This window comes from Corynebacterium aurimucosum ATCC 700975, from assembly GCF_000022905.1.
GTDB classification, from domain to species: domain Bacteria; phylum Actinomycetota; class Actinomycetes; order Mycobacteriales; family Mycobacteriaceae; genus Corynebacterium; species Corynebacterium aurimucosum_F.
Genome location: NC_012590.1, coordinates 2231739 through 2347081, shown reverse-complemented (window position 1 = coordinate 2347081; position 115343 = coordinate 2231739). Strand labels below are relative to the sequence as shown.

Sequence of the window (115343 nt, the reverse complement as noted above, 5' to 3'; positions counted from 1 at the left end):
CACCGACCTGCCGGACGAGGACATCACCGTTATCTTCCGCTCCGATGAGTCTGGTACCTCCGCTAACTTCCAGAAGTTCCTGAAGGCCGCTACCGGCGATTGGGACACCGAGGGCAAGCAGTTCCCGGATGCAGTTGGTGAGGGCGCCAACGGCTCCGCTGGTGTTGCTGACCAGGTTGCCAACATCAAGGGTGCTATCACCTACGTTGAGTCCGGCTTCGCCGACCAGAAGGAAGCAGACGGCGTTCAGAAGGCAAAGATCGACTTCGGCCACGGCCCGGTTGAGCTGAACACCGAGTCCGTCAACGTTGCTCTGGAGAACCTGGAGTTCAAGGAGACCGAGTCCGAGCACAACATGGTTGTTGACTCCGACGCTCTGTTCGCTTCCGACGATGAGGGTGCATACCCGCTCATCCTGACCACCTACAACATCGTGTGCTCCGCTGGTTACGATGAGGAGACCTCCGCTCTGGTCAAGGCCTTCTTCAACACCGTCCTGGATCACCAGGATGACCAGCTCGCTTCCCAGGGCTTCATCCCGGTTGAGGGTGCACACCTGGACAAGCTGAAGGCTGCTGTCGACGCTCTGCAGTAAGCGCTAGAGCTTCATAAAGCTAATATCTCTCGCCCCCACTGCCGCACTCGATTCGCGCTTTGGGGGCGCAGGTATGTAACGACAAATTCCATTCTTAACGCTGAAAAGGATTAGAACGTCTCATGGCAGACAATAATCTCACCACGGCGCCAGAGCAGACGGAACTTTCAGTCCCCGCTGCTGAGCGGCTCTCTACCGGCGGATCCGAAGAACTTGCCACCGCAACCTCCAGTAGTGGAGTTAAGCGACCGGGCGACCGAATCTTCGAATTCCTTTCTTCTGCTTCGGCTACTTTGATTACCGTCATGATTGCTGCCATCGCAGGCTTCCTGCTGTGGCGTGCTGTGCCTGCCTTGGGCGTCAACGACGGTGGCATCTTGGGCTTCTTCACCTACGGTGGCCGCTGGGAGACCAGCGATACTTCCGCGATGAAGTTCGGTATCCCGACCATGTTTGGCACCACGGTGCTGATCTCCGTCTTCGCTCTGCTGCTGGCTATGCCGGTTGCACTGGCGATTGCCATCTTCCTGTCCAACTACGCTCCCGCACGTCTGGTCAAGCCGCTGGGCTTCCTCGTGGACATGCTCGCTGCTGTCCCGTCCATTGTTTATGGTCTGTGGGGCTGGCAGGTGCTTGGCCCGGCTCTCTCCGGCTTCTATTCGTGGCTGGAGTCTTGGGCCGGAGGGTTCTTCCTTTTCACTGTCTTTGACAATTCGCCGTCGTTTGCTACCGGCCGTAACCTTTTTACCGGTGGCATCGTGCTGGCCGTCATGATTCTCCCGATTATCGCCGCCACGGCGCGTGAGGTCTTCGTACAGACCCCTCCTGGTCAAATTGAGTCCGCTTTGGCACTGGGCGCCACCCGTTGGGAAGTTATCCGCATGACGGTGCTGCCCTTCGGCATGTCCGGCTACATCGCTGGTTCCATGCTTGGTCTGGGGCGTGCACTGGGTGAGACCATGGCTCTGTACATGGTTGTCTCTCCGCTGGTGGACTTCCGCTTCTCGCTCTTCGACGGCGGAACGACCTTCGCCATGGCCATCGCCCTGGCATCCGCAGAGTTCGGTAATGAGATGCGCGCTGGTGCCTATATCGCCGCCGGCCTCATGCTGTTCTTGCTGACCTTCGTGGTCAATGCCATTGCCCGCGCCATTGTGAAGAAGAAGTAGGGAGGAGGACTCAATGACTACTACTGCAAACGCGAAACCTGCCTCCGCAGGCGCTACCTTCCTGGACATTTCCAGCTCCCGAAAGGCCACGAACACCATCGCCACCGTCGTGGTGTGGGCGGCCATGATCCTCGCCATGGTCCCGCTGGTATGGGTTCTGTGGGAGCTTTTCGCCCGCGGCAGCGGCATCATCTTCAGCGCCGATTGGTGGACCACGTCCCAGCGCGGCGTCATGAATAGTGTTGCAGGCGGAGGTGCTGCTCACGCCATCATTGGTACCTTCGTCCAGACCATTCTGGCCTCCATCATCTCCATCCCGATTGGTATCTTCACCGCTATCTACCTGGTGGAGTATTCCAAGGGTGGCTGGCTCGCCCGCACCACCACTTTCATGGTGGACATCCTGTCCGGTGTGCCGTCCATCGTTGCCGCGCTGTTTATTTTCGCTATGTGGATTACGCTCTTCGGCTTTGGCCGCTCCGGCTTCGCCGTGGCGCTTTCCTTGGTGCTGCTGATGATTCCTATTGTGGTCCGTAACACCGAAGAGATGCTCCGCGTGGTTCCCATGGACCTTCGTGAGGCCTCTTATGCACTGGGCGTTCCTAAGTGGAAGACCATCGCTCGCATCGTCCTGCCGACCGCACTGTCCGGCATCGTTACCGGTATCATGCTCGCGATTGCGCGCGTGATGGGTGAGTCTTCTCCGGTGCTGGTCCTTGTTGGTTCCTCCTCCATCATCAACTGGGACGCGTTCAAGGGCTCGCAGTCCTCGCTGCCGCTGATGATGCTGGACATGTACAAGGCCGGCGCACAACCGGCTGTCCTGGATAAGCTCTGGGGAGCAGCGCTGACGCTGGTTATCCTCATCGCCATCCTCAACATCGCGGCCCGTGTCATTTCCGCGAAGTTCTCGGTCAAGAAATAGATCGCCGTAACACTCGATACCGCCATACATTTTTTAAGAGGAGAAACTCCCTAATGTCTAAGCTCGCGCTCAATGACGTGAACATCTACTACGGCGACTTCCACGCCGTGCAGAACGTCAACATGCAAATTCCCGCCAAGGCTGTTACCGCCTTCATCGGCCCTTCCGGCTGCGGTAAGTCCACCGTTCTGCGCACACTGAACCGTATGCACGAGGTTATCCCCGGCGCCTATGTCAAAGGAGAGGTCCTCCTGGACGGCCAGGACATCTACGGCTCCAAGGTTGACCCAGTATCGGTTCGCAACACCATCGGCATGGTCTTCCAGAAGGCTAACCCGTTCCCCACGATGTCCATCGAGGACAATGTGGTTGCCGGCCTTCGGCTTTCCGGTGAGAAGAACAAGAAGAAGCTGAAGGAAGTCGCCGAAAAGTCTTTGCGCGGCGCCAACCTCTGGGACGAGGTTAAGGACCGCCTGGATAAGCCGGGCGGCGGCCTGTCCGGTGGTCAGCAGCAGCGTCTGTGCATCGCCCGTGCGATTGCCGTGGAACCGGAAGTCCTCCTCATGGACGAGCCGTGCTCAGCACTTGACCCGATTTCCACCCTGGCTGTTGAGGACCTCATCCACGAGCTGAAGGAAAACTTCACCATCGTTATCGTGACCCACAACATGCAGCAGGCAGCCCGTGTGTCCGATAAGACCGGTTTCTTCTCTCTGGAGGCCACCGGCAGGCCGGGCCACCTCGTCGAGTTCGATGACACCACCAAGATCTTCGAGAACCCCTCCAAGAAGGACACCGAGGACTATATCTCCGGCCGCTTTGGCTAAACGCAGATAGCGCCATAGTGCCGAAAGCCGGCGCCCTCTCTCGACTGTTTAAGGTCTAGAAGAGGGCGCCGGCTTATTTGTGTCTTCAACCGCCTCTAGGCGGGTCCAACGGCGGGGAAGCAGTGAGGCCGGGAAACCCCACCTAGTTGTGGAACTGGCGCTCTAACTCCGCCATCCGGGCTTCCAGCTCGGCTTCGCGTTGTTCCTGATCGCGCTTGCGCATATAGCGGTCCGGGTCCAAGCCCGTTGCGAGATAGATGATGCGGCCGGCAGCGGCGGCGCAATGATCGGCGAAACGCTCGTAATAGCGCGATAGCTGCGAGGTCTCGACAGCCTGGCGTACCGTTCCCTTCCACTCCCGCTGGGTCAGCATGCGCATCAAATGTTGATTGATGTCATCAACGGCATCATCATCTTCGGTCAACCGAAGCGCTAGCTCCGGATCGCGGGTGATGAGGATGTCCTTGAGCCCTGCGGACATATCGAGAACAAGGCGCGCATATTCCTCGAAGTAACCCATGATGTCTGCTGGTACCACTGGCTCGGGGTGGCGGCGGCGGGCACTCGTGGCAATGTGCTGGGACAGGCGGCCCATGCGATAAAAGTCTTCAACAATATAGATGGAAGAAATGACCTGGCGGAGATCCTTGGCCATTGGGTTCTCCAAGGCTAGTAGGGAGACCGCGCGGTCTTCGCAGCGCGAGCGCACCTCATCCAGTTCATCGCGCAGCGACACAGCCTCCTCAGCCGGTTGCAGGGAGGCCTTGATCAACGCCTGGGAGGCGAGGGCCATGAGCTTATGGACGGTTGTGCTCATGATGATGAGATCATGGGAAAAATTATCCAACTGTTCACGGTAAGCAGCGCGCATGCCACGTACTTTAGCTGAACTATTGGTCTAGTGCCTGTCGAACAACAAGTTCGGGAAACTCGCGATTAACCGCCGGAGTGCATAATTTCCGCACCTTCTGGCACGGTGGCGTCTTCCGGATCATCGAGCCAGCCCTCGGGAAGGACTACCTTGGCGGGTGAGCCCTGGCGGCCGCGGGCGCCATCGGCGTCGTCGGCAAGCGCAGGCGAGTCCGCCCACGGCGCCAGCAGCTCCCGGAGGTCGTTGAGGGAGTTGACACGGGACAGGCCAGCGCGCACCTGGCCGCCCACGGGAAAACCACGCAGGTACCAGCCAATGTGCTTGCGAATATCGCGGCTGGCTTGCGCCTCGCCCTCATGTTGGGCCAGAAGCTCCGCATGGCGGATCATGATGCGCGTGACTTCGCCTAGCGTGGGCTCTTCGGGTACTGGCTCACCCCGCAGGTGAGCGGAGAGCTCCGCAAACAGCCAAGGCCGGCCCAAACAGCCGCGGCCCACCACGACGCCGTCACATCCCGTTTGCTTCATCATGTCGTGCGCATCGGTTGCCTTGAAGATATCGCCGTTGCCCAAGACCGGGATTCCCGTGTCTGCCAAGTGCTCCTTCAAACGGGCGATCTCGCCCCAGTCGGCGTGACCGGAGTAGCGCTGGGCGGCAGTGCGCCCGTGCAGAGCAACTGCCGCGGCCCCTTCCGCCACGGCGATGCGGCCGGCATCGAGGTGTGTCTTGTGCTCCTCGTCGATGCCGACGCGCATCTTCACCGTGACTGGAATGTCCGTGCCCTCGGTTGCCTTGACCGCGGCGGCGACGATGTTGCCAAACAGGCGGCGTTTATAAGGGAGGGCAGAACCCCCGCCGCGGCGCGTGACCTTGGGTACTGGGCAGCCAAAGTTCATATCGATGTGGTCCGCCAAGTTCTCATCCACGATCATCTTTGCGGCCTTGTAGGTGTACTCCGGATCGACGGTGTACAGCTGCAGCGAGCGTGGCTGCTCCTGGGGATCGAAGGTGGTCATGTGGAGGGTCTTGGGGTTGCGCTCGACTAGGGCGCGCGCGGTGACCATCTCACAGACATAAAGGCCGGAGACAGTCCCGGTCTTTTCAATCTCTTGCTCGCGGCACAGCACGCGAAAAGCCACGTTGGTCACGCCAGCCATGGGGGCGAGGACAACGGGGGAGTTGAGCTGGATTTTTCCGATTGCAAGAGTCACGCCGCCAATTGTGCGCGGAAAGTGTCTGGGGTGGCAAATTCTGCTGAGAAAAGTGAGGGGTGTACACGGTTTGGGGCAGAGTGCGGTAAATCCGCCACTGATTCGCTAGTGTGGTGCATGTAACTAATAGGAAAGGACCGTAACGTAGGTCGTTTCTGCACATAAAAGGAGGACTAATGTCTGAGAGAATTGCATACGCGCCGTTTGAGAAGCTCGTGATGAGCGCTGACGAGGCCGCAAAGTTCGTCAACCACGGTGATCGTGTGGGAATCTCCGGATTTACCGGTGCTGGCTACCCCAAGGCCCTGCCGACCGCTATCGCGGAAAAGGCAAAGGCAGCCCACGAGGCAGGGGAGGAATTCAAGATCGACGTCTTCTCCGGTGCCTCTACCGCCCCGGACTGCGACGGCGTCCTGGCTGAGGCAAACGCCATTCGCTTCCGCTCCCCGTACAACTCTGATCCGGTACTGCGCGGCCGTTTCAACGACGGCTCCGCTCTCTACCAGGATATTCACCTCTCGCACTCTGGCCAGCAGGTCGAGGAAGGTTTCTACGGTGACTTCCAGGTAGCCATTATTGAGGCCGTGCGCATTGATGAGAAGGGAAATATCGTTCCTTCTTCCGCCGTAGGCAACAACCTCGAGTACATCGAGGCTGCTGACAAGATCATCATTGAGGTCAATGAGTGGCAGTCCCTCAACCTCGAGGGCATGCACGATATCTACCGCATTGAGAAGCTGCCGAACCGTCAGCCGATCCCGATTACCAAGCCGGCTGACCGCGTTGGCACCACCTACATCGAGATCCCGGAAGAGAAGGTCGTGGCTGTGGTCAAGACCAACGCTCCGGACCGCAACGCACCGTTCAAGGCTCCGGATGAGGTCTCCGAGAAGATTGCTGCGAACTTCATTGAGTTCCTTGAAGGTGAGGTTGCTGCTGGCCGCCTGGAGTATGACAAGTTCATCATGCAGTCCGGTGTGGGTAACGTCCCGAACGCTGTGATGGCCGGCCTGCTGGACTCCAAGTTCGAAAACATTCAGGCCTACACCGAGGTTATCCAGGACGGCATGCTCGATCTGATCGACGCCGGCAAGATGACCGTCGCCTCTGCTACCTCCTTCGCTCTGTCCCCGGAGTACGCGGACAAGATGAACGCTGAGGCTGAGCGCTACGCCAAGCACATCATCCTGCGCCCGCAGCAGGTGTCCAACCACCCGGAGGTTATCCGCCGCGTGGGCCTGATCTCCTCCAACGGCATGATTGAGGGTGACATCTACGGCAACATTAACTCCACCAACGTCTCCGGCTCCCGCATCATGAACGGTACCGGCGGCTCCGGTGACTTCACCCGTAACGCGTATATCTCCACCTTCGTCTCCCCGTCGGTAGCGAAGGATGGCGCCATCTCCGCTATCGTGCCTTTCGTGTCTCACACCGACCACACTGAGCACGACACCATGGTCATCATCACCGAGTACGGTGTCGCCGACCTGCGCGGCCTGGCTCCGAAGGAGCGCGTGGAGAAGATCATCGCCGTGGCTCACCCGGACTACCGTCCGCTGCTGGAGGAGTACTTCGAGCGCGCCAAGGCTAACAAGTTCCAGCACACCCCGCACGATCTGAAGACCGCCTTTGACTTCCAGGTGAACTTCATGGAGAAGGGTGACATGCGCGGCTAAGTGCGCATCCCCGCTAGGTAGTGGCCCTTACCGCTGGAGGTGAGGGTCATTTCCTTTTCTTTAGTGCCACCTACTAAGATGGGTGGGCGTTGGGCCTTTAGCTCAGTTGGTAGAGCTACGGACTTTTAATCCGCAGGTCGCGGGTTCGAGCCCCGCAGGGCCCACAAAAAGAGCCGCCTTCGGGCGGCTCTTTGCGTAGTTGTGCGGGGCTTTAAGCTGCAGGGGGTGCGGCTGGCAGCGTGCTAGCTCTTAACGAGCTTCCGAATGGCCCGCATAGCCTCCTCTAGCTTCTCTGAGGCTACTTGCCCATCCTCGGCGGCGGCTCCGGCCACGCAGTGCTCTATGTGGTCCTCCAGTAGCGCCAAGGAGACGTTCTCGAGCGCTGAGGTCACCGCCGAGATCTGCGTGATGATGTCGATGCAGTATTGGTCCTCTGCGATCATGCGATGGATGCCTCGGGTTTGTCCCTCGATGCGTTTGAGACGCGCTAAGTATCTCGCTTTTTGCTCATCATCCGAGTTATAGCCGTGCATACCCGGCTCGTGACAGGAGCAGGTATCTCGCTGGTCAGGCATGGTTTTCCGCCTTTCTGCCGGGCCGATTTGGTTAAGTGGGGATGTCTCCAGTATATTTTTACAAAGTTGCCTCAAGGCAACGGGCCCCCATCGTCTAGCGGCCTAGGACACCGCCCTTTCACGGCGGCGGCACGGGTTCGAATCCCGTTGGGGGTACCAACACCTTAGTGTTGGTATATATGTGAATATTTTGGCCCTGTGGCGCAGTTGGTTAGCGCGCCGCCCTGTCACGGCGGAGGTCGCGGGTTCAAGTCCCGTCAGGGTCGCCATCTTCAAGCCTCGAAGCTTTGTTTTAAAACAAGCCTCGAGGCTTGCGTCGTTTTAGTCCTGTTGGCGTCTTCCGGCGCCTGCCGGTGGCAGGGAGGGGCGTTTAGGTCTATGTTCTGGCGTGACCTTAAACCGAGGTGCTATTCCACCTTTAAAAACAGTCATTGACGTGCTGATTTGCTGTGTTTCTCTAGCTTTGTGTAGAGTACTTATTCGTGCCCAGCGCACAAGAGAAAACTAAAAATGGCCCTGTGGCGCAGTTGGTTAGCGCGCCGCCCTGTCACGGCGGAGGTCGCGGGTTCAAGTCCCGTCAGGGTCGCCGAAGTCCTTGTGGCTTCTGGCCAGATAGCTCAGTCGGTAGAGCACACGCCTGAAAAGTGTGGGGTCGCCAGTTCGATCCTGGCTCTGGCCACAAGATAGCCCCCTCTAGCAATGGAGGGGGCTTTTTTGGTGCATTTTTTGGTTTAATGGGCTACATGACTACCTCTGTTGCGCACCAAACAGATCAATCTCGCTTCGTTATCATCGTTGACGGAGAAGAAGCGGGTTTTGCTGAATATAGTGATTCCGCCACTACGCGCGAGTTCACACACACGGAAATCTATGAGGCCTTTCAAGGCCAGGGACTGTCCAAGCCGCTCATTAAGGCGGCGCTGGATGATGACTCAACGCTAAGCCGCCAAGTCATCCCAACGTGCAGCGCCGTGGCGCGGTTTATTGAGAAGAACCCTGAATACCAGCGCCTGACTAACCGTGAAGGCAGCCTTTAAATACGGGGTCTGCCGCTCTTAGATGTAGTAGTCCGGATCCACCAGCTTGATGCGCTCATCCTTCTTGCGAGGACGGTTCTTAGCGGGGATACCCGTAGCGGTGTGATTAGCGGGCACATCCTTCGTTACCACGGCGTTAGCGCCTACTGCGGAGCCTTCGCCGATGGTGATGGGGCCTAGTACCTTTGCGCCGGCACCGATGGTGACATTGTCCTCGATAGTGGGGTGGCGCTTGGTCTGCGTGAGCACCTGACCGCCGAGTGTGACCCCGTGATAGAGCATCACGCCATCGCCGATTTCGGCGGTTTCACCAATAACGATGCCCATGCCGTGGTCAATGAAGAAGCGCCGACCAATTGTGGCACCAGGGTGGATCTCAATACCGGTGAAGAAGCGGTTTACCTGTGCCAGAATGCGTGCGGGGCCGCGCCAGCCGCGCTTCCACATGCGGTGGGCGATGCGATGCGCCCAGATAGCGTGGAGGCCGGAATAAACCACGGCATTCTCGACGTCGCCGCGCGCCGCCGGGTCATGCTCGCGCGCGTTGGCGAGGTCTTCACGAATCATCTTCAAGATGTGCATGCGAACCATCCTATCTAGAAAGAAAAAGCGCCCCCTAGCACAGAGGGCGCTTTTATTCGGAGGCTCATCACGGCGCCGTGCTTGGCGACGCCCCGCGGAGAGCCATGTTAACTATTCTTTAAGCCTCGCGGATGTCCTCGAAGAGAATGGTGGAGACGTAGCGCTCACCAAAGTCCGGGGCGACAACCACGATGGTCTTGCCCTTGAACTCGTCACGAGCAGCCAGCTTCAGCGCGGCGGAGACGTTTGCGCCCGAGGAGATACCAACCAGCAGACCCTCTTCGGTGGCCAGCTTGCGTGCGGTGGACACGGACTCTTCGGCGGTAGCGGTGAGCACCTCGTTGAGGATCTCACGGTCTAGGACCTCCGGGACGAAGTTAGCGCCAATGCCCTGGATCTTGTGTGGGCCAGCCTTGCCCTCGGATAGAACAGGGGAGTCGGAGGGCTCGACGGCTACCAGGTAGGTATCCGGGTTCTGGGAGCGCAGGTAGCGGCCAACACCGGTGACGGTGCCGCCGGTGCCGACGCCAGCCACGAAGGCGTCAACCTTGCCCTCGGCGTCCTCCCAGATTTCAGGGCCGGTGGTCGCCTCGTGGATCTTCGGGTTGGCCTCGTTGGCGAACTGGGAAGCCAGGATGGCGTTGGGGGTTTCGGCGATGATCTCGTTGGCCTTCTCAACGGCGCCCTTCATGCCCGCAGCGCCCGGGGTGAGGACGATCTCCGCTCCATAAGCGCGCAGCAGAACCTTGCGCTCGTTGGACATGGTCTCCGGCATGGTGAGGATAACCTTGTATCCCTGAGCTGCGCCGACGAGCGCCAGGCCGATGCCGGTGTTGCCGGAAGTGGCCTCGACGATGGTGCCGCCTGGCTTCAGCTCGCCGGATTCTACGGCGGTGTCGACAATCGCCTTGGCGATGCGATCCTTGACGGAATTTGCGGGGTTGAAGGACTCAACCTTCACGAGGACCTCAGCGTCGAGGCCTTCGGTTAGGCGGTTGAGGCGGACTAGCGGGGTGCCGCCGATGGTGTCGAGAATGTTGTCATATACAGCCACGATGTGGACTCCTTGGAAATAACTTCTGATGTACAGCAGACACCTTACACCCCACCAGTAGACTGAGTGGTATATAAATTCTGAACCGAGTATTCGGGCACCACATGTGGGATTAGGGGTGGAAGAGGAGGGCGGGCCGTGATTTAGAATTACCCCCGTCGGCCGGTTATACTTCGCAAATAGTGTTCACCTACCCCCGTTTCAGGCGGGGAATGTGGGTGCACCTGCTGGTTACCCCCGAGTAAGAGAGAGTCTCATGGAGCCGCACCGACTCAAGGATGACGACGAAGCCGTACGCGCAGCGCTCTCGTCGCTGAAGACTGCAACGGGAATCCCCGTCACGATGTACGGAACCTTGCTGCCGGATAATCGCCTGCAGATTACCCAGTGGGTAGGTCTGCGGACCCCGGCTTTGCAGAACTTGGTGATTGACGCGAATGTGGGCGTCGGCGGGCGCGTTGTTAGTACACGCCGCGCAGTTGGTGTCTCCGATTACACCCGCGCTACCACGATTAGCCATGAGAATGATCGCTATATCCAAGATGAAGGCCTGCACTCCATCGTGGCGGTCCCAGTTACTGTTCAGCGTGAGATCCGCGGAGTCCTTTATGTCGGTGTTCATTCGCCCGTGCGCTTGGGCGACAAGGTGATCGAAGAGGTCACCATGACCGCCCGCTGCCTGGAGCAGGATTTGGCTGTTAATTCCGCACTGCGCCGCGCCGATGGCGGTAAGGGTGGCGCCGCGCGCGGCCACGTGATGAACGGTGCTGAATGGGAGCAGGTGCGCTCGACGCACTCCAAGCTGCGGATGCTGGCTAACCGCGTCAATGATGAAGACCTTCGCAAGGAGCTTGAGGCGCTGTGTGATCAGATGGTCTCTCCGGTGCGCGTGAAGCAGTCCACCAAGCTGTCCGCACGCGAACTCGATGTTCTTTCCTGCGTCGCCCTTGGTCATACCAACGTTGAGGCGGCCGAGGAGATGGGCATTGGTGCCGAAACTGTGAAGTCCTATCTGCGTTCTGTCATGCGCAAATTGGGTGCGCATACTCGTTATGAGGCGGTTAATGCGGCCCGTCGTATAGGCGCGTTGCCCTGATTGTAGGTAAGTTGGGTGGGCGTGAAAGACCAATTTATTGTCTCCGGTGGGGCGCGCCTGCAGGGCACCGTCAAGGTTGACGGTGCCAAAAACAGTGTGCTGAAGCTGATGGCTGCGGCACTGTTGGCGGAGGGCACCACCACGCTGACCAACTGCCCTGAGATTCTCGATGTCCCCCTAATGCGAAAGGTCCTTGAGGGCCTCGGCTGCACCGTGGAGATTGATGGCCACACCGTGCGCATCACCACCCCGGCCGAGCTGCACTCCAATGCGGACTTCGATGCGGTGCGCCAATTCCGCGCTTCCGTGTGTGTACTAGGACCGTTGACCGCGCGCTGCGGCCACGCGAAGGTGGCCTTGCCAGGTGGTGACGCCATTGGTTCCCGCCCCTTGGATATGCACCAGTCCGGGCTGGAGAAGATGGGCGCGCGCACACGCATCGAACACGGTGCTGTGGTGGCGGAAGCTGATCGTCTCCACGGAGCAAATATCAGGTTGGATTTCCCCTCCGTGGGTGCGACGGAGAACATTCTTACCGCTGCCGTGCTTGCTGATGGTGAAACTCAACTCCACAACGCTGCCCGCGAACCGGAAATCGTTGACTTGTGCACGATGCTCAAGGAAATGGGCGCCGAAATCTCTGGGGAGGGGACATCCACCATCACCATTCAGGGCGTGGACAAGCTGCAGCCGACGGAGCACGAGGTCATCGGCGACCGTATCGTTGCAGGCACTTGGGCCTATGCCGCTGTGATGACTCGCGGTGATATTACAGTGGGCGGCATTGCTCCTAAGCACCTGCACCTGCCGCTGGAAAAGCTGAAGTCCGCCGGCGCTGATGTTGAGGACTATGTCAATGGTTTCCGGGTGCGCATGAATGGTCGCCCGAGCGCCGTCGATTATCAAACCCTTCCGTACCCCGGTTTCCCTACCGATCTTCAGCCCATTGCCATCGGGCTTTCCGCCGTGGCGGAGGGTACCTCCATCATTACGGAGAATGTCTTCGAGTCGCGCTTCCGCTTCGTGGATGAGATGCTCCGCCTTGGCGCCGATGCTCAAGTGGATGGACACCACGTAGTCATCCGCGGGCAGGAGCGTCTGTCTTCGACGCATGTCTGGAGTTCCGATATCCGTGCAGGCGCCGGGTTGGTGCTCTCCGCACTGTGCGCGGATGAGACGACCACCGTGCACGATGTCTTCCACATCGATCGCGGCTATCCCAACTTTGTAGAAAACCTCCAGGCGCTGGGCGCCACGATCGAGCGCACTCAGGAGGAGGAGCTCTACTAAGGCGCCATGCTTGACGACGTTTCCCCGGTCCAATCTCACGGTTGACCTGGGGATTTGTTGTTTGTTGGGGGTGTGCGTATATTTATCGGGGTCGCCGCGAGGTAGCCGGGAGGTTAACTGGTGGTAGATGTTCGGACGATGTTTGTTCGGCGGGTTTGACTTTGGTTGAGCTTGTTGGGTAAGGTTGTTCGGGCCGCTGCAAGAGGGTTAACGTTTGGTTAATTTTTGTTGTGGTGTGCGGATGATGTTTGAGAACTCAATAGTGTGCCAATGTACTTTTTGTTGGTTGATTTTTTGTTCTGGCCGTGTTGTGTCGTATGTATGGCACGGTTGGTGTATGCCGGATGGCGCTTTTCTTTCAAGCGGCGTCATTGTAAATAACATAAGTTGTTTGGGCATAATTGTTTAAAATCTTCTAACTAGGCCAGCCTCTTTTTTGCCCCGTCGGGTTGGGGGTTGGTTTTTGGATTTTTTCTTTATGTAATTTTTGGATAGCCAGTTCAGGCCTTGTGGTCTGTTGTGGTTTGTCTTTTTGACTAGGTTTGGGCTTTTCACGGCCTTTTTTGTGGAGAGTTTGATCCTGGCTCAGGACGAACGCTGGCGGCGTGCTTAACACATGCAAGTCGAACGGAAAGGCCTCAGCTTGCTGGGGTACTCGAGTGGCGAACGGGTGAGTAACACGTGGGTGATCTGCCTTGCACTCTGGGATAAGCTTGGGAAACTGGGTCTAATACCGGATATGAACTGCCTTTAGTGTGGTGGTTGGAAAGTTTTTTCGGTGCAAGATGAGCTCGCGGCCTATCAGCTTGTTGGTGGGGTAATGGCCTACCAAGGCGTCGACGGGTAGCCGGCCTGAGAGGGTGTACGGCCACATTGGGACTGAGATACGGCCCAGACTCCTACGGGAGGCAGCAGTGGGGAATATTGCACAATGGGCGGAAGCCTGATGCAGCGACGCCGCGTGGGGGATGACGGCCTTCGGGTTGTAAACTCCTTTCGACAGGGACGAAGCGTTATGTGACGGTACCTGTATAAGAAGCACCGGCTAACTACGTGCCAGCAGCCGCGGTAATACGTAGGGTGCGAGCGTTGTCCGGAATTACTGGGCGTAAAGAGCTCGTAGGTGGTTTGTCGCGTCGTCTGTGAAATTCCGGGGCTTAACTTCGGGCGTGCAGGCGATACGGGCATAACTTGAGTGCTGTAGGGGAGACTGGAATTCCTGGTGTAGCGGTGAAATGCGCAGATATCAGGAGGAACACCGATGGCGAAGGCAGGTCTCTGGGCAGTTACTGACGCTGAGGAGCGAAAGCATGGGTAGCAAACAGGATTAGATACCCTGGTAGTCCATGCCGTAAACGGTGGGCGCTAGGTGTAGGGGGCTTCCACGTCTTCTGTGCCGTAGCTAACGCATTAAGCGCCCCGCCTGGGGAGTACGGCCGCAAGGCTAAAACTCAAAGGAATTGACGGGGGCCCGCACAAGCGGCGGAGCATGTGGATTAATTCGATGCAACGCGAAGAACCTTACCTGGGCTTGACATACACCAGATTGCTGCAGAGATGTAGTGTCCCTTGTGGTTGGTGTACAGGTGGTGCATGGTTGTCGTCAGCTCGTGTCGTGAGATGTTGGGTTAAGTCCCGCAACGAGCGCAACCCTTGTCTTATGTTGCCAGCATTTGGTTGGGGACTCATGAGAGACTGCCGGGGTTAACTCGGAGGAAGGTGGGGATGACGTCAAATCATCATGCCCCTTATGTCCAGGGCTTCACACATGCTACAATGGTCGGTACAACGCGCAGCGACACTGTGAGGTGGAGCGAATCGCTGAAAGCCGGCCTTAGTTCGGATTGGGGTCTGCAACTCGACCCCATGAAGTCGGAGTCGCTAGTAATCGCAGATCAGCAACGCTGCGGTGAATACGTTCCCGGGCCTTGTACACACCGCCCGTCACGTCATGAAAGTTGGTAACACCCGAAGCCAGTGGCCTAAACTTGTTAGGGAGCTGTCGAAGGTGGGATCGGCGATTGGGACGAAGTCGTAACAAGGTACCCGTACCGGAAGGTGCGGGTGGATCACCTCCTTTCTAAGGAGCATTTTATGTGGCACCAGTTGGTGCTTATAGCCATGAGTTTGTTTCATGGTGTGGTGGTTGAGTAAACAAAAGTTTTGCTGCCACCGTAAGTTAATCGGGTGGAGATACATCTTAACCAGAATAATTATTTAGCTAACGCGGCACTTGTTGAGTGTCTGTTTTTAAAAAAAGTACGTGGTGCATTGTTGGGTGTCTGGGGCATTGTTCCCTGGTTGTAACCCACATAAGTTTCAGTAACTGCTTTGCCTTTTAGGGGTGTGGTTGTTGGGTTGTGTGGGGTGTTGTGTGAGAACTGTATAGTGGACGCGAGCATTAAACCATGTGCTTGCCATCTTCTTTTGTGTTGGTGGTGGGTTGTGGTTTGTGTGATTTCTTTGTTCTTTTGTGTTTTGTGTGTTCACACCAGCACGGTTTGACTTCCGCCATGTTTGTGGTGGTTGTTGTGTTGGTTGTGTGTTCGTTATTTAGGGCGCATGGTGGATGCCTTGGCATGCTGAGCCGATGAAGGACGTGTAAGGCTGCGTTAAGCCTCGGGGAGTTGTCAATAAAGCGTTGATCCGAGGATGTCCGAATGGGGAAACCTGGCACCTGTTATGGGGTGTTACCCTTCAGTGAATTCATAGCTGTTGTGGGGGTTTACGCGGGGAAGTGAAACATCTCAGTACCCGTAGGAGAAGAAAATAAAATTATGATTCTGCTAGTAGTGGCGAACGAACGTGGATGAGGCTAAACCGTGTGCATGTGATACTTGGTAGGGGTTGTGTGTGCGGTGTTGTGGGCCCCAATGGGCGGTGACTACCATCATCGTGCTTGTGTGTTGTTGTTAGGTGAAGTGGTGTGGAAACGCCGACCGTAGAGGGTGATAGTCCCGTAGTTGAAGGCTTCAATGTGCAAGTTGTTGGGTTGCCCGAGTAGCAGCGGGCTCGTGGAATCTGCTGTGAATCTGCCGGGACCACCCGGTAAGCCTAAATACTCAGTGTGACCGATAGTGTATTAGTACCGTGAGGGAATGGTGAAAAGTACCCCGGGAGGGGAGTGAAATAGTTCCTGAAACCATGTGCTTACAATCCGTCAGAGCACCTTTTTGTGTGTGATGGCGTGCCTTTTGAAGAATGAGCCTGCGAGTCAGCGGCATGTCGCGAGGTTAACCCGTGTGGGGTAGCCGTAGGGAAACCGAATCCTAATGGGGTGTTTTTAGTGGCATGTCCTGGACCCGAAGCGGGGTGATCTACCCATGGCCAGTGTGAAGCAGTAGTAAGATGCTGTGGAGGCGCGAACCCACGTAGGTTGAAAACTGCGGGGATGAGCTGTGGGTAGGGGTGAAAGGCCAATCAAACTCCGTGATAGCTGGTTCTCCCCGAAATGCATTTAGGTGCAGCGTCGCATTAGCTTGGTGGAGGTAGAGCTACTGGTTGGTTGAGCGGGACTACAATCTTAGCAATGTCAGCCAAACTCCGAATGCCATCAATTGTGTTGTGCGGCAGTGAGACTGTGGGGGATAAGCTTCATAGTCGAGAGGGAAACAGCCCAGATCGCCGGTTAAGGCCCCTAAGGGTGTGCTAAGTGGAAAAGGATGTGGGATCGCGAAGACAGCCAGGAGGTTGGCTTAGAAGCAGCCATCCTTGAAAGAGTGCGTAATAGCTCACTGGTCGAGTGGTCCTGCGCCGACAATGTAGTGGGGCTCAAGCACACCGCCGAAGCCGCGGCAATACTTTTTGTATTGGGTAGGGGAGCGTCGTGCATGTGTTGAAGCGTTACCGTGAGGAGGCGTGGAGTGTGTGCGAGTGAGAATGCAGGCATGAGTAACGAATTGGAAGGTGAGAATCCTTCCCGCCGGATGACTAAGGGTTCCTGGGTCAAGTTCGTCTTCCCAGGGTGAGTCGGGACCTAAGGCGAGGCCGACAGGCGTAGTCGATGGATAACCAGTTGATATTCTGGTACCCGTATATCCGCGCCCATGATGAAGCACTGATACTAACCACCGCGGATGCGACTGGGGTGTTCTTTGAACACGTTGGTTGTTGATGTCGTGGGGCCTGATGTGTGGTTCAAGTGATGGGGTGACACAGTGTAGTAGCCATGCCGCTGAGTGGATTGTTGGTGTAAGCGTGTGAGGTGGTGTGTAGGCAAATCCGCACACCGAGTAAGCCTGAGGCGTGATGCGTAGCCCATTGGGGTGAAGTTGGTGATCTAGTACTGTCGAGAAAAGCCTCTAGCGATGTGGATGTATGGCCCGTACCCTAAACCGACACAGGTGGTCAGGTTGAAAATACTAAGGCGTTCGGGTGAACTGTGGTTAAGGAACTCGGCAAAATGCCCCCGTAACTTCGGGAGAAGGGGGACCACACGACTTAAGCCAACCAAAGCGTTGGTGTGGGTTGTGGGGTCGCAGAGAATAGAGGGAAGCGACTGTTTATCAAAAACACAGGTCCATGCGAAGACGTTAAGTTGATGTATATGGACTGACGCCTGCCCGGTGCTGGAAGGTTAAGAGGACCGGTTAGTAGTCTTTGACTGCGAAGCTGAGAATTTAAGCCCCAGTAAACGGCGGTGGTAACTATAACCATCCTAAGGTAGCGAAATTCCTTGTCGGGTAAGTTCCGACCTGCACGAATGGCGTAACGACTTCTCTGCTGTCTCAACCACAGGCCCGGTGAAATTGCACTACGAGTAAAGATGCTCGTTACGCGCGGCAGGACGAAAAGACCCCGGGACCTTCACTATAGCTTGGTATTGGTGTTCGGTTCGGTTTGTGTAGGATAGGTGGGAGACTGTGATGCATGCACGCCAGTGTGTGTGGAGTCGTTGTTGAAATACCACTCTGATCGGATTGGATGTCTAACCTTGGCCCATGATCTGGGTTGGGGACAGTGCCTGGTGGGTAGTTTAACTGGGGCGGTTGCCTCCCAAAATGTAACGGAGGCGCCCAAAGGTTCCCTCAGCCTGGTTGGCAATCAGGTGGTGAGTGTAAGTGCACAAGGGAGCTTGACTGTGAGACAGACATGTCGAACAGGGACGAAAGTCGGGACTAGTGATCCGGCACCTACTTGTGGATGTGGTGTCGCTCAACGGATAAAAGGTACCCCGGGGATAACAGGCTGATCTTCCCCAAGAGTCCATATCGACGGGATGGTTTGGCACCTCGATGTCGGCTCGTCGCATCCTGGGGCTGGAGTAGGTCCCAAGGGTTGGGCTGTTCGCCCATTAAAGCGGCACGCGAGCTGGGTTCAGAACGTCGTGAGACAGTTCGGTCTCTATCCGCCGCGCGCGTTGAAACTTGAAGAAGGCTGTCCCTAGTACGAGAGGACCGGGACGGACGTACCTCTAGTGTGCCAGTTGTTCCGCCAGGAGCATGGCTGGTTGGCTACGTACGGAAGGGATAACCGCTGAAAGCATCTAAGCGGGAAGCCTGTTTTAAGATGAGGTTTCATTTGAGGTCCCCCAAAGACGATGGGGTTGATAGGCCAGACCTGGACGCACCGCAAGGTGTGAAGGCTACTGGTACTAATAGACCAAAACAAACACACACACCCATCTAGGGTGTGTTGACAACAAAACATGACAAACAACTATCACACTGTCGCTTGCGTCCACTACACAGTATCTGACACAACACCAGCAAACCAGATTTGCCCCGTGTGTTTGTCGGTGGCCTATAGCAGCAGGGAAACGCCCGGACCCATTCCGAACCCGGAAGCTAAGCCTGCTAACGCTGATGGTACTGCAACCGGGAGGTTGTGGGAGAGTAAGAAACCGCCGACACCAAACAACAACAAACAACTCAATACATCAATAGGGACCGTTGAAACACCACCACTGTTTCAACGGTCCCTTTCCGTGTCTTCAAGACCCCCAAAACAACAAGGGGGGCGAACAGTCACTAATTCGTTGACGGCAACACTAAACCATCTACAGTGCTGCGTTATCAACCCGCCTGAACCCCACGTCCAAAAACACCCAAAAGTACAGACCCGAAAACACAGACCTGCAGCGTGGGCATCGTCAAGCGCCCACAGCCCAGAATCAGCAACCTGCATGCTGTCAAGGGGTGAATGCGCAACCAGGACTGCACTTATAGAACAGGACACTCTACAGGCTTACTTCCCTCCGAGTGTCAGATGCGGGTTTTTGGTACCGGTGTTCCGGAGACCCGGTACTGCCGGGTTCCGGGTAGTTGGTACCGGGGCCGGGCCGACGGAGTCAGCCCGGCTGTTTGCTTTATTCGTCCAGTTCTATTGGGGCGGTGGCTTTGCGCATGTCGAAGTCTCCGATATGGATTCGGTGGCCGTTGTTGAGGCGGCTTACGAGTGAATCGGCTCCGACTCTGTCTGGCAGTGTTTCAACCCAGTAGGCGGCGGCTGATTGGGAGGAGATCAGTGTTGGGAGCCTTCCGTCGCGGTCGAATATGATCTTGGTTAGGTCTTCTTGCCCGCGCTGGTTGATGCTGATGGTCATAAAGTCGTCGATGATAAGGACATCGACGTTGATCAGTTTCCGCATCTTGTCGAGGTAGTTTTGGTCAGTCGGTGAGAAGACCGCCAGCATGTCTACAAGTTGGCCCAGCCGGTAGTACGCCACGGAATATCCGGCCTTGCATGCGGCGATGCCGATGGCGCAGGCAATGTATGTCTTGCCTGTTCCGGTCGGTGCGAGGATGTGAATGTTGGTCGGGTTTTCCCGCCAGTTAGTTGCTGCGATTCGTTTCAGCTGGCGCATGTTGATACCGCGTTGGGGCCTGACCCCCGGAAAGTAGACACGTCGGGGGTTAGCTATGCTGCTTGGGTCAGTGTAGCTGATGTGAGTGCTTCGAAGTCATCGGGGGCTAGAAGATTGCACCAGGAGTGTCGTCTGCGCGTGTTGTAGCGCATGCACCATCGAAAGACTTCTTGGCGACAGCTGATTGGGCTGTCAAAGACTTTCCGATCACGCAGAACTTCACGCTTTAAAGTGGCGTTAAACGATTCTGCCAAGGCATTATCAGCACTCGTTCCCACCGCGCCCATGGATTGGCGAACACCAAGCTGGGTGCAGTGGTCCCTAAATGCTTGTGAGGTGTACACACTGCCGTGATCGGAATGGAAAATTGCCCGGGCCTGACCCCCGGAAAGTAGACACGTCGGGGGTTAGCTATGCTGCTTGGGTCAGTGTAGCTGATGTGAGTGCTTCGAAGTCATCGGGGGCTAGAAGATTGCACCAGTAGTGCCGTCTGCGGGTGTTGTAGCGCATGCACCATCGGAAGACTTCTTGGCGGCAGACGATGGGATTGTCAAAGAGTTTCCTATCACGCAGGACTTCACGCTTTAAGGTGGCGTTAAATGATTCTGCCAGGGCATTATCGGCACTCGTTCCCACGGCTCCCATGGATTGGCGCACACCAAGTTGGGCGCAGTGGTCCCTAAATGCCTGTGAGGTGTACACACTGCCATGATCGGAATGGAAAATTGCCCCGTTGAGGCTTCCGCGGACTTTTCTGGCATGAGATAAAGCTTCGATAACCAGCGATACCCGCATGTGATCTGCGAGTGCATGTCCGACAAGTTTGCGCGAGTAGACGTCGACGACCGTGGCCAGGTACATGTTTTTGCCGCCCTTACACGGCAGGTAGGTGATGTCGCCTACATAGACCTGGTTCGGCTTATCAGCTGTGAATCTGCGGCCTACTAAATCTGGCATGACGCGGTGACCAGGTTTACGCCTGGTAGTGACGCATCGGCGGCGCTTGGTAAAGCCTTTCAGCCCCATGGATTTCATGATGCGTGCGACCTTCTTGTGATTGATCGGGCCGAAATCCGTATCACTGTTGAGGCTTGCAGCGATGCGTTTAGCACCATAAAGCCCGTGCTCATCATCGAAGGTGGTCTTGATTTTTGCGCCAATAAGGGCATCGGAACACATCTTTAACCTGCGCTTTTCACGGGTTTGCACCCATTTATAAAACGAGGAACGATTGAGCTTTAACACGTGGCACATCCGCTTGACCGAGTATTCGGTTCGGTGGTCATAGACAAACTGGAAGCGGATCACCAGCGTGTCTCTTCGGCAAAATACTTCGCGGCCTTGCGCAGGATGTCACGTTCTTCACGCAGCTTAGAGACTTCTTTTTCTAGCTGGCGGATCCGTTCAGAATCAGTGGTCGCCTGGGCGTTGTCACGCAAGGTCTTCGTGCGGGCACGTTTGCCAGTGCCGTACTGCTTAAGCCAGGAATAAAGTGAGGAGCGATTGATTCCTAGCTCTGCTGCAGCCGTGTGAAGTGAGAGGTCCTCATTGTTTTCGTAGAGGGCCACAGCATCACGTTTGAACTGTTCGGAGTACCTAGGCATGGTGGTAGATTACCTTTCTTCCCAACCCAACCGGGCTGGATATCAGGTGTCTACCTAACAGGGGTCAGGTCCCCCCTTTAAGGCTTCCACGGACTTTCCTTGCATGAGATAAAGCTTCGATAACCAGTGATACCCGCATGTGATCGGCGAGTGCATGGCCGACGAGTTTGCGCGAGTAGACGTCGATGACCGTGGCCAGGTACATGTTCTTGCCGCCCTTACACGGCAGGTAGGTGATATCGCCTACGTAGACGTGGTTCGGCCTGTCAGCGGTGAATCTGCGGCCTACTAAGTCTGGCATGACTCGACGGCCAGGCTTGCGCCTGGTGGTGATACATCGACGCCGTTTGCTAAAGCCTTTTAGCCCCATGGATTTCATGATGCGTGCGACCTTCTTGTGATTGGTCGGAGGAAAGCCCGTATCGTCGTTGAGGCTTGCAGCAATGCGTTTAGCACCATAAAGCCCGTGCTCATTATCGAAGATGGTCTTGATTCTCGCACCAATAAGGGCATCAGAACACGTCTTTAACCTGCGTTCTTGGCGGGTGTTGACCCATTTGTAGAACGAGGAGCGATTGAGCTTTAGCACGTGGCACATCCGCTTGACCGAGTATTCGGTTCGGTGGTCATCGACAAACTGGAAGCGGATTACCAGCGTGTCTCTTCGGCAAAATATTTCGCGGCCTTGCGCAGGATGTCGCGTTCTTCGCGCAGCTTTGCGTTTTCTTTTTCTAGCTGGCGGATCCGTTCAGAATCAGTCGTCGCCTGAGCCTTGTCACGCATGGTCTTCGTGCGGGCACGTTTGCCGGTGCCGTACTGCTTAAGCCAGGAATAAAGTGAGGAGCGATTGACTCCAAGCTCTGCTGAAGCCGCGTGAAGTGAGAGGTCCTCATTGTTTTCGTAGAGGGCCACAGCATCACGTTTGAACTGTTCGGAGTACCTAGGCATGGTGGTAGATTACCTTTCTTCCCAACCCAACCGGGCTGGATATCAGGTGTCTACCAAACAGGGGTCAGGTCCTTGTTCTGCCCGGGTGATTTCAGCCAGGCTTGCATCCGGGTATCGGAATTGTGCCTGGGTGATGGCCTTGGCGATATTGCGTTGTTGTCGTTGTGTGTAGGCTTCTTCGACTGCGGCGAGGAAGATGTCTTCTGGTAGCGCATCCGCATAGGCCTCGTCGTTGACAACCTCGTAGAAGATGTCAGCGAAGGTTGATACGCGAAGCTTGCGCATTTTTGCCCGCACGATTTCGTCGTCGATGCTGTTCATGGTTTCACACTCCTTATTCCTTCTAGTTTTCGTAGTGGTCAGCAGGCCGGATAAAGACGGCATCGGCCACGTCGCCGGTAAGCGGGGTGCTTGGGCGTGGGTGGTGTTTGGCCACAGGCTGTGTTTTGGGCCCTGGTGCCCCGGGGTGTTGTTGGGCGTGGGCAATGTCAGTCTGGATGCGTTTGATTACAGCCATCGTTGGGGCCAGCTTTTTGTCCACGACCTGCTGGCATGCTGGTTCCAGGGTGGCTTTGTTGTGCTTTTTGCCCAGGTTGGCCAGCACGTTGCGTGCTTGGATGAGTCCGCGGGGTACGGCGGCACTATTGCGGTCGAGGATCATCGCTATGACTGCGTGCGTTGCTGCCCCAAACGACGAAGCCCAGGCCAAAAGCTCATCACGGGTAAGCGCCTTGTGGCCTTCATCATCGCCACGCGGTGCATGCTGAGGGTTGGTGGAATACCGGTATTTGAATCCGTGAAGGCGCGTGTGTTCAGCAACAAGCTGCTCCCCGCTGAAGATGCTGACCAGTTGCGGGGTGAGCCTGACTGTTACTGATTCTCCTACCAGCTGAAATGGCACAGAGTAGTACTGGTAGTCACAGGTGATGTGCCAGTTGCGATCGACTTTGAGCCGCTTATAAGACACTTCCGTAAACGGCGTCGGCGGCAGATCGCGCATCACTGGTGCTTCTTCTTGCTCAAAGCGCATGCGCCGTGTTGTGCCATCAGGCCGCGTCATTGCGCTGTTGATATCGGCAAGACGGCAAGCGATCGCCTCATTGAGTTCATCGAGGTTGTAGAAGACCTCGTTGCTGAAGTAACCCAGGATTTTGGTGTAGGCGATTTTCACGGCACGCTCTACCGCTGCCTTGTCGCGAGGCCTGCCGGGCCTGGTCGGCACGATCGTGATCCCGTAATAGTCTGCAAACGCTGCGTAGCGATCAGTGACCATCCGGTATGTAGAGTTCTTCTTCGGCCGATAAGTCGCCGTAGAAGCATTATCGGGCACGATAACTGCTGGTACTTTGCCAAGATAGTTCAACGCTTTGACGTGGCACTCGATCCACGACGGCATCTTCTCGTTCGCAGCGGCCGTGACATACATCAGCCCTGAGTATGGGCTGACCGCGACGAACAATGACGCCTTGAACGCGGTATCACCACTGGCCTGATCTACTACAGGCACTTTGTCACCGGCCCAGTCAACGTAAAGCTCTTGGCCTGGCTCATGGGTGATAACTTCGACGAGATCATTGGCACGCAGAAATTCACTGAGCCCACTGCAGAACTGGGAGTACTGGTACTTTGTCTTGTCCGTCGGACACGGCTGCGACAAGTAGTCCATCCACAGCTTGTGCCTGGTCACATGCTTTGTACTTCTCAGCTTGCGTGCAAGAGCCTGAAAATCAGGCTGGTCATAGGACAACGACCGCTTACTCCGGCCGTCGCTGAATCGATCATCGAACCATTCCGGTGGGAGTTGACGGAACTGTTCTGGAGTTAGTGCCTCATCGTTGATGACTTTCTTTGCTCGGGATACTTCCCGTCGTGAACATCCCAATGCGTGAGTGATCTGCGCGTAGCTAGCACCATCAAGGCACATCGCGATGATCTGCTTGAAGTTGGCCACAAGGACCGGCTCCTTCCAAGTAGAAGTTGACGCAACACCAGCGGATTGTGGTGTCGCCAACATCAACTATGAAAGAAAACCCCCCTTGCAGTACCGGATACGCGGAACACCGGTACCAACTACGCGGACTCGCGGTACCAACTACCCCAAATCGACACCGAGCTCGACCAAGCCATCGCGGCAGAAGCTGCTTCAGCACAACTAACCGCCATGAGCTCCAAAGTCTGTCTCTGGAACTGCGGGATACTCGCTTCAAGTTCGTCGAGGTTAGACTCCAATGGTCTGGGGACGTCTGGTACACCCTCAGACGGGGAACCCGCCGCCCCATCTTTTGTGTGGGCCGGCGGGTTTGCTGTGTACGACAAGGCGGTCCCGCGCTATGGCATTGGACTCCGCTCGCTAGTTTGACTAGCACCCAGTGGTGTCATGCAAACCGCACTGTGGGATGCCGAGCATTGAAAGAGCAAAAGAAGAAAGCATCACTGGGATTGCGATGACTCCAAAGAAGGGGTGGTCCACCCCGAACTCAGAGGGACTCAAGGACGAGCTCTGCTGTGAAGTTTGGGCTCCGCCTTCGTCAGCGATGGCAGTGGGCGTAGCGGAAAGTGCAAGTGCGGTGGCGCTGATGATTGCTAGGGACTTTTTCATCGAGTGATGTCCTTTTGGGTAGGGAACAATAGGGGAGTGCAAGGTTATCGTCCTCAGAATCAAAAGGCAATGGTCTTCCCGGATTGCCCCTGAACTGCCAGCGTTCTCGTTAGCATCTATTCATGCCGGCGCCACTAGCATCTGGGCCTAATGGGTGCAGGGTTTACTTCATCGGTCAGAGGGCCATGGACCCGGGGCTATGGTGGGGGCTTACCGTGATGGGAGCGGCCGGGTAAGGGCCTGGGCCCCTTATATGCTGTTGCGCCTAAGCCTAGCTAAGGGCTAGTCGTGAGTCGGCGGACTGCTTCGCGGATGACGTCGGGGTGCTTGCAGAAAGCAAAGCGCACCTTTTGCTGCCACGGTTCCGGGTTGTCCGTGAAGGCGGCCAGCGGGATGGCGGCCACCTGCTTTGTGCGGGGAAGGTGCATGCAGAAATCGATGTCGTTTAAGCGGGTAAAAGAGAGATCAGCAACCACGTGGCATATCAGTGGCATGCAGCTAGATGCCCGGCCGCTTTAGCGCGCGCCACGGACTGCGTCCACGAATAGCAAGGACGCAGGAGGCCGGGGGTGCGCGATCCAGCGGGGCGGGTTTTATCGGGCTAGATGCCCAACACGGACTTTGCGATGAAGAAGTAGATAATCAAGCCCGTCGCGTCACAGAACGTGGAAATGAACGGGTTAGAAAACACAGCGGGATCCGCCCCAACCGTCTTGGCCACAATCGGCATGAGCCCGCCAACGGTCGCTGACATCGAGCAAATAAGAAACAGGGTGGAGCCGATCACGATACCGATATCGAGGCCGTAGATCGCCGTCGCCAAGACAAAACCAGCCATTCCTAGTACAGCGCCGAGCAGCATTCCGACGCGCAGCTCGCGCCACATTACGGAAAGGAGGTCGCGCGTTCGGACGTCGCCAAGCGCGAGCGCACGGGTCACGGTAGTAGCTGCCTGGTTTCCTGTATTGCCGCCCGTGCCGGTGAGCAGAGGAATGAACAGAGACAGTACTACTGCCTTGGCCAAGGTGTCCTCGAAAGAATCGAGAACCTGCACGGTCAGCAGCGCCGACACAGCGAGCACGAGCAGCCAGAGAATGCGGGAGCGAACGAGCTTGAGCAACGGCGTCGACAAGTAGGGCTGCTGGAGCGCTTCCGTACCGCCGGAGCGCGCTGAGTCCTCGCTGTCCGCCTCTTCCATGATGTCCGTGGCATCGTCCCACGTAAGAAGACCAACGAGGCGGTGTGAATCATCCACAATAGGCAGCGCCAGCATATCGAGGGGCAGGAACCACCGGACGGTTTCCTCGGCGTCAGCAGTTGCGTATGCATACACCGGCTCTTTCATGATGTCCGCAATGAGGATGCCACGCTCAGCCGTAAAGAGTTCGCGCAGGCTGACGACGCCCACCAAGCGCCGGTCCTTGCGCGTCACAGGAACGGTATAGATGGTCTCCAGTTCATCGGCCGTATCCCGTAGCGTGTACAGGGCATCTTCCATGCTCATTCCCGGGTGAATGTCGGGTACCTCGGGCGACATACGACGGCCGACGGAGCCCTTCGTGTATCCAAGGATCACTCCGGTCACGTCGCGCTGGGTCTGGGTCAGTGAACGGAGGAGGCGATCCGCAATCTCCGCGGGCAGCTCATCCAAGAGCGCCACGCGGTCTTCGGGGTCCAACTCGTCGAAGAATTCATAAACATCGGCATTGCCCAGCTCATCAATGATGTCCGCCTGGTGCTTTGCATCGAGCGCATCAAAGACCGCGATGGACTTTTCCCGCGGCAGCAGACGGAGAGCTAGCGCTGCGCGGAGCGCGTTCTGGCGCTCCACAATCGCGATGAGCTCTTGACGGGGAACGCGGGCTAAGAGCTCTTGGAGGCGAGGGGCCTTTTTGGGATCGATGGCGTCTTCTTGCTTCAGCCACGCCTCTACGGTCTCGCTGGCCTGCTCAATAGTTTCTGCCATCGGCTTAGCCTTTCCACTCGACGTCAACCTCCTCAGACTACGCTATGCAGCGCTGCACGGCCTTTACGCAGATGTACTATTGCGGCATGCTTTCCCTCTACCGTGAATTTTCGGGCAATGATGTTGTTAAAACGCTACTGAGCTTCGAAGAGGCAGAGTTTCTCTTCGTCGTGGCAGACACGCCGGAGAAGTCGGTGAGCGATGACCCTTATGCTGAGGACAAAACGCACATTCAGCTCATGAGCTTGCCTGGAGTCGCTTTAAAGTTGCTGCCAGAAGGAGAGCTGATTACTGGTGACATCGCAGTGCGCTATCCGCAGCTCTTCCAGACAGTCGCAGGAAAGACACTGTGGGATCCGCGGGAAATTACAGAACTTGAGCCTTTCAGGGTATTTCATGCTCGGGGTAGCCACCACTTCCACGAGAGGAGTAAAGAACACTATGTCGATATCTGGGAGATTCTTCCAGATGTAGCCGATGCAGCTATGGAGCAGCTCCTTGCTCGGATTGATGTTCCGGTAGAGCTTGATTCCGCATTCGGTCCGTTGGTGCTCGACCGAGGTACAAATACATTCGAAGGCAGGGCAGAAGAACTCGGAGTTGATATCAGCATCGTGTATGAAGGGGAGGAGCTTCTTCTCGCGGAGAGTACGAATCTCAAGCGAAAACTCAAGGCACCCCTCACCGTGATCAACAAGGTCCTCAGTGCCGAGTTCCTCGATGAGGCCCAGCGCTTTGCTGCTGCAAAAGCCCTCCGTGCCGCCAACCGTTGGCGCCACGACGTCGCCTTGTCTGAGGGTAACAGCCTCCCGGCGCCGGAACTCACTGCCAGCGACGTATACACCAAACTCACTCCCGTTGCTGTTGAGGTTCCGCAACGTGGGAATCTCAGCGTGGAGTTTGATGATGGCTATCTTTTTGGCGGTCACCCCGTAACAGTGAAGGTAAGGCGCAACGGTACGCCTGCATCCCTTGAGCTCGATGCTTAATACTGTTCGCGCATCCGCGTGAGTACGTTGTGTGCAGAAATAAGGCACATAGGCACGCCCACGCCCGGCACCGTGGTAGCACCGGCGTAGTACAGATTGGGCAGCTTACGGGATTGGTTCCGGCCCCGGAAAAATGCGGACTGGCGCAGCGTATGGGCAGGGCCCACGGCGCCGCCGGACCAGGAATTGTACTGCTCGGAAAAGTCGGCGGGGCCGAGCGTGCGCTTGACGACGACCCTGTCCCCCAGATCCTCAATCCCCAACCAAGCACCCAGCTGCGCCACGGCGGCGCGGGCGATGGCACCCACGCGGGGAGATTCCGCAGCGCCGTAGGCATCGCCATGGCCGTAGGATTCCTCTGCCGGAACGGGGACGAGAATGAAAAGATTCTCATGGCCTTCCGGAGCCACGCCAGGATCCGTCGCCGATGTCTTGGATACGTAGATAGACTCCGAAGCACCCAGAGGCCGCAACGGCTCAGGGCCGTGGTAGACGGCCTTAAAATCGGGGGTCCAGTCTGTGCTGAATAGCAGTGTATGGTGCGCCAGCTGCGGAAGCTCCCCCTTCACGCCGAGGAAGACTAAGACAGTGCCCAGGCCAGGGTCACGGTGGGCAAAGTAGCGTTCCGGATACGTTTGCAGTTCCTTTGGAAGCAGAGCAGTCTCTGTGTGGCGCAGGTCAGCGGCGGAGACGATGGCGTCGGCGGGGATCGTGCGGCCGTCGTCAAGCGTGACGCCCGTCGCGCGCCCGTGCGCGTGGTTGATTGCTACCACCGCCGTGCCTAGCTCGAAGGTGGCGCCGGCTGCCTGCCGCGCGATAGCGTCGACAACGGCCGCGAAGCCTCCTAAGGGATAGCGCACGCCCTCCACCAAGTCCGTGTGGCTCATCAAGGAATACAGTGCCGGCGCGGCCTTCGGTTCAGTGGAGAGAAACACCGCGGGGTAAGTCAGGACCTGGCGCAGGCGGTAATCCTTAAACTGGGCAGCCACCAGCGTATCTAACGAACGAGTCAGCAGCAGCGCGAGCGTGCCCAGCCGGGTGAGGACGTCTTTGCTGAGAAGCTGCGTGGGGTGGGAGAACGTAGTGTACAAGAAGTTGCGCAGGGCAATGGCGTACACGTCGGAGGCCCTGGCGAGGTACGCGCGCACCTTGTCGCCAGAGCCCGGCTCCAAGGATTCAAAAAGCTCTGCTACGTTATCCACGCCCGTTTCTATATCTAGGGCCGCGCCGTCTTCGTTGATAACACGGTAGGCAGGGGAGAGGTCCACTAGATCCAGCTCGCACTCGGTACTGGTGCCGCAGGCCCGGAAAAACTCATCGAAGGCCTCCGGCATGAGGTACCACGAGGGGCCGGTATCGAAACGGAAACCATCCACGGCCAGTCTTCCCGCGCGTCCACCGACGCTGCGCTGCTTGTCGACGACCGTCACCCGCATCCCCTCCCGCAACAGCAAAGCTGCGGTGGCAAGGCCTGCAATACCAGCGCCGATGACAACAACATGTTTGCTCATGTTTTAACCCTTTTTCCGTGCCGCGTGCGCTGCAGCGCGGCTGATGAGGACAGCTTTCCGCGCGGTGGGCACGCTGACGCGGGTAGTCATGATCTCGTGCGCTGGAGTGGCTTCGAGGAGATCCGTAAGCTCCGTGAAAAGAGCCGCCGCTGCGGCTACCCCCACCCTGGAGCTAAGGGGAAGCAGGTCCATGGCCGTGCGGGCATGGACTAAGTCTTCGCGGATATCAGCAATGATGGCGGCCTTCGTTTCCTCATCGAGTTTGTCTGGCTCACGCAGCGTAGGAAAATAAGCGCGGCCCAGCACCGTGGAGTCTTCATGCAGATCCCGCAAAAAGTTGATCTTCTGAAACGCGGCACCGAGGCGCTCCGCTCCTTCCTCGACGCCAGTGGGCCGAGGAGCACCGGCATAAAAAGTATCCAGGCAGAGCAGCCCAATGACTTCTGCAGAGCCCCGAACGTAGGTCTTAAAAGAGTCCGCTGTGTGGGAGGTGCGCGTGAGGTCGCACCGCATGGAGGCAAAGAACTCTGCAATGTGTTCGTCCTGGAACCCACAGCGCCGCGCGGAGAGCGCGTAGGCGTGGACGACTGGGTCGGCGTGAAAGCGCTGGGAGGGGGCGTTGCGGACGGTGGTTTCGTAGGCGTCGAGAAGCGCGGCCGCGTCGTGGGGGTCAAGCCCGGCGTCGACGATTTCATCGGCCGTGCGCACCATGGCATATAAATTGCGGATGTCCACGCGCACCCGTGGCTGAAGAAGCCGTGTGGCCAGGGAAAAACTGGTGGAGTAGTGGCGCATGATCTGAGCCGCGGCTGCTTCGGCACAGCGGTCATAATGTTCCAGAGCGGAAAGAGATGCGCGCATGGAGCATATTTTAGACCACACGCGTCACATAACTTACCCAGGGCAAGATAGGGTGGTGACGTTACTTTCCCCATCTATAAGGAGAACACGTCCATGACCACCCCAACGATGACTGCTGCGGCTCGCGCCGTTGACCTGTTCAAACAATACGGCCAGGGAGACACCGCAGTCACCGCGTTGGACCACGTCGACGTTGAGTTCGCGCGCAACACTTTTACCGCCATCATGGGCCCTTCGGGCTCCGGCAAATCCACCCTCATGCACACCATGGCGGGGCTCGATTCGGCGACGTCCGGCTCGGCCTTCATCGGTGATACCGATATGTCGCAGCTCAGCGACAAGGATATTACGGCCCTGCGCCGCGACCGCCTGGGCTTCATTTTTCAGTCCTTCAACCTGGTGCCCACGCTGACCGCGGCAGAAAACATCACGCTGCCCACCGATATCGCTGGCAACAAGGTGGATAAAGAGTGGTTCGATGAGGTCACTTCCCGCCTAGGCTTGTCCGAGCGCTTGAATCACCGCCCAGCAGAGCTCTCCGGCGGCCAGCAGCAGCGCGTTGCCTGCGCGCGCGCCCTGGTGTCGCGCCCTGAGATCATCTTCGGCGATGAGCCGACCGGCAACCTGGATTCGAACTCCTCCGCCGAGGTGCTCGACATTTTGCGCACCGCCGTGGATAAGGATGGCCAGACCGTCGTTATCGTCACGCACGATGCCAAGGCCGCCTCCTACGCAGACCGCGTGGTCTTTCTTGCCGATGGCCGCCTCGTGAATGAACTCACCAACCCAACCATGGAGTCCATCCACGCCGTGATGGCAGAAATCGAGGGCTAAAGCATGGCCACAAAGAACACCATGCGCACGGTGTCCGTGCGCAATATTCTCGCGCATAAGCTGCGCCTTGCCCTGACCCTGCTGGCGGTGGTGCTCGGCACCGCGTTCATCTCGGGTTCCTTCATGTTCACCAACTCGCTGTCGAGCACCTTCGACTCCGCTGTCTCGACTGCATTTACCGGTGTGGATGCGGCCGTGAGCCAGAAAGAAGGCGGCCCCAACCTCGACCAAAAGATGCGCGATGACATCGCTGCCGACCCCGATGTGCGCGCGGTGAACATGCAAAGCAGCCAGACGGTCGTGGTGGCAAATAAGGACGCCGAGGCTTTTCAAACCGGTGGGGGCACCTCCAGCGTGCAGCCTTACTACCCGGAGGATCAATCCGTCGGTGAGCCCGCCACGCTTGTCGAAGGCTCCGAGCCGAACGGGACCGGCGAAGTCCTCATTAATGACTCCGCCGCCGAAGAGTTCGGTATCAACGTCGGCGATACCCTCCTCGTGGTCCACCCGGACCAGCGTGACGAGGTAAATGTCGTGGGCGTCGTCAAGCCTGCGGTGGACCAAGGTCCCAGCCTGACCTTGCTCATGGGGCATGAGGCCTTCGTCGAGCGCTATGGCAATTCCGAACAGTTGAAGGTCGCGGCGGCCGAGGGCGTGAGCGCCGATGAGCTCGTGGATCACCTCAACGACACCTTTGAGGTCAAGGCGGAATCCGGCCAGAAGCTCGCTGATGAAATTTCGGATCAGATTTCCTCTGCCCTGAAATTCGTCAACTACTTCCTCATCGCCTTTGGCCTCATCGCGCTGCTGGTGGGCACGTTTATCATCGCGAATACCTTCTCGATGATCGTGGCTCAGCGCACCAAGGAGTTCGCGCTGCTGCGCGCACTCGGCGCCTCCCGCGGCCAGATTACGCGCTCGGTGGTGACGGAGGCCTTCATCGTAGGCCTCGTGGGTTCTGCCGTGGGCGTGGTCGCCGGTATGGGTCTGGTGGCGCTCATCAAGGCCGTTTTTGAAGCCAAGGGCATGCCCATGGGCGGCGGTCTAGGCCTGAGCGTCAGCGCAGTGGTCGTGCCGCTGCTTTTGGGTGCCGTGGTCACCATCATTTCCGCGTGGGCGCCGGCGCGCCGGGCGGGTGCGGTGAAACCCGTGGAAGCCATGCGCACCACCGAGTCCGCAGCTGGTTCCTCGTTGCTCGTGCGCAGCGTGCTGGGCGGGTTGCTGCTCGTTGTAGGCATCATCTTCGCGCTCGTTGGAGTGTTTATCGATGCCTCCACAGGCATCCGCGCCTCCCTCGTGGGCCTCGGTGCGCTCAACCTCATCCTTGGCTTCTTCCTCGCCGGCCCGGCCATCTCCCTGCTTATCGTTCCGGGGATCGGCCGCGTGGTTGGTGCGCCCTTTGGCGCGGTGGGCAAGCTGGCGTCGACGAACTCGGCGCGTAACCCGCGCCGTACCGCGGCGACTGCTTTCGCTCTCATGCTGGGCGTGGCGCTGGTGACCTCGATCGGCATGTTGGGCGCGACGATGAAGGCCTCGGTGGCCGACGCCGTCGAGCAGGACGCCCGCGCAGACTTCTTGATGTCTGGCCCGACGTCTGGAAACTTCCCGACGCCGAACGAGACTGTGCAGCGCGCCCGCGATACCGAGGGGGTTGGCCAGGTCGTAGCGATGAGTACTGCGCCTCTACAGGTGGATGGTCAGGCCTCAATGAATTATGGCCCGGAAATGATGGTCAGCCAGGTCATCGATGGCAACGCCGATGACATGCTCAACCTGACCTTGGTAGATGGCGCCCTGAATACGGGTGAGGAACCGGGCTTCATCGCGGACTCTGTCCTGGCTGAGAAGCAAGGCTGGGAGGTCGGCCAGTCCTATGAGTTGGCGGGGCCGGATCCGTCCCGCACCGCGCAGGTAAAACTCCTCGGCACCTATGAACCTTTCCAGATGCTTCCGGGCCTGGCCGTGTCCCAGTCCGCGGTAGAAGAGGTCATCAACCCCAACAGCCTCGACGTCACGGTGGTCTCCGTGAACGCGGAGGAGGGCTATGACAAGGAGAAGCTGCGCGCCAACCTGGAGAAGTCCGTCAAGGACCTCGTTGTGGTACAGGTGCGCACCAGTGAGGAATACGCCGGCGAGGCCGCCGGAATGATTGACCAGATGCTCACGATTCTCTACGCACTGCTGGCTTTGGCTGTGGTCATCGCTGTCCTGGGCATTGTTAATACCCTCACGCTGGGCGTGATCGAACGCCGTCAAGAGATCGGTATGCTGCGCGCGGTGGGTACTCAACGCCGCCAGATTCGCACAATGATCACGGTGGAATCGGTACAGATCGCCCTCTTCGGCGCGCTCATGGGCATCCTCATGGGATTGGGGATGGGGTGGTCCTTCATCTCCGTGCTGTCCGACGAAGGCCTCGATTCCGCGACGGTGCCGTGGATGATGCTCGCGGTCATGTTCGTGGGCTCGGGAATCGTCGGTGTGCTGGCGGCCCTGTGGCCGGCGCAGCGCGCGGCGAAGACCCCGCCGTTGGACGCCATCGCTGACTAATGCAGCCTGTGACCGCACAAGGGCGTGCGAGGTAGGTTAGGCGAGAAGCGAGCCGACCCACGCCCCGCGCCAGGCCACCACGATTCCTAGGCCGATGGTCCAGAAGAGATAACGCGCCAAGCGCCACCAGCGCTTGGCCTTTATCATTTCTCCCAGTTCTCTGGCCAGCGTGGACCACGTGGATAGCCCGCCGGCGAGTCCGGCCGCCAGCAGGGGGAGGAAGTACTCGGGGGCGTGTGCATGCGTGGCATAGCCATAGGCCACACCGGCCACCGCCGCGCCGACGAGGTTGGCGGCAAAGGTACACGTGGGGGAGGGCAGCACACGGGTGAGCAGGTAGCGCCCGCAGCCGCCGACAAAGCCACCGGCGAGTACGGCCAGGATGGAGAGAATCATGCGTGCCTCCGGTCCTGCAGGCGGTCACCCATGAGGTAAGCCCCGGTGCAGCCGACGACCGTCGCCAGCACGTAGGCCCCCGCCTGCGCCGGGCCGAAGCTGGAGGTGAGGAAGGCGAAAGTGGCAAAGCTAGTGAAGCCGCCTAAGAAACCTGTGCCCCAGAATGCCGGGGGTTTGGCATAGCCCATGACAGCACTGCCAAGAACGTTGATGAGTAGCAGTGGCAGCTCGCCGCCCCCGAGAAGCGAAGAAAGGACGAAGCGGACCAGCGCCCCGAGCGCGGTTCCGCAGCCCACAAGAAGGATCTGTGGCATAGGAACCATCCTAATTGGGATGCGAAAACGGCGTGAAGCAGGCAAGCTTAGGGTGTATCCACGTTTCCAAGGAGGAACCCACCATGGCACACGAGCGCGCCGGCCAACTAGCCCAGCCTTCTGATCTCATCGATATTGCAGAACTAGTCACCGCGTATTACACCCGCACCCCCGATGCAGATAACCCCGACCAGCAGGTTTCCTTCGGCACCTCCGGCCACCGCGGCTCCGCCTTGGACACCGCCTTCAACGAAGCTCACATTCTGGCGATTACCCAGGCCATCGTGGATTACCGCGCTGAGCGGGGGACCACGGGTGCCATCTTCATCGGGCGCGATACCCACGCGCTCTCCGAACCCGCCATGGTTTCTGCCCTCGAGGTCCTCCTTGCCAACGACCTAGAGGTTCGCGTGGATGACCGCGGCCGTTACACCCCGACCCCGGCCGTCTCCCACGCCATCCTGACCAACCCGGGCACCGACGGCATCGTGATTACCCCCTCCCACAACCCGCCGCGCGATGGTGGATTCAAGTACAACCCGCCAACGGGCGGTCCGGCGGATACCGATGCCACCGACTGGATCGCAGCAAAGGCCAACGACTACCTGCGCGCCGGGCTCGACGGTGTGAAGCGCGTGCCGGTTGACGGAGTGCTCGATGCGCGCTGTGTGAAGCACAATTACCTCGACTCCTATGTGTCCGATTTGGCCAACGTCGTGGACATGGCGGCCATCAAGGACGCCGGCGTGCGCATCGGAGCGGACCCCATGGGCGGCGCCTCGGTGGACTACTGGGCGGCAATTGCTGAGCACTACGAGCTGAACATGACCGTGGTGAACCCCGACGTCGACGGCACCTTCCGCTTCATGACGCTGGATACCGACGGCAAGATCCGCATGGACTGCTCCTCCCCGGACGCCATGGCTTCGTTGGTGGATAACCGTTCCAAGTACGACCTGGCCACGGGCAACGACGCCGACGCGGACCGCCACGGCATTGTTACGCCGGACGCTGGGCTGATGAACCCGAACCACTACCTCGCGGTGGCCATCGAGTACCTGTTTAGCCACCGTCCCCAGTGGGGAAATGCGGGCGTGGGCAAGACCTTGGTGTCCTCTTCCATGATCGACCGCGTCGTGGCCAGCCTGGGCCGGGAGCTCGTGGAGGTGCCGGTGGGCTTCAAGTGGTTTGTGCCGGGGCTTGTCGACGGCACCCTCGGCTTCGGCGGCGAAGAATCCGCGGGCGCTTCCTTCCTGCGCTTCGACGGTACGGTGTGGTCCACCGACAAGGACGGCATCATCTTGGACTTGCTGGCCGCGGAGATCCTGGCGGTGACGGATAAGACCCCGTCGCAGCGCTACGCGGAGCTGGCGGAGGAATATGGTGCGCCGGCCTATGCGCGCACCGACGCCCCGGCTACCCGCGAGCAGAAGGCCATCCTGAAGAAGCTCTCCCCGGAGCAGGTGACGGCTACGGAGCTGGCAGGCGAGGAGATCGTCGCCAAGCTCACCGAGGCGCCGGGCAACGGCGCGGCGATCGGCGGCCTCAAGGTGAGGACGGAGAACGCGTGGTTTGCCGCGCGCCCGTCCGGCACGGAGGATAAGTACAAGATTTACGCTGAGAGCTTCCGTGGCGAAGAACACCTCAAGCAGGTGCAGGAAGAAGCACAGGCGCTGGTGTCACAGGTTCTCGGAGCTTAGGCTAATGGTTTATGACAACCGCACAACGCACCTCTGTGCTTGACCTGGCCAGCGCACTCGCCCGATTCGGCATGGCCGCCGTGTGGATTATCGCCGGCATACAGAAGCTGGACGCCCGGATGGAGATGACCCAGGCCATCAAGGCCTATGGCATCTTTACCCCGGAGTGGTCCGGATACTTGGCCTACCTCATTGGGCCCCTGGAACTCATGGGTGGGGTGCTGCTGTTGCTGGGGCTGTTCTAAAGGAAGGCGTCGGCAGTCGCTGCGGTGGTCCTAGTCATGTTCATGGTGGGCATTGCCCAGGCGTGGGCGCGTGGGTTAGTCATCGATTGTGGGTGTTTTGGCTATGATCCCAACGATGTGAACCAAGGTATGAACTATGCGTTGACGCTGCTTCGCGACGCTTTCTTCTTCGCCCTCACCGTCTGGACCATCCGCCGCCCCTACCGCCGCTATGCCCTGCACCCGTAGATTGTTAGGCTAACTCCGTGACCAAAACCAAAATCAGCGCACCACTCGTGCTCGATATCATTAGTGCATTCGCGCGATTTTATATGGCCTATGTGTGGATCAAGGCGGGCGCGTCGAAGCTGTCGGACCAGCTCGCGGTGTCCCAAAGCATCAAGGCATATGAAATCTTTACCCCAGAGTGGTCCCACTATTTGTCCTATCTGATCGGTCCGCTGGAAGTGTGCGGCGGCCTGTTGCTCCTGTTGGGGCTGTTCCTGCGCCAATCGGCGTGGGTGGGGCAGATTGTTCTCGTTCTATTCATGATCGGCATCGCGCAGGCATGGGCGCGGGGGCTCGGGATTGACTGCGGGTGTTTCTCTGTTAGCCCTGATGAGGACGCGCAAGTGATGAACTACATGATGACACTTCTGCGTGATGTCTTCTATTCTGTCTTAATGGTGTGGACGATCAAGCGTCCTTTCACCAAGTTTGCATTGCACCCTTAACAACGGTGTGTAGGCTTTTCATCTGTTCGAAATAACGTCATCAAAGGCAAGGTTGTTCAATGAGTACAGTCAAAGACCCCAACTCCAAGAGTAATAGTGGATTCGTCTGGGGCCTCGCTGTTCTGCTGGTTATTATCGCTGTGGTAATCGGATACATCGTCTACCAAGGGCGAGGCGCACAGACCGATGCGCTGGGGGACTACGCCGCCGAGGATGTCTCCATGGAGATTTCCCTCGCGGACAATGCGGTAACCCTCAAGTCTGCGGATGCCGCAAAGGACGCAACCGAAGTAGACCTGTACGAGGACTACTCCTGCCCGCACTGTGGTGACCTGGCGAAGGAAACCGACGAGCAGATGAAGGATGCCATCGACGCGGGCGAGCTCGTCGTGCACGTGCGCACCCTCAACTTCCTCGACGGCAGCCCGAACGGCTTGGAGAGCATCAAGTCCAACACCGGCCACTCCTCCAAGGCCGCTGCTGCGATGGAGCAGGTAGCAAAGACCGGTGACGCCACGCTCTACTGGAACCTGCGTAAGTACCTCATGGAGAACCAGTCCAAGGTGTACAACAAGTGGGAGATGGAAGACTTCGCTGCTGCCGCGAAGGAACTGGGCGCAGATGATGCCACGGTGAAGGCCATTGAGGAAGCCCCGGTTGGTGAAGGAAACCCGCTGGTGACCTCGAACTACGAAAAGCTTGAAAAGGAAACCGGCAGCGTGTCTTCGCCGCGCATCATCAAGGACGGCAAGGACATTCCGGAGGATGACAAGACCTCCATCATGGAATGGGTCAACATCGTTACTGAGAAGTAAATTTAGCGCCCCAACTCGCGATTTGGTGAGTGAATAGGGAGAGGATATATTGATACGAGTTGCAATCATAAAGGTTGCACCTCGTATGAGGGGCTATGGCGCAGTTGGTAGCGCACCACACTGGCAGTGTGGGGGTCACGGGTTCGAATCCCGTTAGCTCCACTTTAAAATTCAATATTGCCTTGGGGCTATGGCGCAGTTGGTAGCGCACCACACTGGCAGTGTGGGGGTCACGGGTTCGAATCCCGTTAGCTCCACCATCGGCCGTCTCTTTCGCAGAGGCGGCCTTTTTCTATGCTGGGGAGCATGGATGTTTTCACCAAGTCAGTAGCACGAGCCGATCAAGCTGAGGCAGAGGCCGCGGGCCTGCGCTGGTTAGCAGCCGCACGAAAGGACGTCGTGGTGGAAGTTGCGGGGCTGACAGATTCGACGATTAGTACGCGTCGAGTAGCGCAGGCGCGACCGAGTGCTGCTGCTGCGCGGGCGTTTGGTGAAGCGTTGCGGCAGGTTCATCAGGCAGGAGCCCCAGCTTTCGGCGCACCGCCAGAGGGGTGGGAAGGCGCGAACTTCATCGGGCGCGTGGAGCAACCCTGCGAACCACGCGAAGCCTGGGGTGAGTTCTACGCCGAACAGCGGGTGGTGCCATTTATAGAAGGACTTCCGGAGGGGCTGCGGGACAGCGTATATGTGGCCGCCGAAGCTATTGCTGCCGTGGACTGGGACGTTGAGCCTGCACGAATTCATGGTGATTTGTGGGCAGGAAATGTTTTGTTCCAGGAGGACACGGCGGTCATGATTGACCCTGCAGCGCACGGTGGGCATCCGTGGACGGATTTGGCCATGCTGGAGCTGTTCGGAACGCCCTACTATGACGAGATACTACGGGGTTATGGGGTGGGTGAGGAATACCGGAAGTGGGTGCCGATGCATCAGTTACATCCACTTGCAGTTCACGCGATGACGCATGGTCCGGCCTACTACGCTCCGCTTGAGCAGGCTGCACGTGCAACCCTTGAGGCATTGCGATGAGTGTGTGAACCCTCTTAGGCTCTGCCGGATCTGAAGGAAAAGGAGCTCTGGATGTGCTTTTGGGGCTCCGGCATGACAGCTAGCCCGTCAACAATGGTTTGGTTGGAGGGTTTCGCCCTTTAAGAGTTAAAAGTCCCGTTGCGCCTGCTGCTTCCGGCGGTACGTGAATTGTGGTCTGGGATCCCCGGTTTTCCCGCGTACCTTGTTGCGGTCCGCGGGTGGTGCTGTCTGATGGATCGCCGATGTGCCCGTCAGCATGGCTTTGACTGACGGGTTCCTCTATCAGGGGCGACGGTGTTGTCGCAGGTGGTCGGCGTTTTCCTTTCTGTTTCTGCTGTGTGTGGTGGTTGTGGGTGTTAGCTGCTGTCGGGTGGTGGGTCTGGTGGTTGTGGTGCTGTGCCCGGTGTTGTTGCAGATCCTTGGGCTGTGGCCTGTGTCTTTGTGGCTGTTTCCCGCTCAGCGTTGAGTCTGGCTAGTGCTTCTTGGTATTCCGGCATTGCGGTAATCGGTGCACCCCAGGGTGGGATGAAGTCCACCCCTGTATTAAGTCGGTACATGTAGCCACGCCCGGTAGGCCTTTGTGGGTCATCATCATTGATCCCGTTGTGGTAGGCGCACAAGAAGGTCAGGTTGTTGATGTTGGTGTAGCCACCTGCCTGCCAGGGGATAAGGTGATGGACTTGGCAGTAATCAGCTGGCTTATTACACCCAGGACGTGAGCAGGTGTGGGATTCGGCATGCAGGCTAAGGCGTTGGTTGAGGTTTGCTCCACGTGATAGGCGCCAGGTGTTGATGGGCCCGTCGAGGGGGTGGACGAGGGTGGCGTAGCCTATTTCGGCGAACTTGTGGGTTAAGAATTCTGTGCCGGTCATGCGCCCACCGTTGGTGAGGTTGAGTTCTATCTCATCACCCTCGCCGTTGATGATCTGGTCTAGCTCGTTGAGGGTGACGATGACTTGGGTGCGCACCGCAGGTTTAGTACCGGAGGCTTTGTTGAAGAAGATGTCGTTGGCGGCCTTTAGGAGGTCGGTGTTGTTGGTGGATTCTAAGACGCCGCGCATGTTGGCAATCGTGGTGGCATCATCGGTTATGGAAAGCGTGTTGGGGCCTTGCGTGCGGTAGGTGATACGCACACCGGGCTTGGCGGTTCTTTTGCGTGTGAGTTCTTTAAGTCGTGCGGTGGCAACGGCCTGGATGCGGTGTGCGGGGGTGGCGGCGAGTTTTGCTCGGAGGTTCCAGGCGTCGAGGGTTTTCTTAACCTTTGAAACGTAGGTTTCGATGAGTGTGAGGGTGCCCAGGCTGTGGCGTTGTTTGAGCGCTGCGGTGCGGGCTTTGCGTTGTTTACCCGTATAGCGGGTCGGCCCGAAATACACCTGGTGTAGCTGTGACAGCTCGGCAGCATCGGAGGCATCCGCTCCGAGCACGCGGAGCTCATCGGGTGTGCCAGGTATATGTTCCACCAGCGCAATCCCCGAGTTGCGGAGGCGGATGTAGGTTTCGATATCCCCCATGGGCACAGAGACTAAAACAGGTCTATGTACCCCGCAACCGGAGAGAAGAAACACCCAGCTCAGGGGTGGGGTAAAGCGTCAATCACAGGTGCGGGACTACGTGCGCTACAGATGTTGGGGGCGGACGGACTCGCGTTATGGGTAGGGGGCAGTTGACCGCCGGGGAGAGTATCCCCCCTGGCGCGCGGGGAAACGCTGGCCTCAGGCGCAATTGGTGGATGCGGAAAAGGAACGGGAAAGCCCCGCGAGGAGGGGGCTTGAAACCTTAGGCGCTGGTAGGGCCCGGTGGCATGGTGCGCTTGTGGGCGCCGCGGCGCCAGAGGGTTTCGATGCGCGCGCGGGCGTCGTCAGGCACGGCCCTGCCCTCCAGGTAGTCATCGATGTGGGCGTAGGTGACGCCGAGCGCTTCTTCATCAGAGAGCAATGGGCGGTCATCCTCCAAGTCAGCAGTTGGTACCTTCTTCCACGTGGAATCTGGTGCGCCGAGATGTTTCAGGAGTCGAGCGCCCTGGCGCTTGTTAAGCCCGGCGAGGGGCAGGACGTCGGCGGCGCCGTCGCCCCACTTGGTAAAGAAGGCGGTGACGTTTTCGGCGGCGTGGTCTGTACCGATGACCAAGGCCCCGACCTCGCCGGCCAGCGCGTATTGCGCAGACATGCGCAGGCGAGCCTTGAGGTTGCCTCGATTGAAGTCCCCCAGGGAATCCTGGTGCAGGGCGTTGGCCACGGCACCGTCGAGAGCCGCGGTGGCCTCCGCGATGTTGACGGTGAGGGAGTAGTCAGGCTCGATGAAGTCGAGGGCGATCTGTGCGTCATCCTCGTCGGCCTGCACTCCGTGGGGAAGGCGCACGGCCCAGAAATGCGCCCCGTCGACGCGGGCCACCGCCAGCTGTGCCAAGCGCCCAGCCAGGGTGGAGTCCTGGCCGCCAGAGATGCCCAAGACAAAGCCCTTCGCACCGGTGGTGCGTAGGTAGTCCACCAAAAAGGCGACGCGGCGCTCTACCTCTTCTGCTGGATCGATACGAGGCTTCACGCCGAGGGCCTTGATGATGTCGTTCTGGAGGTCAGTGGATTCATGTGACATGACGCCCATGGTAGCCGCCTGCGACAATAGGAACTCGTGAACAAAGATACTTACGTCATGATGGTCGCAGGCGTAGCCGCCCTGGGCGGCCTGCTCTTTGGATACGACACCGGAGTGATGTCTGGTGCTCTCCTCTTCGTAGGGCCGGAATTCGGTATGTCCGCCCACGAGGAAGGACTCGTGACCTCGATGCTGTTGGTTGGAGCGGCAGTCGGTGCGCTGGCGGCTGGGCGTGTGGCGAGCATGATCGGGCGACGCCGAACCCTCATTGCCGGCGGACTCATCTTCGTGGCTGGTTCCGTGTGGTGTGCGCTCGCAAACTCGGCCGCGGAACTTGCTACCGCCCGCACATTCCTTGGCGTGGCGGTGGGCGCGGTGTCCATCGTCTCCCCGATGTACATCTCCGAAATCACCCCGGCGGCTGTACGGGGTCGGATGGTCTCCCTCAACACGCTCATGATCGTCGTCGGGCAGCTGCTTGCGTACGGGGTGAACTCGCTGTTGGCTGCAAGCGGCAGCTGGCATTGGATGCTCGGGCTGGCCGCGGTTCCGGGTGCGGCGCTGGCGCTCGGCATGGTCTTTCTCCCCGATACCCCGGCGTGGCTCGCGGCACAAGGCCGAACGGGCCAAGCTGCCGCGGTCAGCGCTCGGGTAGGCGCGCGGGGAGCGGAGCTGGAACATAGCGCGCGGCCGAGCACGGGTGAATGGCAAGCTTTGCGACGCCACCGCTGGATGCGTTGGGCCATCGCGCTTGCCATGCTCATGGGCCTGACCCAGCAGATTACGGGCGTCAACGCCATCGTGTACTTCGCACCCACGATGATGAACCAGGTGGGTATCTCCACCACCAACTCGGTGTATACGTCGATGGTGATCGGTGTGGTGTCCGTCGCGGCGTGCCTAGTAGGCATGCGCGTGATCGACCGGCTGGGGCGCCGCCGGCTATTGCTAGCAGGCTTAAGCGGCAACGTTGTTTCGCTCGTGGTCCTAGCTGTGGCTTATCACTTCGCTCATGATTCCACACCACTGGCTATGTTGGCGCTGGCGTGCATGGCGGCGTTCATTGCCTTCCAACAGGCGGCGGTCTCCCCGGCCACGTGGCTGCTCATGTCAGAAATCGTGCCGCCCGAAGTCCGCGGCTTGGGCATGGGAATCGCCGGGCTGGCGTTGTGGGTGAGTAACTGGGCGGTGGCGCAGTTCTTCTTGCCGGTGGTCGAGTGGCTCGGCGGCTCGCTGGGCTTCGGAATCTTTGCGGGCTTAGGCCTCGTTGCGGTGGGGTATACCCGCGCACTCGTTCCGGAAACGGCGGGGAAGAGCCTCGAGGATGTTGCCGAACAGTTTCGCTCCCGCTACTCCGAAAGCTGAGTGTTTTGGTTATGACGCGCGCGTGGGGTAACATTTTTCCTCGTGTCATTGCTGGGTGTCTACCCGGCTGTGCTTTGAACTAATCAATCGCATCAAGATTGCGCATAACGAAAGGAGCGCCCGATGAAGGTTCGCAAGTCGCTTCGGTCGCTGAAGAAGAAGCCGGGCGCCCAGGTTATTCGCCGCCACGGTAAGGTCTTCGTGATCAACAAGAAGGATCCGCGCTTCAAGGCTCGCCAGGGCTAAGTCGTACGGACTCATACCGCCCCCTTCTGCACGCTCATTGCTTGCTGGAGGGGGCGGTTTCCTTTTGCTACCCCAGGCTGAAACTGTCCCCTGTGAGCTTAATAGGCCTTTTATGCCGGTGTGTGGGAGGTGAAAACTCGGCCCCGAGTGGTGTTTGTCACAAACTAGGTGAATCTTCGGTGAACGAGCAGGGAATATCACTCGTGTAGTTACCGCCGTGGCAACGGGCGAAGTGATGGGGTGTCAACATGTGGGGTCGGGGCGGGTTACATCCTGGGAATATCACCCTTGTAACTACTACATATAGTGCTAGTTGCGGGGTGCGGGCACAAAGTATAGTGTCGTTGATGTTGCTTGAGCGGCGGGTCTGCACCGCTGTTCAAAGCTTTAATGCAGGGCTGCTAAGCGCCCTGCTGGTATCGAATTCAACAGTCACTCCGCGTGTAGTGCCGAAGGAAGCTGAAGGAACGTCACATGAGCATCACCCTCTATACCAAGCCCGCTTGCGTCCAGTGCAACGCCACCAAAAAGGCTCTTGACCGTGCCGGTCTCGACTACGAAACGGTGGATATCACTCTGGATGATGATGCCCGTGACTACGTCATGGCCCTGGGTTACGTCCAGGCGCCGGTCGTTGAAGCTCACGGTGAGCACTGGTCCGGATTCCGCCCTGACCGCATCAAGGCACTCTCCGTTATGGCGGCAAGCGCCTAGGGAACAGCCATGTTGGTCGTGTATTTCTCTTCCGCTACGGAAAACACCCACCGCTTCGTCGAGAAGCTCGGCCTTCCCAGCGCCCGCATCCCGCTGCGTCTCAGCGATGAGCCCCTCACTGTGAATGAACCCTACGTCTTGATTTGTCCGACGTATGGGGGAGGGGCGTCGATGAGCAGGCAAAACACCCGGCCTGTTCCCAAGCAGGTCATTCGTTTTCTGAATGACGAACACAACCGCAGCTTCATCCGCGCTGTCGTGGCCGGAGGCAACAGCAACTTCGGCAGTGACTTTGGCAAGGCCGGCGACGTCATCGCCGCCAAGTGTAAGGTTCCTTATGTGTACCGCTTCGAGCTTCTCGGAACCGAGGAAGATGTCACAATTTGCCGTGAAGGCCTCTTGGCCAACGCGGCTGCTTTAGGTTTAGCCGCCTAAAGCCTCATTCCTATTATTTTGTCTCTCCATTTCGCCATAGCAAAGAAAGGCCCGTGAACGTCGTGACCACGCAATTGGGTAAGACCGTCGCTGAACCTGTGAAGCCAGAGGAGCAGCTGGATTACCATGCGCTCAACGCACTCCTGAACCTGTATGACGAGAACGGCAAGATTCAGTTCGACAAGGACCGTGAGGCCGCGAACCAATTCTTCCTCCAGCACGTCAACCAGAACACCGTCTACTTCCATGATCTGGAAGAAAAGATGCGCTATCTGGTGGACAACAAGTACTACGAGCCGGAACTGCTTGAGCAGTACGACTTTGATTTCATTAAGTCCCTGTTCAAGCGTGCCTACGCCTTCAAGTTCCGTTTTAAGACCTTCCTGGGTGCCTACAAGTACTACACCTCGTACACGCTGAAGACCTTCGACGGCCGCCGCTACCTCGAGCGCTTCGAAGACCGCGTGTCCATGACCGCACTCTTCTTGGCGGATGGTGACACTAAGGTGGCTGAGCACCTTGTAGATGAAATCATGACCGGCCGCTTCCAGCCGGCTACCCCGACCTTCCTCAACGCCGGCAAGGCTCAGCGTGGCGAGCTGGTGTCCTGCTTCCTGCTGCGTATCGAGGACAACATGGAGTCCATCGGCCGCTCCATTAACTCCGCTCTGCAGCTGTCCAAGCGCGGCGGCGGCGTGGCCCTGTTGCTGTCCAACATCCGTGAATCTGGCGCGCCCATCAAGCACATTGAGAACCAGTCTTCCGGCGTCATCCCCGTGATGAAGCTGTTGGAGGATTCCTTCTCCTACGCGAACCAGCTGGGTGCTCGCCAGGGCGCTGGTGCGGTTTACCTCAACGCGCACCACCCGGACATCATGAATTTTCTCGACACCAAGCGCGAGAATGCGGATGAGAAGATCCGCATTAAGACACTGTCGCTCGGCATCGTGATCCCGGATATCACCTTTGAGCTGGCGAAGAACAACGACGATATGTACCTGTTCAGCCCGTACGATGTCGAGCGCGTCTACGGCAAGGCCTTCGGCGATATTTCCGTTACTGAGCACTACGAAGAGATGGTCGAGGATCCGCGTATCCGCAAGAAGAAGATCAACGCTCGCCACTTCTTCCAGACCGTTGCGGAGCTGCAGTTCGAATCCGGTTACCCGTACATCATGTTCGAGGACACCGTGAACCGCGCGAACCCGGTCAAGACCGGTCGCATCAACATGTCGAACCTCTGCTCGGAGATTCTGCAGGTCAACTCCCCGTCGGAGCTCAACGAGGACCTCACCTACAAGACCTTGGGCAGCGATATCTCTTGCAACCTTGGTTCCTTGAATATCGCCGCCACCATGGATTCCCCGGACTTCGCGCTGACGGTGGAGACTGCTATCCGTGGTTTGACCGCGGTGTCGGATAAGACCGCCATCAACTCTGTTCCTTCCGTGCGCAAGGGCAACGATGATTCCCATGCCATTGGTCTGGGCCAGATGAACCTGCACGGCTACCTCGGCCGGGAGCACATTGAATATGGCTCCGAGGAAGGCTTGGACTTCACCAACGCCTACTTCGCCGCCATCATGTACGCTGCGCTGCGCGCATCCAACAAGCTGGCCCGCGAACGCGGCGAGTACTTCAGCGAGTTCCCCGAGTCTGACTACGCTAGTGGCGAGTTCTTCGACCGCTATGATCCGGCTGACTTTGCTCCCCGTACGGAGAAGGTCAAGGAGCTCTTCGCCAAGTCCTCGATCCACACCCCGTCGGCAGAGGAGTGGGCGCAGTTGAAGGTGGACGTCGCCAAGCACGGCATTTACAACCGCAACCTGCAGGCGGTGCCGCCGACCGGATCGATTTCCTACATCAATAACTCGACCTCTTCGATCCACCCGATTGCCTCTAAGATTGAGATTCGTAAGGAAGGCAAGATCGGCCGCGTCTACTACCCGGCGCCGCACATGGACAACGACAACCTGGAGTACTTCAAGGACTCCTACGAGATCGGCTACGAGAAGATCATCGACACCTACGCCGAGGCCACGAAATACGTTGACCAAGGCCTGTCGCTGACGCTGTTCTTCAAGGACACCGCCACTACCCGCGATATCAACCGTGCTCAGATTTACGCTTGGCGCAAGGGTATTAAGACTCTCTACTACATCCGCCTGCGCCAGATGGCGCTGGAGGGAACCGAGGTTGAGGGCTGCGTTTCCTGCATGCTCTAGTCCTTATTCGCACGCGCCTCAATGAGAATGGCGCGTGCGATTTTTTCTGCCTCGGGGGAGTCACCGCGGTGGATTGCCTCCGCTAGATCGAGGTGGAGCTGTGCGGTGCCGGCCGTGGGGTTGCGTTTGCGGGAACCATAGAGGGAGCGCCCGCGCACCATGGACAGCAGATAGGGGCTCAGCGCCGTGAACATTTCATTGCCCGAGGCGTGGAGAACCATGGCGTGGAACCGCAGATCTGTGGCGAGGTGCTCGCCCACGCGCCGCGTTGGCGTGACTTGGAGGCGGTGGGCCAGCTCCAGGATCTCTTCCTTATCTTCTGGGGAAGCGTGCTGCGCGGCTAAGCCCGCAGCGACGGGCTCGATGGCGAGGCGTAAGTCATTGAGAGAGGTGCGCTGACTATCGCGCGATTTCTCGGAACCTAAACGCCAAGAAATGATTGCGGGATCGTAGACCGCCCATTCACTGATGGGGAGCACTGTAATACCTACTCGGCGCGACGAGGAGACCATCCCCAGGTGCTCGAGCGCGCGCATGGCTTCGCGGGCGACGGTTCGGGAAATACCGAAGCGCGAGCAGAGATCAGTGAGCGTAAATCGATCACCGGCTGCCAGCGTGCCGCTGACGATGTCCGTGCCCAAAGCGTCGAGCACGGTGCTGAGGAGGGGAGCGGAGGAGTCAGTCATTCCATCGAAACTCGGGGTCATGAGAACAGGGCTTAAGTATAAAACACGCTGGAATTTTGGCCCCTACTTTTAGCGGGTACGATGGCACCGAACCCCAAAATTACTAGCAAGACGAGGTGACGTGCGTGTCTCACGAGTACGACGATTACATAGCTAGCCACGAGGCTCCGGTGAAGGCAATTAACTGGAATACCATTCCGGATGAGAAGGACCTTGAGGTGTGGGATCGCCTGACCGGTAACTTCTGGCTCCCGGAGAAGGTTCCGGTGTCCAACGACATCCCGAGCTGGAAGACGCTGACGGAGAAGGAGCAGGAGACCACCATGCGCGTCTTCGCTGGCCTCACCCTGCTCGATACCATTCAGGGCACCGTGGGTGCGGTCTCGCTGCTTCCCGACGCCGTCACGCCCCACGAGGAGGCCGTGTACACCAACATCGCCTTTATGGAGTCCGTCCACGCGAAGTCCTACTCCAATATCTTTATGACGCTGGCGTCGACACCCATGATCAACGACGCCTTCCGCTGGTCTGAGGAGAATGAAAACCTCCAGCGCAAGGCTAAGATCGTCATGTCCTACTACCAAGGCGACAATCCGCTGAAGAAGAAGGTCGCCTCCACGCTGCTGGAATCCTTCCTCTTCTACTCTGGTTTCTTCCTGCCGATGCACTTCTCGTCGCGAGCAAAGCTGACGAACACGGCCGACATCATCCGCCTCATTATTCGCGATGAAGCCGTCCATGGCTACTACATCGGCTACAAGTTCCAGCAGGGCTATCAGAAGCTTTCAGAGCCGGAGCAGGAGGAGATGAAGGGCTACGCCTTTGACCTTCTCTATGATCTCTACGAGAATGAGATTGACTACACCGAGGACCTCTACGATGAGCTGGGCTGGACCGAGGATGTAAAGCGCTTCCTGCGCTACAACGCCAACAAGGCGCTGAACAACCTAGGCTTCGAGGGTCTCTTCCCCGCGGATGAAACCCGGGTGTCCCCAGCGATCTTGTCTTCGCTGTCTCCGAACGCCGATGAGAACCATGACTTCTTCTCTGGCTCCGGCTCTTCCTATGTGATTGGCAAGGCCGAGGAAACCACCGACGACGACTGGGACTTCTAAGCCCTCCCCGTCGGTACCGCGCACCTCCCGAGAGGATCAACCGAAAGTTTGATTCTTTCAGGGGGTGCGTTTTCGGCTTTTCGGGGCCTGCAGGACGCGCCGTCTGTGTTCTAGATCACCGGGTATTTAGGTGCGCCGCGGCGGGTTGGCCGCGTACAAGGGGGTTATCTGCTCCAAACGGGGCTATCAAGGGCAGTGGAAAATAACAGAGCGCTGGAAATTTGGCCCTGAGGTGGCCTAATATAATGCGAGTAAACCTAGGTGTTTGATCGCTGAGCGTGTGGCGCGTGAAAACGCGTGATAGCGATGTGGTTAAACGCTTGTTCTTCAGGAGGATTTTATGACCGCTGTGGCGCCACGGCTCGACGACTACGTCGCGCCTACACGTCCGGAGCCGACTGGTAATGCAAAGACCGGTTCCAAGGCTTGGACGATGCTAACCACCACCGACCACAAGCAGCTGGGCATCATGTACATGATCATGTCCTTCAGCTTCTTCTTCCTCGGTGGCTTCATGGCTCTGCTGCTTCGCGCTGAGCTTTTCACCCCAGGATTGCAGTTCCTGTCCAACGAGCAGTTCAACCAGCTGTTCACCATGCACGGCACCGTCATGCTGCTGCTGTTTGCAACACCAGTGGTGTGGGCATTCGGTAACTACGTTCTGCCCCTGCAGATTGGTGCACCGGATGTGGCCTTCCCGCGTCTGAACGCTTTCGGTTTCTGGATTACCCTGACCGGCGGCATCGTGATGCTCGCGGGCTTCTTGACCCCAGGCGGTGCTGCTGACTTCGGCTGGACCATGTACATGCCGCTGGCTGACTCGGTCCACACCCCGGGCATCGGCGCTGACATGTGGATTGTCGGTGTGGGTGCTACCGGTGTCGGTACCATTGCTTCCGCTATCAACATGATCACCACGGTTCTCACCTTGCGTGCACCGGGTATGACCATGTTCCGTCTGCCGGTCTTCACGTGGGCTATCTTCACCGCGTCCGTCATCGTACTGATGATCTTCCCGCTGCTGACCGCTGCGGCGCTAGGCGTGCTGTATGACCGCAAGCTGGGCGGCCACATCTTCGACTCCGCCAACGGTGGCGGCATCCTGTGGCAGCACCTCTTCTGGTTCTTCGGTCACCCGGAGGTCTACGTCTTGGCACTGCCATTCTTCGGCATCATTTCTGAGGTTGTGCCGGTCTTCGCCCGCAAGCCGGTCTTCGGCTACATTGGCCTGGTCTTTGCTCTGCTGGCCATCGGTGCGCTGTCCATGGCCGTGTGGGCTCACCACATGTTCGTGACCGGTGCTATTCTGCTGCCGTTCTTCTCCTTCATGACCTTCCTGATTGCGGTTCCGACCGGCGTGAAGTTCTTCAACTGGGTCGGCACTATGTGGAAGGGCCACATCACCTGGGATACCTCGATGATCTTCGCCATGGGCTTCCTGGCAACCTTCCTCTTCGGCGGTATGACCGGTATTATGCTGGCCTCCCCGGCACTGGACTTCCACCTTGCTGAGTCCTACTTCCTGATTGCTCACTTCCACTACACCCTGTTCGGTACCGTGGTGTTCTCCGCTTTCGCTGGCCTGTACTTCTGGTTCCCGAAGATGACCGGCCGCATGCTCGATGAGCGCCTAGGCAAGATTCACTTCTGGCTGACCTTCATCGGCTTCCACGGCACCTTCCTTATCCAGCACTGGGTGGGCAACATGGGTATGCCGCGTCGTTACGCCGACTACCTGGAGTCTGATGGCTTCACGGTCTTCAACCAGATTTCCACTATCTTCTCCTTCGTCCTCGGTGCCTCGGTCATCCCGCTGGTGTGGAACGTCTTCAAGTCCTGGCGCTACGGCGAGATCGTCACCGTGGACGATCCGTGGGGCTACGGCAACTCCCTCGAGTGGGCTACCTCCTGCCCGCCGCCGCGCCACAACTTCGTATCCCTGCCGCGCATCCGCTCCGAGCGTCCGGCCTTCGAGCTGCACTACCCGCACATGGTTAAGCGCATGCGCGAGGAAGCACACTCCGGCCACTAAGCACTCACTAGCTGAGTACTCCTGATAACGCCGCCTCCCCATCACAGCGATGGGGAGGCGGCGTTTGCCGTTGGTGGAGATTCCGAGATTGCGGTGTGCGATAATGAGGCCCGTGGATAATCACAGTGAACAAGTCTTTGCCGTTGTCACCGCCTCTGGCCCCGACAAGCCAGGTGTATCGGCCGCCTTCTTCCGAGTCCTGAGCTCCCACAACGTCGAGCTCGTCGACGCCGAACAGGCTATCTTTTCCGGCCGCATCTCCCTTTCCGCGTATATCCGGGTGCAGGCCTCCCGTCTCGAAGCACTTGAGCAGGGCCTGCGCAACACGTTGAGCATCTATGCCCAATCCATCAACGTGGACCTTCGGGAAGAGGAGGCAACCTCACGGCCGCGCTCCACGCACGTCGTCGTGGTGCTGGGGCGCCAGCTCAACGCCAGCCACATGTCGGCGATTGCCAAAGAGTTGGCCAATCTCAACGTCAACATCGACCGCATCCGCGGGCTTTCTACCTACCCGCTCAATGGTCTCGAGCTCTACATCACCATTGAGGGAGCTTCCGACCCTGTGCGCGCCATGCTGGCGCGTCTCGCCACGGAGCAGGGCGTGGACATCGCCATCGAGCGCTCCGGCCTACAACGCCGCTCAAAGCGCCTCATCTGCTTTGACTGCGATTCCACCCTCATCACCGGCGAGGTCATCGAGATGTTGGCCGCCCACGCCGGCAAGGAGGCCGAGGTTGCTGCAGTGACGGAGCGTGCTATGCGCGGTGAGCTGGACTTCGAAGAGTCTCTCCGTGAGCGCGTTTCCGCCCTGGCCGGGTTGCCGGAATCGGTCATTAAGGAAACCGCCAACGATATTCGCCTGACCCCAGGCGTACGCACCACCATCCGCACGCTCAAGCGCATGGGCTACCGCGTGGCAGTGGTCTCGGGCGGCTTCATCCAGGTACTCGAAGACCTAGCTCAGGAGCTCGACCTCGACTACGTGCGCGCCAACACCCTCGAAATTGAGGACGGTAAGCTCACCGGCCGAGTCATTGGGGACGTGGTGGACCGCAAGGCCAAGGAAATGTTCTTGCGCGAGTTCGCCGCGGATTCGGGTCTGAGCATGCTGCAGACCGTTGCGGTCGGTGACGGTGCCAACGATATCGACATGATTTCCGCCGCCGGCTTGGGCATCGCCTTCAACGCCAAGCCTGCTCTGCGTGAGGTCGCGGATACCTCCGTCAATCACCCGTATATGGATGAAATCCTGCAGATCCTGGGCATCCCAATGGAGGAAGTTGCCAGTGAATAACCTCCGTGAGGCCCATCGCCGCCTCACGGTAGCGTGTAGCGAGCGCAGCTGGCGGGATGATCCTGAGGACCCCGAAAAGCCTGAGACGGTCCAGGCGATGCAGATTGCGCTCAACCTACCCAAGCAAGACCCGCCCGCACGCACGGAGGTGCTGGAGGCGGCGGCGAGGGGCGTCGTCAAGCTCTGCCTCGATGATAAGGCCGGGCAGGATGGGGCCTTCGCCGAGGCCCTAGGGCAGTGGTACGGGCACCGCATCCGCAAGGTGGCGCGCCGCGCACGCAACAAGGCGTGGCGTGATGTCCAGGCCCTGCCGGGCGTCACCGTGGAGGACCGCGCGCGAGTTTTCCTCCCTTCGGCGGTGCAGGATGTGCACCCACTCGTGGCGAAGCTGCAGATTGGCCATACTGACCTGCCCAAGGACGAGCCGGGCCCCGCGCTTGGCGACGCCCCCGTGATCTACATCGACGCCTCCCTCGCGATGAGCGCGGGCAAGGCCGCCGCACAGGTGGGGCACGGTTCGATGCTGTTGGCCGCGGCGATGAGCGCCGAGGACGTGGAGGACTGGGCGGCACAGGACTTTGCGCTGTCCGTGCGCGAAATTACCCATGAGGAGTTTGCCGTGGCTTGTGCGCGTCCGGGAGCGGTGGTGGTGCGCGACGCCGGCTTCACCGAGGTCGCCCCGGACTCAGCCACGGTGTGCGCGCTGCGCCGCCCCTAGCGGGCCTCAACCAGGCGCTTGAGAGCGCCGCGTACAACCTCAGGGTCGCTCGTCGGCCACATCTGCGGCATCGAGGCGCGTAGGTAGGAACCATAGCGCTTGGTTTCCAAGCGGCTATCGAGGACCGCGACGACCCCGCGGTCGTTGGCAGAACGCAGCAGGCGGCCCGCGCCTTGGGCCATAAGCAGCGCTGCGTGCGTAGCGGAAACCTCCATGAAACCATTGCGCCCAGCCGCCTTGGCGGCTTCGGTGCGCGCTTGCATGAGGGGGTTATCCGGGCGGGGGAAAGGAATGCGGTCGATGAGGACGAGGGAACAGGCAGGTCCCGGCACGTCGACGCCCTGCCAGAGGGTGAGTGTGCCGAAGAGACAGGAGTTCTCGTTCTTTGTGAACTTATCCACGAGTGCGCCGATGGAGTCCTCGCCCTGGAGGTAAATATCGAAGGGGAGGGTGGGCTTGAGTTCCTCAGCTGCCTGTTGCGCGGCTCGGCGCGAGGAGAAGAGCCCGAGCGTGCGCCCGCCCGCAGCCATGATGAGCTCGCGGATCTCCTTGAGCGTCTCGGGGCTGAGGCCGTCACGGCCCGGCTGCGGTAGGTGCGACGCGGTATATAAGATGCCACTGCGCGCGGGGTCGAAAGGATAACCCACATCAAGGCTGTCCCACGTGCCCTTCGGCAGGCCCCATTGTGCGGCCATGGCGTCGAAGCGCCCGCCCAATGCCAGCGTGGCGGAGGTCAGCACCACGGTTTGTTCGCCGAAGAGCTTTTCGTGCAGCATCCCGGCGATGGAGAGCGGGGCCACGGCGAGGGTGTCGTTCAGCGTGCGCTCATCGCGCTCCAGCCAGACTACGTCGGCATGCGCGGCGGGGTCACCGGTAGCGAAAACGTCAAGGATGCGAGCGATGGCTTCGACGAGGCTAGCGAGGTGATTGGCCAGGTTCTGGCGCTCCGCAGATTTTTCCGGGTCTTGGGACTGCTCGCCCTCGGGGGCGCGGGCGATGGTCTCGCGGCAGTCGGCCAACGTGTCCGCCAAACCCATGAGCTGCTGCTTGGCTTCCTCTGGCAAGTCGGTCCAGCGGCCTGGCGCGAACTCTCCGAGGAGTTGACTCAGCTCGTTGGCCTGCTCAGCGAGGCGTTGGTCCTTGCCGTTGGCGCCGAGAGACTTGGCGCGGCTGGCCGCCATCTTCAGCGCGCGCCCGGTGATTTCGGCGGTAGAAACCGAGGTGATGCGGCCATCTAGCTCGTGGGCCTCATCGATGATGACGACATCGTGTTCCGGCAGGATATTGATGTCTGCTACTGCGTCAATGGCGAGCAGCGCGTGGTTGGTGACCACGATATCGACGTCCGCCGCGCGGCGTCGCGCGAGTTCCGCGAAGCAGTCCTCGCCGTGCGGGCAGCGTGTGGCGCCGAGGCATTCGTTCGAGGTGACGGAGACCTGCCGCCACGCTAAGTCTGGCACGCCCGGTTCCAAATCCTCACGGTCACCCGTCTCGGTGTCTTCCGCCCATTCATAGACACGTTGGACGTGGCGGCCGAGGTGGGAGACCGAGTCTTCGTCGAGTAGCGCGTCCTCATCCTCCAGTTCGGCGGCGCGGGACACCTTGTTGAGGCAGACGTAGTTGGAGCGGCCCTTCATGATGGCGAAGGTGGGCTTCTTCTCCAGGTGCGGCTCGAGGGCCTCGGCCAGACGCGGAAGGTCCCGCTCCACGAGCTGCCGCTGCAGCGCCAGCGTGGCGGTGGAGACGATCACCGTGTGTCCGGTTCCTTGCGCGTGGCGGAAGGCGGGCACGAGGTAAGCCAGGGACTTACCCGTACCAGTTCCTGCCTGCACAGCGAGGTGGCGTTCCTTTTCTAACGCGGTGGTTACGGCCTCCGCCATGCGCACCTGGCCGGCACGCCGCGCGCCGCCGAGGGAAGAGACTGCGGCGTCGAGAAGGTCAACCGTTGTGTCGTGCATGTCAGGCAGTGTAGTCGGTCGCCTTCGCCGTGCTTCTTAAGAGCCGAAGCCAACGAAGCGGGTGGGAACCGCAGGCTCGTCGCGGGTGAGCGCTAGGCCTTCCCATGGCAGGGTGGTGATGGCCTGAGCCAGATACTCGCGGGATTCTTCGAGGGTAGGCAGGTTGTCGAGGATTTCGCCGTCGCGCATGAGCGGTACCGTCATCTCGCGGGTGCGCAGCGTGCCCGTGTCTGGGTCCTCGGCGGAGAAGGGGAGCACGAGCTCCTCGACGGCCACCCCCGAGGAACGGTAGGTGCGCAGAGAGCGCTTAGCCCCGCCCTGCGATTTCTTCGAGGAGGAGCGCTTGGCTACTGGGTGGCCATCGACCTCGACGACCTTGTACACCATGCTGGCGGTTGGCGCGCCCGAGCCAGTAACCACTGAGGTACCCACGCCATAGACATCGACGGGGTCGCCGCGCAGGCCGGCGATGGCAAACTCATCGAGGTCGGAGGAGACCACGATTTTGGTGTTGTGGTTGCCCAAGTCATCGAGCTGCTTGCGCACGCGACGGGTGACCGCGGCCAAATCACCAGAGTCGATGCGCACGCCGCCCAACTCGGGGCCGGCCACGCGCACGGCGGTTTCTACGCCCTTGGTGATGTCATAGGTATCCACCAGCAGGGTGGTATCGACGCCAAGGGTCTCGATCTGCCCGCGGAAGGCCGCCTCCTCATTGGGGGTGCCGTCCTCGTTGACATGAGCCAGCGTCCACGCATGCGCCGCAGTGCCGGAGACCGGGATGCCGTAGCGGTAGCCGGCTTCCAGGTTGGAGGTGGCCTGGAAACCTGCCAGGTAGGCGGCGCGGGCAGCGGTCACGGCAGCGTATTCGTGGGTGCGGCGCGAACCCATCTCGATGATGGGGCGGCCATCTGCAGCCACCACCATTCGTGAGGCCGCAGAAGCCACTGCGGAATCGGAATTCATGATGGACAGAATCACCGTTTCCAGAATCAGGCATTCACCAAAGGTTCCGCGCACGGTCAACAGGGGTGAATTGGGGAAGTAGAGCTCGCCTTCGCGGTAGCCATCGATGTGTCCAGAGAAGCGGTAATTGGCCAGGTATTCCTTGGTTTCTGCATCAAGGAAGTCCATCTCTGCCAGTTGTTGGGCGGTAAAGCGGAAGTCCCGGACTGCGCGAAGTACGCGTTCGGTGCCGGCCACGACACCATAGCGCCGCTCGTTGGGGAGGCGGCGGGCAAATACCTCGCAGGCCACTTGGCGGTGCGCGGAGCCATCGCGCAACGCTGCCTCCAACATGGTCAGCTCGTATTTATCCGTAAGGAGAGCCGTAGAACGATCGCTAGGTCCGAACCCAGAATCCTGGGTGTTGTCTGAGATAGTAGTCACATCGAAGATGCTACTCAGACAGCTCTGAAAAATCAGCTCTTCTATTCCTCAAGCTGAATGACAACGTAGACCTCACCGTCGTTATAAGCCACTCCAACGGCTGCGGTGGTCATCCGGCGGTCTCGTAGGGCGGCAACATGATCGCCGGACTTGCGGATGCGTTCCATAAATTGAAAGCCGCTAGCCTCCTCCAAAGGCAGGTGGTCCTGAACCATCTGCACATTTTCTTCCGATGGCTCTTCCGTCTTGGTCACCGCGTTGCACTCCGCCTTTTCGCGGGCAGCGGTTTGGCGTTCGATCCACGGCACCAGAGGGGCCTGGCCGTCTTCCTTGCGCCACCTGTTGATCGCCACCACCAAATCCTGCTGGATGGTAGCTAGCTGGTCTTGCACGGGGCCGTCGGGAAGCTCGTAATCACAGGCTGCTGGCGCGGGAGTTTCTGGCTCCTGCGAGCTGCCGTCCTCGGACGGAGTGGTCAGACTGATTACGGCAGTTATGAGCGTGCCGCCGAGGACGAGCACGGTGAGGATGCGCTGCAGGAGGAGCACGACATCCTCCTTCGCCGGTCGGCGTCCCGCGAGAATGTCAGTAACGGCTGGGGGAAGGGTAAAAGAATTCATCGGTGCCACCTGGAAACGACAATCAGGTCAAAAGCTGATGACAGTATAACCGCTCGCTACCGGAAAAAATTTGGCTAGGGTAGAGGACATGAAAGCGCACAAAGAAACGTCCGCGGGCGTGGTTATGAGTTCGCCCATGGCCACCCCGGAGCTGGATGAAGCGATTGAGGTCGACGTCGCCACGAGCGAAAACCTGCCGTGGATGTGCATTGTTTGGGATGACCCAGTCAACCTAATGAGCTATGTTTCCTACGTGTTCCAGACTGTGCTGGGCTATGACAAAAAGCGCGCCAACGAGCTGATGATGCAAGTCCATACCGAAGGTAAGGCGGCAGTCTCCTCAGGTGAGCGTGACAAAGTCGAAGCCGATGTGAAGAAACTGCAAGTCGCCGGCCTGTGGGCCACGATGCAGCAGGCAGGATAAGAGTATGCAGGCTTGGAAAAAGAAAAAGTCCTTCATGCGTGGCGCGAAATACACGACTGTTTTCGAGCCCATGGAGCGCGAAGTTTTAGGTGATCTCACCGCAACCGTCTCCGAGGCCATCATTGCCCGCGCGCAATCAGCGCCGAAAGATGAATTGGCGGACATGCTCGACATGCCGACCGGCCACACCGAAGCACCGGAGGACCCGTCGCTGGCCCGCCTCTTTCCGGATTTCACAAAGGCGGGGGATGAGGAATTCGACGGCGATAATGCACTGATGCGCTCGCTGCACGAGAATGACATCGCGCGCACCAAGCTAGAAAACCTCCAGGTAATTAATACCGCGCTCGGGCCTACCGGCGGGGTCGAGGTGGCAATCAGCGAGGAGGAGGCGCATGCCTTCCTCGCCGGTCTCAATGACCTGCGCCTCTTCATCGCCGCCGGGGACGTGCCGCAAGATGCGCCCGGGGCAGACCGCGATACGCTTGTGGAATGGCTGGCCTTCTGCCAAGATTCGCTGCTCAACGTCATCATGGACTAGCAGAAGCGCAGGCTGGGAATAGAGAGGTGGTCCGCACTGCGCGCTTGCTAAAGTTGGAGACATTATGACGACGAGTGGACCCTTTGGCCAGCAGCATTCGCATGAGCCCAACCCCTTCCAGCCCCGCCCGGCGAGCCCCGGCGCGGGGCAGCAGCCTGTTCTCAACACGGGGGATTCGAAGAATTACACTCGGACCGGCCGCCTGAAAACGGCTGCGTCTTTAACGGTGGGCTTCCTGGCCGTAGAGTGGATCATCCACATCATTAACTTCCTGTTCTTTGGAAGCGAGCTGGGCCAATACGGCATACGTCCGCTGGATTTTAATGGTATTTGGGGGATTTTTACCGCTCCGCTACTCCATGCGAACTTTGAGCACCTCATTGGAAATTCATTGCCTGGTGCCGTCTTTTGTTTCTTGATCGGTCTCTCAGGCCGCAAGGCATGGTGGGAAGTCACCATCATCGTGGTGCTCATCGCTGGCATCGGCACCTGGCTATTGGGCGGGCCGGGGACGTCGCATATTGGTGCCTCCGGCATGGTGTATGGCTGGCTGGCCTACCTCATCGTCCGGGGAATCTTCAACCGCTCGCTGGGCCAGTTTCTCGTCGGCGTGGGGCTGGGCTTTGCCTATTCCGGTCTCATCTGGGGTGTGTTGCCTATCTATGAGGGAGTCAGCTGGCAGGGGCACCTGTTCGGCGCTATTGGCGGCATTGTCGCGGGAATGGTGATTACCTCGGATGACCCGATTAAGAAGGTAAAGTCTGAACCCCAGGGAGTAGTGCGCTAATGCCTGATGCAACATCTCCCATTGGGATTTTTGATTCGGGGGTGGGCGGCCTGACCGTCGCGCGTACCATCATCGAGCAGCTTCCCGACGAATCCATCATCTACATCGGCGATACCGCCCACGCGCCCTATGGCCCGCGGCCCATTGCCCAAGTGCGTGAGCTATCCACCGCGATTGCCGATGAGCTAGTAGAGCGCGGCTGCAAAATGTTGGTGATTGCCTGCAATACCGCTACGGCCGCCTTCCTGCACGATGCCCGGGAACGCTATGACATTCCGGTCGTTGAGGTGATTCGCCCGGCCGTACGCCGTGCCATCGCCACTACCCGCAACGGCAAGATTGGCGTCATCGGCACGGAGGGCACCATTAATTCAGGCGCGTACCAAGATCTTTTTGCCGTCAATCCGAACGTCGAATGTGAGGCGGTGGCGTGCCCCGACTTCGTGAACTTTGTTGAGCGCGGCATTACTGCCGGACGCCAGATCCTCGGCGTGGCGGAAGGCTACCTGGCGCCGTTGCAGTCGGCGGGGGTCGACACACTTGTCCTCGGCTGCACGCACTATCCGCTGCTGACGGGCGTCATCCAGCTCGCTATAGGGGACAACGTCACTCTGGTGTCCTCGGCGGAGGAGACCACGAAGGACGTCCTGCGCATCCTCACTAACACGGACCTGCTCGCTCCTGCGGGCCAGGCTCCCACCCGCAGTTTCGAGTGCACGGGTGACCATGCAGCATTCGAGCGGCTGGCCACGCGTTTCTTGGGGCCCAAGATTTAGTACTGGTGAAGATGTACAATCGACCCAAATCCCGCATCCCCCATTGTTTCGTGGAACTATTGAACGCATGAAGCTGACCATCCTAGGCTGTTCCGGGTCGGTGCCCACTGTGGGTAATCCGGCCTCTGGCTATCTCTTGTCTTTCCCCTCTGCTCCGTCCATCATCATGGACCTGGGCCCGGGTACGCTTGCACGCCTGCAGGAACTCCAGGATCCCTGCGATGCGCACGTGGCATTGACCCATCTCCATGCTGATCACTGCCTGGACTTTCCTTCTTTGATGGTCTGGCGCCGCTTCCACCCAACAGCTCCCGCAGCTTCTCGCAATTTTTGCCTGGGGCCGGCGTCGACTGAGACACACCTGGGCCGCTTGTCCTCGGATGCCCCGGACGGGGTGGATGACATGAGCGATACATTTGCGTTCAGCCCCTGGGTGGATCGGGAACGCCAGCTTGTCGACGATGTCTACATCACCCCTTTCCGAACCGTGCACCCGGTAGAGACGTATGCCTTGCGCGTCGAGCACTCCAAAACCGGAGCAACCTTGTGCTATTCCGCGGATTCGGCCTATACACCCGCGCTCGTTGAGGCCGCCCAGGGTGTGGATGCTTTCCTTTGTGAGGCTGCATGGGGCGAGACTTCGGAGGATAAGGCTCCAGACATGCATATGTCGGGAGCAGAGGCCGGGCGCTTGGCGCGTGAGGCGGGTGTGAAGAAACTGGTGCTCGTTCACCTCCAGCCGTGGGGCGATGCCGCCGCCACCTACGCAGCAGCTGCCCGCGAGTTCGACGGAGAGATCGTCGTCGGCGCTGCCGGGATGGAGCTCGAGTTCTAATACGCGCGGTAGGGTAGTGGGCATGACTGATTTCACTCGTGCTGATGGTCGCGCGCTCGACCAACTCCGTAGCGTTCGCATTACCCGTAATTTCACCACCAACCCGGCTGGGTCGGTGCTGGTGGAGTTCGGCAACACCCGAGTCATGTGTACGGCTTCCGTGGAATTCGGGGTGCCGCGTTTTAAGAAGGACTCCGGCGAGGGTTGGCTGACTGCTGAGTACGCCATGCTGCCTTCTGCAACCCACGAGCGCATGCCGCGCGAGTCGATGAAGGGCAAGGTCAAGGGCCGTACCCACGAGATCTCCCGCCTGGTGGGTCGCAGCCTGCGCGCAGCGGTTGATCTCTCCGAATTGGGGGAGAACACCATCCAGCTGGATTGCGACGTGCTGCAGGCTGACGGTGGTACCCGCACGGCGTCGATTACCGGCGCGTATGTGGCGTTGGCTGATGCGATTGCTTACCTCAAGGAGGAAGGTGTCGTCCCGGGCGAGCCGCTGCTGGATCCCATCGCTGCTGTTTCCGTCGGCATTATCGACGGCCACGTGTGCCTCGACCTGCCCTATGAAGAGGACTCCCGCGCGGAGGTTGATCTCAACGTGGTGATGCAGGAAGGCGGAGACTTCGTCGAGATTCAGGGCACTGGCGAGCACGGTCTGTTCGGCCGCGCGGAGCTCAACGACATGTTGGACGTGGCGCAGGCTGGTTGCGCCCAGCTTATCGACGCTCAAAAGGCGGCCCTCGGATGGTAAAGCTCCTCGTTGCTTCGAATAATGCCAAGAAGCTCAAGGAACTAGAGAAGATCCTCGCCGATGCTGGCATCGCGGGCATCGAGCTGCTCCCCTTGTCCGCGGTGGAGGCCTACCCGGAGCCCGTGGAGGATGGTCGCACCTTTGCTGATAATGCGTTGATTAAGGCGCGCGCCGGGGTGCAGCACACTGGCCTAGCGACGATCGCGGATGATTCCGGCCTCGCGGTGGAAGAACTCAACGGCATGCCGGGCGTGCTTTCTGCTCGGTGGTCGGGCGGACATGGTGACGATGAAGCCAATAATCGGCTGCTGCTGGGGCAGATGTCCGACGTGCCCGCCGAGCGCCGCGCGGCTGCCTTTGTGTCGGTCTGCGCGCTGGTGACCCCGGATGGCCAGGAGCACGTGGTGGAGGGCCGCTGGCCAGGTTCCTTGCTCACCGCCCCACAGGGCGAGAATGGCTTTGGCTACGATCCGCTTTTCCAGCCCGAGGGCGAATCCCGCTCCGCCGCGGAGATGTCCCCGGAGGAGAAGAACGCTGTCTCGCACCGCGGCCGCGCGCTGGCGCAGCTGCGCGAACCCCTAGCGGCCCTCGCCGGCCAAGCCTAAGCCTTCGCCGGGCCATGTCCGCAAGCCCCAGCATCCGCCGAGCCATGACCGCAAGCGCCAGCATCCACTAGCTGGGCTGGTTGAGAGGGACCAAACTAGAAGGACCATCTGCGCATATTTTGCGAAAACCACCTGGGGAAATACAGAAGCTGCCTCGCAGGTGGTCCCTCATCTTTGGTCCTTGTGCACATGGTTCTACTCACATGGTTCGCCTGCCCCCAAACGAACCTTCTGTAGTGCTTTAGGTGGTTTCTTTGCCCCCAAAAGAACCCGATGAGGGGAACCGCCTGAAGAGAACCATGTGGGCTCGCCGAGCGCTGTGGCGACAAGACCCCACACGGAAACCGTGCGGGGTCAGACTATGTGCGCCCGGTGAGACTTGAACTCACACGTCATAAGACACTAGAACCTAAATCTAGCGCGTCTGCCAATTCCGCCACGGGCGCTGGTTTCGCTGCTGCGGAGCACTCATTGCTCTGCGCAACGTTCACTAGCCTACAGGGCGGCAGGCCATAGACGGAAATCCACTTTTCTGGGCGTGGTGGGTAGGCTGTTCAGGGTGAGCACCAACCCAGCACCGAAAAAGCGGATGAAGGTTCGATGGTGGCACATCGCCCTCATCGTGCTCTTCGTCGTGCTCTTTTTGTTCCTTGCTTATTGGCAATGGACGCGGTTCCGCTCCGGTTCGGGAACCTTTCAGAACTTGGGATACGCCTTCCAATGGCCGCTGTTCGCGGTTTTCGTTGTTTACGCATATCGCACCGCACTGCGCTACGAGAATGAGCGTATCGATGCCGAGAACGAAGCTCTCGAGCGGGGAGAAGAGCCAGCCCAATATGAGGCTGAGGACGTGCGCGCGGCCAAGGAGCAAGCCGTCACCAAGATCGACGAAGATTTTCTACCGCCCCGTCCACAGGTTGATGTGGAAACCTTCAACGCTATGAACAAGCAGCGCCGCCGTCGCGGCACCGAAGAGGAGAATTTATGAGCAACTCAGTGAACAACGCTGTCCATCCTGACCGTCAAGCGCGTATCCGTGGCCCGCTGAAGTTCTTTTCCATTGCCGCCACGATTACCGGTATTTTCCTTCTTATCCTCGTCGCGCGCATGATCCTGCAATACGGCGTGGGTATGGAGATGCCCTCGTGGGCGACGCTCATCGCCCAAGCGCACGGCGTGGCCTACATGGTCTACCTCGTGTCCATCTTGGTCCTCGGCCCGCGTGCCATGTGGCCGGTAGGCAAGCTCTTTACCACGGCGCTCGCCGGTGTTGTTCCGTTCCTCTCCTTCTGGATGGAGCACAAGCGCCGCACTGAAGTTGTAGAGCAGTTCCAGCTTTAGAAGTCTTCCACAGGCACCATGATGAGGTTGGCGCCGGAATCGACTACATCCTGAGCTATCTCTGGGGATAGGTCATTTGTTGTGATGAACGTGTCAACTTGGTCAAAGTCGGCCACTCGGTGGGCCGACATGCGGGTGAACTTCTCTGGTGTGGTGACAACGATGACGCGCCTGGCTGCTTGGAAATAAGCCCGCTTAATGGTGGCCTCGGTGAGATTCGGGGACATGAGACCTACCGACGGAGTACACGCGCAGATACCCACGATTGCTAGGTCGAAGCGCATGGACATCACTGTGTCCACAGCTTCTGCTCCGTACACCGCAAGATCATCGCTATTGACGGTTCCGCCGGGAATTATGACGTCGGAGCCGGGTGTTTTGGCTAAGGCCGCGCCCGCGTACAGGGACATTGCTAGGGCCGTGATGTCCATGCCGGCGAGATTTCGGGCGACGGCCGTGGGTGTCGTGCCCGAGTCAATGAGAACACAGGAGCCGGGCTCGACTAGTCGTGCTGCCTCGGCAGCAATAGCGCGTTTTCCAGCGGGGTCCTCTTTTCGGCGAACCTCTAGGGGATAGCGTGCGCCTCGTCGCACAGCGGGTCGAGCGCCGCCGTGAAAGCGCGTGAGGGCCCCAGCTTCTTCTAACTCAGTGAGATCTCGGCGGATGGTAACCGCGGAGGCCCCAGTGAGTTCTTGCAATTGGCTGACCGTTTTGCTCCCCGAGTCAACAGCCCAAATGATTCTGCGTTGGCGTTCTTCCTTGTCCATGCCCCTGATTGTATAAAACTGAAACGACCATATACAGTGAGCGTTTCAATCTTTAATCTGTAGTTTGTCAAGGTAAAAGCCACGTCATGCAGGATTAAGGAAGATGATTGAAATGCGCAAGACCATTACCCTTGGGCTTATGATGGGTAAGCGGCTCGCTGAGAACATTGCCACTTATGCACCGCAAGGAGTTTCTACCCGGTGGATCGGTAGCGAAGCGGAAGCGCGTGCGTGCGACGGCGTGATTGTCGACGCCACAGAATTCGCTGGTGTTCTTCCCGGTCAGGTTGTGCTGGTGCTTGGCGACGTCAACGGAGTCGCCGAAGAACGCCTTCGGAAGTCGGGCTCGGTGGTCATGGATCGTCACCTGCGCACACATATCGACACCCTTTTAATGGCTTTTGCTGCTTTCGCTGAGCAGCAGGCTCTCGTCTCGGCGGCTGCAGGTGAAGTGTACTAAAGCTGCGGAGACTAATCTGGAACGTAGCTATCTCTACTACGCACGAAGGGCTAAGACTCATGTCTCCTCGAAAACTCAGCACGACCCTCATCGCCCTCGTGGTGCTGTTGTCGTTGGCCTGCGCTGCGCTTGGTGTTTACGCTGTGCGCCAACCGCACGAGGTTTATAGCGCCCCAGTTCAGTCCACGAACTCTCAGGTGGTCAAAGCGGTCGAGCGCGAGGAGCAGGTTGTGCTCCTGAGCCTGGGTATCCAGGGGCTGGCGGAAAAATCCTCCGCTGGGCAGGTATTTGGCGTGAAGGTTCCGTGGACCGACCGCACCCAGTTTGTGCATTATTCCTACAAAGCCAAGCTTGGTATTGAGGGCAAGGACGTGAGCGTCACCGAGACCGGCGAGCATTCCTACACGGTCCACATTCCAGACTTCATTTTCATCGGCCACACGGACGAGGAATTTAAGACCGCCGTGGAGAACAACGGAGTTCTCAGCTGGACCACGCAGCCACTCGATGCCGCATCCACAGTGTCGGATGTTCTCAGCGCCGATAAGAAGCGCAAGGACATCAACGACAATCGCGAGCTCCTGCAGGACCAAGCTCGCAATTTCTATGAGAGCATTATTCGCGGAGTAGACCCTGAAGCCCAAGTCACCATGGAGTTCAGTTAACACTCTGCCCAGTGTGGGGTGAGTCCATCACCCCACGTCGAGTGTCCTCTTTACGTGGAATGAACTATGTTCATTCCACCTCCGTGAACTTGCGGTCCCAGTAAGCCCGCACCGGGTTGGCATCCGCGAGGAGGATGTCGAAGCGGTCATTGGCAATCTCGATGATTTCGCTCAAGACCACGCGCTGCTCCAGTTCATCCGAGTTGGACAAGCGCCGCACGCCCGCATCGATAACACGGTCGGCCGAGTCGTTGGTGTCCAGGTATGCCACAAAAGGCATGTCGAAGCGTTCGCGGTAGGCCCGTGAGACGTCGATAAGCTGCTGCGTTTGAACATCGTCGAGGTCATCGAGGGCCAGGGAACCGCGGTCGGCGGAGATGGTGGCGGCCGTGTCGGAATCGGCCAGCAGCAGCTCATCCATCGCCGGGTAGTCGTGGATCAGCGCGCGGCGTTGGTCGCTCGGAGCGGTGAGCACAGTGACCTGGATTGCCTCACGCAACTGGCTGACGTCTTGGAAGGGGCGCAGCTCCCAGGCGGCTTCGAGCGGCCAGGTTTCGTTGTTAAAGAGCGGACGCAGTGCACCGACGAAGCTATCGCGGTCCATCTCGTTGAGCTCCTTGAGCGAGACGCCGGTGCCGTCGAGGCGGCTGACATCATCGCCGGACTGCGAGCCGACGTGGAAGAAGAGTAAGTTGAGCAGGATTGCGGTAATCGCGCCGATGGACATTCCGGAGGAGACAAAGATCTGCGCCCACTCTGGGAAAGCGGTGGCCACGTCCGGCTTGAAGGTGACGAGCATGGCCAACCCCAGCGCGGTGGTAACGATGGCGGCGTTGCGGCCGTCGGCGATGTCTTCCTTCGCGATGGTCTGCAGGCCAGCCCAGGCAACGTTGGCGAATAGTGCGAGGGAGGCGCCGCCGAGGACCGGGGAGGGGATAGCCGCAACGATCGCTGCGGCCTTGGGCAGCAGGCCCAGGATGATCATGAAGCCCGCTGCTGACACTGCGACCCAGCGGGACTTCACACCGGTGAGACGGACGAGGCCGACGTTCTGTGCGAAGCAGGTGTAGGGGAAGGAGTTCATCACGCCGCCCAGGGTGGTGGAGAGACCGTCGGCGCGAATAGCGCGCACAACGTCATCGCGCTTGATGCGCTTCTTCACAATCTCACCGGTAGCGAAGACATCGCCGGTGGTTTCCACCATGGTGATGATCATGACGATGATGAGGGAGAGAATCGCCATGATGTCGAACTTCGGCATACCGAAGTAGAAAGGCGTCGTCATGCCGATGGCATCGGCCTCACGCACGCCGTCAAAGGAGGTATCACCCAGTACGAAGGCCACGCCAGTACCGATGACCAAACCAAGTAGCACGGACAGCGTGCCCAGGAAGCCGCGGAAGAAGCGTTGCACAACGATGATGATGGCCAGCGTGCCGAAGCCATACAGCAGATCGCGCGCGGCTGGCACCCCGTCGGCGTAATTGACAAAGTCATTTGCTGAGACCGCCAGCAGCGACGTGCCCATGACCAGAAGCACGGTGCCGGTGACAATCGGCGGGAAGTACTTGAGTACGCGTCCAAAGACCGGCGCGGCGAAGAAGGTGAAGATACCGGCAGCGATAATCGCACCATAAATCGTGGGCAGTGGCTGGTCACCGGCGCTCATGCCGATGGCAATGATGGGGCTCACCGCCGTGGTGGTTACGCCCTGGATGATGGGCAGCCGGACGCCGATGTGCTTGCCGACGCCCACCGCTTGGATCAACGTTGCCAGACCACAGGTCAACAGGTCAGCGTTGATGAGGTGAATCGTGGTGGCCTCATCGAGGCCCAAGGAGCCGGCGATGAGCAGCGGCACGATGACCGCGCCGGCATAGAAAGCGAGGACGTGCTGGAGTCCGAGCGCCGCCAGCTTCGGCGCTGGCGGGACTACATCAACAGGATGGGTTGGGGGAGTGGCAGGGCTAGCGGTAGCGGCGGTGTCAGACACGCGGGGTGGCTCCTTGCTAAAAGCGAGATGAGGATACTGCGCATAAGAATAGAGGGCGGCGCGGACACGGGCCAAGAAGTGACCCAAAAGGTGTGGGAACGGCCACGTCAGGGGGTGATTTACCCCCGCATCCAACCGTACGGCCGTTACCTATGAGAGAGCTGACCTGTGTGGTGCTCAAACCGGTCCGTGTGGTGGTGGAAGGCACGCATTTGTCGATATGAGGTTATGCGTCTGTACCCCTACTATGGGCTACAGAGAGGGGTTCGGTGACGAAACGGGTTGACCGAATTACCTGTGAACCGAAGTCACCTACAGCCCTTCTGCGACTAAGCATTAAGCGTCGTGTGAACTATGAAGGGAGTCAATATAGTGACCACCGCAACTGAACAGTCCGTGCAATTCGAAGCATGGAAGGGCTTTGAGCCCGGCCCGTGGACTGAGAACATTGACGTTCGTGATTTTATCCAGCGCAATTACACCCCTTATGACGGGGACTCTTCCTTCCTCGCTGGGCCCACCGAGAAGACGCAGCGCGTGTGGGATCATTTGGAGAAGAACTACCTGTCCGTCGAGCGCCAAAAGCGTATCTTTGACGTGGACACCCACACCCCGAGCGATATTGATGCTTTCCCGGCTGGGTATATCTCTGAGGACGATGATGTCATCGTTGGCCTGCAGACGGATACGCCACTCAAGCGCGCCATGATGCCCAACGGCGGCTGGCGCATGGTCAAGCAGGCCATCAAGGAAGCCGGCAAGGAAACAGACCCGGAGATTGAAAAGATCTTCACGCGCTACCGCAAGACTCACAACGATGCAGTCTTCGATATCTACACCCCGCGCATCCGTGCAGCGCGTTCCTCCCACATCATCACCGGCCTGCCGGATGCCTATGGCCGCGGCCGCATCATCGGCGACTACCGCCGCGTGGCCCTCTACGGCGTGGACTACCTCATCGCTGAGAAAGAAGCATCCAAGAGCGCAGTGGGCAACCTCGGCTTCTCCGAGCACTGGGCGCGCTACCGCGAGGAGCACGCCGAGCAGATCAAGGCCCTGAAGAAACTCAAGGTCATGGCTGAGTCTTATGGCTTCGATATCTCGAAGCCGGCGAAGACCGCCCACGAGGCAGTGCAGTGGACCTACTTTGGCTACCTTGCCTCCATCAAATCCCAGGATGGCGCCGCTATGTCCATCGGCCGCCTGTCTGCCTTCTTTGATTGCTACTTCGAGCGCGATTTCGCCGCAGGAATCATCACCGAGGAAGACGCCCAGGAGATCATCGACCAGCTGGTGCTCAAACTGCGCATCGTGCGCTTCCTGCGCACCGAGGACTATGACCAGATCTTCTCCGGCGACCCGTACTGGGCAACCTGGACTGATGCAGGCTTCGGTACGGATGGCCGCCACCAGGTCACCAAGACCTCCTTCCGCCTTCTGCAGACCCTGATTAACCTGGGCCCGTCACCGGAGCCGAACATCACCATCTTCTGGGATCCGCAGCTGCCGGCGGGCTACAAGGAATTCTGCGCCCACATCTCGATTGAGACCTCCTCCATCCAATACGAGTCCGATAAACAGATTCGTGACCAGTGGGGCGATGACGCCGCGATTGCGTGCTGCGTGTCCCCGATGGCCGTCGGCAAGCAAATGCAGTTCTTCGGCGCCCGCGTGAACGCCGCCAAGGCCCTGCTCTACGCCATCAATGGCGGCCGCGACGAGGTCAGCGGCAAGCAGGTCGTGGATGGCTACGAGCCTATCCAGGGCGATGGCCCGCTCGACTTCGACGAGGTCTGGCAGAAGTACGAGGAGATGCTGGACTGGGTTGTGGGCACCTACGTTGAGGCGCTCAACATCATCCACTACTGCCACGACAAGTACGCCTACGAGGCCATCGAGATGGCGCTGCATGATTCCGATATCGTGCGCTCCATGGGCTGCGGTATCGCCGGCCTGTCCATCGTGGCTGACTCGCTCTCCGCCATTAAGTACGCCAAGGTCTACCCGGTGCGCGATGAGACCGGACTCATCGTGGACTACAAGACCGAAGGTGACTTCCCCTTCTACGGCAACGACGATGACCGCGCCGATGATATCGCCGCCACCATCGTCCACACCGTGATGGCGAAGATTAAGGCCATCCCGATGTACCGCAACGCCATTCCGACCCAGTCGGTGCTGACCATTACCTCCAACGTGGTCTACGGCAAGGCCACTGGTGCCTTCCCGTCCGGCCACGAGGCGGGCACCCCGTTCGCGCCGGGCGCAAACCCGGAGAACGGCGCGGATAACCACGGCATGGTCGCCTCCATGCTGTCGGTGGGCAAGTTGGATTACAAGGATGCGCTCGACGGCATCTCGCTGACCAACACCATCACCCCGTCCGGATTGGGCCGCACCCCGGAGGAGCGCATCACCAACCTGGTGGGTGTCCTCGACGCCGGCTTCATCATGGATTCCGAATAGACCACATCCACACCACTTCCCAAGGAGAACACATCATGGCAACCCCCACTTTCGACGAGCGCCTCGCCACCATGAAGGCCAACCGCACCGCCAACAACATGGACTCGGGCCTCTACCACGCCAACATCAACGTCCTGGACAAGGCCACTCTCGAGGACGCTGTTGAGCACCCAGAGAAGTACCCGAACCTCACGGTTCGTGTCTCCGGCTACGCGGTGAACTTTGTGAAGCTCACCCGCGAGCAGCAGCTGGACGTCATCTCCCGCACCTTCCACCAGGGCTCCTAAATGGCAGATGGCATTACCGGCGTCGTGCGCCTTTCTCCTGAAGAAGGGGAGAAGGTGCGCGGCGCCGCCGCCGGTTTAGGAACGGACAACGATCTCGACGGCTACACCCGCCCGGAGTTGATGCAAGCTCGCCGCTCCGGCGATGTCGCGCTCGTGCACTCCTGGGAGCTGGTGACGGCTGTGGATGGACCCGGAACCCGCATGACCATGTTCATGTCTGGGTGCCCGTTGCGCTGCCAGTATTGCCACAATCCCGACACCATGGAGATGAAGGTCGGCACCTTGGAGCGCATCGAGGATGTGGTCAAGCGCATCAAGCGCTATAAGCCCGTCTTCAAGGCCTCCGGTGGTGGGCTGACCATTTCGGGTGGTGAGCCGCTCTTCCAGATCGCCTTCGCGCGGCGCCTGCTCAAGGAAGTTCACGATGCAGGCATCCACACCACGATCGACACCTCGGGTTACCTCGGCGCGCGCCTGCGCGATGAGGACTTGGACAATATCGACCTGGTGCTGCTCGACGTCAAGTCTGGTGACGAGGAGACCTATAAGAAGGTCACCCGCCGCGAGCTGCAGCCGACGATCGACTTTGGGGATCGCCTCAACGCCATAGGCAAGCCGGTCTGGATCCGCTTCGTGGTGGTGCCGGGGCTTACCGACGGTCCCGAAAACGTCGCCAACGTGGCAAAAATTGTCTCCCGCTGGAAGAGCAATATCGAGCGCATCGAGGTGCTGCCCTTCCACAACATGGGCGCGGACAAGTGGCACGAGTTGGGCTACCCGTACACCCTGGAGGACACAAAGCCGCCGAAGCCAGAAGACGTGGAGGAAATCCGCGAGGTGTTCCGTAAGGAAGGTTTCGTGGTTTATTAGAAGCATGAAACGCTTCGGCCACACCATCAAGGAACACACCATTACCGTCCCCTGGGACTATGACAATCCAGCAGCGGGGGAGTTCGAGCTTTACGCTCGGGAAATCATCCCGCCGGGCGGTGAGAATTACCCGGCGCTGCTCTATAACCAGGGCGGGCCGGGTTTCCCGGCGCCGCGGCCGACGGGTGCCACTGGGCTGATCGGAAAGGGCCTGGAGCGCTACCGCTGGATCCTCATGGACCAGCGCGGCACTGGGCGCAGCCACCGCATCGATGAGCTCAGCCCGGCTGAGGATCGCACGGCGCAGCGCTTGGCGCAGTTGCGGCAGGAGAATATCGTGCGCGATGCTGAGCGCCTGCGCGAGCACCTCGGTGAGGACACTTGGGATCTCTTCGGCCAATCCTTCGGCGGCTTCATCATCACTGCCTATGCCTCGATGTTCCCCGATTCCATTGGGCGCGCCTTCCTTACCGGCGGTCTGCCCACCCTGACCAAAGGTGCGGATGATCTCTACCGCACGACCTTTACCAAGCTCAAGGTCCGCCACGAGCGCTTCTATGCCCAGTTCCCGTGGGCGCAAGCTCGCGTCGAAGAAATCCTTCACCACCTAGACAACTCGGAGGAGCTGCTGCCGACAGGGGAGCGCCTGTCCTCCCGCCGCTTCCGCACCATCGGCATTGAGCTGGGACGCGGCACCGGCTTTGATTCGCTCGGCTACCTGCTGGAGGAACCTTTCCGTACCGTGAACGGTGAGAAGCGCCTGCGTTCGGACTTCCTCAACAACGTCGGAAGCCGCGTGAGCTTCCAAGCGGGCCCGCTGTATGCAGCCATCCATGAATCCATCTACGGTGGCGTCGGCGGCCAGGCCGTCACCGGCTGGGCGGCGCACCGCGTGCGCGAGGAATTCCCCGAGTTCGCCGAGGAGGGCACGTATCTGACCGGCGAGCACATCTTCCCTTGGCAGTTCGATGAGGATCCGGCGCTGCGCCCCTTCAAGCAGGCTGCCGAGGAGCTCGCCGCCTACGAGTGGGCAAGCTCGCCGTATGATGCCGCCAAGCTTGCCGACGCCCCCGTTATCGCCTCCGCCGCCATCTACCTCGACGATATCTTCGTGCCCTTCGAAGATTCCCTGGCCACGGGGGAGACTTACCGCGACCTACGCCCAGTGGTGACCAACCGCTTCCAGCACAACGGTATTAGCGAAGACGGCGCGGTGATTTTGGGCGAGCTCTTCCGGGCGGCTGACGAGCGTTAACGGGCGTCGCGTGCGTTCGGGGAGTGTTCTTTCTCGAGATGTGGTGGTGGTCACCGTGTGGCACACTGGTTAGGAAAATCTAAATCGAGCAGAAAGGATAAGCCTATGGGCGGACTCATCGTCATCGGCGTGATTCTTCTAATTATTATTGCCACCGCCTTCGACGGTTTCTACATCGTCCGGACGAAGGAGGCCGCCATCATTGAGCGGATGGGTAAGTTCGTGAACGTTGCTCACGCGGGCTTGCACTTCAAGGTGCCTTATGTCGACCGCGTGCGCGCCAAGATTAGCCTGCAGATCCGTCAGCTCGACGTCATGGTGGAAACCAAGACCAAGGACAACGTCTTCGTCCAGATCCCTGTTGCCGTGCAGTACGAGGTGGTCCAGGGCAGCGAACGCCAGGCCTTCTACACCCTGTCCAACCACGAGCAGCAGATCGTGGCCTACGTACAGGACAACGTCCGTTCCTCCGTGGCAAACATGAACCTGGATGATTCCTTCTCTTCCAAGGACACCATCGCCCGCAACGTGGCGATGTCTCTGCGCGATAACATGGCCGCCTACGGCTGGAACTTCGTTAATACCCTGGTCACCGATATCCGCCCGGATGCCCGCGTGCGCGAGTCCATGAACTCCATTAACGCCGCACAGCGTGAGCGCGAGGCAGCCGTCGCCCAGGCAGAGGCCGAGAAGATCCGCGTGGTCAAGGAAGCCGAGGGTGCGGCCGAGGCTAAGAAGCTCCAGGGTCGCGGTGTGGCTGACCAGCGTAAGGAGATCGTCGAAGGTATTGCCCAGCAGTATGAGCTGCTGCGTGCTGCCGGCGTGCAGGAGAACCCCGAGACCCTCATGCTGGTCTCCCAGTACCTCGACGCCATGGTGGACGTGGCCGACCGCGCCCACACCAACGTGCTCTACATGCCCTCTAACCCGGGCGGCATGCAGGATCTCTTCGGCGGTATGCGCGATACTTTGCTGTCCACCAACGCTATTAATGAAGCCCCGAAGCCGAAGGTGCCGGCCGGCGAAGCAAAGCACAGCCGCGAGGACGCCGCCGCTGAGCGCCGCCGCCGTGAGGAGCAGGAGCGCCGCGAGCGCGATGAGCGTGCCCGCCGAGAAGCTGAAGCGATGGAACAGGCACAGCGCGCACAGCAGCAGGCACAAGAACAGGTGCAGAACGCTCAGCAGGGCCAGGGCTTTGGTCAGATTTCGGGCTTCCCAGCCCCGCCGCAGGGCAATAACCAGCCGCAGAGCGCGCGCGACTATTTTGACCAGCTGCGCAACCAGCTCAACAAGGGCAACTAAACATAGCCCAAACACACGAAGAGGGCCTTCCCGTAGTTTGGGAAGGCCCTCTTGTCGTTGCCTTACACGGCGTATGCAGTGGCTAGGCACTGCGAATTATGAGGCGCGGTGCCTGGCACACTACTTACTTGACGTAGCCGATGTTCTCTACTTCAAGAACAGCGAAGGAGTTGGCGCCGAAGTTCGCGATATCCGGGTTGGTCGCCACCATGGCCGGTCCGTTGAAGATAGGAATGATGCCATACTGTGCTAGGGCTTCCTTTTCCAGCTTGTTGGATTCCTTAATCTGTTCCTTCGGATCAGCGATCTGGGATAGCTCGTCGATCTTCTTGTCCATCTCTGGCGTGCCCGTGCCGGAGCGGTTGAGTTGGGAGCCGGTGCGGTAGACCTGACCGAAGTAAGCGACACCGAAGGGATCACCGGAGGAGAAGCCCATAGGCAGAATGTCGAAGTCATAGGAGGACGTGATTTCGGAGAAATCAGCGACTGGGCGCTCCTCCACCTTCAGGTCCACGCCAATGTCCTTCATCATCTTCTGGGTAGCGGTGGCCTGAGCCTTGCCGGTGGGAGAGTCACCCAGCAGCGAATAGCGTACGGACAGCTTCTTGCCGTCCTTCTCACGGATACCGTCGCTGCCTTCCTTCCACCCGGCCTCATCGAGGAGTGACTTCGCCTTCTCCGGATCGAAGGTGATGACCGCGCCAACGTTGTCCTCATAGCCCTCTTGGGTTTGGTAGAGGTTGAAGGAACCTGGCAGGTCCTCGGTGTAGCCGTTGAGGCCATTGAAGCGGATCTCAGACAGCGTGGAGCGGTCGATGCCGGCCATGATGGCCTCGCGCACCTTAATGTCAGAGAGAATCTCGTTCTTGGAGTTGAGCGTATAGAGAGACTTAGACGGAGCCATGGCGGTGCGGATCTCAATGCCTTCCATGTCCTTGACCGCAGCCAGACGCTCCTTGTTGCCTACGCCGGTGGCGTCAATTTCGCCGGCCTTGAACGCGTTGATGGAGGCCTGATCTTCCATTTGGCGGTAGGTCACCTTGTCTAGGAAGGGTTTATCGCCCCACCACTTCTCATTCGGGACGAAGGTGGCGGTACCACTCTGGAAGTCGACGTTCTCAACCTTGAATGGGCCCGCGCCCCATTCCGGATGCACCTTGCCTAGGTAGGCCTCGTTGAACTTCTCCGCGGAATCTACCTGCGGTGGGAGCAGGATATTGAATAGGCCCTGCCACCAGGGGTAAGTCTGCTTGAAGGTGATGACGGCCTGCTTGTCGTTCTCACCCGGCTCGACGGACTCGATGAGCTCGTAGCCATCGGTGGAGGAGACGTTGGCCTCCTCGTCCTCGCCGTTGTTGAACTTCCAGGTGTTCTCGAAAGCCTTCCAGTCAATCGGGGTGCCGTCGTTGTACTGCGCCTTCTCGTGGATGGTGAAGGTGACGACGGTCTTGCCGTCCTTCTCCTCGTCCTTAACATCCGTGATGTAGTCATTGTTGACGTGAAACTCACCGGCGCCGTCGAAGAGGCCGATCTGCGGGTTGTAGTACTTCCAGACGTCACTGGTGTAGCGGGTCCCGTCGGCCTGGAAGGGGTTTTGCTGCTGGGAGATCTCGTCGATAGCTAGGCGTAGCTCGCCGCCTTCCTTCAGCTCGGAACGGTCCTTCGGGTTATAGGAGCCGTCCAGCTTGACGTCGAGCTTCTCGCCGGAGGCGGAATCGCTCGAGCCATCGGAGCTTCCGGAGCCGCCATCGGAGGCGCAGCCGGTGAGAATGAGGGCAGAGGCGGTGACCACTGCGAGGGCGGTCCTGCGGAGCTTCATATTCATATGTGTGTCCTTTCGAGAGGAAACATGGAGACGGGGAGTATTTAGTTATAAGTCTTGCTAAGCCGGGGTTTCGGCGGGCTGGTAAATCTCGCGGACCCGGTCACGCTCCATGGCTGGATCCGGCACCGGGATGGCGGAGAGCAGCGCGCGGGTATAGGCGTGTTGCGGGTTGTCGAAGACCTCGTCCGTGGGGCCGTATTCCACGAAGTCGCCCTTGTACATCACGGCGACCTTGTCGGAGAGGTGGCGCACGACGGATAGGTCGTGGGCGACGAAGACCAGGGAGATGCCCAGGCGATTCTTCAGGTCGTGCAGCAGGTTGATGATGCCGGCCTGGATGGAGACGTCGAGGGCGGAGACGGGCTCGTCGAGCACCACGATGGAGGGGTTGGTGGCCAGAGCACGGGCCAGGCCGATGCGCTGGCGCTGCCCGCCGGAGAAGTGGCCAGGGAAGCGGTCCACTTGGTGGGACTCGAGGCCGACGAGTTTCATCAGCTCAGCCACGCGCTGGCCGACGTCCCCCTCGTACCCCAGCGACTCCAGCGGCTCAGCGATGATCTCGCGGATGGTCATGCGCGGGTTGAGCGAGCTCATCGGGTCCTGGAAGACGATCTGGATGTCCTTGCGCAGCTTACGGCGTGCCGACGCACTCAAGCCGGAGGTGTTGGTGCCGTTGACCACGATGGTGGAACCCTCGGGTGGGTTCAGGTCCATGATTTCCAGGAGGGTGGTGGTCTTGCCGGAGCCGGACTCACCCACGATGGCGAAGCACTCGCCCTGGTGCACGTCGAAGCTGACGTTTTTGACCGCGTGCACGGTGCCGACGCGGCGCTTGAGAATCGCTCCCTTGATGAGCGGGAAGTCCTTGACCAGGTTCTTGACCTCCAAGGTGACAGGCCGCTGGTCGTAGGGAGTATCGCCCAGGGTATCGGCGGAAATCTTCGGCAGCGGGTACATGCGCTCGCCGCCGATGGTGCCGTCCTTGATCTCATCGGAGCGCAGGCAGGAGGCGTAGTGCCCGGGGACGTCGTTAAGCTCACGCAGCTCCGGCTCCACGGTGCGGCACTCATCCTTCACCACGGGGCAGCGGTCAGCGAAGGGGCACTCCGCGGCGACCTCAATCAGCCGCGGCGGGGTGCCCGCGATGGGGGTCAGTGGTTCATCGGTGGCCTTGTCCACGCGCGGCGTCGACCCGAGAAGGCCCACGGTATAGGGCATCTTGGGGTTGTTGAAGATGGTGTCGACATCGCCCAGCTCCACCGGGCGCCCGGCATACATGACCAGGACATCGTCGGCCGTGCCGGCCACCACACCCATGTCGTGGGTAATCATGATGACCGCGGCGCCAGTTTCGCGCTGCGCCACCTTGAGGACCTCCAGGATCTGGGCCTGGATGGTGACGTCGAGGGCCGTGGTGGGCTCGTCGGCGATGATAACGCGCGGGTTATTCGCCATGGCGATGGCGATGACCACGCGCTGGCGCATACCACCGGAGAACTCGTGCGGGAAGGACTTCACGCGCTTGTCCGCCTCCGGGATGCCGACGAGTTCGAGCAGGCGAATAGCCTCCTTCTCCGCCTCCTTCTTCGATACATCGCGGTGGGTTTGGATGGCCTCGATGAGCTGGTCACCGATGGAGAACACCGGGGTCAGAGAGGAGAGCGGGTCCTGGAAGATCATGGCGATGTCCTTGCCGCGGATCTTCGACATCTCCTTGTCGGACTTCCCGATGAGCTCGGTGCCGGCATAGACCACGGAGCCCTCCACCTTGGCGTAGTCGGGCAACAGACCCATGACGGCCAAAGAGGTCACGGACTTACCGGAGCCGGACTCGCCCACAATCGCCAGGGTGCGCCCCGGCATGAGGTCGAAGTCGACGCCACGCACCGCGTGGACGGAACCGGCCTCCGAAGGGAAGGTGACGGTGAGGTTGCGCACGGACAGCACCGGCTCGGTGGATGCAGCGGGGTCGGTGGCGCGGCTGGCCGGGTCGGCGTTGGCGGTGTGTGCAGTATTCTGCGGGGTCATGCTCGGCCTCCGGAGTTCGAGTTGGGGTCAATGGCATCGCGCAAGCCGTCGGCGATGAACGCCATGGAGACGGTCAGCAGCGTGAGGATGCCTGCAGGGAAGTAGAAGAGCCAGGGTGAGGCCTCGACGGCGTTGGCGCCGCCGGCGAGGAGGGTGCCCAGGGAGACATCGGGAAGCTTCACGCCCAAGCCCAGGAAGGACAGTGCGGTCTCCGACATGATGGTGGACACCACGCCCAGGGCCGCCTGGATGATGAGCAGCGAGCCGATATTGGGAACCACGTGGCGGAAGATGGTGCGCAGGCGCGAAACGCCCATGTAGTCCGCGGCACGGACATAGTCGTTCTCGCGCACGCTGAGCGCCATGGCCCAGATGACGCGCGCCGGATACATCCAGCCGAAGGCGATGAGTACCACGATGAGCAGCTTCCAGTCGCCGCCGGAATCAGAAACCACCAGGGCGATGAGCAGGAACGTCGGGATGGCCAGCAAGAAGTGAATGACTGCCAGGATGACCTTTTCCACCGCGCCGCCGTACATGGCCGCGGCCGCGCCGATGAAGGCGGACAGCAGGGTAGAGGCCAACGAGACGATGAGCGCAATGATCAGCGAGCGGCCCAGGCCGTGGACGGTTTGTGCAAAGAGGTCATTACCGGAGTCAGTCGTGCCGAACCAGTGCTCAGAGGAAGGCCCGGTGGACAGGTTGAAGAAGTCCGGCTCGTCGAAGGACCACGGGGTAAGGAAGCTCCCGAAGATGGCCAAGAGCGCGAGCAGCACGAAGATGACGAGACCGATAGCGGCCGCCTTGTTGCGGAAGAAGCGGCGAACGTACAGCTTCAGCTTTGACGTGCCGCGGAACTCGTTGCCGGCGAATTGCTTGCGCTGTGCGTCATCGACATCGACGCCGGAACCAAGTGCGGACTGTGCGCTGGGTTCGGTTTGCGGTGAAAAGTCAGCAGTGGCGGTATGCGGGCGCACGCCGAGGTTATCAGCTGCCGTATCGATAGCGAGGTCGTTGCGGCGGTGGCGCTCGGTGTGGCGGGCTTCTGAGCGCGGCGACGTGGATTTCTTTTCTGGAGACATTTAGCTCACCCTTACTCGCGGATCGAGGGCGACGACGACGAGGTCAGCCAGGATTGCGGAGAAAGCAATCATGACGGCACCGAAGGCGGCGACGGCGGTGGTGCCGTTAACGTCGTTGCGACTGATGGTTTCGATAAAGTACTGGCCCATTCCCTTCCAAGCGAAGATGGTTTCCGTCATGATGGCGCCGGTGAAGATACCGGGAACGGAGAAGGCCACGGAGGTCGCAACCGGGATGATGGAGGTGCGCAGGGCGTGCTTGCGAATAGCCTGTGCACGGGTCAGGCCCTTGGCGCGGGCGGTGCGCACATAATCGGCGTTCAGGTTATCCAGCAGCAAGGTGCGCTGCATCATGTGATACCCGGCGTAGCTGATGATGATGAGCGAGATGGACGGCAGGATGAGGTGCTGTGCCATATCCAGAAGTTTGGGGAAGAAGCCTTCGACGCCGAGGCTGGAAGCGCCCGTCACATAGACCACGCGGTGGCCGGTGACGCGGTTGATCCACAGGCCGGCGGCGACGACCAGGATGGAGGCGACGACGACGTGGGTGTTCATCGTGATGATGGAAACTCCCTGCCAGAAGCGGTCGGCGGCTTTGTATTGGCGGGAGGCGGTGTAGACGCCTAGGGCGACGCCGATGATGACGGAGAGGATCGTGGCGACGAGCAGCAGCTGCGCCGAGACGAGAGCGCGGTGAGCGATTTGTGCGCTGACCGGGTCGCCGAGAGGGGAGGTACCCCAGTCCCAGTGGAAGATGATGTTGGATAGCCAGCCCCACCAGCGCTCAATAAGCGGGGTTTCCGGGTTGAGTCCGAGTGGAGTGAGGATGCGGCCGATTTCTTCCGGCCCGAGCGGTGGGTTGCGGCCAACGTAATTTGATCGGGGATCAAGAAAGGTTGCGGCCAGGAGGTACGCGATATTAGTCGCGAGGAAGATGACTACCAGCCAGCTGGCGGTCTTCTTGATGATGTACTTGAACATCACTGTTCCTTCGCAGGGTTTGTCTCAGCAGATTCGGGAAGCACAGCGACTCATGAAAGCGAACGCCGTTAATGTGACCCAGACCTCAGGCTAGGTGCTGTGTCACATATTAAAAGAAAAGTGAGACAGGAGGGGAAAATTGATTGTTTTTGTTTCATGAGGGGGTGCTGCCTGCAGGGCTGGACTGCATTAATTGCATATCGATAGGGTGATAGAAAGTCCTGGATGGGAGAAATGTAGGCGCAGTGCGACTCGGAGTTTCGAGCGTCAAAACCCTGCATGACCGTTTAGGAATGGGTGAATATTATGCGCATAATCTCGGGGGTAGTGAGAGGGGAGTCGGAGCGCCTAAAGAGGGTAAAACGCACTCAGCAAGCATTCAGTAGCCGACTGAGTGCATCCTTTTCTGCCTCCGTGACCCAAATTCCATAGGCGGCTTTTACCTCGACGATGCGGCGCGCATATTCACAGCGGAAACCTTTGTTGGGCGGCAGCCACGTGGCGGCATCGCCAGCGCCTTTCTGCTGGTTGAGTGGGCCGTCGACGGCGAGGAGGTTGCGGGGATCATTGGCAAAGTTGCGGCGCTTCTCTGGCGACCATTGCTGGGCGCCTTTCTGCCAGGCGTCGGCAAGCGGCACAATGTGATCGATCTGCACCGCTCGCGAGGTCTGCGCCCCGCGCTGAAACTCAATGTCCTGGCCCGAATAGGGATCATGCAAGGTACCGGCGAGCGCCACGCAGTCGTGGGTGCCTTCCTTGAGCACGAGGCTCTCCGGAACCAGGTCCCTGCGGAGGATGTCATTGCGTGTATCGCAGCCGTTGTGGCCAAACTGCACCGTGACATCATCGGACCAGGCCTGGCCGAATAGCTCACGCTCATATCCGGTCATGGGAGCGCGGCCTTTGACCTCCAGGGAATCCAGGGCGGCGAGCGCCTCGGCAACGTCCGGCGCACTGCTTGGCCCAGGCGTGGCCTCTTCGGCTGGTTCTTCTGTTTGTCCCTCCTGCGCGGGCTCCGCTGTCGTTGTGGAAGCACTCGGCCCTGCCGCTGGGGGAGCAGCCGGGGAGGGAAGGAGCAGGCCGACCGCCACGAGCACAGCTACCGCGGCGTTGAGCAGCGCGGCGATGAAGAACGGGGTACGAGTGGCCATGACGTATTGATCCTAGTGGGTAGAATCGGCACACGGTATGAGTATCGATATGTTCTTTGACGAGTACCTCGCTGAACGCGGTTTGAAGCGCTCGGCCGAGGTTGTCCCGGACCACGCCTGCCAGGTCTTTTCTGATGCGTCTGAGTCGAAGACCCAGTCTTCCCTCGATGAGGCCGCGCAGCTCGTCGCTCGCACTTTGGGGGAGTAGCGTAGGTGTCTGATTTCCACGTCTCTGTTCCTTTGTTCGCGCGCTTGGACTCTGAGCCTTTCGCGCTCTCTTTCTCTGGACAGGGTTATGCCTGGCTGCCATCGTTGCGCGATGCCCTCGCCACCGGCGTCCGACCCAAGATAGCGGCGTTCCTCTCCGCGGCCGAGGAACTCCTTGCTCCACTGGAGGAGGAGCTTCTGGCTGCTGCTCCGCACGGGTTTGCGCCTTTGGCCTGGGCAGATTCGGAACCGGCGTGGGCGCACGCGCTTGCCGACGCCTCGCTTTCCACCCCCGGCATCCTCACCGCGCAGTTGGCGGTCCTCGAATCTCTGCGTGCGCATGGAATAGACCTCGAAGATGCCGTCACCAACATTGGCCATTCCCAGGGCGTGCTTGCCGCGGCGGTTGCTGAGGGACGCATGAGCCCAGCTGAGGCTCTGGCGCTGGCGCGCCTCATCGGTGCAGCCATGACGACTACCGCGCGCAGCGCTGGGCTAGTCCGCACCGCGCAGGGCGCGCCCATGGCGGCGGTGACCGGCGCGACGAAACAGCAACTGCACGAAGCCGGCGCCCACATTGGGCTCGACAACGGCCGTGGGCGCTTCGTCATCGTCGGAACCCCGGCTGAACTTGCCCGGGTGAAGGCCACGTTGCAGGAGCGCTCGGCCCTTACAGAAGAGCCGGAAGGGGAGTCAGCCGCCGTCGCTGTCACCGACCTTGAGGTTTCAGCCGCGTTCCACCATCCCACCATGCGGTATGCGGTGGAGCAGGTGGAAAGCTGGGCAGAGCGAATCGGCTTGGACCCAGAAAACACCGCACAGCTCGCGCGTGCCGTGCTCACGGACTACGTGGACTGGCCCGAGCGCGTCGACTCGGCGCTTAAAGCCGGGGCGCGCTGGATCCTAGAAGTCGGGCCCACTCGCGGGGTGGAGCCGCTGACACGCGATCTCGTTGCCGGGCACGGTGTGGGCACGCTGGCCGTAGCGACAGTGGAAGGACTGGCCCAGCTGGTGGAGCCGGGCCGTGCACCGTCTCTGCCCCGCGCGTGGTCCGAGTGGGCACCCCGCGTGGCAGACGGGCGTTTGTCGACTGCCTTTACGCGGGCCACCGGCTACTCACCAGTCATGCTCCCCGGGATGACTCCCACCACGGTGGATCCGGGTATTGTCGCCGCAGCCGCCAATGCTGGGCACTGGGCGGAGCTGGCCGGCGGGGGACAGCACACTGATGACATCTTGCAGGAGAACCTGCGCACCCTGCGCCGACTCCTGCAGCCTGGGGTGAACGCCCAGTTCAATGCGCTGTACCTCGCGGCTTCCCAATGGCGCCGTCAGATTGAGGGGCCGAACTCGATTCTGCGTGCACGCGCAGGAGGAGCACCCATCAACGGCGTGGTGATTTCCGCCGGCATTCCTCCTGTGGAGGAGGCGGTAGAGCTGGTAGCGAAACTCCACGCCGAGAACTTCCCCTGGGTCGTCTTCAAACCGGGAACTTCGGCGCAGGTGGAGGAGGTTCTCCGTATCGCCGATGCTCTCCCTGAGACCACCGTCATCATGCAGCTAGAAGGTAGCGCGGCCGGTGGCCACCACTCCTTAGAAGGCCTCGATGAGGTCCTTGTTGCTACCTACGCGCGGATCCGTGAGCGCGACAATGTCCTTCTCGCCGTTGGTGGGGGAATTGGTAACCCGGCGCGTGGTGCGGAGTACCTGCTGGGCACGTGGGCGCAGCGCTTCGGCCTGCCCGCAGCGCCAGTCGATGCCATCATGGTGGGCACCGCTGCCATGGCGGCGAAGGAATCCACCGCATCCGAGTCGGTAAAGCAGGCGCTTGTTACTGCACACAGCGGGGATGTTGTGTCGGGCCGCTCGGACCTGGGTGCGGACATTCACGAGCTGGATAATTCCTTCGCCCGCGCCGGGCGCCTCTTGGATGAGGTGGCCGGCGATGCTGCGGCCGTGGAGACCCGCCGCGCGGAAATCATTGAGGCCATCGGGCGCACGTGCAAGCCCTACTTCGGGGACCTCGATGAGATGTCCTATTCCGAGTGGCTGCAGCGCTACCTTGAGCTGTCCTACCTGGATGGCTGGGGTGATGAGTCCTGGTTTAGCCGATTCACGCGCATGGTGGCTCGGGCCGAAGCCCGCCTCCACCCGACCGATCACGGCGAGATTGCGCTGTGCGTTGAGGCTGACCGCGAGAACCCGGCTGAGGCAATTAATCAGCTAACCGAACTCTACGGTGACGCCGCGCTGCACCCGACCGACGCAGCGTGGTTCATTCAACTCGTGGATGGACCTGGCAAACCCGCAAACTTTGTGCCGGTCATCGATACTGACGTGCGCCGCCGCTGGCGCCGCGACACCCTGTGGCAGGCACACGATGAGCATTACGAGGCCGATGAGGTCTGCATCATTCCCGGCACGGCAGCTGTTGCGGGAATCGAGCAGGCTAACGAACCGGTGGCGCAGATACTTGGCCGCTTCGAGCAGGCGGCGCTTGCGCTTCTCGACGGGACCGAGGATGACTCTGGCGAGCCCGCTTTCAGCACTGAAGAGCTCATTCGCCGCGCCCCGACGCTGAATTGGGCCGGGCGCGAGCAGCCCAACCCCCTGAGCCTTGGCCTTGCTGGGGCTGAGCTGGAAGCTACGGGTGCGGAGGCCATGTGGTTGACCGTTCCTTTCCACTCCGGAGCTGAGCTGCGCGCTCGCATTACTCCGCCGAGCATTCCGGGTGCCTCACCACTCGTTAAGGTCGAGGATGCCGAGACCGCCATGCGGGAGCTGCTGCGCCAGGCCCTCGGCGGTGATCTTCCGGACGTTAGCTCCGGGACCGCGACGATCAGCGCTCACCTCAGCGCCACCGACATTGCCCACTACAGCGCGGTGACCAGCGGGGAGATGAGCGCGACTGTCTCGCCCGATGTCCTCGTCGGTCCCGCTTGGCCGGCACTCTTCGCAGTCCTGGCCAGTGCACGCACAGAGTCCGCGGAGCCGGTGGTGGAGGGCTTCCTCGACCTCGTCCACCTCGAACACTCGATGAGCCTCAAGCCAGACACCTGGGAGCTGCTTCGCGCCAGCGCCGCGCCGGGCTCCGAGCCTTTGGACCTGCGCTACACCGCCGAGCTGGAGGAGGTACGCGATACGCCGTCAGGGCGCGTTGTCGACGTTTCTGTCGGCGTGACTGCAGCCGTGCGCGGAGAAGAACATGAATTCGCGCAGTTGCACGAGCGCTTCTTCATCACCGGGCGCCGCGGTGACGCCGCGCTCGAGCTCGCGCGCGCCACAGCTCAAGGCTCGCAAGAAAACAGCGCAGAGCCGTCCTTCCGTGAGACACCGCGCTCCTTCCGCCACCGCACCACCGCGGTAGCACCGGAATTCTTGCTGCCCTTCGCCGTGGTCACGGGGGATAGGAATCCCATCCACTTGTCATCGAACGCGGCGGCACTGGCGGGGCATCGTGAAGGCCCCATCGTCCACGGCATGTGGACCTCGGCGCTGGCACAGGCGGCCGCGGCTTTCGACGGTGCCCGCGTCCTCGAGTGGTCCGCTACCTGGCTTGCACCAGTGCTTCCGGGCAGTGAGGTGGAGTTCGAGGTGGAACGGGTGGGCGTCGACAAGCGGTGCGGCTACGGTGAGGTCCGCAGCGTGACCGCCACCAGCCAGGGCGTGCCGGTGCTTCAGGCGCGAGCGACGATGAGCAGCCCCACTACCTTCTATGCCTTCCCCGGCCAGGGCATCCAATCCCCGGGGATGGGGATGAAGGACTATGCAGAATCCGCAGCGGCGCGCGCCGTGTGGGAGCGCGCGGATAAGCACACGCGGCAGGACTTGGGCTTTTCCATCCTGGAGATCGTCCGCCACAACCCCGACACCGTGGTGGTGGATGGTGAGACCTTCACCCATCCGGACGGTGTGCTTTATCTGACGCAGTTTACGCAGGTGGCCATGGCCACGCTCGGCTGCGCGCAGATTGCAGCGCTCAAGGAAGCCGGGGTTCTCGAGAGCGGCGCCTTCTTCGCTGGCCACTCGGTGGGCGAGTACAACGCCCTGGCCGCTTATGCCGGGGTCCTGTCCTTGGAGGCGGTCCTGGACATCGTTTATGTCCGCGGGCTGACCATGCACCGTTTGGTCGAGCGCGATTCCGTAGGCCAGTCGCTCTATGGTTTGGCGGCGCTGCGCCCGCACAAGATGGGGATGAGCGCGGGCGAGGCCTTCGCCCACGTCGCCCGTGTGGCCGCAGAGACCGGCGAGTTCCTTGAGGTGGTCAACCACAATATCGCCGGGCGCCAATACGCAGTGGCCGGGACGAAGGCGGGACTGGAGGCGTTGGCTCATGACGCCGAGCGCCGCGCCCCTGGGCAGCGCGCCGTTATCCCCATCCCGGGGATTGACGTGCCCTTCCACTCCTCCCGTTTAGTGGGCGGTGTGGCAGATTTCCGCGCGCACCTCGACGCACTCATCCCTGAAGAGATCAACCTTGAGGCACTGGTGGGGCGCTATATTCCAAACCTCGTGGCGCGGCCCTTCGCGCTGAGCCGCGAGTTCGTGGAGGCCATCGCAGAAGTAGTGGACTCGGAGCCCCTCGCGGAGATCCTGGAGGATTTCGACGGCGCCATTGCGTGCCCGGCGCGCATGGGCCGCACCCTGCTCATCGAGCTATTGGCCTGGCAGTTTGCTTCCCCGGTGCGCTGGATTGAGACCCAGGACCTGCTCCTTGGTCAGCTCGGCGTGGAGCGTTTCATCGAGGTTGGCGTTGGCACCGCGCCCACGCTGACCAACATGCTGGGCCAAACACTGCGCCTGCCCCAGTATGCGGGCAGCACAGGCATCGAGGTGCTGAATTACGAGCGCGACCGCGGGCGTGTCTTTGCCGAAGACGCCGAGCCGGCGCCCGAGCCAGCAGCGCAGGTGGCTGGGCAGCCGGATACCGCCGAAGCGGAACCGGCAGAATCTGAGTCGAGGCAGCCAACCGAGAGCACACACCGGGAAGATTCCGTGCACGCCCCGCGCGAGGAGACCTCAGCCGCAGTCGAGGACCTCCCTCTGAGCGTGCACCAGGCCCTCGAGATGCTTATTGCGTTGTGGACGAAGGTCCGCCCCGATCAGATGGCGGCGACCGATTCCATCGAGACCCTCGTGGAAGGCGTATCCTCGCGCCGCAACCAGTTGCTCGTTGACCTCGGCGTGGAGTTCGGCATCAGCGCCATCGAGAATGCCGCGGATGCCCCCATCCCGCAGCTGGCGGAGAGCGTGGCGCAGCGCGCGCCGGGCTACGCAACGTTTGGGGAGGTCCTCGCGGAGCACGTCGCGCAGGCTCTCACCCGGCTCACGGGACCGGCGGGCACGAAGCCGAGCTACGTGGCCGAGCGCGTGAGCAGAACCTGGGGATTGGGTCCCGGCTGGGTCGATCGCGCGACTGTGCAGATGGTCCTGGGCACGCGCGAGGGCTCCTCGCTGCGCGGTGGGGAGCTGGCAAGCCTGCCCATGACCGGCGCGGCATCGGTTGCTGAGCTCGATGCGCTGATCGACGACGCCGTGCGAGCTGCCGGCGAGCGCGAAGGACTCTCGCTGCAAAAGGCCGTAGCTGCAACGCCACACGAGACCTTGGACCCAGAGGCGGTGCGCGCCTACACCGAGCGCCTTGAATCGGCACTGGAGGACTCCGCCCGCGCGGCACTCGCCGCCCTTGGCCGCGAGGAGACCCCGACTGAGCAGGGGGACAGCGCCGCGCTTTCGGAGCTGGAGCAACTCGTTGCCGTGGAGCTGGGCCCGGACTGGCAGCAGCGCATCGCCCCCGCTTTTGATGCGTGCAAGGCAGTGCTTCTCGACGACCGCTGGGCCCGCGCCCGCGAGGACATCGCCCGCGCGGCCGCCGCCGGTGAAGCCGAGCCTGAGCTGGACGTGCTGGGAGCCGGCGAGGAGGTTGCGCTCCTGGCCGAGCACTTCGGCTACGAAGACCTGGCCCGCGATGCCCGCACCCCGGCGGATGGATTGCTCTTCGCTGACCAGGTGGCCGTGGTGACGGGTGGCTCGCCGGGCTCGATTGCCGCCGAGCTCATCGGCGAGCTGCTCGCGGAGGGCGCAACCGTGATTGCGACGACCTCCCAGCTAAGCCACGAGCGCCTGGAGTTCTATAAGCAGCTCTATCGCAGCCATGCCGTCGGCGCGGCAGCGCTGTGGGTCGTTCCAGCGAACCTCACTTCCTTTGCGGACGTGGAGGCGCTCGTGGAATGGATTGCTATGGTGCGCACCGCCACCGTGGGTGGCGAGTCCGTGCGACTGAAGCCGGCTTACGTGCCAGATCTCCTCTTCCCCTTCGCCGCGCCGCGCGTGGCGGGGACCCTCCAGGATGCCGGTGCGGGGGCGGAGTCCCAGATGCGCCTGCTGCTGTGGTCGGTGGAGAAGCTCATTGCGTCGCTCTCCGTAGTGGGTGCGGATACCCACATTGGTCACCGGCTGCACGTGGTGCTTCCGGGCTCGCCCAACCGCGGGCGCTTCGGCGGCGACGGCGCCTACGGCGAGGCCAAGGCGGCCCTCGATGCCTTGGTTAACCGCTGGTCTTCCGAGCAATCCAGCTGGGGTGCGCGCACCTCGCTGGTGCATGCCCACATCGGGTGGGTGCGCGGCACCGGCCTGATGGGTGGCAATGATCCACTGGTTGAGCAGGTGGAGGCCTGCGGCGTGCGGACCTTCTCGGCGAAGGAGATGGCGGTGCAGCTTCTCGACGCCACCGCTTCGCCCGACATCCGCGCCGAAGCAGCACAGGCGCCGCTAAGCGTGGACCTGACCGGCGGGCTGGCCGAGGCTGAGCTGGACCTTGCTGCACTTGCCAGCGCGGCGCAGTCCGAGACCGCCGATGCTTCGCGCGCAGCCGATAGCTCGCGCGAAGGGAAAGCGCTGCGTACGGTCAAGGCCCTACCGAACGTGCTGAGGCCTATGGAGTGGATCAGCCCTGATTTCAGCGGGGCGACGCAGTCCCTCGAGGACATGGTGGTCATCGTTGGTGCAGGCGAGCTGGGCCCGCTGGGCTCATCGCGCACTCGCTATGAGGCGGAGGTCGGCGGAGACCTGTCCGCTGCCGGAGTGCTGGAGCTGGCCTGGAGCCGCGGACTCATCAGGTGGGATGAGCACACGGCCGGCTGGCTGACGGCCGAAGGTGAGGAGTTAGCCGAGGAAGACGTCTACGCGCGCTTCCACGACGAGGTCCTCGCCGGGATTGGTGTGCGCCGCTTCCACGATGACTTCGGCCCGCACCTGCCCATGGTGGATAACCTCGCGCCCGAGCTGACCACCATCTATCTGGAGAAGCCGCTGAGCTTCACCGTGCAGGACGAAGAGACAGCGCGCAGTTTCGTCGATGGCTGCGAGGGCGCCACGTTGCGCCGTGTTAGCGATTCAACCGGCGAGATCGAATGGCAGGTTACCCGGCCCGCCGGTTCCGCGGTGCGGGTTCCGCGGCGCGTAGCAATGACCCGCTTCGTGGGCGGCCAGATACCGGAGGGCTTTGATCCGCAGGTCTACGGCATCCCGGCGGACATGGTGGATAACCTCGACCGCCTCGCCCTGTGGAACCTGGTGTGCACCGTGGATGCCTTCCTTTCAGCAGGCTTCAACCCGGCCGAGCTCTTGGCCCATGTCCACCCGGCGCGCGTGAGCTCCACCCAGGGAACCGGCATGGCGGGCCAGGAGGCGTTGCGCTCGCTGTACGTCGATAAGCTGTTGGGCCAGCCGCGCCCCAATGACATTCTGCAGGAAGCGCTGCCCAACGTCATTGCCGCGCACGTCATGCAGTCCTATGTCGGCGGCTATGGCCAGATGGTGCACCCGGTGGCCGCCTGTGCCACGGCGGCGGTGTCGGTGGAGGAGGGCGTCGACAAGCTGCGCCTGCACAAGGCGGACTTCGTCGTGGCCGGCGGCATCGACGCTCTGTCGATTGAGGGAATCACCGGGTTCGGTGACATGGCGGCTACGGCCGATAGCGCGGGGATGGCGGCGAAGGAGATTGATTACCGCTTCTTCTCCCGCGCTAACGACCGTCGTCGCGCCGGCTTCGTGGAATCCGAAGGCGGAGGAACCATCCTGCTTGCGCGGGGAACCTTTGCGGCAGAGATGGGATTGCCGGTACTTGGCGTGGTGGGCTTTGCCGAGTCCTTCGCCGATGGCGCACACACCTCCATCCCCGCGCCGGGCTTGGGCGCACTCTCCGCGGCGCGGGGCGGTAGGGAGTCTCGCCTGGCTAGCTCGCTGAAGGCGCTGGGGGTCGGCCCCGACGATATCTCCGTGGTGTCCAAGCACGATACCTCCACCAACGCCAACGACCCCAACGAATCTGACCTGCACGAGCGCATCGCCGCCGCCCTCGGCCGCAGCCCCGGCAACCCGCTGTATGTGATATCGCAGAAGAGCCTGACCGGGCATGCCAAGGGCGGTGCCGCCGCCTTCCAACTCATCGGTCTGACCCAGGTACTGCGCAGCGGAATTCTCCCGCCGAACCGTTCCCTGGACTGCGTCGACCCCGTGCTGCGCCGCCACGAGCACCTGCTGTGGCTGCGCCAGCCGCTGGACCTTCGCCGCACCCCGCCGAAGGCGGGCCTGGTGACCTCCCTGGGCTTCGGACATGTCTCCGCCCTCATCGCGTTGGTCCACCCGGGTGCTTTCTTTGCCGCGTTGGCCCGGGAGCAGGGCGAGGGCGTGGCCGAAGCCTGGCGCGCAGCCGCTACCGAACGCGAACGGCGTGGCCTGCGGCGCTTGGAAGAAGCCATGCGCGGTGGAACAGCGCTGTACGAGCGGCCGGTGAACCGCAACCTCGGTTCGGTCCCAGCCACCGAGGTGAGCGAACGAGAGGCCGCGGTGCTGCTGAGCGACTCCGCGCGGCTGCGTGACGGCATGCTTGATCCGGAGGGAGGAAACACAACGCAACGGGGGTAGCAGACGCTAGAGTATCCCCAGCGTGCACCCTCTGGAACGATAAAGAAGCAGGTCAGACGGGTTGGAGAAGTCCCGACATCTGGGGCACCATGCAAGGGTGAAAAAAGCTAAGAAACCTCTTCTAGGCCTCATCGCGGTCGCTGCCGCCGCCGTGCTCACCGCATGTTCGGCCACTGGCGGCGCGCCCCGCCCCGAAGCCGACGGCGAGCTAGCCGGTGGCGTCGACACCGAGCGCCTAGTCGTCGCCATGATTTCCCACGGCGCGCCGGGAGACACGTACTGGGATCTCGTGCGCAAGGGTGCGGAGGACGCCGCCCGCAAGGACAATATCGAGCTGCGCTACTCCTCCGACCCGGAAGCCCCCAACCAGGCCAACCTGGTGCAATCCGCCATCGACTCCGGCGTGGACGGCATCGCCGTGACCATGCCTAACTCTGGGGCGATTGGGCCTGTGACCAAGAAGGCCGCGGACGCCGGCATCCCCACCGTTGGCCTTAACGCCGGCATGGATGATTACCAGAAGTATGGCATGAGCGCCTTTTTCGGCCAGGAGGAAAAGGTGGCCGGTACCAAGGCCGGCGAGCGCCTCAAGGAGGATGGTGCCAAGCACGTTCTGTGCGTCATCCACGAGCAGGGCAACTCTTCCCAGGAGTCGCGCTGCGCCGGCGTGAAAGAAGGCCTGGACAACGGAAAGGTGGAGATCCTCTACGTTAACGGCAAGGATCTGACCTCCGCGCAGTCCACCATTAACGCGAAGCTGAGTCAGGATCCCTCCATCGATTGGGTGATGGCGCTGCAGGCCTCTGTAGCCATGCGCTCCACCGACGCGGTTGCCGACGCCTCCTCCAAGGCCAAGGTCTCCACCTTCGACACCAACGCTGAGCTTGTCGACGCCATCGCGGATAAGCGCATCGAGTGGGCCGTCGATCAGCAGCCCTATATGCAGGGCTACCTCGCCGTCGACTCGCTGTGGTTGGCACACCGTAATGGCTCCACCATGGGCGGCGGTCGCCCCGTGTACACCGGCCCCTCCTTCGTGGACTCCACCAACGTGGACATCATCTCCGAATCCGCTAAGGAAGGTTTGCGATGAGCGAAACCGCTAGTGCATCAGACGAGGCGCTATCTAGCCCCGCCGATACGCGCCTGACCCGCCGCAGCGGCTTCGCGCGGCTCATCCGCCGCCCGGAGCTGGCCAGCCTGCTCGGCGCGGTGGTCATCTTCGTCCTCTTCATGATCGTGGCGCCCGCCTTCCGCTCGGTGGAGGCCTTCTCCACGGTGCTCTACGCCAGCTCCACGCTGGGTATCGTGGCCCTAGCGGTGGGTCTGCTCATGATTGGTAATGAGTTTGATTTGTCCTCCGGCGTGGCGGTGACCTCCGCGGCGCTCGTGGCCACCATGCTCAACTACAATTTCCACCTCAACTCGTGGGTGGGCGTGGGGCTGTCCCTCATCACCGCGCTGGCCATCGGTGCGCTCAACGGCTTTCTTGTGGTGCGCACCAAGATCGATTCCTTCCTTATTACGCTGGCGGCATTCCTCATGCTGCAGGGCCTCAACCTGGCGATTACCAAGCTGGTGACCGGCCAGGTGGCCACCCCCACCATCGCTGACATGGAGGGCTTCGGTTCTGCTCGCGTCATTTTTGCCGGCACCATCCACATTGGCAGCTTGAGCATCCGCGCCACCGTCATCTGGTGGATCCTCTTCGTGGCCATCGCCTCGTGGGTGCTGTACAAAACGCGCTGGGGAAACTGGATCTTCGCCGTGGGTGGCGACGATGAAGCCGCCCGCGCCGTTGGCGTTCCCGTGCGCCGTGTCAAGGTGGCGCTGTTCATGCTCGTCGGCTTCGCGGCGTGGTTCGTGGGCATGCACACCCTCTTTGCCTTCGACTCCATCCAGGCCGGCCAAGGTATTGGTAACGAGTTCCTCTACATCATCGCCGCGGTCATTGGCGGCTGCTCCATGACCGGCGGGCGCGGCACCGCAGTGGGCACAGCCATCGGCGCGCTTATCTTCGGCATGACCAACCAGGGCATCGTGTACGCCGGCTGGAACCCCGACTGGTTCAAGTTCTTCCTCGGCGCCATGCTGCTCTTCGCCGTGCTCACGAACACCTCGGTGGCCAACTTTACGAGGAAGCGATAACCATGATTGAGCTGCACGATATTTCCCAAACCTTCGGCAACTTCCACGCCCTGCGCGGCATCAACCTCAGCGTCAAGGAAGGCGCAGTGACTTGTGTGCTGGGTGATAACGGCGCGGGCAAATCCACGCTGATTAAGATCCTCGCCGGCCTCAACCAGCCCACCGGCGGCACCATCACCGTCGATGGGGAAGAGGTGAGTTTCGCCAGCCCGCGCGATTCCCTCGATGCCGGTATCGCCACCGTGTACCAGGATTTGGCGCTGGTGCCCTCGTTGCCGGTGTGGCGCAACTTCTTCCTGGGCCAAGAGCTCACCGGGGCGCTGGGGAGCTTGCGTGAGGAAGAGATGAAGCGGATTACGAACGAGCAGCTGTCCGAGATGGGCATTGAGCTTGGCGACGTCTCCGTGGAACTCTCCGCTCTCTCCGGCGGCCAGCGCCAAGTGGTCGCCATTGCTCGCGCCATCTACTTCGGCGCGCGCTACATCATCTTGGACGAGCCGACCGCCGCGCTCGGCGTGAAGCAATCGGGCATGGTGCTGCGCTTTATCGATGCCGCCCGCGAACGCGGCATGGGCGTGGTGTTCATTACGCACAACCCGCAGCACGCCTACCTCGTGGGCGATCATTTCATCGTGCTCACGGTGGGGCAGATGTCCCTGGATGCTTCCAAAGAAGAGGTCACGCTGCCAGAGCTGACCCAGTGGATGGCCGGCGGCGACGAGCTGGAGGAGCTCAAGCAGGAGCTGGCGCGTTAGACCACGGTTGGCGCAACTAAGCTGGCCTGCATGACTATGAGTGGCGTGAGCGTGGGCACCGACCTAGTGCACATCCCATCCTTTGCGCAGCAGCTGGAGCTTCCCGGTACGCGCTTTGCGCAGGTTTTTAGTGCCTCCGAGCTGCGCGTGGCGCAGGCCCGAGGAGTGAGCGGTGCTGCCCGCGCGCAGCATCTCGCGGGGCGCTGGGCAGCCAAGGAGGCCTTCATTAAGGCGTGGTCGCAAGCGCTCTACGGGCGTCCGCCGGCCCTAGCGGAGGAGGCCGTGGACTGGGCGGAGATTGAAGTTCGCCCGGATGCGTGGGGGCGCGTGGCACTCGAGTTGCGTGGTGAGATCGCCTGCCTCGCGCGGGAATCCCTCGGGGATTTTTCTATGGCGCTGTCCATTAGCCACGATGGCGACTACGCCACCGCTATCGTGTACCTTTCGCGGCCCACGCCATAACCCACGCCATGACCTAGGCGCTCGTGGCGATGGCGAAGAGGTAGGCGATGAGCATGCGCTTAATCTCTTCCACCACGCCATCGAAGCTCTCCTCGGAGCGCATGGTGCTGTAGTTGAGCAGCGAGACCACGGTGTGGACGAGGAAGGCCGCAATTTCCACGCGGGCGTTAGCGTCCATACCTTGGGCAAGAGGCTCGATGATTTCCGCGATCGGCTTGAGCAGGCTCAGCTCGGTGTCAGCAGCCGTGGCGCGGGTGGCGGGTGTGGACTGAACGGCATGCCACACCGCCCGGCGCGAAGGATCGTTGCGCCAGACGCGGGCCATACGGTCGATGAATTCTTCAAGGAAGTCCGGCCATTGCAGGGCCGGAACGCGCTGGGAAAAGCGCTCGACCTCCGCCAGCATCTCCGCGGTGTCTTGGCGGTCCAGCTCGCAGATTAAAACGTACTTGTTGGCGAAGTATTGATAAAGCGTGCCAATCGGCACTTCTGCGCGGCGCGAGACTTCGTCGAAAGTAAAGGACTCGAAGCCATAGTCCACGAGCGTCTCCCGCGCGCAGGACAAAATCCGGTCATACTTGGCCCGGCTACGCGCCTGCGCTGGGCGACGCCTAGGGACCAGTATCTCCGGTGACTTCGAGCTAGATTCCACGGTTTAGTTGAGCCCCTTGAGCACGCGGGCGACGTGGCCGGTGGCCTTGACGTTGTACATGGCTTGGCCAATGGTGCCGTCTTCCTCGACGAGGAACGTGGAGCGGATGACACCCTGGACGATCTTGCCGTAATTCTTCTTTTCGCCGAAAGCGCCATAAGCCGTCATGACTTCCTTGTCGGGGTCCGACAGCAGCGGGAAGTTCAGCTCGTGGTCCTCGCGGAATTTCGCCAGGGCCTCGGGCTTATCGGGGGAGATGCCTACCACGGCGATGTTCATGCCGTTGAGCTGCTCCAAGCTATCGCGGAAGTCACAGGCCTCCTTCGTGCAGCCAGGGGTGTTGGCGCGCGGGTAGAAGTAAACCACGACGCGCTGGCCGGCATAGTCGCTCAGGCTCACAGTGTTGCCGGAATCATCGCTCAAGGAAAAAGCGGGGGCTTTGTCTCCTACGGACAGTCGTTGTGCTTCAGTCATGGTGTCTAGCTTACCGTGCTCTCCCTTAGGGCTCTTTGGTGAATCTAAGTTTGCTCGCCGCAGCACAGCTGAGACAAATCTTGGCCAACTCTGCAGGGGAGCTGGTGGTCAATGTAGAATGTCCACGTTAGAACCACAACGGTTAGAAAGACGCTAACCGCAACAACACCGAACGAAGCCAAAATTCAGGAGATTCACGTGGCACGCAACATTGATGATATCCAGCGCGACATCGAGCGCACCCGCCGTCAGCTGGCTAGCACCTTGGATGAGCTCGCTGATCGCAGCAAGCCGCAGAACTTCGTTGAGGACGCTAAGGGCGCGGCAACCCAGAAGCTGCAGGAGCGCAATGTGCAGATGGCGCTCGCCGGCGTTGGCGCGGCTGTCGTAGGCCTCATCGCTTTTTCTGTCTTCCGCTCCAAGCGTCGTAAGTCCGACATCAAGGAGCTGCAGCGCCTGCTTGCTGAGCGCCGCTAACGCCGGCTAGCGCCATTGGGCGCGACTGCGTGCGTAGAAGCCCTGCCTTGGGAAATGTCCGGGGTGGGGCATTTTTGCGCTCGGTATGCGTTAGTAGAAGTATTGCCTATCCTATCTAAGCTTTGGGTAGCCCTACCTGCCGGTGTAGTATGAGCCTCCGTGCAGACCACAAGACGAAAGTTTGAAGGAGAAATCGTGCTTCACGTATCGACGCCTGCAGCTCAGGCATCCCGTCACCGCGCCGGGCGAGTGGTAGGAGCGTGTGCCATTGTGACGGCGCTGGCTGGCGCGCTGGCGGGCTGTGCTTCCGACAATGCCGATGCCGGCAGCGAGCAGTCAACGGGAGCGCAAGGGACCGCCGCTGTGAGTTTCACAGACCTTGCCGGCCGCCAAGTGGAGCTGGACCACGAGCCAGAACGCGTAATCCTGGGAGAGGGCCGCAGCGTCTTTGCCACCGGCATCCTTAACAAGGAAGATCCGCTGGACAAGGTCGTGGCCATCGGATCGGACCTGAAGCAGAACGTGCCCGACTACTACCACGAGCTGGAAAAGGCCACGCCCAAAGTCAACGAGCTGCCCGAAATCGGCGGCTTCACCAAGGGCGACGTCACCGTGGAGGAGCTCATCAGCCTCGACCCAGACCTCATCGTGCTCTCCAAGGATCAGTACGAAGCCTCCCAGACCGCTGGGCTCACTGACAAGCTGGACCAGGCCGGCCTGACCTATGCCGTCACAGACTTCCGCGCCAAGCCCTTGGAGAACACCGTCCCCACCATGAGAATATTCGCCGATATCTTTGGCCACGAGGACCGCGCGGAGGAGTTCATCGCGGACTGGCAAAAGAATGTGGACCTGGTGACCGAGCGCGCCACCAAGGCGCAGGGCAAGCCCTCTACCTTCGTGTGGCGCGCAGCAGGTATTTCCGACTGCTGTGGCTCGTGGAACGACTCCAACATTTCTGAGCTGGTCAACGTCGCCGGCGGGAAGAACGTGGCAGACGACATCATCGAAGGTGAGTCCGGCGCGCTGACCCCGGAGAAGGTCATCGACGCCGATCCCGACATGATCATTGCTACCGGCGGCGACTGGTCCGCCAAGGTCGATAACGCAAAAGGGCACACCGGATTCGCTGCCGTCGGCTATGGCATCAGCGATAAGGATGCCCACGACAGCGCTGCCACGCTGGCCGGCGTCCAACCTGGTTTTGAGGACCTCTCCGCCGTCAAGGAGCACAACCTCCATGGCCTGTGGCACCAGTTCTACAACTCGCCCTTCAACTACCTAGCACTCCTCCAGATCGCCGCGTGGCTCCACCCGGAGGATTACACCGACGTCAACGTGCAGCAAGAATGGGCAGAAGCCCAAGAGAAATACTCGCCCGTCCCAGGCGACGGAACCTTCTTCAGCACCAATTAGTCATGAGCATTCTCACATCAACTGGGCGCTCGGCAAGCCCAGAACGGACCACGCGCGCAGAAACCGCAGTTCTTCCCGTGGAGGCCCTGGCACGCGAGCACTCCCGTGTAACACGCCGCCGCATCGCCATCGTCGCCGGGCTTATCGTCGTGGCTCTCGCTGCCTTCGTCGTCAGCGTTATCGTCGGCGCCATCGACCTCACCCCGGGTCAGGTGCTGCGGGGGATGGTGGATCCGGGAGGTGTCGACAAGCAAACGCGTACAGTCCTGTGGAGCCTGCGCCTGCCTATGGCTGTCATGGCGCTGCTTATCGGCGCCAGCCTGTCACTGGCTGGCGCACAGATGCAAACCATCCTGGATAATCCGCTGGCGGAACCCTTTACTCTCGGTATTTCCGCGGCGGCTGCCTTCGGCGGAGCCAGTGCCATCGTGTTGCGTTGGCAGCTTTTGGCCCAGCCGCAGTTCAACCTCGCGCTTATCGCGTGGCTGTCGGCGGCGCTCGCCACGGCCATCATCGTCGTTGCTGCCGTTATCCGCGGCGCGAAGTCCGAGACGATGGTGCTGCTCGGCATCGGCCTCGTCTTCTTCTTTCAGGCCATGCTGGCGCTCATTCAATACCGTTCTTCCAGCGAGGCTCTCCAGCAGATCGTTTTCTGGTCCATGGGCTCGCTCACCCGCGCCAGCTGGCAGGCCAACGCCGTGCTAGCCAGCGCGCTTGCAGTGGCGCTGCCCATCCTGGGCGCGCTGTCGTGGCGGCTGACGGCGCTGCGGCTTGGCGATGCCCGCGCCACCGCCCTCGGTGTCAACACCTCCCGTCTGCGCGTGATCGTTCTCGTCGTGGTCTCACTCGTCGCGGCCACCACCGTGGCCTTCGCTGGCATCATCGGCTTTATCGGCCTAGTAGGCCCTCACATCGCGCGCATGCTGGTGGGGGAGGATCAACGCTACTTCGTGCCGGCATCCATGGCCGCGGGCGCGGCGGTGATGTGTGCCGCCCATGCGCTGAGCCTCGTCATTAAGCCCGGGCTGGCCATCCCCATTGGCATCGTGACCTCACTATTGGGCGTACCGTTCTTCATCGCCATCGTCATGACCCGGAGGAGGGCATTGTGGACGTAGAACTCACCATCGCTGATCTGACCGCCGGCTATGGTTCGCGCACGGTGGTAGATGGGCTGAGTCTCCCCACGCTGCGCGGCGGGCAGGTGGTGGGCTTGCTGGGGCCGAACGCGTCTGGCAAGACCACCACCATTAAGGCGCTCGCCGGCGTGCACCGCGCGCGGGGTGGCACGGTTGATTTTCGTGTCGACGGCCAAGCCCCGCGCGGGCAGCGGCGCCGCCAGCTCATTGGCTACGTGCCGCAGGGCCTGCCGCACACCGCGGCGCTGCGGGCGTTTGAGGCGGTGCTGATTGCGGCGCGGCGCGAAGCATGCGAGGACCCAATCACCCGCACAGCCGAGGTCCTGCACTCCATGGGGCTCGATGAGATTGCGCAGCGCTACCTCAATGAGCTCTCTGGAGGCCAGCGCCAGCTCGTCGCCGTGGCGCAGATGCTCGTGGGGACCCCTGGGCTCATGCTTCTCGACGAGCCCACTTCCGCCCTCGATCTCAACCGCCAGCTCTTCGTCTTGGGCCGCGTGCGGGCAAAAGCTCGGGAGGAAGGCAGCCTTGCGTTGGTGGCGATTCATGACATCAATCTGGCCGCCCGGATGTGCGATCAGCTTGTCGTGCTTCACGGCGGCAAGGGACGCGCTCACGGCGCTCCGGGGGAGGTGCTCACGGAGGAACTCTTGCGCGAGGTCTATGGCGTAGAGACGGATGTGCTGGACCACCGCGGGCAACCTGTCGTGGCGCTGCGAGAGGTTAGTTAGACTCGGGCCATGTGAGCCGAAATTCGCCCGAGAACCTCCTGCTGTACCTCACCCCGGAGGATGAAGACACGATCCGGGAAGTCTATGCTGCCCTGGCTCAGCGTGGCTTTCCGGTGCAGCACCAGCGCCCGCACATTACGGTAACGTTTGCGCCGGCGCTCGAGACTGCAGTCGTCGACGAGGCCCGCACGCTGTTGCCGACGCTACTGCCGGCGCTGTTTCATCGCGTCGGGACGGTGGTGTTCGGGAGGAAAAGCAAGCAGACCGTGGCCTGGCTTCTGGAGGCCACCGATGAGCTAGAGATTGCTGCGCGCCAGATAAGCGCCGCGAATCCCGAGGGGCGCGGCCCAAGGTGGACGCCGCATCTGACGATGGGGTTGCGCCTGCCCCGGGCGCTGGTGCCTGACTATATGCGTGCCCTCGATGAGATTGCCGGGCCGGAGCATAAAGAATTCACTGCCGAACTTGCCGCCTGGTGGCGGCCTAAGACGCAGCGCTTGGAGGTCTTCGGGGATTAAGGGGCTAACCCCCCCTTAACCCGGCTTAAGGGACATTTCGTGTGGATAAACCGATACGGATTCCTGGGGCAGCCTGGGATAATACGGTGATCTTGATTTTGAATCGGTTCCAACGGCCCGATCTGTGAAATCAACACCGGATAGTCCTAGGTCTGTGATAAGGGGACTGCTGCTGGTGCGGTAAGGCCAATTCCTATGGCTAATAGGAATCGGCCGTCGTGTGACATGTGCGGCCACGGATTGGTTAAGAACGGCAAAACCGCGGCAGGAACCCAACGCTGGTTGTGTCCTCAGTGCAACGTTTCATCGATTAATACCCGCGCACACACCAGCGATATTCGGCACTTCAAAATCTTTATCGACTGGATTCTTTCCGGCGAATCCGCAGACCATTTAGCCAAACGCCTTGGGGTAACAAGGCGGACTTTAACCCGGTGGTTCAAGCTTTTGTGGTTTATCACCGTGCCCACGACTACTGACCCCTATCGGGTTTATGACCAGGTCTTTATCGACGGCACCTACTTCCACAAAAAATGCCTGCTGGTAGCCTGCACCGAAACACACGTCATCGCCTGGCACTGGTGCCTGCGTGAAAGCTCCTACGAGTACCTGAAACTGCTCGACAAAATCGCGCAACCACTCATCGTCACCACCGACGGGGCAGGCGGAGCACTCAAGGCACTGCGCATTAAATGGCCCGACGTTGCCATCCAGCGTTGCTTAGTCCACGTCCAGCGCAACACTTTTGCTGATATCAGCCGCAACCCGATTCACCCAGCGCATAAAGCAATCCGGAAACTGGGCTACATGCTCGTCCAGGTACACAACCGTGAAGATGCTGCGCGGTTTACTGCTGCAGTCCACCACACCCGCATTACCTTTGCTGATTGGCTTAAAGAGCGAACCTACCGCAGTGCTATACCAGCAGGCCAAGTACCGAAATGGGTCAGCCCCAACCAGAAATGGTGGTACACCCACCGCAACGCCCGCAGGGCTCTAAAACGGCTAGAAAAGCTTATTCACGCTGGACAATTATTTACTTTCCTTGACCCGCCTGAAGGTGTCACACAGGACTTAAAAGCCACCACAAACCTGCTGGAAGGCGGCATCAACAAACAACTCAAAGACTTAGCAGGAAACCATCGGGGCATGTTCGATGAGCATCAGCGCATCACCATGGACTGGTGGCTCTACACCCACACCGAAGACCCGGTAGCGCCACTGGAGTTAACCAAGCAACAAGACTTCGGACGCCAAGGAGAAAAAGCAGCACGCGCAGCCTGGGCAAAAGAAGAACTCACACGACGTGGCCACCCAGACGGACGACCAGCCACATACGACACCCACATCGACAACGAATGGAACCCCAGCTTAGGCATAAGAAAAGGCTGGGCCGGACGCGCCTAAATCCACACGAAATGTCCCTTAGCGCGACACGCCGCAAATCCGGCCTAAACGACAGGATGTGTTGGTGAGGTTGGGTGGTTAGCTGGTCTGGCGTGCTGGTATTAGGATGATTTCACTTATCCGGAGGGATAACCCAGCCTCGGGCCGGAAATACCGCCGGGGAAGTGCCAGTGTGCTAGCTGCCTAGGTTCACGATGAGAGGATGAGTAAGAATCATCCTCGATGCCCTGTCTGTAGCGGGGTATGCATCAAATACGGAACGACAAATACCGGTCGCCAACGATGGCGATGCCGCACTTGCAAGGCCACTTTCACCCGCGCCAATGACGACGCAGTTCAAGCAAAATGGTTTCGCCTTTTCATCTCTTGGCTCATGTCAGGCCACAGCCTGGCAGAGACAGCTAAGACCTGCGGAGTTTCATCACGAACTCTGCAACGCCGGTTCAAAACGTTTTGGCTTATCCAACCTCCCCGAAGCGTTGATAAGCAGCGAATCTACGACCAAATCTTCATCGACGGCACCTACTTCAACACCAAGTGCCTTGTCGTAGCTGCTGACTCCTGCCATGTCATCAACTGGTTCTGGTGCACTAAGGAATCCTCTTGGTCTTACATGCGCCTGCTAGACGAGATAGCCCCACCACAACTGGTGACCTGTGATGGGGATTCCGGAGGACTTAAAGCACTACGCCACTTGTGGCCTGATACTCCAGTTCAACGCTGCATTGTCCACGTCAAACGCAACATTCAACGCGCCACAGGCCTGCACCCCACCTCGCCGATGGGCAAAGCACTGCGACGGCTTTCCTTCGAACTGCTAGCCGTTGACAACCTGGATGAAGCAGCCGAATGGACTGCCAAGCTACACCAATTCGGCACTGTATTTAGCGCCCAGCTCAAAAGCCAAAACTTACGTCAAAGACGTCCCTTTCGAGCAGATTCCTAAATCCAAACGCGGCAACAAAAAATGGTGGTACACCCACGATGTTCACCGCGGAATCTACCTACAGCTGAAGAAAATGAGTCAACACGGACACCTCTTTGCCTACCTCACCCAAGCTAAAGAAGGCCAACGCTTAGAGCGCACAACCAACAGCCTGGAAGGCGGAGTGAACTCACAAATCAAGAAACTGATGCACGCCCACCGAGGACTACGCGACGAGCAACAACGCATCGCCTGTGACTGGTGGCTGTACCTACACACGCAGCTGCCTGGCGACCCCGTAGAAATCGCCAGGCAGCAAAACTGGGGCCAGGACGCACTCGCCAAAGCACAAACCCTAGCCAACCAGGAAACACAAGCCACCAGCGGCCACGAAGACGGCCGACCAGCAACCTACGACAGCGCCATCGACACTGCCTACAACCACTCTATGGGAATACGCAAAGGTCACATACGCTAAACCCCAACCCCCACCAACACAATCTGTCGTTTAACTCGACACGCCGGAAAACAACACGTTTTGTCGTTTAGGCCGCAAATCCACACGAAATGTCCCTTAAGCCCTTAACCCCGGTTGTCGAGGCGGCGAGACGAGGAAACCCCCTTCATCTAGGATGAAGGGGGTTAAACTGTGCGCCATCAGGGAATCGAACCCCGAACCCACTGATTAAGAGTCAGTTGCTCTGCCAATTGAGCTAATGGCGCTTGCGTCTACCCGGTGGCTTCTGATTTCCTCAGCGCCTGCCGTGCAACGAGATGTAACTTTAACACCCTCTTCCCAAAAAGGTAAAATCGCCAGGTGAATGAAGGTTTTAGGTGCCTTAGGTAGCGGCTACTTTTCTCTTCTTTGAAAGTGCGGAGTGCGGGAGTGGGGAAGGCTGGTAACGAAACGGTTAAAGGCGGTGGCGCTAACTAGTTAGAAGGCGGTGTGGGCGGTTAGGCTTAGTGCACTCTTGTCATTGTCTAAATCTTTCTATGAGCTAGGGGTTTCTGTGCGTTCTCTATTCCCTTCTGCACGTCCCGCAGTACTTCTCTCGAGCCTCGTTGCGACGGCTTCCCTACTGGCCGCCTGTACCATCGGCGGGGCCGAGGATTCCAGCCCGGCTGAAAACCAATCGCAGGAAGATGTCCAAGCGAGTGCTTCGGCAGAGGCGTCGGCAGCCGCTAAAGCGAAGCAGTTGAAGTTTTCCGTCAAAGATGGCGCTAGCAATGTTGATCCATCCGAACCGGTGGAGGTGAGCTCCCCAGCCGGCCTGAAGTCGGTGACGATGACCAACGAGGCTGGCGTTGAGGTCGAAGATGAGCTGTCCTCTGACTCGACCACGTGGAAGAGTGCTGAGGTGCTGGGCTATAACCGCACGTACACCATTGATGCCACGGACAAAGATGGCACCCATAAGACCATCACGTTCACCACCCCGCAGGCTGCGGCGGTATCCGAGGTGGCTTTGAGCCCACTGCCGGACTCCGAAGTGGGTGTGGGGCAGGTCATCGGTGTGCGCTTTGGTAACTACGTCACTGACCGCAAGGCGGCCGAAGAGACGATTAAGGTCAAAACCGAGCCCGCCGTCGAAGGTGCCTTTTACTGGGTGAATAACCAGGAGGTGCGCTGGCGCCCGGAAAACTATTGGGAGCCGGGTACGAAGGTGACTGTCGACGTTGACCTGTACGGCCGTAACCTCGGTGGCGGCGTCTACGGCGGTGAGGATGCTTCCACCAACTTCACCATCGGCGACCGCGTCATCACGCTGATTGATAACAACACCAAGATGATGTCGGTGTTCAAGAATGGTGAGGTGCTGCGCCGCATTCCTGTGTCGATGGGCAGGGATGGCCAGTGGGATACCCCGAATGGCACCTACATCATCGGCGATCAATACCCCTCCCTGGTCATGGATTCCACCACCTTCGGCCTAGCTCTTGATGCTGGCGGTTATAGGACTGACGTCCAGTGGGCAACTCAGATGTCTTACTCCGGAATCTATGTCCACGCGGCGCCTTGGGCTGTCGGTGCGATGGGCAGCTACAACCAGTCCCACGGCTGTATCAACGTGACTACTGAGGCTGCTCAGTGGTTCCAAAACACGGTCAAGCGCGGTGATCTGGTCAAGGTCTCCAACACCGGTGGTGGTGTGCTGAGCGCGCTCGACGGACTAGGGGACTGGAACATGGACTGGGCCACCTGGTCTGCGGGCAATGCTGACGCTAACCAGTAGCTCTCCTGGGGCGGCGGCGCTTATCGACGGTGCCGCCCAGGGTGCCCCCGAAAGTTAAATCAGCTAATTCTTTGCTGGGGGTTTAAACGGCTATAACGGGCAGCGTTGCATCGCACACGCGCGGTGTGCAAAGTGTGTGAAGTGCAACGCTTTAACTTCTGCAAAGTGGTTTGCATCACGTCTTTGTTTTGGTGAATCTTGTGGAGAACTAGTTTTTCACTGCAAAGATGGAGGCAGAAGTGGATCTCTACGAGTACCAAGCTCGAGACCTCTTTGAAGCTCATGGCGTTCCCACCCTCAAAGGCATCGTTGCGACCTCAGCTGTGCAGGCTGAAGAAGCAGCCGCGAAGTTGGGGACGCCGGTGGTCGTGGTCAAAGCACAAATTAAAACAGGCGGACGCGGCAAGGCTGGGGGTGTCAAGCTCGCGCATAGCCCCGCGGAAGCGGCGGAAAAGGCCAACGAGATCTTGGGCTTGAAGATCAAAGGCCACACCGTGCGCAAGGTCATGGTGGCCGAAGGTGCGGACATTGCGGCGGAGTATTATTTCTCGATCCTCCTTGACCGCACCAAGCGGCGCTACCTAGCCATGCTTTCCAAGGAGGGCGGCGTAGAGATTGAAAAGCTGGCCGAAGAGCGCCCGGATGCCCTGATTAAGCGCAGCTTCTCTCCACTCGACGGCATGACGGACACGCTGGCGCGAGACATGGCCTATGAGGCCGGGTTTGATGAGGGGGACGTCGCCAAGCTGGTGCCCGTATTCAAGAAGCTCTACACGGTGTACACGGAAGAAGACGCCACGCTGGTGGAGGTGAACCCGCTGGTCAAGACATCGAGCGGTGAGATCATTGCGCTCGATGGCAAAATCACGCTGGATGATAACGCGCAGTTCCGTCACCCAGAGCACCGCGACCTCCAGGACCACGGAGCGACCGATCCGCTGGAGCTCAAGGCACAGAAGATGGGTCTGAACTATGTGAAGCTGGATGGTTCCGTGGGGATTATCGGCAATGGTGCTGGACTCGTGATGTCCACGCTCGACGTTGTGGCCTATGCCGGCGAGGATCTTTCTTCGCAGCCGAAGCCCGCGAACTTCCTAGACATCGGTGGTGGCGCTAACGCTGAAGTGATGGCCAACGGGCTCGAAGTGATTCTTAGTGATCCACAGGTGAAAGCGGTCTTTGTCAACGTCTTTGGCGGTATCACTGCCTGTGATGAAGTGGCCAAGGGCATCGTGCAGGCCTACAAGATTCTGGACTCGGAGGGGATTGAACCCAAGCCGCTCGTGGTGCGCCTCGACGGCAACAACGCGGAGCTTGGACGCACGATTCTCAATGACGCACACCTGCCCAAACTGGAGCAGGTAGAAACCATGGATGCTGCCGCCCGCAGGGCTGCGGAGCTGGCGAACTAGGAGTAGACATGTCGATTTTTCTCAACAAAGACTCGCGGATCATCGTGCAGGGCATGACGGGATCCGAAGGCATGAAGCACACACGCCGCATGCTGGAATCCGGCTCCAACATTGTGGGTGGGGTCAACCCGCGCAAGGCAGGTGAACGCGTCGATATTGACGGGCGCGAGATTCCCGTCTTCGGCAGCGTGCGTGAGGCCATGCAGGCGACAGAGGCCAACGTCACCGTGATTTTTGTGCCGGCAAAATTCACTAAGGATGCCGCGGAAGAAGCCATCCGTGCCGGTATTGAACTCGTGGTCATCATCACGGAGGGAATTCCGGTGAAGGACACCGCTGAGCTCTATGCGCTGGGGCGAGAGTCTAAAACGCGCATCATTGGGCCGAACTGTCCGGGGCTCTACACGCCGGGTGAATCCAATGCCGGCATTATTCCAGCAGAGACTGCGCCAAACCCAGGAAAGATTGGTTTGGTGTCGAAGTCGGGCACCTTGACGTATCAGATGATGTACGAGCTATCCGATATTGGCTTTAGCACGTGCGTAGGCATCGGCGGCGATCCGATTATCGGGACCACGCACATTTCGGCGATTGAAGCCTTCCAGAATGATCCGGATACCGAGGCGATCATCATGATCGGTGAAATCGGTGGTGATGCAGAGGAGCATGCTGCTGCCTATATCAAGGACCACGTCACGAAGCCGGTGATTGCGTATATCGCGGGCTTTACCGCGCCGGAAGGCAAGACGATGGGGCATGCTGGCGCCATCGTGTCTGGTGGTTCTGGCACGGCAGAAGGCAAGAAGGCGGCGCTGGAAGCGGCCGGCGTGAAGGTGGGCAAGACCCCCTCGCAGGCAGCGGAGCTGGTGCGGGCAGCTTTGGCTTAAAGATCCGGTGCATGAGCCCACATGCGGTGTATGAGTCCTGAGGCTCATACACCGGTAGGGGTTAGCGGGGGAGCCCGCGGCGTCGAGACACTGTCTTGTCGAAGGGGATCCAAAACCGCAGCGCGGCGTCTTGGTTCTTTGAGATGCCGATGCGCGGACCGCGGACCCACTCAGGTTCCTTATCGCGTTGTTTAAGGCGAATGGGCGTGCCGTTGTCCGCGATGCTGAAGCCAAGGGCCTTGCCCAAATTTCCTGGTCCGCGGGCGAGGTTATGAAACTCCGTGTCGCCTCTGCGCTGATAGGCAAGGTCTACTCCGTCGATGACTTCCCCGGCCCGCAGCAGGCAGCCCTGACCGGTGCCTTCGGGCGCGCAGACGATATTGCCGTTCCGGTGGATGCCGTAGGACATGTAGACGTAGAGGCGGCCGGGTGGGCCGAACATGGCGGCGTTGCGCGGGGTGCGGCCGTTGAAGGTGTGTGAGGCCTCATCGTCTGCGCCGAGGTAAGCCTCGACCTCCGTAATGCGCACCGAAACGCCGTTGTGCGTGAGCACCGTGCCCAGAAGCTGGGGAGCAACGACGTCGGCGGTGTCGGTGAAATCGATCATTGCCGCAGTCTAACGCGAAAACAAACGTTAGGCCTTAGCTCTTTCTTCCTCGGCCTCAATCGCCGCGTTGAATTCACGCTTGGAGGATTGCCACTGGTCCTCAGTCATTCCGATACGCCAGTAGCCAGAGATGGAAACGTCTTCCTTTGGAATTCCAGATTCAACGAAAAGGAAGCGACGCAGCTCTTTGATCATCTCGGCGACACCATGGATGAACCAGCTGGTTTTCTTCTCCTCGGGGATACCAGCCTCGCGTACCACGCGGGATAGCTCAGTGCCGTGGGTAGCGCCATTGCGGATTACCCAGACGATGTCCACGCCCTCGCGGGTGGGCAGCTCGAACTTGCGGTCTTCGGCTTCGATCTCGATGAAGGCAGTAGCGGTCGCGCCCTCGGGGAGATGCTGCACACCGGCACCGATGGCCGGCGCTGCAGATTCATCGCCGGCGAACACAAAGTGCTCATAGTCTGCGGTCGGTCCCCACGCGCCACCTGGGCCGAGGAAGCCAATCTTCTCGCCGACCTCAGCTACTCGTGCCCACGGACCGGCCAGACCGGAATCACCATGGGAGACAAAGTCAACATCGAAGTCCCCGGTTTCAGAGTCCAGGTTGATCAGGGTGTAGGTGCGGAGAATTGGTTGTTTATCACGCGGCTGCTCTTCGCGAATCTGCTGGACATCAAACGGCCAAGAATAATCGGCGCTTTCCGGCACGAATAGCAACTTGATGTAGTGATCCGTAAACTCCAGCTCCTTGCCCATAAAAGCAGGGGAGTTCATGCTCAACCGAACCAAATCCGGAGAAACCTGGTAGCGACCAGTCACGGTTGCTTCATGCGCTTTACGGGGCTTGCGCTTCGGCGCTGCCTCTTTAGCTTGGCCAGCCATCGTTATCACTGTCCTTTGAAAACTTGAGTTGCTGTGCGGGCGGAAGGCTACCCACTATACAATTAGGTAAGGCTAACATACTCAAGTCTGGCTGGTGGTGGGGCTTGATGGTGCGCGGGTGCGGTGGTGCTGGGGCTCAATGCAAAAAGTGAACCCCGCATCCTGTTCAAGCAGAATGCGGGGTCTATTCGGGGTGGCTGACGGGGCTCGAACCCGCGACACCCAGGATCACAACCTGGTGCTCTACCAGCTGAACTACAGCCACCATCGTTGGCGAAAGCAACGAGATACAGGTTAACCCACGTTGTCCGTTTTACAAAAACGCCTGGTAGTCGTCGGTAGTAGCCCCCTTGAGCTCCTCAGCTTCCGGGGTAGAGGGGCCGTTATCCGTACGGAACACGCTGCGGCGATAAAAGTCGAGCTCACGAATGGACTCGATGATGTCCTGCAGGGCTCGATGTGCCATGCCTTTATCCGGCTGGTTGTAGTACGCGCGCGGGTGCCAGCGGCGTGCCAGCTCCTTGATTGTGGAAACATCAATCATTCGGTAGTGCAGCGCGGCGTCCAGGCGCGGCATGTATTCGCGAATGAAGGTGCGGTCCGTTGCGATGGAATTGCCTGCAAGGGGTGCGGGGTGATTGGCGTCGCAGTGCTTCTCGACGAGCTTCAGTACCGCCTCCTCTGCTTCCGCAATCGTAATTGCAGATTCTCGAATCTCCTTGTCCAGCCCAGATTTCGCGTGCATCTCGGTGACGAAGTCATCCATCTGCGCGAGTTCTTCCTCCGTGGCGTGGACGACGATGTCAATGCCTTCGTCGAGAATGTTCAGCTCGGCGTCGGTAACCACGGCGGCAACTTCCACGATCACGTGGCGCTTCGGATCGAGCCCGGTCATCTCCAGGTCGATCCAGACGAGGCGGTCGTTCTTAGCGGGGGTATCACTCATGCCTTCCACCATAGTTTCTCTTGCGGTGTGGTCGGAGATGCACCCTTTCGGTTCAGTGGGGGTAAGTGGGGGTGGAGGGCGGGTGTGCTTGTCGAAATCGGTCCCTTAATCGATATGTGCTGGGGTTTCTACCGACTATGAAGGCTGAGTTTGGCGGCTTTTTGAACTTTTTCATGGTTTTGCTGACGAAAACCGTGGTGAATAGGACATGATTAGTGCACCCTTTAACGTGATGGCACTCACATAATTCGAAGGACGGTAACCTACCGATGTCAGCCTTTCTCGATACCCTCAATTCTTTAATCTGGTCACCAGCATTAGTCTTCCTGTGCCTCGGCGCGGGCATTTACTTCACGCTGGCCACCAAGTTTCTGCAGATTCGCTGCATTCCGGACATGCTCAAGCAGCTCAAGGATGGTGAAAGCTCCGATTCGGGCGTGTCTTCCTTCCAATCGCTCATGATTTCCCTGGCCGGCCGTGTCGGTGTGGGCAACATCGCCGGTGTAGCGACGGCTATTGCCTTCGGTGGGCCGGGTGCGGTGTTCTGGATGTGGGCGGTAGCGCTGCTAGGGTCCGCCACTTCCTTCGTGGAATGTACTCTGGCGCAGGTTTATAAGGAGAAGGACCAGGACACCGGCGAGTACCGCGGTGGCCCGGCCTACTACATCGAAAAGGCCTACAAGCACACCAAGGTCGGCCCCTTCATGGTGGTCTATGGCATCGTCTTCGCCGTCGCGATGATTCTGGCCACCAGCTACTTCCTGCCTGGTATCCAGGCCAACGGCGTGGCCGCTGCAGTCCAGAACGCCTGGGGTATTGAAGTTGGCTGGTCTGCCCTGGTTCTGGGCGGAATTCTGGCCATCATCATTATCGGTGGCGTCAAGCGTATCGCTAACTTCGCGTCCCTCGTGGTTCCGTTCATGGCGGCTGCGTACATTATCTTCGCCATCATCATCCTGATCATGAACTTCAACCAGATCCCTGAGGTCTTTGGCATGATCTTCAAGTCCGCCTTCGGCGCAGAGCAGGCTTTCTCTGGCCTGTTGGGCTCGGCCATCATGTGGGGCGTGAAGCGCGGTATTTACTCCAACGAGGCAGGCCAGGGTACCGGCCCGCAGTCGGCCGCGGCGGCAGAGGTTTCCCACCCAGCGAAGCAGGGCTTCGTGCAGGCTTTCTCGGTGTACATTGACACCCTCTTCGTGTGCTCCGCTACCGCCTTCATCATTATCTCCACTGACATGTACAAGGTCTTCGAGGATGAGTCGGAGGATGGACCTGTGCGCTACGCTGGCTCCATCCCGGATGACGTCGCGGTTGGACCTGGCTTTGTCCAGCACGGTCTCGACACCCTCCTGGCAGGATTCGGCCCGAGCTTCGTCGCCATCGCCATTGCCTTCTTCGCCTTCACCACCGTCCTGGCGTACTACTACATGGCGGAGGTCAACCTGACCTACTTCAACCGCTGGATTAGCAACAAGACCACCCGCCGCGCACTCGTGTGGCTCCTGCGTATTCTCCTCGTGGTCTCTGTGGTTGTCGGAGCGACCACGACTCCGGGCGCGGCTTGGGCTCTGGGTGATATCGGTGTTGGCGCGACCGCATGGCTCAACATCATCGCTATCCTTTTCCTGCAGGTTCCGGCGCTCAAGTGCCTCAAGGATTACAGCGCGCAGAAGGCCGCTGGTAAGGACCCGCAGTTTGACCCAGAGGCGCTGGGAATCAAGAACGCAGAGTTCTGGGTAGAGCGCAAGGTTGCTCGGCAGGAAGCCGCGCAGAAGGCTATCGCGGAGCAATCGCCGTTCCAAGGCTAAGTAACACACAACAATGCCCGCTCTCACTGGAGAGCGGGCATTGTTGTGTTCTAGGCCATCTTCGAATAGAAGCTGCCGATGATGGGCGCCACAATCGGGGTGGGCACAATCTTGCCCAACGCATTCATCACCTTGGAGAGTGGCCCGGGGACCACACGGCGCTGGTTGCGGGCCATGGCATCTAAGGTCTCTGCGGAGCAGGACTCATAGGTGGTCCACAAGAAATCTGGGACGACCTTGTCCACGATCGATTGCTCTTCCTCGGGGATGACGGCATCGCGCACCGGGCCAGGGGCCAGCAGCGTGCAGGTCACGCCGGAGCCCTTGAGCTCGTAGTGCAGGGCCTCAGTAAAGGCGTTGACGCCGGCCTTGGTGAAAACATAGGTGGCGTTGTTCGGAATGGAGACGTTGCCCGCAGCCGAGCCCACGTTACAAATAGCGCCGCTGCGCCGCGGCAGCATCTGCTCCAGAGCAGCGCGCGTCAGACGGTGAACGGCCTTGCCGTTGAGGTCGAACTGCCGGGTTTCATAGTCCCAGTCCTGATCCATGAACTTGCCAAAGCTGGCGATACCCGCCGAGTTGACGATGATGGAAATTTTCTTGCCCGCCATGAACTCGATGACGCGGTCCACGTCCGCTGCCTCGGAGAGGTCCGCTGCCAGCGCAATGGCGTCCACCTCATGGCGTGAGCGCAGGTCCGCAGCGATGGACTCGAGGACGTCTTCGCGGCGTGCGACGAGGATGACGTTATAACCACGGGCGGCCAGGTCCTTGGCCATCGCAGCGCCAATTCCCTGGCTAGCGCCGGTCAACAGCGCATAGGAGGAGCGGGTAGGGGCGGGCAGCCCAGGGGAGTGAGCCATAAACGGCGTCCTTTCTCTCAGGGTGGGAAGTCTCCACCCAGCGTAGAGCAATCAGGGTTTAAATCAGGGTAAACACCGATGAATCCTCAGACCCAACTCTGGATAATGGAAGGCGAAAGGAGACATCATGAACAACCAACGTTTAACCCGTTCCACTACTGACACGATGCTCGGCGGCGTCTGCGGAGGCATCGCGCAGACCTATAACCTTGATCCGACCCTGGTGCGCATTCTCTTTGTTGTTGCGACCCTGCTGGGCTTCTCAGGAATTCTGCTCTACCTCATCCTTTGGGTCGTCATCCCAGTGGAGTAATCGGTAACCTCTGCAAACTACTGCAGCGGGCCCAGAGCCATAAACCGCTTCCACGTTTCCCACTCTTCCCGCAGGCGCGGCAAGGCGCTGGGTGGGGTGGCGGAGTCGTCGACAAGCACGGCGTCCTGCATGCGCACGCCGTTGTCGAAGAAGAGCGCCGCGTGCCCAGATGCCCCGTAGCGGAGGACCGGCACCAAGTTGAGCCCATCGAAAGACAGCGGGGCGTTGGGGCGCACATCGAGCCCCGCTATCGCCGCGAGCGTGGGCGCTAAGTCGAGAGGGGAGACGAGCTCAACGCATTCCCCGGACTCTGCAACCCCGGGCCACAGGAGGGACATGGCAGCCTTATCTCCCTGCAGGGAACACACCGCCACCACGCCATCGAGGGTGTCCAACAGCTGGGGATTCGGCTGTTCGAGAAGGCGAAAGACCTGCGAAGAAGCTGGCTCGGTATCCTCCCGCACCTCGAAGCCAGCGGCCTTGAAAATCTCCGTGATGCGCGTTGTGGCTCCGCGCTGTGGGTATTGTCCGGTGAGCACCGCGCGGCGTGATGCCGCATAGCTTGGTGCTGGGACCCACGCGTTAACGAAGCGCATGCCGCGCAGCGTTGATTCCGGGGCGTGGTCAAAAGTCGCGAGGGTGATGTCCATGGAAGTGTGTCCAATCTGTGCCCAAAGGCCACTTTCTGAGGCTTAGTGAAACCCTAGAAAGTGGCCCTGACCTGCGTGCCCCCAGCAGGATTCGAACCCGCGACACATGGGGTAGAAACCCACTGCTCTAATCCACTGAGCTATGGAGGCGTACCGAAACATCATAACGCACCGCTGCGGACCGCCTGATTATCGGGCTATCGCTGCTGTTGCTTCGGTGCTGGTGTCGAGGAAGCAAACTCGGCGAGGCGCGCGGTGGCAGTGGTGAGGAGGGAATCGACTGAAATAGCTACGCCATAGAGGTAATCCCCGGCCTCTGTGGTTCGGACTCCACCGCGCCCGCGGGACAGCAGCTTCACGTTGAGATCTTTTTCAAGCTTGCGGACGGTCAGGCTCAAAGAAGGTTGCGTGAGCTGCAGCGCTTCCGCAGCTTGCGTGAAAGAACCGTGATCTACGACGGCCCGAAAGTGGTGAAGCTGGCGAGAGTCCATGAGAGCAGACTACCCGAATGCTGAGAATTATTTACCTTTTAGGTAAGAGAACGTCTGTGGCGGTAGACTGCCCACCATGCACACTGAGAAGGAAAAACCCAGCTCACAGCACTTGCGGGGGCTGGCGCACTCGGGGTCGGGAGCGCAGTCTTCCCGCTTGTTGAATCTTTCTTTCGTCGTCTTCGCGGGCCTCGTGGGAGGAATTATTTCCTTATTCTTTCTCGCGGACTCGCTTGCCGCCCTGGGCATCCCCGACCCAGGCCGCATGACAACGTTCGGCCTTCCCTTCTTCCGCGCGGTTGCCTGGATGCTGATGGCACTAGCCATCGGTTCTTTTATGTCCAGCGCTTTTTTGATTTACCCAGCCGTGCCGGACAAGGACAACGAGCGTCTCATCGAGGCTGGCCTGACCGTCGATGGGCACATTGCGGCGCGCACCGGTGCGTGGGCCTCCGTGGGTGCCGCGGTGGTGTCGTTGATTGAGGTCCCCCTCGTGATGTCGGACCTCACGGGTACCCCGTTGGGCCAGGTTCTCAACCCAGAGCTGATGGGCATGGCGGTGGGGCAGATTGCCACGTCGCAAGTGTGGCTACTCACCGCGGGGATAGCAGCGCTCGTTGCCATCATGGGCTTTGTGGCGCGCACGTGGGCGGGCCAAGTTGCCACGTTCTTCCTGTCGCTGTTGTTGACGGTGCCCCTCGGCATGGAGGGCCACTCGGCCTCCGGCGGTGATCATGATTACGGCACGAACTCGCTGCTATTGCACCTGTTCTTCATCATGCTGTGGGTCGGCGGGCTCATGGGCCTCATTGCGCATGGCCGCCGCCTGGGGCCTGACATGGGCGTGGCGGTTCGCCGGTATTCCACCGTTGCGCTGCTGTCCATCTTGGGGCTGGCGGCGACCGGTGTGGTCAACGCGCTCATCCGCGTTGAGCTGGGGGATTTATTCACCACTCGCTATGGCTTGCTGGTGCTGAGCAAAGCAGTGCTCACGGTGGTGCTCGCGGCCATCGGCTTTGTGCATCGCCGGGTCACCATTCCCCAGATGAAACGCGCGCCGCGCCTGTTTATTCGGGTGTCCGTGGTGGAGGTTCTCATCATGGCGGCCACAGTCGGCGTGGCCATCTCGATGGGCCGCACGCCGCCCCCGCCGCCGCGGGATCCGAATCTCAACGCCATGCAAATCCTGGTGGGCTACGAGCTTTTCGACGCCCCCACGGCCACCAACGTGTGGACCATGTTCCGCTTTGATCTCATGTTTGGCTCGCTCGGGCTCGTGCTAGCCGGCTTCTACCTGTACGCGCTCTGGCGTCTGAAGCAGCGTGGGCTGACGTGGTCGGCCGTGCGTACTACCTGGTTCCTTGTGGGTTCACTGGGCATGACGCTGATCCTGAGCAATGGCATTGGCCTATACATGCCGGCGCTGTACTCCATGCACATGTTGGTGCACATGATTCTGTCCATGGCGATCCCCCTGTGCCTTGTGCTGGGCGCCCCAGTGACCTTGGTGATGGAAGCGTTTGAACCGGGGGAGCCGGGCAAGCCCACGCTTCACGACGCCGCCGTTGCCCTCACCAAATCCCGTACCTTACGTGTGCTCACGCACCCAGCGGTCAACGTCCTGCAGTTCTTGGCCATCCTCTACGTGCTCTACCTGTTCCCGAACTTCTATGAGGCGGCCATTTCGGAGCATGCCGGGCACGTCATCATGAACTGGGTCTTCTTGATTTCCGGCTATATCTACTACTGGGAGGTCATCGGCCCGGATCCGCTGCCGTGGCGCGCACCCACGGGTGTTCGCCTGCTGATTCTGTTTGTGTCGATGCCCCTGCATCTCTTCGCCGGTGTCTACCTCATGCAGATGCAGGTGATTCTTGGTTTGGACTTCTATGAATCCTTGAACCTGCCGTGGAATCCGAACTTTGTGAAGGACCAGCGGACCGGCGGCGGTATTTCGTGGGGATTCGGCCAATTCCCGCTGGTGATTGTGTTCGGTTCACTCTTCCGAGACTGGCTGCGGGAAGACCGCGCAACTGCCCGGCGCTATGACGCTAAGGCAGACGTGGACGGCGATGCTGATCTGGAACGCTATAACGCCATGCTCAAGCAAATGGGGGAAGGCGACGAATCTAGCTTCCGCCAGCACTAGGGGGCGCCAACACTAGAGAGCTGGCGCACCCAGGGTGATAGAAGAGGTGCTTCTGCCTGGGGACATGGATTTTTTGTTGACGCTTGCAACAAGTTATCCACAGGTTGCTGGCGAAGTCATTGCGGGTGCTGTTCTTGGTGGCAAAGATGCGAGGTAAGGGAGGCGCATCGCTTCCTTAACCTCAAGAAAGCCACGAGCCATGACCAGCAAAGGAATCACGCAATGTCTCAATATCCAATCTCCATTACAGGACGCCTGACCCACAACCCGCACCTGACCAAAATCAGCGACACCATGTATAAGGCCCGCATCCGTATCGCTTCTTCCCGCAGCGTTCCGGAGAAAGACGAGGAGGGCAAAACCGTATGGCGCGAGCTGGATCTCAACTTCATCGATGGGGAAGTATGGGGGCAGTGCGCCATCAACGTGAAGAAGTCCCTGTTTAAGGGAATGCCCGTCTTCGTTATGGGCTCCATTGTGACGGACCGATGGAAGGACCAGCACGGTGCGAATCGCTCTCGGACCTTCATTAAGATCGCCCATGTGGGTCTAGACCTCAACCGCTTTTGCGTCACCTCTACAAAGATCGGTACCTCCTATGGCGAGGAGGGCAGCGAAGCCCTCTGGCTAGGGGAGAATCCGCCGGTACTGGACGTGGATTACACGGCACCGCCGAGCCATACGCAAAACACAGAGGATACGCAGAACACAGAGAACACAGAAGGTTCGGAGAACCCAACGGAAGAAACAATGCCAGCTGCATTGCGGCCGGGAGATACTCCGCAGGACACCGCAGCGGACCGTCAGCAAGCGCAGTCCGGGGCTGAGCCATACCTTGAACCGGAGCCAGAAGAAGCGATGGTCTAAGGACAAAGGACTACCGCCGCCCATGTCATGTAGTCTTTGTACTGTTATTTACCAATCCTGACAGAAGCAAAGGGTGAAACATGGGCGAATTCATCTACACGATGAAAAACGTGCGTAAGGCCATCGGTGACAAGGTTATTTTGGACAACGTCACCATGGCTTTCTACCCGGGCGCCAAGATCGGCGTCGTGGGCCCCAACGGTGCAGGTAAGTCCTCGATCCTGAAGATTATGGCCGGACTGGATCAGCCTTCCAACGGTGAGGCTTTCATCGATCCGGGCAAGACCGTCGGCATCCTCCTCCAGGAGCCGCCGCTCAACGAGGAAAAGACGGTCCGTGAGAACGTCGAAGAGGGCCTCGGAGAAATCTTCCAGAAGAAGCAGCGCTTCGAAGAGATTGCTGAAGAGATGGCCACCAACTACTCCGATGAACTCATGGAGGAGATGGGCAAGCTCCAGGAGGAGCTGGATGCCGCCGATGCCTGGGAAGTAGATTCCAAGATCGAGCAGGCTATGGAAGCGTTGCGCTGCCCGCCGTCCGATGATCCGGTGACCAACCTTTCCGGTGGTGAGCGCCGCCGCGTTGCGTTGGCCAAGCTGCTGCTGAGTGAGCCGGACCTGCTGCTGCTCGACGAGCCTACTAACCACCTGGACGCCGAGTCCGTCCAGTGGCTGGAGAAGCACCTCGAGACCTACCCGGGTGCGGTCCTTGCCGTGACCCACGACCGCTACTTCCTCGACCACGTCGCGGGCTGGATCTGTGAGGTTGACCGCGGCAAGCTCTACCCCTACGAGGGCAACTACTCCACCTACCTGGAGAAGAAGGCCGAGCGTCTCGAGATTGCTGGCGCTAAGGACAAGAAGCTGCAGAAGCGCCTCAAGGACGAGCTCGCGTGGGTTCGCTCCGGAGCGAAGGCCCGCCAGGCCAAGAACAAGGCTCGTCTCCAGCGCTACGAGGAAATGGCTGCGGAGGCCGAGCAGTACAAGAAGCTCGACTTCGAAGAGATTCAGATTCCGACTCCGCCGCGCCTGGGCAACAAGGTCGTGGAGGTCAAGAACCTGACCAAGGGCTTCGACGGCCGCGTCCTCATCAAGGATCTTTCCTTCACCTTGCCGCGCAACGGCATCGTCGGTGTCATCGGACCGAACGGTGTGGGTAAGTCCACCCTGTTCAAGACCATCGTGGGATTGGAACAGCCGGATTCCGGTTCCGTCGATGTCGGCGAGACCGTCAAGCTGTCTTATGTTGACCAGGGCCGCGAGAACATCGACCCGGAAGCCACCGTGTGGGAGGTCGTCTCCGACGGGCTGGATTACATCCACGTTGGTCAGAACGAGATGCCGTCCCGCGCCTACCTCTCCGCTTTCGGTTTCAAGGGCGCTGACCAGCAAAAGCCTTCCAAGGTTCTCTCCGGTGGTGAGCGTAACCGCCTGAACCTGGCCTTGACGCTTAAGGAAGGCGGCAACCTGATCCTCCTCGATGAGCCGACCAACGACTTGGACGTGGAAACCCTGGGCTCCCTGGAAAACGCCCTGGAGAAGTTCCCTGGCTGCGCCGTGGTCATTTCCCACGATCGCTGGTTCCTCGACCGCACCTGTACCCACATCTT

94 protein-coding genes, 11 tRNA genes, 3 rRNA genes and 6 pseudogenes (2 of these 114 cut by a window edge) are annotated in these 115343 nt (G+C 60.0%); 72 read left to right on the top strand and 42 right to left on the bottom strand.

Going from position 1 to position 115343, the window contains the following annotated elements; translation table 11 throughout:
• The 4 genes from pstS to pstB all read left to right on the top strand — a co-directional run.
• On the top strand, nt 1–595 hold the 3' portion of the coding sequence (gene pstS / locus CAURI_RS11320; RefSeq protein WP_010189013.1) for a phosphate ABC transporter substrate-binding protein PstS. 515 nt of this gene lie to the left of the window's left edge; 595 of the gene's 1110 nt are visible here — the last part of the coding sequence; the start codon falls outside the window, past its left edge; the stop codon is at nt 593–595.
• 122 nt (nt 596–717) lie between these two features.
• Nucleotides 718–1764: a phosphate ABC transporter permease subunit PstC gene (gene pstC / locus CAURI_RS11315; protein ID WP_010189014.1), complete on the top strand. Its 1047-nt coding sequence runs from the start codon at nt 718–720 to the stop codon at nt 1762–1764.
• Nucleotides 1765–1777: 13 nt separating this feature from the next.
• Nucleotides 1778–2689 carry a phosphate ABC transporter permease PstA gene (gene pstA, locus CAURI_RS11310; RefSeq protein ID WP_010189015.1) on the top strand — a complete coding sequence of 304 codons (912 nt, stop codon included), beginning with the start codon at nt 1778–1780 and terminating at the stop codon, nt 2687–2689.
• Nucleotides 2690–2742: 53 nt separating this feature from the next.
• The gene (gene pstB, locus CAURI_RS11305) at nt 2743–3516 is read left to right on the top strand and encodes a phosphate ABC transporter ATP-binding protein PstB (RefSeq protein WP_010189017.1); all 774 of its coding nucleotides are present in this window, start codon (nt 2743–2745) and stop codon (nt 3514–3516) included.
• A gap of 142 nt (nt 3517–3658) precedes the next feature.
• On the opposite strand, the gene phoU is transcribed toward pstB, so the two are convergent.
• Together phoU and dusB are read right to left on the bottom strand one after the other, a co-directional pair.
• On the bottom strand, nt 3659–4387 hold the full coding sequence (gene phoU, locus CAURI_RS11300; protein ID WP_010189019.1) for a phosphate signaling complex protein PhoU: 729 nt from the start codon (nt 4385–4387) through the stop codon (nt 3659–3661).
• Nucleotides 4388–4452: 65 nt separating this feature from the next.
• Nucleotides 4453–5598, bottom strand: a complete 1146-nt coding sequence (gene dusB / locus CAURI_RS11295; RefSeq protein ID WP_010189022.1) for a tRNA dihydrouridine synthase DusB — start codon at nt 5596–5598, stop codon at nt 4453–4455.
• 176 nt (nt 5599–5774) lie between these two features.
• On the opposite strand from dusB, the gene CAURI_RS11290 reads away from it, so the two are divergent.
• Both CAURI_RS11290 and CAURI_RS11285 read left to right on the top strand, forming a co-directional pair.
• Nucleotides 5775–7277 carry an acetyl-CoA hydrolase/transferase family protein gene (locus tag CAURI_RS11290; RefSeq protein WP_010189024.1) on the top strand — a complete coding sequence of 501 codons (1503 nt, stop codon included), beginning with the start codon at nt 5775–5777 and terminating at the stop codon, nt 7275–7277.
• Between the two features lie 91 nt (nt 7278–7368).
• Nucleotides 7369–7441, top strand: a tRNA-Lys gene (locus CAURI_RS11285).
• 78 nt (nt 7442–7519) lie between these two features.
• Here CAURI_RS11285 and CAURI_RS11280 read toward each other — a convergent pair.
• The gene (locus CAURI_RS11280) at nt 7520–7852 is read right to left on the bottom strand and encodes a metal-sensitive transcriptional regulator (protein ID WP_012715287.1); all 333 of its coding nucleotides are present in this window, start codon (nt 7850–7852) and stop codon (nt 7520–7522) included.
• Between the two features lie 83 nt (nt 7853–7935).
• Between CAURI_RS11280 and CAURI_RS11275 the strand changes: the two genes are divergently transcribed.
• The 5 genes from CAURI_RS11275 to CAURI_RS11255 all read left to right on the top strand — a co-directional run bounded on the left by CAURI_RS11275 (nt 7936) and on the right by CAURI_RS11255 (nt 8889).
• Nucleotides 7936–8011, top strand: a tRNA-Glu gene (locus tag CAURI_RS11275).
• A gap of 33 nt (nt 8012–8044) precedes the next feature.
• Nucleotides 8045–8121 (top strand) — tRNA-Asp (locus tag CAURI_RS11270).
• Between the two features lie 243 nt (nt 8122–8364).
• Nucleotides 8365–8438: transfer RNA gene (locus CAURI_RS11265), tRNA-Asp, on the top strand.
• 20 nt (nt 8439–8458) lie between these two features.
• Nucleotides 8459–8531 (top strand) — tRNA-Phe (locus tag CAURI_RS11260).
• Nucleotides 8532–8586: 55 nt separating this feature from the next.
• Nucleotides 8587–8889, top strand: a complete 303-nt coding sequence (locus CAURI_RS11255) for a GNAT family N-acetyltransferase (protein WP_010189028.1) — start codon at nt 8587–8589, stop codon at nt 8887–8889.
• 18 nt (nt 8890–8907) lie between these two features.
• Here the strand turns inward: CAURI_RS11255 and epsC are convergent, their stop codons facing one another.
• Together epsC and cysK are read right to left on the bottom strand one after the other, a co-directional pair.
• A complete protein-coding gene (gene epsC / locus CAURI_RS11250) occupies nt 8908–9471 on the bottom strand; it encodes a serine O-acetyltransferase EpsC (protein WP_010189030.1) in 564 nt (187 codons plus the stop codon).
• A gap of 118 nt (nt 9472–9589) precedes the next feature.
• Entirely contained in the window at nt 9590–10528 is a 939-nt protein-coding gene (gene cysK, locus CAURI_RS11245; protein ID WP_174878635.1) for a cysteine synthase A, read from the bottom strand.
• A gap of 253 nt (nt 10529–10781) precedes the next feature.
• Between cysK and ramA the strand changes: the two genes are divergently transcribed.
• The 5 genes from ramA (at nt 10782) to rrf (ending at nt 18762) form a co-directional block, all read left to right on the top strand.
• Nucleotides 10782–11621, top strand: coding sequence for an acetate metabolism transcriptional regulator RamA (gene ramA, locus CAURI_RS11240; RefSeq protein WP_010189033.1), 840 nt, complete (start codon nt 10782–10784; stop codon nt 11619–11621).
• 21 nt (nt 11622–11642) lie between these two features.
• Nucleotides 11643–12911: a UDP-N-acetylglucosamine 1-carboxyvinyltransferase gene (gene murA, locus CAURI_RS11235; RefSeq protein ID WP_029158927.1), complete on the top strand. Its 1269-nt coding sequence runs from the start codon at nt 11643–11645 to the stop codon at nt 12909–12911.
• A gap of 562 nt (nt 12912–13473) precedes the next feature.
• A 16S ribosomal RNA gene (locus CAURI_RS11230) occupies nt 13474–14991 on the top strand.
• Between the two features lie 462 nt (nt 14992–15453).
• Nucleotides 15454–18527, top strand: a 23S ribosomal RNA gene (locus CAURI_RS11225).
• A gap of 117 nt (nt 18528–18644) precedes the next feature.
• A 5S ribosomal RNA gene (rrf, locus tag CAURI_RS11220) occupies nt 18645–18762 on the top strand.
• Together the 16S, 23S and 5S rRNA genes form the textbook arrangement of a ribosomal RNA operon.
• 456 nt (nt 18763–19218) lie before the next feature.
• Here the strand turns inward: rrf and CAURI_RS11215 are convergent.
• From CAURI_RS11215 to mgtE, 8 genes and pseudogenes are all read right to left on the bottom strand, one after another.
• Nucleotides 19219–19731: pseudogene (locus tag CAURI_RS11215) on the bottom strand (ATP-binding protein); the annotation flags it as partial.
• Between the two features lie 38 nt (nt 19732–19769).
• A pseudogene (locus CAURI_RS13675) lies at nt 19770–20087 on the bottom strand (transposase); the annotation flags it as partial.
• A 40-nt stretch (nt 20088–20127) separates the two neighbouring features.
• A protein-coding gene (locus CAURI_RS11210; protein WP_420805220.1) for an IS3 family transposase occupies nt 20128–21320 on the bottom strand; the annotation gives its coding sequence in 2 pieces (ribosomal slippage) (nt 20128–21038 and nt 21038–21320; 1194 coding nt in all).
• A 64-nt stretch (nt 21321–21384) separates the two neighbouring features.
• Nucleotides 21385–22268, bottom strand: a pseudogene (locus tag CAURI_RS11200) (IS3 family transposase).
• Nucleotides 22269–22340: 72 nt separating this feature from the next.
• A pseudogene (locus CAURI_RS11190) lies at nt 22341–22589 on the bottom strand (ATP-binding protein); the annotation flags it as partial.
• Nucleotides 22590–22611: 22 nt separating this feature from the next.
• A complete protein-coding gene (gene istA / locus CAURI_RS11185) occupies nt 22612–24219 on the bottom strand; it encodes an IS21 family transposase (protein WP_010191308.1) in 1608 nt (535 codons plus the stop codon).
• 923 nt (nt 24220–25142) lie between these two features.
• Nucleotides 25143–25295, bottom strand: a complete 153-nt coding sequence (locus CAURI_RS11175; protein ID WP_236660804.1) for a hypothetical protein — start codon at nt 25293–25295, stop codon at nt 25143–25145.
• Nucleotides 25296–25468: 173 nt separating this feature from the next.
• On the bottom strand, nt 25469–26833 hold the full coding sequence (mgtE, locus tag CAURI_RS11170) for a magnesium transporter (protein ID WP_010191304.1): 1365 nt from the start codon (nt 26831–26833) through the stop codon (nt 25469–25471).
• 86 nt (nt 26834–26919) lie between these two features.
• Here mgtE and CAURI_RS11165 point away from each other — a divergent pair, with 86 nt between their 5' ends.
• Nucleotides 26920–27822, top strand: a complete 903-nt coding sequence (locus CAURI_RS11165) for a DUF2262 domain-containing protein (protein ID WP_236660805.1) — start codon at nt 26920–26922, stop codon at nt 27820–27822.
• Here the strand turns inward: CAURI_RS11165 and crtI are convergent.
• Complete coding sequence (crtI, locus tag CAURI_RS11160; RefSeq protein ID WP_010191302.1) at nt 27819–29333, bottom strand: phytoene desaturase family protein; 1515 nt, start codon at nt 29331–29333, stop codon at nt 27819–27821. The two genes, CAURI_RS11165 and crtI, sit on opposite strands and share 4 nt — an antisense overlap.
• Before the next feature lie 3 nt (nt 29334–29336).
• A complete protein-coding gene (locus CAURI_RS11155; RefSeq protein ID WP_010191301.1) occupies nt 29337–30194 on the bottom strand; it encodes a phytoene/squalene synthase family protein in 858 nt (285 codons plus the stop codon).
• 93 nt (nt 30195–30287) lie between these two features.
• Between CAURI_RS11155 and CAURI_RS11150 the strand changes: the two genes are divergently transcribed.
• Nucleotides 30288–31028 (top strand): ABC transporter ATP-binding protein, encoded by a 741-nt coding sequence (locus CAURI_RS11150; RefSeq protein ID WP_010191300.1) that lies wholly within the window; start codon nt 30288–30290, stop codon nt 31026–31028.
• A 3-nt stretch (nt 31029–31031) separates the two neighbouring features.
• Nucleotides 31032–33578 (top strand): ABC transporter permease, encoded by a 2547-nt coding sequence (locus tag CAURI_RS11145; protein ID WP_010191299.1) that lies wholly within the window; start codon nt 31032–31034, stop codon nt 33576–33578.
• Nucleotides 33579–33614: 36 nt separating this feature from the next.
• On the opposite strand, the gene CAURI_RS11140 is transcribed toward CAURI_RS11145, so the two are convergent.
• A complete protein-coding gene (locus tag CAURI_RS11140) occupies nt 33615–33974 on the bottom strand; it encodes a FluC/FEX family fluoride channel (protein WP_010191296.1) in 360 nt (119 codons plus the stop codon).
• The gene (locus CAURI_RS11135) at nt 33971–34288 is read right to left on the bottom strand and encodes a fluoride efflux transporter family protein (RefSeq protein ID WP_010191294.1); all 318 of its coding nucleotides are present in this window, start codon (nt 34286–34288) and stop codon (nt 33971–33973) included. The genes CAURI_RS11140 and CAURI_RS11135 overlap by 4 nt, the downstream gene beginning before the upstream one ends.
• A gap of 83 nt (nt 34289–34371) precedes the next feature.
• Here CAURI_RS11135 and pgm point away from each other — a divergent pair, with 83 nt between their 5' ends.
• From pgm to CAURI_RS11100, 7 genes and pseudogenes are all read left to right on the top strand, one after another.
• Entirely contained in the window at nt 34372–35988 is a 1617-nt protein-coding gene (gene pgm, locus CAURI_RS11130; protein ID WP_010191292.1) for a phosphoglucomutase (alpha-D-glucose-1,6-bisphosphate-dependent), read from the top strand.
• An 11-nt stretch (nt 35989–35999) separates the two neighbouring features.
• Nucleotides 36000–36461 (top strand): annotated as a pseudogene (locus CAURI_RS11125) (MauE/DoxX family redox-associated membrane protein).
• A gap of 17 nt (nt 36462–36478) precedes the next feature.
• Nucleotides 36479–36946 (top strand): MauE/DoxX family redox-associated membrane protein, encoded by a 468-nt coding sequence (locus CAURI_RS11120; RefSeq protein ID WP_010191290.1) that lies wholly within the window; start codon nt 36479–36481, stop codon nt 36944–36946.
• Nucleotides 36947–37005: 59 nt separating this feature from the next.
• Nucleotides 37006–37761 carry a DsbA family protein gene (locus CAURI_RS11115; RefSeq protein WP_010191289.1) on the top strand — a complete coding sequence of 252 codons (756 nt, stop codon included), beginning with the start codon at nt 37006–37008 and terminating at the stop codon, nt 37759–37761.
• A gap of 89 nt (nt 37762–37850) precedes the next feature.
• Nucleotides 37851–37923: transfer RNA gene (locus tag CAURI_RS11110), tRNA-Ala, on the top strand.
• Between the two features lie 22 nt (nt 37924–37945).
• Nucleotides 37946–38021: transfer RNA gene (locus tag CAURI_RS11105), tRNA-Ala, on the top strand.
• A 34-nt stretch (nt 38022–38055) separates the two neighbouring features.
• The gene (locus tag CAURI_RS11100) at nt 38056–38790 is read left to right on the top strand and encodes a fructosamine kinase family protein (RefSeq protein ID WP_010191288.1); all 735 of its coding nucleotides are present in this window, start codon (nt 38056–38058) and stop codon (nt 38788–38790) included.
• 356 nt (nt 38791–39146) lie between these two features.
• On the opposite strand, the gene CAURI_RS11095 is transcribed toward CAURI_RS11100, so the two are convergent.
• A complete protein-coding gene (locus tag CAURI_RS11095) occupies nt 39147–40301 on the bottom strand; it encodes an HNH endonuclease signature motif containing protein (RefSeq protein WP_012715278.1) in 1155 nt (384 codons plus the stop codon).
• Between the two features lie 265 nt (nt 40302–40566).
• A complete protein-coding gene (gene nadE / locus CAURI_RS11090) occupies nt 40567–41391 on the bottom strand; it encodes an ammonia-dependent NAD(+) synthetase (RefSeq protein ID WP_010191284.1) in 825 nt (274 codons plus the stop codon).
• A 27-nt stretch (nt 41392–41418) separates the two neighbouring features.
• Here nadE and CAURI_RS11085 point away from each other — a divergent pair, with 27 nt between their 5' ends.
• The 5 genes from CAURI_RS11085 to nrdE all read left to right on the top strand — a co-directional run bounded on the left by CAURI_RS11085 (nt 41419) and on the right by nrdE (nt 46367).
• Complete coding sequence (locus tag CAURI_RS11085) at nt 41419–42747, top strand: sugar porter family MFS transporter (RefSeq protein WP_010191283.1); 1329 nt, start codon at nt 41419–41421, stop codon at nt 42745–42747.
• A gap of 123 nt (nt 42748–42870) precedes the next feature.
• On the top strand, nt 42871–42993 hold the full coding sequence (gene ykgO, locus CAURI_RS11080) for a type B 50S ribosomal protein L36 (protein WP_003847162.1): 123 nt from the start codon (nt 42871–42873) through the stop codon (nt 42991–42993).
• A 474-nt stretch (nt 42994–43467) separates the two neighbouring features.
• Complete coding sequence (gene nrdH / locus CAURI_RS11075) at nt 43468–43707, top strand: glutaredoxin-like protein NrdH (RefSeq protein ID WP_010191280.1); 240 nt, start codon at nt 43468–43470, stop codon at nt 43705–43707.
• Between the two features lie 9 nt (nt 43708–43716).
• The gene (gene nrdI, locus CAURI_RS11070; RefSeq protein WP_010191278.1) at nt 43717–44142 is read left to right on the top strand and encodes a class Ib ribonucleoside-diphosphate reductase assembly flavoprotein NrdI; all 426 of its coding nucleotides are present in this window, start codon (nt 43717–43719) and stop codon (nt 44140–44142) included.
• A 62-nt stretch (nt 44143–44204) separates the two neighbouring features.
• The gene (gene nrdE / locus CAURI_RS11065; RefSeq protein ID WP_012715276.1) at nt 44205–46367 is read left to right on the top strand and encodes a class 1b ribonucleoside-diphosphate reductase subunit alpha; all 2163 of its coding nucleotides are present in this window, start codon (nt 44205–44207) and stop codon (nt 46365–46367) included.
• Here nrdE and CAURI_RS11060 read toward each other — a convergent pair.
• Entirely contained in the window at nt 46364–47074 is a 711-nt protein-coding gene (locus tag CAURI_RS11060; RefSeq protein WP_010191275.1) for a FadR/GntR family transcriptional regulator, read from the bottom strand. The genes nrdE and CAURI_RS11060 overlap by 4 nt on opposite strands.
• A gap of 104 nt (nt 47075–47178) precedes the next feature.
• Between CAURI_RS11060 and nrdF the strand changes: the two genes are divergently transcribed.
• The 4 genes from nrdF to CAURI_RS11040 all read left to right on the top strand — a co-directional run bounded on the left by nrdF (nt 47179) and on the right by CAURI_RS11040 (nt 52215).
• A complete protein-coding gene (nrdF, locus tag CAURI_RS11055) occupies nt 47179–48168 on the top strand; it encodes a class 1b ribonucleoside-diphosphate reductase subunit beta (RefSeq protein WP_010191273.1) in 990 nt (329 codons plus the stop codon).
• 340 nt (nt 48169–48508) lie between these two features.
• The gene (gene ctaD / locus CAURI_RS11050; RefSeq protein WP_010191271.1) at nt 48509–50200 is read left to right on the top strand and encodes an aa3-type cytochrome oxidase subunit I; all 1692 of its coding nucleotides are present in this window, start codon (nt 48509–48511) and stop codon (nt 50198–50200) included.
• 103 nt (nt 50201–50303) lie between these two features.
• Complete coding sequence (gene serB, locus CAURI_RS11045; RefSeq protein ID WP_012715275.1) at nt 50304–51497, top strand: phosphoserine phosphatase SerB; 1194 nt, start codon at nt 50304–50306, stop codon at nt 51495–51497.
• Entirely contained in the window at nt 51490–52215 is a 726-nt protein-coding gene (locus CAURI_RS11040; RefSeq protein ID WP_010191267.1) for a peptidyl-tRNA hydrolase, read from the top strand. The genes serB and CAURI_RS11040 overlap by 8 nt, the downstream gene beginning before the upstream one ends.
• Here the strand turns inward: CAURI_RS11040 and CAURI_RS11035 are convergent.
• Genes CAURI_RS11035 through CAURI_RS11025 form a run of 3 tightly spaced genes read right to left on the bottom strand, consistent with a single transcriptional unit; the run spans nt 52212 to nt 56182 of the window.
• On the bottom strand, nt 52212–54173 hold the full coding sequence (locus tag CAURI_RS11035) for an ATP-dependent DNA helicase (protein WP_010191265.1): 1962 nt from the start codon (nt 54171–54173) through the stop codon (nt 52212–52214). The genes CAURI_RS11040 and CAURI_RS11035 overlap by 4 nt on opposite strands.
• A 36-nt stretch (nt 54174–54209) precedes the next feature.
• The gene (locus CAURI_RS11030; RefSeq protein WP_012715274.1) at nt 54210–55562 is read right to left on the bottom strand and encodes a nicotinate phosphoribosyltransferase; all 1353 of its coding nucleotides are present in this window, start codon (nt 55560–55562) and stop codon (nt 54210–54212) included.
• Nucleotides 55563–55603: 41 nt separating this feature from the next.
• Nucleotides 55604–56182 (bottom strand): hypothetical protein, encoded by a 579-nt coding sequence (locus CAURI_RS11025; RefSeq protein ID WP_012715273.1) that lies wholly within the window; start codon nt 56180–56182, stop codon nt 55604–55606.
• Between the two features lie 88 nt (nt 56183–56270).
• On the opposite strand from CAURI_RS11025, the gene clpS reads away from it, so the two are divergent.
• From clpS to rdgB, 7 genes are all read left to right on the top strand, one after another.
• Nucleotides 56271–56606, top strand: coding sequence for an ATP-dependent Clp protease adapter ClpS (clpS, locus tag CAURI_RS11020; RefSeq protein ID WP_012715272.1), 336 nt, complete (start codon nt 56271–56273; stop codon nt 56604–56606).
• Nucleotides 56607–56610: 4 nt separating this feature from the next.
• The gene (locus tag CAURI_RS11015) at nt 56611–57147 is read left to right on the top strand and encodes a DUF2017 domain-containing protein (RefSeq protein ID WP_010191257.1); all 537 of its coding nucleotides are present in this window, start codon (nt 56611–56613) and stop codon (nt 57145–57147) included.
• Between the two features lie 64 nt (nt 57148–57211).
• Complete coding sequence (locus CAURI_RS11010; RefSeq protein ID WP_012715271.1) at nt 57212–57934, top strand: rhomboid family intramembrane serine protease; 723 nt, start codon at nt 57212–57214, stop codon at nt 57932–57934.
• Nucleotides 57934–58710, top strand: a complete 777-nt coding sequence (gene murI / locus CAURI_RS11005) for a glutamate racemase (RefSeq protein WP_010191253.1) — start codon at nt 57934–57936, stop codon at nt 58708–58710. The genes CAURI_RS11010 and murI overlap by 1 nt, the downstream gene beginning before the upstream one ends.
• A 67-nt stretch (nt 58711–58777) precedes the next feature.
• A complete protein-coding gene (locus CAURI_RS11000; RefSeq protein ID WP_010191251.1) occupies nt 58778–59545 on the top strand; it encodes an MBL fold metallo-hydrolase in 768 nt (255 codons plus the stop codon).
• Nucleotides 59546–59567: 22 nt separating this feature from the next.
• Entirely contained in the window at nt 59568–60296 is a 729-nt protein-coding gene (gene rph, locus CAURI_RS10995) for a ribonuclease PH (RefSeq protein ID WP_010191250.1), read from the top strand.
• A complete protein-coding gene (gene rdgB / locus CAURI_RS10990) occupies nt 60290–60901 on the top strand; it encodes an RdgB/HAM1 family non-canonical purine NTP pyrophosphatase (protein WP_010191249.1) in 612 nt (203 codons plus the stop codon). The genes rph and rdgB overlap by 7 nt, the downstream gene beginning before the upstream one ends.
• A 364-nt stretch (nt 60902–61265) precedes the next feature.
• Here the strand turns inward: rdgB and CAURI_RS10985 are convergent.
• A tRNA-Leu gene (locus CAURI_RS10985) sits at nt 61266–61347 on the bottom strand.
• A 143-nt stretch (nt 61348–61490) separates the two neighbouring features.
• Between CAURI_RS10985 and CAURI_RS10980 the strand changes: the two genes are divergently transcribed.
• Both CAURI_RS10980 and CAURI_RS10975 read left to right on the top strand, forming a co-directional pair.
• Complete coding sequence (locus CAURI_RS10980) at nt 61491–61889, top strand: hypothetical protein (protein WP_010191248.1); 399 nt, start codon at nt 61491–61493, stop codon at nt 61887–61889.
• Nucleotides 61886–62242: a DUF3817 domain-containing protein gene (locus CAURI_RS10975; protein WP_010191247.1), complete on the top strand. Its 357-nt coding sequence runs from the start codon at nt 61886–61888 to the stop codon at nt 62240–62242. The genes CAURI_RS10980 and CAURI_RS10975 overlap by 4 nt, the downstream gene beginning before the upstream one ends.
• Here the strand turns inward: CAURI_RS10975 and CAURI_RS10970 are convergent.
• Nucleotides 62239–63009, bottom strand: coding sequence for a DeoR/GlpR family DNA-binding transcription regulator (locus tag CAURI_RS10970; protein ID WP_010191246.1), 771 nt, complete (start codon nt 63007–63009; stop codon nt 62239–62241). The two genes, CAURI_RS10975 and CAURI_RS10970, sit on opposite strands and share 4 nt — an antisense overlap.
• Nucleotides 63010–63121: 112 nt before the next feature.
• On the opposite strand from CAURI_RS10970, the gene CAURI_RS10965 reads away from it, so the two are divergent.
• On the top strand, nt 63122–63469 hold the full coding sequence (locus CAURI_RS10965) for a hypothetical protein (protein WP_236660806.1): 348 nt from the start codon (nt 63122–63124) through the stop codon (nt 63467–63469).
• Nucleotides 63470–63528: 59 nt separating this feature from the next.
• Entirely contained in the window at nt 63529–64134 is a 606-nt protein-coding gene (locus CAURI_RS10960; RefSeq protein ID WP_010191244.1) for a hypothetical protein, read from the top strand.
• Nucleotides 64135–64204: 70 nt separating this feature from the next.
• Here the strand turns inward: CAURI_RS10960 and CAURI_RS10955 are convergent, their stop codons facing one another.
• A complete protein-coding gene (locus tag CAURI_RS10955) occupies nt 64205–66127 on the bottom strand; it encodes a solute carrier family 23 protein (protein WP_010191243.1) in 1923 nt (640 codons plus the stop codon).
• A gap of 354 nt (nt 66128–66481) precedes the next feature.
• On the opposite strand from CAURI_RS10955, the gene pflB reads away from it, so the two are divergent.
• The 5 genes from pflB to CAURI_RS10930 all read left to right on the top strand — a co-directional run bounded on the left by pflB (nt 66482) and on the right by CAURI_RS10930 (nt 72307).
• Entirely contained in the window at nt 66482–68593 is a 2112-nt protein-coding gene (gene pflB / locus CAURI_RS10950) for a formate C-acetyltransferase (protein WP_080550395.1), read from the top strand.
• A 35-nt stretch (nt 68594–68628) separates the two neighbouring features.
• A complete protein-coding gene (gene grcA2, locus CAURI_RS10945; protein ID WP_010191241.1) occupies nt 68629–68880 on the top strand; it encodes an autonomous glycyl radical cofactor GrcA2 in 252 nt (83 codons plus the stop codon).
• Entirely contained in the window at nt 68881–69750 is an 870-nt protein-coding gene (pflA, locus tag CAURI_RS10940; protein WP_010191239.1) for a pyruvate formate-lyase-activating protein, read from the top strand.
• A gap of 4 nt (nt 69751–69754) precedes the next feature.
• A complete protein-coding gene (locus CAURI_RS10935) occupies nt 69755–71005 on the top strand; it encodes an alpha/beta fold hydrolase (protein ID WP_010191237.1) in 1251 nt (416 codons plus the stop codon).
• A gap of 105 nt (nt 71006–71110) precedes the next feature.
• Nucleotides 71111–72307, top strand: coding sequence for an SPFH domain-containing protein (locus CAURI_RS10930; RefSeq protein WP_010191235.1), 1197 nt, complete (start codon nt 71111–71113; stop codon nt 72305–72307).
• Nucleotides 72308–72431: 124 nt separating this feature from the next.
• Here the strand turns inward: CAURI_RS10930 and CAURI_RS10925 are convergent, their stop codons facing one another.
• From CAURI_RS10925 to CAURI_RS10905, 5 genes are all read right to left on the bottom strand, one after another.
• A complete protein-coding gene (locus CAURI_RS10925) occupies nt 72432–74132 on the bottom strand; it encodes an ABC transporter family substrate-binding protein (RefSeq protein WP_010191233.1) in 1701 nt (566 codons plus the stop codon).
• A gap of 57 nt (nt 74133–74189) precedes the next feature.
• A complete protein-coding gene (locus tag CAURI_RS10920; RefSeq protein ID WP_010191231.1) occupies nt 74190–76160 on the bottom strand; it encodes an ABC transporter ATP-binding protein in 1971 nt (656 codons plus the stop codon).
• On the bottom strand, nt 76157–77242 hold the full coding sequence (locus CAURI_RS10915; protein WP_010191229.1) for an ABC transporter permease: 1086 nt from the start codon (nt 77240–77242) through the stop codon (nt 76157–76159). Before CAURI_RS10915 ends, CAURI_RS10920 begins: the two co-directional genes overlap by 4 nt.
• Complete coding sequence (locus CAURI_RS10910; RefSeq protein WP_010191227.1) at nt 77243–78226, bottom strand: ABC transporter permease; 984 nt, start codon at nt 78224–78226, stop codon at nt 77243–77245.
• Nucleotides 78227–78594: 368 nt separating this feature from the next.
• Nucleotides 78595–79377 (bottom strand): HNH endonuclease family protein, encoded by a 783-nt coding sequence (locus CAURI_RS10905; RefSeq protein ID WP_010191224.1) that lies wholly within the window; start codon nt 79375–79377, stop codon nt 78595–78597.
• A gap of 37 nt (nt 79378–79414) precedes the next feature.
• On the opposite strand from CAURI_RS10905, the gene CAURI_RS13850 reads away from it, so the two are divergent.
• The 6 genes from CAURI_RS13850 to acpS all read left to right on the top strand — a co-directional run bounded on the left by CAURI_RS13850 (nt 79415) and on the right by acpS (nt 91877).
• On the top strand, nt 79415–79585 hold the full coding sequence (locus CAURI_RS13850) for a hypothetical protein (RefSeq protein WP_157753289.1): 171 nt from the start codon (nt 79415–79417) through the stop codon (nt 79583–79585).
• A gap of 5 nt (nt 79586–79590) precedes the next feature.
• Nucleotides 79591–88512: a type I polyketide synthase gene (locus CAURI_RS10900; protein ID WP_012715269.1), complete on the top strand. Its 8922-nt coding sequence runs from the start codon at nt 79591–79593 to the stop codon at nt 88510–88512.
• A gap of 97 nt (nt 88513–88609) precedes the next feature.
• A complete protein-coding gene (locus CAURI_RS10895; RefSeq protein ID WP_010191221.1) occupies nt 88610–89605 on the top strand; it encodes a substrate-binding domain-containing protein in 996 nt (331 codons plus the stop codon).
• Complete coding sequence (locus CAURI_RS10890) at nt 89602–90660, top strand: ABC transporter permease (protein ID WP_010191219.1); 1059 nt, start codon at nt 89602–89604, stop codon at nt 90658–90660. The genes CAURI_RS10895 and CAURI_RS10890 overlap by 4 nt, the downstream gene beginning before the upstream one ends.
• A gap of 2 nt (nt 90661–90662) precedes the next feature.
• Nucleotides 90663–91415 (top strand): ATP-binding cassette domain-containing protein, encoded by a 753-nt coding sequence (locus CAURI_RS10885; RefSeq protein WP_010191217.1) that lies wholly within the window; start codon nt 90663–90665, stop codon nt 91413–91415.
• A gap of 36 nt (nt 91416–91451) precedes the next feature.
• A complete protein-coding gene (acpS, locus tag CAURI_RS10880; RefSeq protein ID WP_010191215.1) occupies nt 91452–91877 on the top strand; it encodes a holo-ACP synthase AcpS in 426 nt (141 codons plus the stop codon).
• A gap of 13 nt (nt 91878–91890) precedes the next feature.
• Here the strand turns inward: acpS and CAURI_RS10875 are convergent, their stop codons facing one another.
• Both CAURI_RS10875 and bcp read right to left on the bottom strand, forming a co-directional pair.
• Nucleotides 91891–92529 carry a TetR family transcriptional regulator gene (locus tag CAURI_RS10875; RefSeq protein ID WP_012715267.1) on the bottom strand — a complete coding sequence of 213 codons (639 nt, stop codon included), beginning with the start codon at nt 92527–92529 and terminating at the stop codon, nt 91891–91893.
• A gap of 3 nt (nt 92530–92532) precedes the next feature.
• The gene (gene bcp, locus CAURI_RS10870) at nt 92533–93003 is read right to left on the bottom strand and encodes a thioredoxin-dependent thiol peroxidase (RefSeq protein ID WP_010191211.1); all 471 of its coding nucleotides are present in this window, start codon (nt 93001–93003) and stop codon (nt 92533–92535) included.
• A gap of 198 nt (nt 93004–93201) precedes the next feature.
• On the opposite strand from bcp, the gene CAURI_RS10865 reads away from it, so the two are divergent.
• The 7 genes and pseudogenes from CAURI_RS10865 to CAURI_RS14340 all read left to right on the top strand — a co-directional run bounded on the left by CAURI_RS10865 (nt 93202) and on the right by CAURI_RS14340 (nt 100094).
• Entirely contained in the window at nt 93202–93480 is a 279-nt protein-coding gene (locus CAURI_RS10865) for a DUF3618 domain-containing protein (RefSeq protein WP_010191207.1), read from the top strand.
• Nucleotides 93481–93675: 195 nt separating this feature from the next.
• Entirely contained in the window at nt 93676–94896 is a 1221-nt protein-coding gene (locus CAURI_RS10860) for an ABC transporter substrate-binding protein (protein WP_012715265.1), read from the top strand.
• A gap of 2 nt (nt 94897–94898) precedes the next feature.
• Entirely contained in the window at nt 94899–96014 is a 1116-nt protein-coding gene (locus tag CAURI_RS10855; protein WP_012715264.1) for a FecCD family ABC transporter permease, read from the top strand.
• On the top strand, nt 96005–96766 hold the full coding sequence (locus tag CAURI_RS10850) for an ABC transporter ATP-binding protein (protein WP_010191201.1): 762 nt from the start codon (nt 96005–96007) through the stop codon (nt 96764–96766). Before CAURI_RS10855 ends, CAURI_RS10850 begins: the two co-directional genes overlap by 10 nt.
• Before the next feature lie 11 nt (nt 96767–96777).
• Nucleotides 96778–97284: a 2'-5' RNA ligase gene (locus CAURI_RS10845; RefSeq protein ID WP_010191199.1), complete on the top strand. Its 507-nt coding sequence runs from the start codon at nt 96778–96780 to the stop codon at nt 97282–97284.
• Between the two features lie 195 nt (nt 97285–97479).
• Nucleotides 97480–98691: an IS256-like element ISCau1 family transposase gene (locus CAURI_RS10840; protein WP_012715263.1), complete on the top strand. Its 1212-nt coding sequence runs from the start codon at nt 97480–97482 to the stop codon at nt 98689–98691.
• 202 nt (nt 98692–98893) lie between these two features.
• Nucleotides 98894–100094 (top strand): annotated as a pseudogene (locus CAURI_RS14340) (IS1249 family transposase).
• Between the two features lie 172 nt (nt 100095–100266).
• Here the strand turns inward: CAURI_RS14340 and CAURI_RS10830 are convergent.
• Nucleotides 100267–100339 (bottom strand) — tRNA-Lys (locus CAURI_RS10830).
• Between the two features lie 287 nt (nt 100340–100626).
• Between CAURI_RS10830 and CAURI_RS10825 the strand changes: the two genes are divergently transcribed.
• The 3 genes from CAURI_RS10825 (at nt 100627) to sucD (ending at nt 104149) form a co-directional block, all read left to right on the top strand.
• Complete coding sequence (locus CAURI_RS10825) at nt 100627–101850, top strand: L,D-transpeptidase (protein ID WP_010191187.1); 1224 nt, start codon at nt 100627–100629, stop codon at nt 101848–101850.
• Nucleotides 101851–102089: 239 nt separating this feature from the next.
• A complete protein-coding gene (gene sucC / locus CAURI_RS10820; RefSeq protein WP_029159028.1) occupies nt 102090–103262 on the top strand; it encodes an ADP-forming succinate--CoA ligase subunit beta in 1173 nt (390 codons plus the stop codon).
• 8 nt (nt 103263–103270) lie between these two features.
• Nucleotides 103271–104149, top strand: a complete 879-nt coding sequence (sucD, locus tag CAURI_RS10815; protein WP_010191185.1) for a succinate--CoA ligase subunit alpha — start codon at nt 103271–103273, stop codon at nt 104147–104149.
• Between the two features lie 61 nt (nt 104150–104210).
• Here sucD and CAURI_RS10810 read toward each other — a convergent pair whose 3' ends face one another.
• The 4 genes from CAURI_RS10810 to orn form a co-directional block, all read right to left on the bottom strand.
• On the bottom strand, nt 104211–104756 hold the full coding sequence (locus tag CAURI_RS10810) for a DNA-3-methyladenine glycosylase (protein WP_010191184.1): 546 nt from the start codon (nt 104754–104756) through the stop codon (nt 104211–104213).
• 27 nt (nt 104757–104783) lie between these two features.
• Entirely contained in the window at nt 104784–105644 is an 861-nt protein-coding gene (locus tag CAURI_RS10805) for a siderophore-interacting protein (RefSeq protein WP_010191182.1), read from the bottom strand.
• A gap of 192 nt (nt 105645–105836) precedes the next feature.
• Nucleotides 105837–105909, bottom strand: a tRNA-His gene (locus tag CAURI_RS10800).
• Between the two features lie 48 nt (nt 105910–105957).
• Entirely contained in the window at nt 105958–106590 is a 633-nt protein-coding gene (gene orn, locus CAURI_RS10795) for an oligoribonuclease (protein ID WP_012715260.1), read from the bottom strand.
• Between the two features lie 269 nt (nt 106591–106859).
• Between orn and CAURI_RS10790 the strand changes: the two genes are divergently transcribed.
• Nucleotides 106860–108401: an alanine/glycine:cation symporter family protein gene (locus tag CAURI_RS10790; RefSeq protein ID WP_010191179.1), complete on the top strand. Its 1542-nt coding sequence runs from the start codon at nt 106860–106862 to the stop codon at nt 108399–108401.
• A 50-nt stretch (nt 108402–108451) separates the two neighbouring features.
• Here CAURI_RS10790 and cmrA read toward each other — a convergent pair whose 3' ends face one another.
• A complete protein-coding gene (cmrA, locus tag CAURI_RS10785; RefSeq protein WP_010191178.1) occupies nt 108452–109264 on the bottom strand; it encodes a mycolate reductase in 813 nt (270 codons plus the stop codon).
• Between the two features lie 127 nt (nt 109265–109391).
• Here cmrA and CAURI_RS10780 point away from each other — a divergent pair, with 127 nt between their 5' ends.
• Complete coding sequence (locus tag CAURI_RS10780; protein WP_010191177.1) at nt 109392–109577, top strand: PspC domain-containing protein; 186 nt, start codon at nt 109392–109394, stop codon at nt 109575–109577.
• Nucleotides 109578–109594: 17 nt separating this feature from the next.
• Here CAURI_RS10780 and CAURI_RS10775 read toward each other — a convergent pair whose 3' ends face one another.
• From CAURI_RS10775 to CAURI_RS10765, 3 genes are all read right to left on the bottom strand, one after another.
• Nucleotides 109595–110227: an alkaline phosphatase family protein gene (locus tag CAURI_RS10775; RefSeq protein ID WP_010191176.1), complete on the bottom strand. Its 633-nt coding sequence runs from the start codon at nt 110225–110227 to the stop codon at nt 109595–109597.
• A gap of 76 nt (nt 110228–110303) precedes the next feature.
• Nucleotides 110304–110377 (bottom strand) — tRNA-Arg (locus tag CAURI_RS10770).
• A 47-nt stretch (nt 110378–110424) separates the two neighbouring features.
• On the bottom strand, nt 110425–110718 hold the full coding sequence (locus tag CAURI_RS10765) for a LysR family transcriptional regulator (protein ID WP_010191175.1): 294 nt from the start codon (nt 110716–110718) through the stop codon (nt 110425–110427).
• Between the two features lie 76 nt (nt 110719–110794).
• Between CAURI_RS10765 and CAURI_RS10760 the strand changes: the two genes are divergently transcribed.
• From CAURI_RS10760 to ettA, 3 genes are all read left to right on the top strand, one after another.
• Complete coding sequence (locus CAURI_RS10760) at nt 110795–112867, top strand: bifunctional copper resistance protein CopD/cytochrome c oxidase assembly protein (RefSeq protein WP_010191174.1); 2073 nt, start codon at nt 110795–110797, stop codon at nt 112865–112867.
• A gap of 222 nt (nt 112868–113089) precedes the next feature.
• Nucleotides 113090–113734: a single-stranded DNA-binding protein gene (locus tag CAURI_RS10755; RefSeq protein WP_010191173.1), complete on the top strand. Its 645-nt coding sequence runs from the start codon at nt 113090–113092 to the stop codon at nt 113732–113734.
• 80 nt (nt 113735–113814) lie between these two features.
• Nucleotides 113815–115343, top strand: partial view of an energy-dependent translational throttle protein EttA gene (gene ettA / locus CAURI_RS10750; RefSeq protein ID WP_010191172.1) — the 5' portion only. It continues 142 nt past the right edge of the window; 1529 of the gene's 1671 nt are visible here — the first part of the coding sequence; it begins with the start codon at nt 113815–113817; its stop codon lies beyond the right edge, outside the window.

Coding starts and splice junctions, on each gene's coding strand:
- CAURI_RS11140 (WP_010191296.1), bottom strand. CDS start 33,974: ATGATTCTCTCCATCCTGGCCGTACTCGCCGGTGGCTTTGTCGGCGGC.
- CAURI_RS11175 (WP_236660804.1), bottom strand. CDS start 25,295: ATGCACCTTCCCCGCACAAAGCAGGTGGCCGCCATCCCGCTGGCCGCC.
- CAURI_RS11145 (WP_010191299.1), top strand. CDS start 31,032: ATGGCCACAAAGAACACCATGCGCACGGTGTCCGTGCGCAATATTCTC.
- bcp (WP_010191211.1), bottom strand. CDS start 93,003: ATGACTGAAGCACAACGACTGTCCGTAGGAGACAAAGCCCCCGCTTTT.
- nrdH (WP_010191280.1), top strand. CDS start 43,468: ATGAGCATCACCCTCTATACCAAGCCCGCTTGCGTCCAGTGCAACGCC.
- grcA2 (WP_010191241.1), top strand. CDS start 68,629: ATGGCAACCCCCACTTTCGACGAGCGCCTCGCCACCATGAAGGCCAAC.
- CAURI_RS13850 (WP_157753289.1), top strand. CDS start 79,415: ATGAGTATCGATATGTTCTTTGACGAGTACCTCGCTGAACGCGGTTTG.
- phoU (WP_010189019.1), bottom strand. CDS start 4,387: ATGCGCGCTGCTTACCGTGAACAGTTGGATAATTTTTCCCATGATCTC.
- mgtE (WP_010191304.1), bottom strand. CDS start 26,833: ATGGCAGAAACTATTGAGCAGGCCAGCGAGACCGTAGAGGCGTGGCTG.
- CAURI_RS10855 (WP_012715264.1), top strand. CDS start 94,899: ATGAGCATTCTCACATCAACTGGGCGCTCGGCAAGCCCAGAACGGACC.
- rdgB (WP_010191249.1), top strand. CDS start 60,290: ATGGTAAAGCTCCTCGTTGCTTCGAATAATGCCAAGAAGCTCAAGGAA.
- CAURI_RS11290 (WP_010189024.1), top strand. CDS start 5,775: ATGTCTGAGAGAATTGCATACGCGCCGTTTGAGAAGCTCGTGATGAGC.
- CAURI_RS11095 (WP_012715278.1), bottom strand. CDS start 40,301: ATGGGGGATATCGAAACCTACATCCGCCTCCGCAACTCGGGGATTGCG.
- CAURI_RS11100 (WP_010191288.1), top strand. CDS start 38,056: ATGCTGGGGAGCATGGATGTTTTCACCAAGTCAGTAGCACGAGCCGAT.
- ykgO (WP_003847162.1), top strand. CDS start 42,871: ATGAAGGTTCGCAAGTCGCTTCGGTCGCTGAAGAAGAAGCCGGGCGCC.
- pgm (WP_010191292.1), top strand. CDS start 34,372: ATGGCACACGAGCGCGCCGGCCAACTAGCCCAGCCTTCTGATCTCATC.
- cmrA (WP_010191178.1), bottom strand. CDS start 109,264: ATGGCTCACTCCCCTGGGCTGCCCGCCCCTACCCGCTCCTCCTATGCG.
- sucD (WP_010191185.1), top strand. CDS start 103,271: ATGTCGATTTTTCTCAACAAAGACTCGCGGATCATCGTGCAGGGCATG.
- CAURI_RS11280 (WP_012715287.1), bottom strand. CDS start 7,852: ATGCCTGACCAGCGAGATACCTGCTCCTGTCACGAGCCGGGTATGCAC.
- crtI (WP_010191302.1), bottom strand. CDS start 29,333: ATGAGCAAACATGTTGTTGTCATCGGCGCTGGTATTGCAGGCCTTGCC.
- pstC (WP_010189014.1), top strand. CDS start 718: ATGGCAGACAATAATCTCACCACGGCGCCAGAGCAGACGGAACTTTCA.
- CAURI_RS10775 (WP_010191176.1), bottom strand. CDS start 110,227: ATGGACATCACCCTCGCGACTTTTGACCACGCCCCGGAATCAACGCTG.
- CAURI_RS10790 (WP_010191179.1), top strand. CDS start 106,860: ATGTCAGCCTTTCTCGATACCCTCAATTCTTTAATCTGGTCACCAGCA.
- epsC (WP_010189030.1), bottom strand. CDS start 9,471: ATGCACATCTTGAAGATGATTCGTGAAGACCTCGCCAACGCGCGCGAG.
- CAURI_RS10840 (WP_012715263.1), top strand. CDS start 97,480: ATGGCTAATAGGAATCGGCCGTCGTGTGACATGTGCGGCCACGGATTG.
- CAURI_RS10755 (WP_010191173.1), top strand. CDS start 113,090: ATGTCTCAATATCCAATCTCCATTACAGGACGCCTGACCCACAACCCG.
- serB (WP_012715275.1), top strand. CDS start 50,304: ATGAGGCCCGTGGATAATCACAGTGAACAAGTCTTTGCCGTTGTCACC.
- CAURI_RS10760 (WP_010191174.1), top strand. CDS start 110,795: ATGCACACTGAGAAGGAAAAACCCAGCTCACAGCACTTGCGGGGGCTG.
- CAURI_RS11255 (WP_010189028.1), top strand. CDS start 8,587: ATGGGCTACATGACTACCTCTGTTGCGCACCAAACAGATCAATCTCGC.
- CAURI_RS10810 (WP_010191184.1), bottom strand. CDS start 104,756: ATGATCGATTTCACCGACACCGCCGACGTCGTTGCTCCCCAGCTTCTG.
- CAURI_RS10960 (WP_010191244.1), top strand. CDS start 63,529: ATGTCTCCTCGAAAACTCAGCACGACCCTCATCGCCCTCGTGGTGCTG.
- acpS (WP_010191215.1), top strand. CDS start 91,452: ATGAGTGGCGTGAGCGTGGGCACCGACCTAGTGCACATCCCATCCTTT.
- CAURI_RS10910 (WP_010191227.1), bottom strand. CDS start 78,226: ATGTTCAAGTACATCATCAAGAAGACCGCCAGCTGGCTGGTAGTCATC.
- CAURI_RS10805 (WP_010191182.1), bottom strand. CDS start 105,644: ATGGCTGGCCAAGCTAAAGAGGCAGCGCCGAAGCGCAAGCCCCGTAAA.
- rph (WP_010191250.1), top strand. CDS start 59,568: ATGACTGATTTCACTCGTGCTGATGGTCGCGCGCTCGACCAACTCCGT.
- CAURI_RS10885 (WP_010191217.1), top strand. CDS start 90,663: ATGATTGAGCTGCACGATATTTCCCAAACCTTCGGCAACTTCCACGCC.
- CAURI_RS10765 (WP_010191175.1), bottom strand. CDS start 110,718: ATGGACTCTCGCCAGCTTCACCACTTTCGGGCCGTCGTAGATCACGGT.
- CAURI_RS11035 (WP_010191265.1), bottom strand. CDS start 54,173: ATGCACGACACAACGGTTGACCTTCTCGACGCCGCAGTCTCTTCCCTC.
- CAURI_RS10915 (WP_010191229.1), bottom strand. CDS start 77,242: ATGTCTCCAGAAAAGAAATCCACGTCGCCGCGCTCAGAAGCCCGCCAC.
- orn (WP_012715260.1), bottom strand. CDS start 106,590: ATGAGTGATACCCCCGCTAAGAACGACCGCCTCGTCTGGATCGACCTG.
- CAURI_RS11135 (WP_010191294.1), bottom strand. CDS start 34,288: ATGCCACAGATCCTTCTTGTGGGCTGCGGAACCGCGCTCGGGGCGCTG.
- pstB (WP_010189017.1), top strand. CDS start 2,743: ATGTCTAAGCTCGCGCTCAATGACGTGAACATCTACTACGGCGACTTC.
- CAURI_RS10980 (WP_010191248.1), top strand. CDS start 61,491: ATGAAGGTTCGATGGTGGCACATCGCCCTCATCGTGCTCTTCGTCGTG.
- CAURI_RS11000 (WP_010191251.1), top strand. CDS start 58,778: ATGAAGCTGACCATCCTAGGCTGTTCCGGGTCGGTGCCCACTGTGGGT.
- CAURI_RS10890 (WP_010191219.1), top strand. CDS start 89,602: ATGAGCGAAACCGCTAGTGCATCAGACGAGGCGCTATCTAGCCCCGCC.
- CAURI_RS11150 (WP_010191300.1), top strand. CDS start 30,288: ATGACCACCCCAACGATGACTGCTGCGGCTCGCGCCGTTGACCTGTTC.
- CAURI_RS11155 (WP_010191301.1), bottom strand. CDS start 30,194: ATGCGCGCATCTCTTTCCGCTCTGGAACATTATGACCGCTGTGCCGAA.
- nadE (WP_010191284.1), bottom strand. CDS start 41,391: ATGGGCGTCATGTCACATGAATCCACTGACCTCCAGAACGACATCATC.
- CAURI_RS10935 (WP_010191237.1), top strand. CDS start 69,755: ATGAAACGCTTCGGCCACACCATCAAGGAACACACCATTACCGTCCCC.
- CAURI_RS10920 (WP_010191231.1), bottom strand. CDS start 76,160: ATGACCCCGCAGAATACTGCACACACCGCCAACGCCGACCCGGCCAGC.
- CAURI_RS10970 (WP_010191246.1), bottom strand. CDS start 63,009: ATGGACAAGGAAGAACGCCAACGCAGAATCATTTGGGCTGTTGACTCG.
- CAURI_RS11165 (WP_236660805.1), top strand. CDS start 26,920: ATGCTTTCCCTCTACCGTGAATTTTCGGGCAATGATGTTGTTAAAACG.
- CAURI_RS11060 (WP_010191275.1), bottom strand. CDS start 47,074: ATGACCCCGAGTTTCGATGGAATGACTGACTCCTCCGCTCCCCTCCTC.
- ramA (WP_010189033.1), top strand. CDS start 10,782: ATGGAGCCGCACCGACTCAAGGATGACGACGAAGCCGTACGCGCAGCG.
- clpS (WP_012715272.1), top strand. CDS start 56,271: ATGAAAGCGCACAAAGAAACGTCCGCGGGCGTGGTTATGAGTTCGCCC.
- CAURI_RS11115 (WP_010191289.1), top strand. CDS start 37,006: ATGAGTACAGTCAAAGACCCCAACTCCAAGAGTAATAGTGGATTCGTC.
- murI (WP_010191253.1), top strand. CDS start 57,934: ATGCCTGATGCAACATCTCCCATTGGGATTTTTGATTCGGGGGTGGGC.
- CAURI_RS10930 (WP_010191235.1), top strand. CDS start 71,111: ATGGGCGGACTCATCGTCATCGGCGTGATTCTTCTAATTATTATTGCC.
- CAURI_RS11010 (WP_012715271.1), top strand. CDS start 57,212: ATGACGACGAGTGGACCCTTTGGCCAGCAGCATTCGCATGAGCCCAAC.
- pflA (WP_010191239.1), top strand. CDS start 68,881: ATGGCAGATGGCATTACCGGCGTCGTGCGCCTTTCTCCTGAAGAAGGG.
- pflB (WP_080550395.1), top strand. CDS start 66,482: ATGAAGGGAGTCAATATAGTGACCACCGCAACTGAACAGTCCGTGCAA.
- CAURI_RS11015 (WP_010191257.1), top strand. CDS start 56,611: ATGCAGGCTTGGAAAAAGAAAAAGTCCTTCATGCGTGGCGCGAAATAC.
- pstA (WP_010189015.1), top strand. CDS start 1,778: ATGACTACTACTGCAAACGCGAAACCTGCCTCCGCAGGCGCTACCTTC.
- nrdI (WP_010191278.1), top strand. CDS start 43,717: ATGTTGGTCGTGTATTTCTCTTCCGCTACGGAAAACACCCACCGCTTC.
- ctaD (WP_010191271.1), top strand. CDS start 48,509: ATGACCGCTGTGGCGCCACGGCTCGACGACTACGTCGCGCCTACACGT.
- CAURI_RS10780 (WP_010191177.1), top strand. CDS start 109,392: ATGAACAACCAACGTTTAACCCGTTCCACTACTGACACGATGCTCGGC.
- CAURI_RS11025 (WP_012715273.1), bottom strand. CDS start 56,182: ATGAATTCTTTTACCCTTCCCCCAGCCGTTACTGACATTCTCGCGGGA.
- CAURI_RS10925 (WP_010191233.1), bottom strand. CDS start 74,132: ATGAATATGAAGCTCCGCAGGACCGCCCTCGCAGTGGTCACCGCCTCT.
- CAURI_RS10965 (WP_236660806.1), top strand. CDS start 63,122: ATGCGCAAGACCATTACCCTTGGGCTTATGATGGGTAAGCGGCTCGCT.
- CAURI_RS10975 (WP_010191247.1), top strand. CDS start 61,886: ATGAGCAACTCAGTGAACAACGCTGTCCATCCTGACCGTCAAGCGCGT.
- CAURI_RS10905 (WP_010191224.1), bottom strand. CDS start 79,377: ATGGCCACTCGTACCCCGTTCTTCATCGCCGCGCTGCTCAACGCCGCG.